We start from the raw sequence: 114,129 nt of genomic DNA, 5'->3' as shown, positions 1-114,129 counted from the left end.
AGGGTATCTGATGGGATGACCCAACCGTCTCCGTCTTTGTCGACAGAAATTTTGGCCACATCATAAACATCGGGACCAAACCCATCGATCAGGTTCTCGCCGTGATCCAGCGGCACCGTGTCGATGAAAACTAGGTGCTTAACGCGATCCGGCTCATGGGCGGCTGCGCCTGATATGACAGGCCCGCCGTAACTATGTGAAACCAGAATGACGTTGCTCAAATCGCGCCAGCTCATAATGTTGGAGACGTCCAGAATATGGGTCATCAGACCAGTTTCCTTGGACAGCAAATGCTCTTTCTCACCAAGCCCCGTCAAAGATGCTTCGATCACCTCATACCCAGCATCCTCAAGCATTGTGCTCAGGGGTTGCCACTGCCCAGCCCACTGGAATGTTCCGTGGACCATCACAAAAACCGGTTTATCCATAGTCTCGTTATCCCCTGTGCTCTGGGCGTTGGTGGATTGGCCCGAATAAAGAAAGGCGGCTAGCGTGACGGCCGCGGCACCAATTGCGCGAGAAATGTAAGACATTTTTTATAACTCCATTTGGACAGTAGTTTGGGAAAGGCATATCAACGCTTCGCCCATTTTTAAAGCCATTGAAATAAATGCTTAAGTTCCGCATCGGTTTCAAAACTGTCGCCCGCCTAGCAATAATCAAGATCTGCTAAGCAGGCGGATAACTGTAAAATCTACGATTCAGGGGCTGTTTTTTGCCTGCTTCGGTTCCGCACCGATCATCTTCAACATTCCGATTTCCGTCACATGAAGAAATGCATGGCCATCCATCGGTGTTCCGCTCGACGCTAATGCGACGCGGCTTTGTGAACCTTGGAGCGCGCCGTCTTTCTGTGGGGCCTGGGCGGAATAAATCACCTCATCCTCTTTGATCGTCGTCATGACCGTCAGCGTGTCGAGTATCTCAGGATCAACTGCAGTTGGGTCGTCAGACAGGATCACAAAATCCGCGAGTTTGCCGACTTCGATGCTGCCCTTCATGTCTGACTCGTAATGTTGCCATGCAGGCCAGATCGTCATCGATTTAAGGGCCGTCATTACATCCACCCGCTGAGACGGGCCCAGGATGTCACCCGACCTTGTTCGCCGGGTTACCGTCGCATCTAGAATTCGCATGCTGTCAGGAAACGCCACTGGCGCGTCATGGTGCGAGCCAAACTTCATACCGCGCTGACGCACCCACCCAGTTGGGGAAATATTCTCCGCAAGGACTGGCCCGACAGTGTGATCGCGGTGCCAATCGCCCCAATAAAACGTGTGCATTGGGAACAAGGATGGAAACACATCAAGCCTTTGCATCTCATCAACCTGATCTTCGCGCAGGAATTGCCCATGGATCAGCACGGGACGCCGATCCGCGGGGCCGTATTTCGTTGTAGCACTATCAATCGACGCAAGCAGAAGATCCGATGCCGCCTCTCCGTTGGAATGCACAAGGATCTGAATATCGTTTTCAAACGCCCAGTCTACGGCGTCAATCACCTGTTCATTTGTGACGGCAGGGTACCCGAGATAGCCGGGCTCATATTCGCCCACCGGGTCAAAATAGGGACGGTCCCGCCAAGCCGTGAAACCTTGGGGAGAGCCATCAATCGTAAGTTTCGCACCGCCAACACGCATCCTATTTACATACTCATCCGACACATTCGCTGCGATGTAATCGCGATCAACCATCATGTCGGGATAGACCACGACGTCAACTTTGAAGCCACCTTCGGACGCGACGCTTTTCATAACTTCAACGATTGCAGGAGCCGCACGCCCTTCTTGCGCCGTTGTATAGCCGAACTTCGCCCAAAGCTTAGGGCCCGCGTTTGCAAAGGCGCGCAAGCCTTCTTCACCAAGCCCACCAAGCAGGTTGGTCAACACCGCGAAAAATGCGTTTTCCTCAAGAACCCCGCTGGGGGTGCCATCCTCTTGCCGTCTGATGATGCCGCCTGCCGGATCGGGAAGGCTCGCATCAACATTGGTTAATTCGAGAGCTTTGGAGTTGGCGACACCAAAGTGGCCTGACTGATGGACAATGATAATGGGGATATCCGTTGATACTTCATCGAGGTCGTCCCGCGTGGGGTGGCGCAATTCGGTCAATTGCGATTGGTCATACCCAAAGCCAACGATCAATTGCACCTTGTCCACTGTGGCCGCATTTTCGGCCATCCAATCGCGCAGCGTGTCCTGAAGGCTGGGAATATCGGTGACATCGCCGTCTGGCGCGGCCAGAAGATTGGCAGACAGTGCCTGCAGTCCCCCCATCACGGCATGCCCATGGCTGTCGACAAACCCGGGCAGCATTGCGCGACCCTCAAGATCAAAGATTTCGGTCGTTTCGCCGCGCAGCGCCATGATGTCGGAGAGCGATCCAACGGAGACAATCTTGCCGTCAGCCACCGCAACCGCCTCAGCGCGGGGCGCATCATCGTTGATTGTCAGAATGGGGCCCCCGAGATAGATCGTCTCGACCATGTCCTGAGCGCTGACGCTCTGGCTGGTACACAACAGCCCAACGAAAGCGGTTGTTGCCGCAAAGTTGAAGGGTTTTCGCTGCATATCGTGTCTCCCAGAACTTCAATTATGAAATAGATGATAGCTTCCAAGGTTTGGTATGCAACCTTGGGAACCCGCTTTGTGCAGCAGTCGACGGCATGGCACGCGGCTATACCTCAAAAAAGTGCATGTTGCGGCTTTGGTTGGCTTGGGAACCACAATAGTCATTCCCAGCGCAGGGAGCAGCTAATTGAAGGCCAGCCATCGTCTTTGACGTTTCTATCTCTACAAACATCAAGGGCTGGGAGATGTCGTTCGAGCGACGAACCGTTCGGACTGTGGGTAAAATGAAAACTCGCCTGAAACCAGGCCAAGATCTCATTTCAAGTCTTCGCCTCTAACCGGGGCAACGCAAAATCATTGGGGCATGCAAGCTTCAACTCTGCTGATTTCGATCAAGGCGATTACGGGTATCTAGCATCAATTGGCTGCCTTGATGCGCTGAAACTACCGAATAGGAGATGCAGTGGAAGCCATCAATAGGTGCCGATTTCAGGGAGTTGCTGGCGCCAATGTTAATTGTCTTCGAGGTGGTCGGCTCGAATTGATGGGACCTTTTATTCTAATCATAATCCTTGCCGAGAGTTTGATTGTTCCAACCTTTGGTTAGATCAATGAGAATGGCTTGCAAATCATGACGCCGCCCTATGAAGTTGATCCCAAAGTGCTTAAAGTCCCGACAGGGCATAGGGATGGAAAAACAGGTCAAAAGGGCAGGGCCCCAAGGGATCCACTTGTTTGACGGAAATTTGCCAATTTCATGCTTGAGATTGATTAGGGAGTACGAAGGATGATGCGCTGGGTATTACGGATAGCACTGGGATTGGGCGTCGTTTCCATCGTTCTTGTTGCGTTGGCCTGGTCCATCTTAGCGACGCCATTGTTCAGCGACTTTCGCCGGTCAATCGTTTCGGATGCCCTTTCGAAGCAAATTGGACAACCGCTTTTGGTTACCGGGGACGTTAGCGCTCGGGTTAGTCGGGTCAGCCGCGTTAAGGCGAGCGGCGTGCTCATCCCAAGTGAGGATATGGAGGGTGTAAACCTAGCGGAGCTCTCGAGTTTTGAATTTGATCTGAACTTGTTGGGGCTGCTCGATGGCAAGGTCGATTTGAACAATCTGTTTATCGACGGCTTAAAGGTCAGTTTGCTCAAAGATGCGAACGGCAAGTCAAGCTGGACCGAAAACGAGGAGGAACGTTCAAAAGCCTCAGGTCCGTCTGAAACGACCGAAGTTGATCAAGCTGAAGAGGGTGGCGATCAGGGGAACGGCCTTCTGGATTTTCTTAGAACCAGAACCGCGACATTCACCAACATTCAGTTACTTATGGACGACGAGACTTCTGGATTTGAGTTTGATTTCGAACTCAAGAACTTGTCTCTGGAGCAGTTGCAGGATGGTACAGAGCTCAAGGTTATCAGTAATGGAACGGTGAATGGCGAACCATTTTCAATTGATGGGAACTATCCCGAAGGCGCAGATTTCACGACGCGCGCCACTTTCAGTTCCATTGAGCTGAGTTTTGATGGAGAGCCCACCACAACATCAGAAGGCGGTGGCTTTACCGGGCAGCTTGAAATTGATGTAGCTGGATTAGGCGATCTATTGGACGTGCTAAAGCTGAAAGGCACTTTGGACGGAACTGCTGTGATGTCTGCAATGCTGACAAACCAGGCGGGGACCACGTCTGTTTCCAATTTATCTACTGAAGTTGAGTTGGGAAAAGGGCAGTCCATTACAGCAATAGGCGACATTGAAAACCTGGCTGATATGAAAAATTTCAACATCGAGCTAATTGCCCGTCTTTTTCCCGAGAACAAGCCGCCTCAAAAGGCCAACAAGCTTAAAGAACTCAAGCTAACAGGCATCTCTACCCAAATCTTTAGCAAAAACGGGTCGCTGGAATTCGACGAATTACTGATGAAAACCAACGCCTTTCAGCAAGGCCTTGATGAAGTAGGGCCTGTTTCCATCGGCAGCATCCGGCGTACGGATGAGGGGTATCTAGCGCTGGAGAAAATATCGCTGCAGGCAGGTCCGCGCGATGCGCCCATACTTATCGCCCGAGGCAATGTTCTGAACCTTCTGGAGTTCAAGCAACTCGAACTAGTCGGAGAAATTTCAGCGCCAGCTTCTCTTGTGTTGTCAAGTTTGGGGGAAGATGTCGCCGATGCATTTGGCGGCATTGAAGCCGAATTTTCCGTCGATGATGCTCAGGGCTCCCTGAGCCTGGTTGGCCTCACGGCAAAGGCTGTGAATACCGATGTGTGGGCCATGGACGCAAACGTCAGGGTCGGCGATGTGACGACACTGAATGGGATGGAAGTGGATCTTGACCTCGATATCGCTGATGGGGCGCAGTTCCTATCGGCGTTGAAGTTAAAGCCCGTAGACGCCGGCCCGCTGAAACTCAGCGCATCCATTCGTGGAGAAGATGGGTTTGTGAATGCTGAACTTGGTTTGGGCGCTGGTACGTCTGAATTAACCGGCACGCTTGCGACCAGTGAGGCAAACGGCCGTCCCAAGATCGACGCAAAAATCATCAGTGAAAAACTGTCTCTCAACGACCTGAAGAACGCTCTTGCTGGTGTAACTGAACTTGGGAAGATTAGCGATGCTGGTGGGCCCGAAGACGAACAGAATGCAGCGGCCGATGAGATAGAATTGCAGCCCCTTGTTTTGCCAAAAAAGGGCGACAGTCCGGCCGACTTTGTTGATCTAGAAACTTTTCTCATCGAAACCGACATTTTCGCACAAATTGATTTCAAGGAGATCACAGGAGTCGAAGGCTTGAACAGCGTTTCAAGCGAACTGGTTTCTGAAAATGGCAAAGCACGGCTTGGGCCTTTGGATGTCGCCTTTGGCGGGGGTTCCTTTAACCTTCAAGCCGATATGGACTTAGTAGAATCGCCCAATTTTGTCGCGCTGACGGGAACAACGCAGGGCTGGGATATAAGGAAATTACTCAAGGCTGCAGGTTTGAATATTGAAGCTAACGGGCAACTCAGGGGAAACGTCCGCGTCGTGGGTAACCGCAGTTCAGTCGAGGCTTTTGTCAATTCGATGAATGGCTCTGCGTCAATTGTCATGTCCCAAGGGCAGATTGCGACGAGCCTTTTGGAATTGGCGGGACTGGGTGTTTTCCCATGGCTTTTCTCAAAAGAGATCAGGCAAGGCTATACCGATGTGGCCTGTGTCGTCGCTCCTGTTAAGATCTCGCCGGGCAAAGTTGTTTTTGATTCCGTGGTTGCTGAAACCGCTAGTGTTCAGCTTGTCGCCAGAGGGACGGTTGATTGGAAAAATGATGCCATCAAAATACGCGCCGAACCTCGGCCAGTAGGGCGCCCACTAGCGCGCGCGGCTTGGCCATTTGATGTCACCGGCAAGCTGAGCGCACCCAAGTTTAAATTGCAGGTTGGAGGTTCGCGGAGCAAGCGCGTAGACGGAGCGGATAAGATGCCGGCGAACCGAAAATCCTGTAAACCAGATATATTGCAGCTAAAATAATCCCAGTCTTATTCGTTGGTGTCCGTCTTAGGCTGCGCATCCTGACAAGCAAGAACGCCGGTGACGGCTTTCTTTGTCCCGGTCAGATCCATCTCAAAAACGGCGCCACTGGTCCCAATGACCTTAACCGTTTGACGGTTTGCAAACTCTTCTACGAAAGCCGGGTTGTCAAAAAATGCATATCCCCCGGGGATGTCGTTCTCCGTTTTACCAACGGCTTCACCTCCGAACCTTGAGGTCCCAAAGTTGAATTCTACAGAACCGACATCGCCTTCTTTGATGTGGGTCCAAGCAGAATTATAAACCGCAAAATATCCGCCTTGTAGGTCTGGCTCCACGCCTATCTGAACCTCGCTCCCGTCTTCGCCCATCCGGGTAGCATAGCAAGCGACAGGATCGCCCGATCTGATCATAATTGTCCATTCACCGAACGTCTCGAAGACCTTGGTATCGGTACCTGAAGCCGATGCAACGGATGTGGCCATGGCCAGAACAAGAGTAAGAAACCGCATGAGTTTTGTGCCTGCCTATTTGGATACCTCAGTTGATTGTATCAACTTGGGAAGTACCCGCCAACCCGATTGCAGTTTGGCTCAGGACCTATAGATAGCGCCGCGCCAAAGGCAGCATTGACCCCAAACGTTCATTCCCGCGAAGGTCCGGGCTGAATTGGAAGCCTGTCATCCACGATACACCCGTCCCGCTGATGGTTCTTTAGCGTGATTGCGGCTCTGCATTCTTTGAATGCCCTTGTTTTTTGGGCCGAAACCCTTGCTATTTACTTACGGAAACTTGATCGTTCTAGCGAAGCCGGGTGTAGAAAATCCGTTATTCACAAAGCGAAGCAAATTGGAGTAGTTTGGCGTGCGTTTGAAACTACCATTGCTCTTTGTCATCGCCTTGCTTGCCTCTTGCGGCGGGACCGTAAAGCAATATGAAAAATCTGTGACCCGCGCGATCCCAGAACCGCAGGGCACACGCCTCGCCAACAGATCCAATGAGCTTGGGAACCCCGGAGACGGGCGATCTGGTGTGCGTCTAATTTCCAACGGAGAAGAGGCTCTCGCTGCAAGATTGTTGCTCGCCAAGCGCGCCGAAAAGACGATAGATGCCCAGTATTATTTGCTGCACAACGACGCCACAGGCCACTTGTTTGCCTCCAGCCTGTTGCAGGCTGCCGATCGGGGGGTAAGGGTCAGGTTGCTTCTGGATGACATGGATACATCTCATTACGACGCAATGACCGCGGCCCTGGACCTACACCCCAAAATTGAAATCCGCCTGTTCAATCCGTTTTGGCGCGAGAAGGGCCTGATTTTGAGTGGGCTGACCGACTTCAAACGCGTTAATCGCAGGATGCACAACAAGTCGATGACCTTTGATAACGCAGTAACGATCGTCGGCGGCCGAAACATCGGGGCGGAGTATTTTCTTGCCAAAGAGCGGATGAACTACGTCGATCTGGACGTCCTGGCCGCGGGCCCGGTGGTTCTTGATGTGTCGGCGAGTTTTGACGAATACTGGAATAGCAAATTTGCAGTACCCGCGCGCGTTGTAATCGGGGAGCCAAAGGAGTTTTCACTGAAAGACGCGCGCATCAGGTTGGCCGAACTGAAAGAGGAAGCCCGGCAATCCGATTTTGGAAAAGCACTGATTAGGTCAGCCAATGAAAAATTTGCACGCGAAACCTTCAAGCTTACTTGGGTACCTGCACGGCTCTATGCTGATCCGGCATCAAAAACGGCGGGCGACGCACAAAAAGAAGAACTCCTCGCCTCGCAGCTGTCACCATATTTTGAGAACGCTGGAAGCGAAGTGCGCATCGTGTCAGCCTATTTTGTGCCTCAAACCAATGGCGTGAACTGGCTGGCTGGGATGGAAGCTCGGGGCGTTGAAGTCGACGTTGTAACGAACTCAATTGGGTCCAACGACGTCATTCCTGTCTATGCGCATTACGCCAAGAAACGCAAAGCGTTGCTGCGCGCGGGTGTGGAACTCTACGAGTTACGGACGGACGCGCTCCAAAGCCAAAAGGCGGGTGTTTACTGGTGGCAGAGCCGGTCCGGTCTACACACCAAGGCTTTCATGATCGATGATAGATATCTGTTTGTCGGATCGTTCAATATGGATCCGCGCTCGGTCAACATCAACAGCGAGATGGGGATCATGCTGGACGCGCCTTCCTTGACCGCGCGATTAAACAAAAGTTTGGATCAAGCGCTGCCTGTGAGCACATACCATCTAGGTCTGGACGAAAGAGGCCAAATCAATTGGACCACGCGTCGCAGCGACGGGGCGATCTCTCTCTACAAGTCAGAACCGACAGGTACCACGGCGCAGCATTTGTGGGCCGACATACTTGGCGTTCTGCCGATTGGTTCGCAGTTGTAGGGTATTGTCGAAGGCCAAGGTAGAAAGCTGAGCAGCAGGCCAAATTGCATACTCACCTTCAAGTCTCAGCGGCGAGCCAGACTCTGATTAAAATCGGGTGTTTGGACCCGCAATACCCCCTGTTTTGGAGGCCTTTGTATTCACCCTAGAGGGCAGGGTTGGGATGCGTCGAACCTAAGGAGGATCGCTTCAAGGAGGCGCTTCAGCCAATATTGGTTGCTGCTAAGTCAAAGAAACGCCCCATTTGTCGCCTACCACTTCCATGGTTCGAGTCGTCAGAACACCCGAACCCACCGGAAAGGAAACGCGTATGAAGAAGACGGATTATCCAGCGCCTAGTCGAGCAAAGGAAAATGCTTGGCGCGGCTTTGTCGTCTCCTTCACGAACCTCATCGATCATATGGATGATGTGGATGCCGCCAAGCTGTTCGATCTGAGATTGCAGGCAGAGCGGGTCGTCACTAAACCGATGTGGGATTGCTTCATTGGTGATCGTGACGACGGCAAGTTTCATCAAATTTCACTTACGCACATGTGCGAGGCCGATAACGATAATTAGGTATCATGCTTCAAGTAGCCAGGTATTCTTTTTTGGTTTCTGTTGGGGGCGACAACTTTCGGCTCCTGCTAAAGCAAATTGATGAGTTCCCGTTTTCAACACTAATTTGGGCCCTGCCAGCTAGGCGCTAAATACTACCAAGCCTAAGTGATCCTGAAAAAATACCCCGAAATGAGGTGCCCCTAGTTTCCTAGACGCCTGCCTCGTTCATTTTCTGCTGTTTCTTTTCATAGTCAACTGGTGACAGCATGCCGTTGTTTGTGTGCTTGCGTGTCGGGTTGTAAAACATCTCGATGTAGTCGAACACATCCTACCTTGCGGCATCGCGTGTTAAGTATGTCCGCCGCCTGATCCGTTCCCGTTTCAGAAGCTGGAAGAAGCTTTCGGCCACTGCGTTATCATGACAATTCCCACGTCGGCTCATACTGGCATCCAGATTGTGTTTACCAAGGAACGATTGCCACTCTTTGCTGGTGAACTGTGAGCCTTGGTCGGAATGGATCATAACCTTGGCCTTGGGCTTGCGTCGCCAAACAGCGCTCAGCAATGCCTGCAAGGCGAGGTCCGTTGTCATCCGCGACGGCATAGACCAACCGACGACACGCCTTGAGAACAGATCGATCACAACAGCCAGATATGACCAGCCCTCGTGCGTTTTGATGTACGTGATGTCTGTCACCCAAATCCGATCAGGCGCCTCGACTTCGAACTGTCGGTCCAATGTGTTGTCGGCGAAGACTGCTGGCTTACCGCCATACCGACCAGGGCGACGCCTGTAACCGATCTGGGCGGCTATACCAGCTAAGCTGGCCAAACGCGCTACGCGGTTCTCAGAACAGGTCTCGCCTTGATCAAGAAGATCATCGTGCAGCTTGCGGTATCCATAAACTTTGCCGCTGTCCGTCCAGGCTTGTTGGATCAGATCGGTTTGCCGCGCATCTTCAAGCGCCCGCGGGCTTAACGGTTCCTTAAGCCATGCATAGAACCCGCTGAAATGGACCATCAGCACGCGGCACATTGACCGAACAGAAAACTCCGCCCGATGAGCCTCAATAAACGCGTACCTCACTGAGACTCTCGCGCGAAGTACGCGGTCGCCTTTTTTAAGATTGTGCGTTCTTCGGTCACCCGCGCCAGTTCGCGCTTCAACCGCCTTATCTCAGTGGCCTGATCCAAAACCTCGGCCCGTACATGCGGTGGCTTCGAAAACTGCGCCTTCCATGTGTAAAGCGACTTAGTGCTGATCCCCAGCCGTTCAGCCACTTCGCTGACCGCGTATCCGCGCTCAACGACCTGTGCCACCGCGTCCCGCTTAAACTCATCCGTAAACCGAATTCCCTCACTCATATCCGTCTCTCCTTGGTTCCAAAATTACCAAGCAAAGCGTCTACAAATCTAGGGGCACCTCAGAAACACCGATTTCAACTTTGGTGACAAGCCCCTAAGATTCATTCATCTACTGGTGCATGCTATAGATTTTGCGATTTCTGTGGATATGCTCAGAGCGCCTGGCTCTGGGAACTTCTTCAATGCGACCATTTCGAGCAAACATCTCCGATTTTCACCAATAAGTCGTGCTGGACCTACAAAGGCCCGGTTTGTCCGCCCAGCAAACGACGATACATTCTACAGCTAATGTTTGGGGCAGACGGACATTGATGGTATTTGTTCTGACGAAGTTTAACCAATCGGGTTATCAATTGAATTGGGGATTGAGCATGCTGACACCAGAAGATCGACTGAAAAAATTACGCCTTAAATTGCCGCAGCCTACGACGCTGCCAGAGGGACTAAACTTACCCTTCGAGTTTGTTAACATCCGGGGGGATAGGGCGGTTTTCTCGGGGCACCCCAAGAGCGCAATGGATGGCAGTATTGCCGGCCCATTTGGCGTTGTGGGTGCCGAGATTACGACGGATCAAGGGTATGCGGACGCCCGCGAGGTGGCGCTGACCGTACTTGCCAACCTCAAAGCTGAAATTGGTGCATTGTCGCGTATCACGGGATGGGTTCGCGTCTTTGGAATGGTGACGTCCGCGCCTGGTTATTCGGAACAGCACATTGTGGTGAATGGATTTAGTGACCTTATAATTGATGTGTTCGGCCAGGATATTGGCCGTCATGCACGCTCCGCCATTGGTGTGTCCGGACTGCCGCTTGGTTTTGCAATGGAAATTGAGGGCGAGGTATTGATCTCTCCCTGAAATATCCACGATGAATGTCCGCACAGCAGACCTCTGTGAAAAGTGCAGCGAATGTCCGCAATCCGCGGCGACCTCAACCGGTCGATGCAACACACTCTGCGGACATCTCTGCTGGTGTTTGGTATTGCAAGGTCTTGCGAGGTCGTTCGTTGAGTTGCCTTGCAATTGCACTGAGTTTTACTTGGGAATGAACGGATAGGTCCGTTCCGCGAGGCAAGTACTGCCTCAAAAGCCGGTTGGTGTTCTCGTTTGACCCGCGCTGCCACGGTGATTGTGGGTCGCAGAAGTAGACATCAACGTCGGTTGCCAACGTGAATCGCGGATGATCTGCCAGCTCTTTGCCACGATCCCACGTCAGCGACTTGTAGAGCTCGCGCGGCAGTTTCTGAGCCGATTTGATCAGCGCCGTGATGACACTCTGTGTGTCTTTGTTCGCGACTTTGACCCGCATCACGTACCGAGAATGCCGTTCCACGAGTGTCGCGATATAACTGTTCTTTGATCCACCGATTAAGTCGCCCTCCCAGTGGCCCCGAACAGCACGATCTTCGACGGACGCAGGCCTTTCGCTGATAGATACAGCGTCCTTGATCTGGCCATTTCCCTTTCGCTTCTGGCTGGCATGCTGTGAGCGCCGGACAGTGCGTTTAGCCCGCAAGTGCTCCAGAAGTTCCTTCTTCAGGACACCGCGTGTATATAAAGGCTTCTGTAAATCGTTTCGTGTGACACCTGTTTGTGCGCCTCTCCAGGGGATGCGCGTTTGAACCAACCAGCAACTTGTTCTGGCGACCACTTGCGCCGTAACTTTGCGGATACTGCGTGGGCCAACATCGGGTGACAAGCCAACTTGCACATCTTGGGGCGCAAAGCCCGATCCCATGCAGCTTGGTCTGATGCCGTTGCGCGATAGCACAACTTGCCCCCATTGCGTCGTACCTCGCGGCGGATCGTTGAAGGCGCACGTCGCAACTGACGCGCAATTGCCCGGAGAGATTGCTTGGTGCTGAGCCCACGAGATATCTCTTCACGCTCAGCAAGGCTCAATGCAGAACGACCGCGTCTGCGATCAGGTGGACGTATTCCGCCCGTCGGTGAAATCACGGAAAATACCGACGATGAGTGGCGATCAAAAACGCGCCCAATCGACCTCATCGACTCGCCACGCTGCCATCGATCCCAGATATCGGCACGCTGTTCGCCTGAATAATAGATCCTGCGACGATACTTCATTCAAAACACTCCATCTCTTCCTAAAGATTAAAGTGTTGCGTCGATCAGTTGAGGCAACTGCCCTTCGTAACGATTCCTGCAGGAGGGCAGGAGCCATGAAATGAACGAAAGCGAGCATCTGAAAAGAAAGGGTGAGGCCCTATGTCGCTTGGGTGAAGCCATTGGGGAGAGGACGTCAATGACGTCTGAAGTTAGCTACTGAACCTTATTGCCTCGATGAACATCTCCCTCAGTTGCGAATCCAATGGCGTTCTTCTTCGAGAACGTTAGGCTTCGAAAGAAGAGACGCGCCGCACTAAATCAAGTTCGTACTAACAGCGAGGACCTTATGAAAAACGCGATATTTTTGCTCTTACTGGCAACGCTTGCCGCCCCAGTAAGTGCCGAAGGCTTTCTGGATAAAGTGAAGAAAGGTGCCGGCAAGGTTGGCGATGTGGCTAAGAAAGGAGTTGATGCGGTTGGCGAAGCCGTAGACTCGACCAGTGACCTGGTAGGCAACGAAGAGACGCCTGAAGCCACGAGAGACAAGCTCGATAACATGGCAAACGATGTTCTGTTGCGGTTATTGGCGGAAAATTCGGAGGCTGCCGAAGCCTATAGTGTTAGCACTGGATATGCTGCATTCGATATGCGGCGGGTTTCCATTTTCCCACTTTCCGCAGGATATGGGCGGGGTGTTGCGGTGGCCTCTCCGGATGGCGCGCGGACGTACATGCAAATGGGCACAGGCGGTATGGGTGCCGCTTTCGGCATTGGAGGTTTTGAATCGCAGTTCGTTATTATGTTTGAGACACCAGTCGATTTCGAGCGGTTTGTTGAACATGGCTATGATGCGTCTGCGGATGCAGGCGCAATGGAGGGAACTGACCGCACGACGACAGAAGTTAAATTCACAGATGGGCGCTCATTCTTTGTGCTGAGCAAGAAAGGCTGGCGGGTGAATGCAAATGCGTCGGGTACCAAATATTGGAAAGACGATGCGCTTAATTGAGGGGTCAATTGCTCGCTCTGCTGCTTGCCAAATCATATAAGCTTGCGCGTAAACCCATCGCTCAAGGACGGGTATGGTAGTTCTTCTTCCGCAAGCCTCTTTGACGAATCCTGCTGAAGCTAGAGCCCGGTTCAAAATACCTTGGGATCAAGCCATGGGTGAGGTCGAAGCCTCCGCCGATCTGCACGCTAATACTATGGCGAAAGCGAAGTGGTCAGATACCAAGATCATTTACGCCGAAATTTCGCGCATACTGGTTAATATGGAGCGTTACGTCGAAGACGTGTCAAAAAAAATGACCGAGGTCGTGCAATGCATTATCTACACCCAAGCACGCTAATAGGAGCGTCATAGGTAATTCGTGTAACGTTTGATCCAGAACAGGATCTTGGCCAACGGTTCGATTGGCCCAGCATCTGGTGTGATGAGCGTGGCCGATCCGGATGACCCTAAAAGAGTGACATGCTCTGGTAGGTCATTTGGTATTTTCAGGCGCACGACGACTGAACTGCTGCCTAGGAGTTGACCTATTGTGGGCAAGGCCCCAGTGGTTGCCAATGTCCCTTCACCGGTGCCGGGGATCAGGGCTTGGATCGTTGTCGTAAAGAAGGTGCCCGGATCACTGCGCATTGCCACCATCACTTCTGTGCCTGGCACAAAGGCATGGGCCCCGGATTGCGCGAATACACCCGTCAGAGATCTGTCACCATAGGGCACAAAGGCCAGTGCTGATTTGAATTTTGTTACCCGCGCGCCCGGTTTCAGCACCATGGCTGTGACAGTCCCGTCCTCGATTGCAAAAACGTCAGTTTGGCGTAGGTTCCAGCGCGCGGTCTCAAGCATTTGTTGTGCTTGTGCAACCGTTGAATCCACTCCGCCGATCTGAGACGCAATGCGCAGTTCAAGCCCTTGTTTGCGAGCTTTGGCTGAACGCAAGCCAGCCTCTAGTTGACCAATCGTAGAAACGGCTTCTTGCAACTGGAACTGGGAGTTCACGCCGCGATCCGCGAGTTCCACAATATCGTCACGCCGTTCGATCCCGAAGGTAAGTTGAACGGTCAGGCCGTCAATCTCCGCCTCAACTGCCTCAAGGTCAGTAAGGAGCATATTTGCAGCAGTTTTCGCTTCAACCACCGCGGCCTCAAGACGGCCCACTTCGATCTCAAACGGTACAGGGTCAATCTGAAATAACAGGTCGCCTTTTTTGATTGGCGTGTTGGCCTTGATAGCGACACTCACTACCGAGCCAGTGACATTGGGTGTGATTTCAATGGTTGCGCCATGAACAGCTACCCGGCCCGAAGGAGTAAGGTAATTCAGAGCCCCGATCACGATCAGCGCAATAAGCAGGCCGACTGTGGCAGAAATGGATTTCCAGGTTGTGTTCCAAGGGAGCAGCTTAAACCGACCAAAAACCAAATAGATAACCCCTCCGTAAAGAGCAAGGATTAGTACCATCAGAGATCTCCTTTAGTTGTCGGCTTAGTGACGCATCATCCCGATCTTCACCGAACCTTAAAGCGAAAAATGAATACTGTCCGAGATGCTGACATATATGACTTCTCCCTTGGCCTTAAGAGGCGGGCCTTAACATCTACCAGAGCCATGGCTGCATTTGAACATTGGCGAATACAGAAGCTGAACTTATAGCTCACGGTAGTCGTTTAGCTGTCCTCAAGTCGGGCAAGTGCGCTGTCAATACGAGTTGAAATTGCCAACGCGTCGGCTTCATCAGTGAAGAACCTCACGAGAACTGGTTTGTAATTCGCGCGTGGCCATGAAGCGATCAGGTTTGCCGCACAAAGTTCGGCTGATGGATGGTCCCCAATTGCTTCATAGGCTGCAATCTGGATGCCCGTCATCAATGCGCTTATGCGGCCTTCAATCTCAATTGCGTTGTCAATTGCCGCCAAGGTCTTCGTGAATTCACCCATCTGGAAGTATGCCCCCGCCAATACAAAAGGGTGGTAGCGTTCACCTCCGCTCGCATTGCTCGCGTTAGGAAAATAAGAGGCGAGCAACTCAGGCCCTTGTCCGTCAAATGCCATCATCATCCCGTAAAAGTTCCAAAGGAATTCATCGTAGGGCGCGATTTTAATCGTAGACTTCGCACGTTGCAGCGCCCCCACTCGGTCGCCGTCTACGAATTTGTTCCAGGCATCTGCCATTTGTGCATGCGCGTCAGTTGGGTCGATGCGAAGGGCCGTGGCCGCTGCGTTTCTGGCACTTGATAGTTTTTTGGTTCGTGCAGCACCATTCGGCGCGACAAATGCGAGGTATGACTGTGCAAATGCTATGCAACTGTACCCGGTCGACTGTTCTGGTGAGAAATCAATCGCACGCTGACACATCATTTCAGAGGCGCGTACTCTTACAGGATCAATGGACGGGAAGACTAACTCCTGCGCCTCTTCTACAAAGGTGAGGGCGAGCAGGGATGCAGACGACACTTGGTTTACAGAGCGCCGTAGCGCTCCCGCTTCGACAAGTGCATTGGAGTTTGCGATCGACATTGCGCTTAGCGATTCACCGTCTGCTGAATCGTTGCTTATCCACCCGACACCGATACCTGCTATGCCACTTGCCAGCACAGCACTGAGAACAGAGGCGCGACCAAACGATTTGGCCTTTCCGGTTTGCGCATTAGAGACGTCATCAACTGGTTCGGCTAACTCGACAAGTTCAAACGTCGGCACATAGCCCCCAGCCAGAACATGAATCCGAACCGGATCTTTCGCACCTTCTTCAGAATAGTAGATATCCATCCTACGCCGAAGCCGTCCAGCATCGACACGCACAATGGTTTCCTGCTCAACGCCTTCCTCAGGGCGCCGCCCATATACATCTGATGCAATGATTTTAGCTCGGAGATTCGCCCCGCGCTCATTAAGAGCTTCCTCAACGATGAACTTAAGAAACGATTTTAGCCTGTTGGCATCGGCAAAGGTGGCGCTGGAAAGGATGGCATTCAATGCAACCTGAATTTGTATCTGGGTCGGTTTGATAGCGTTGAATTTGGTCACTTTTTCCTTCCGATCGTATGGCCGCATGCCTTTGAGTAAAGGCCCGTTTCTTACCGTAACATCACCGTAACATACCTGTCAGCCCTGCGCTGCCTGTGTTTTTTGAAAGAAGAATAGAACACCACACACAAGGCAACGCGTTGACCGAAACTCTGGATACAATTTTCCCCGAATGCTCCGATAGGTTGATCTTGCTTCGGAAGACGGATGCCGGTTTCGATGAAATAGTTGCGCATTTTGAGATCATTTTGACAGAGTTCAACAAACGTTTTGGCGACTTGGATGGTCCAACCGCAGACCTAATTGCCAGCTTTGAAGATCTTAGGCGGGAGATCGAAAAACTGCTTCGCACGGCCCGGATTCAAGGAACGGATTGCCAATGAACGAGGCGGCCACAGCACCAAACGATGTAGTCGAGAACGGCGATTTTCACCGCAGCGTCTCAAACGGGATGACACCACACTTTACGACAACAGGAGAGTAATATGACGGAACGGTCGATAAACGTAACCCAGAGGCGGCTGCTGGTCAGCGCTTTGGCGCTGACATGCGGGTATGCCGCCTCGGCAACCGCGCAAAGCGCAGACATCATCCATGACGCTGAACATTATGTGCTGGAAGCTCAGCATGGCGAAAAATGGGCGATGGAAGACGCGGATATTCAGGCAAAATTGGCAGCTCTTGAAAAAAAGCACGGCAACAAGCCTAACATTATCCACATCATGTGGGACGATACTGCGGTGGGCGAGGTCGGCATTCCAGAAATCCAAGCAGTGCGCGGGTTCGAGACACCGTTCATGAACCAGATGGCTGATGAAGGCATCAACTTCATGCGCATGTACTCTGAGATTGCTTGTACGCAAACGCGCGCGGCCTTTCAGACCGGCCGTTATGCGGTGCGCAGCGGTATGCACTCGGTTGCGTTCCCGGTAGAGTCTTCCGGCATTGATGCCGATGAAGTTATGATCGCTGAGCTGTTGTCAGATGTCGGTTATAAGACCGCGTTCTATGGCAAATGGCACCTTGGCGATACAGAACCTTCGTATGCGCACAATCAAGGCTACGACGAGGCATTCTTTACGCCGTACAATCAGGTGCCATCGATGTGGGTTGAGGGCGCTGAAGTTAACAACGTCATTACCGGATTGTTCCCTGAGCTGTATGGCGATGACAAATACGATATCGATAACTCGTGGCAGCCAAATGGCTATGTCTGGACGCTTGAAGGCACCAAAGGTGGTGAAACGCTTGAGTGGGGGCCACCGCCAACCGTAACTAATTTTTGGGATATCGAAACCGAAGCCCAACGCCGCACACTCGCCTTCATCGACAAAAGCGTAGAAGCGAATGAGCCGTTCTTTATCGCCTACCACCCGATTGCTTTGGGGTTCATTCCGGATCCCCGTGCAACATCTAAACTGACGGCCAACAAGAATGTTCTACCAGAAGCTTTGGTCAAAATTGATGCCTTTGTGGGCGAACTGTTTGCGCATCTGGACGAAAAGGGCATCTCCGACAATACGCTTGTAATCGTGATGGCCGACAATGGGCCGTTCACTCATTTCGGCCCGCGCGGTATGGTTGAAACACTTTATACCGGTGGTAAAGGTGACTTCACCGAAGGCGGCGTTCGTGTGCCAGCGATTGCCAAATGGGAAGGCGTTATCGAACCTGACCAGATCATTGGCGACATCCTGCATGTCAGTGACCTTTATACGACCTTTGCGCGCATTGGTGGTGCCATGGACGGCATCCCGACAGATCGGGTGATTGACGGCGTCGATCAAACGTCTCTCTTCTTGAATGGTGATGGTTACAGCCGGCGCGATTATGTGATGATTTATCAGCACACCACTGTGGCTGCTGGCGTCAAAGGTCGTTTCAAGCGGGATTGGAAAAACGCGACACCTGGCTTGTCGATGAACGAGTTCTATGACCTCTACACCGACCCGCGTGAAGCCAACGGCGAGATGATTGAACAGTTCCACGTCAAATCCATGTTCAACCGTCAGCTTGCTCGTCACCATCTTTGGATGGAGAAGTATCCAAACCGCCCTGACGCGACACCGGGGCCGGCACTTACCGGTATCGCCAACGAGCGCCCTGAAACGGCTAAGCTCCGCACCGCACCTGCGAATGTCGACAAGCTTCCGTTCACACCTGAGCAGATGAACAACTATCCTATCCCGCTCACGGGCAGCGACTTTTAAGCGCTAAACAATACCCTCAACCAGAGCCCTTGGGCTCTGGTTTTTCACATAAGATGAGCATGTCGTCCTGGTCGGGAGCATGCTCGGCTGACAGGGGCCCCGGCTCTGAAATGATCAGAACTTTCAACAAACGAAGAGGCAAGTAGATGCTGAATGGAGAACAAGCGGTACTTTGGGCCACAGTTCTGATCCTGCCCTTATCCGCGACAGTGTCGCATGCCGAATCAGAAGAAGAGTTGGCCAAAAAACTGGCCAATCCGGTCGCTGCGCTAATCTCAGTTCCATTTGAGTATAAATATGACCAGAACCTTGGTCCGAATGGTGAAGGCACGCAAAGAACGCTGGTCGTCAAACCGGTTATTCCCTTCAGCCTCAATGATGACTGGAACCTCATTACACGCACAATTATTCCATACGTCTGGCTAGATGATGTGACACCCGGCAATTCTTCGAATGGGTTTGGCGACATACAGGCAAGTTTCTTTTTCTCGCCCAAGAAACCAACATCAAGCGGTGTAACATGGGGCGTAGGTCCAATCCTCCAAATCCCCACTTCCTCTTCTAATGGCTTGGGCAGGAACGAATGGGGTGCAGGCATAACCGGGTTGGCACTGAAGCAGAACGGTCCTTGGACGATCGGCCTGTTGGGCAGCCACACGTGGGATATTGCGGGCGCAGACACCGATCAAAGCGATACGTTCGTGCAACCCTTTCTGAACTACACAACACCTGATGCTTGGACCTTCGTGCTGAACACCGAAAGTACTTATGACTGGGAAGCGGACGACTGGTCTGTCCCGATCAATGCAAACGTCAGAAAGCTGGTTACACTCGGAGACCAACGGGTCAGTTTTACCGTAGGAGTGCGCAACTGGGTTAAGTCTTCTGAAAACGGACCAGATGGTTGGGGCCTAACCTTGGGCGCGACATTGCTTTTTCCGAAATAAAGTGATGAGCTTCCAAGACTTTGGTGAGGGTCATGTGCCGTGCGAGGCTGTTTGGCAAAACTAAACAACAGGGGAGGGCGAACTCTCCTGTTCGTCGCATAGTTGCTCCCCTTCAACCTTCGCACACCGTTCTGCGGTCTAGTCTGAAAGCCACGTTGATATATGTTTCGCTTCGTCCTTTGCGTCTTTTTTGCCCAAGTTTTTGCCGGTGCCGTAGCGGCCCAAGAAAGTGTCACACCGCCACCGAACTATGTTGGCTCGAACACCTGCCGTGATTGCCACGCCGAGGCGGCCGAGGCTTGGGAAGGGTCGCACCATGCGTTGGCTTGGACCGAGCCGACGGCCGAGAACATTGTGGCTGATTTCAATGACACCGAATTTTTGCATGACGGGACCATCACGCGTTTTCGCATCGAACAGGGTCAGTATTACATCAACGTTACAGAAAAAGACGGGGTAGCTACCGATTATAAAGTGCACTCAGTCGCAGGGATCGAACCGCTGCAACAATACCTACTGGAGACTGAGCCGGGAAAAATCCAGAGCTTTGATGTGGTCTGGGATACGGTCAAAAACCGGTGGTTTCACCTTTATCCAGAACAAGATCTGCCACCTGACGATGGGTTTCACTGGACTGGTCCTTACAAGAACTGGAATGCCCGTTGTGCAGAGTGCCACGCGACAGGGTTTGAGAAAAATTACGACCCGGTAGAACTCACATATTCCTCTATTCCGGCTGAAATCGGTGTGGGTTGCGAGGCCTGCCACGGTCCCGGCAGTGCGCATCTCGAATGGGCGACTGGCACCGTATTGGAGTCGCCTGCGGTGGGTCTCAACGACTACCGGCTCACAATTGACTTTGGCCATGAAACAGAGACGGTTTTACAACAATGCGCCTCGTGCCACTCGCGCCGCGAAGCCCATTTTGACGGCAACCCCATCCCGGGCACGGCCTATAGTGACGCGTATTCACTCGCTTTGCTTCGGCCCGGATCCTATCACGCGGACGGTCAGATCTTGGACGAGGTTTATGTTTACGGCTCGTTCTTACAGTCCAAGATGAACCAGCAAGGGGTGACGTGCTTGAACTGTCATGACGCCCATAGCGGGGAATTGAAGGCCGAAGGCAACGGCGTCTGCGCGCAGTGTCATTCGCCAGCTGGAAACCCGAGTTTTCCGACGTTGGACCCCAAGCCATATGACGACCCTTCGCATCACTTTCACGAGGCAGGCTCAGATGGGGCGCAGTGTAAGAACTGCCATATGATTGAGCGTGTATATATGGGTGTGGACGGACGCCGAGATCATAGTTTTAGGATCCCGCGACCTGATCTTTCCCTAGAGACAGACAGCCCGAATGCTTGTTCAGATTGCCATACGGATAAGTCCTCTGGGTGGGCGGCAACCGCAATTGAAGAGTGGTTTCCCAAGAGCACGCGTCGTGGATTGCACTACGGTCAAACCCTTGCGGCAGGCCGTCTTGATCCAGTTTCTGCAAAAGGCTCACTTGCCGATTTGGCAGAAGATACTTCGCAGCCCGGCCTAGTGCGGGCCACGGCGTTGTGGCTTTTGGAGCAGGCTGCCGACCCTGAAATGGCCACGCGGCTTGCGCCTCTGTTGGAGGATCCGGATCCATTGGTGCGAGCCGCAGCCGTGGGGGGCAATCAATCCTTGGCACCTGAGCTTCGCGTGGAGCGTCTAGAAAAAGTGCTGGGGGATCCTATGCGTGTGGTGCGGATCGAAGCCGCCAAAACACTGTTTACGGTGCCTCCGTCGAGTATGTCGCCAAACGCAACCCAGAAATTGCGCGCAGCGTTGCGAGAATGGCAAACCGGTCTCGTGAATAGGGCTGACTTCCCAGAGACACATCTGGTTTTGGCCGGTACGGCGCTGACAATGCGAAATATGGAGGCTGCGGAACGCGCTTTTCGCGAAGTCATTCGGATGGACCCGCAACGCGAAGATGCGTGGGTGATGTTGGTGCGGATCGCCGATGCTACGCGCGGCCCACAGGCGGCAGCGCGAGTTTTGCAAGAAGCGCTGCAGTTTGTACCAGGCAGTGATACGCTCAATTTCATGAGCTCAGACTCGTTATTACCGCCGCAGTAGGCCCGCCCAGCGAGTGCCAAGGGCTAGGCCTTGTGAGGTTCCTCTATGAGTTTGCCCTGTTGAAACCGGAGCACGCGGCACCCCGCAATTTGTCGCGCACCATGTTAGGCAAGGGCTTAGAGGAATTTGACCGTGAAAAGACAATGCCATGGCTAGATTTTGCGCGGACCAAAACGATGGAGAATTAAGTAACTAAGCTGGATAAGTGGTCCATCCGTTTCGAAAACTCGTCTTCGAATGCGTGATTTTCGGCGAACCGGAGCCCCAATTCCCCGGCGTCTTTCAACTGTTGCCTATCACTGTCTAGCGATGCGATTTTCCCAGCGAGATCCTTTGTTCTGCCCATAGGAACAGCCCAACCTCCGCCCGACTTTTCTGCCAAGTTTCTCCACATTGAGTTTCGATAACCCACAATCGGAATGCCGCATCCCATGCTTTCCAAATAAGTACAAGACGGATCAGATTGCCTGTGGCACGATAGGAAAAGGTCTGCATTTCGGCGAAAGAATGGTACAAGAACCTCGTCAAAGTCGACGGCCCCATGAATGCGAACGCAGTCACTTAATCCTTCTTGTGAGACAGCGGTCTCTATTTCAGAAGTGAGACTGCCAAGGCCAAAAACGTCGAGTGTGAACTCTATCCCTGATTGTCGAAGCGCTCGAACAACTGGGATCAAATCCTGCGCCCCTTTCATCTGTTCCAATCGTCCTGAGTGGACAAGGCGCAAAGGGGCACCTGATTGCAAATATCTGGCTCGAGCGGCTTGCTCATCTTGAGTAGCCATTGCGTCACGACCCATGCGACCATCCAAATACAACATCGATTGTTTGTTCAGTGAACTATAGGCCTCGAATGCAGGGTAGCCATTCGCCTGAATACCATCGCAACTTCTCAGTGCGGTGCGGCGGCGCCGTTCCTGATTGATCAACCATAACTTGGAGCGGACTTTGCGCAGAAAGCTCTTACTTTCGTCCAGTGATGCAATCCGAATACGTGTGCCTAGATCATACTCGATTGAATAAACTATTTTCGTTCCCGTTGGTCGCTGACCTGGATCCGCCAGGTGCAAAACATCATGCATATCTGCTCCGGCAAAGATCAGATCATTTTTGTTCAATCCGTCCACCGTGATCGGCGCGTCCTCAGAAATTATTTCAAGATCGAATTCTAGGTCGTTCGGGTTATACGTCGCCCCAAAAGGGATGTCGGTTGCACCGCGCTTGAGAATACAGGCGACGGGACCATCCCATTGCTCAACGTGGATGCGCATTCCTTCTACATATTTAACATCCAGTCTTAGGTTGCCGTCGGCCATTTCAATAACGGGCGCGGGGGCAATCATTTGCAGTTTGGGCATATCATTTTCCAAGTGTCACAACTCCACTGTTTTATCAGAGGAAGGGGGCTATTGCATCAGTGGGTTTGAGGAATTTCGCCAATAATCAGAAACGGCTGAGCCGTCCCACTTGAGGGGTCCAGATAGATAGTTAGCGCATGATGGGCCGGCGGTACATCTGGACGATGGCCGGTGGCGCTGGCGGGAGGTCGCCCAGAGCGCTTTGAGGGTAGTGGTGTTGCAATGGCTCCTTCATCTTTCGATGACGATTTGCGCTTCATGGTGAGAATAGAAGATTTCACCGTTCGGCATGTGTCCCGCATCCTCTCTTTGAAGCTCTCGCACTACCCGTCCTCCGATGGTGACCCGAGTTCGATTTAGGCAATCCTTACCCCAATCACCTTGATCCAGTCCCTAACGGCCTTCGCAATGGGGTCTGATGGGGGCACACCACGCAGGACGAGTAAGTCCGTCAGAGCGTCGATGACTTTGGCAGAGTTCAGCTCCCAAGTTACTTGGACCGATAAACAATCTCAACAATGCTCGCCCAAAATGCGGCAAACTCAACGCCTAGGAACTTTCATCTGATTGTGCAAATTATCGAAGCAGGTGTGGCGGCGCGAAGGGCTCAAGAGTATTATTTATGCGGCTTTCCTAAAGACCAATTTACCCAGAATGTCAATCCCGGAGTAAAATCGGTCAGCGTCCCGGAGAGAAATTGGCCAATTTGTCAGCTCCTTGGCTTCAGTTGGGTTTGTTCAGGCTGTGCGGTTTCGGCTTTGGTTCAGCCGATAGCTTTCACCATTCATCTCCAGGATATGGACGTGGTGTGTCAGGCGGTCGAGGATGGCACCCGTGAGGCGTTCTGATCCGAAGACCTCTGTCCATTCATCGAACGGCAGGTTGGATGTGATGATGATGGAGCCGCGTTCATATCGTTGACTGATCACTTCGAACAGCAACTCGGCCCCGGTCTTGGAGAGTGGCACGAACCCAAGTTCGTCAATGATCAGCAAATCTTGGGCTGCTAGTTGTTTTTGGTGTCGTTGCAGTCGGCGTTCGTCAACTGCCTCGATCATTTCATGAACCAGTGCAGCGGCTGTGGTGAAACGTACCTTCAAGCCCTTTTGGCAAGCTGCCAGTCCAAGGCCGAGAGCAACATGTGTTTTACCGGTCCCACTTGGTCCTAGCGCGATAACGTTTTGACGCTTTGCGGTGTACTCGCAGCGGGCCAATTCCATCACCAGCACCTTGTTCAGTGACGGGATCGTTTTGAAGTCAAAGCTATCCAGGCTCTTGGTTGCCGGAAACTTCGCGGCTTTGATACGCCGCTCTACCATCCGTCGCTCACGTTCGATCAGCTCCAGCTCACACAAGCGCAGGAGATATTGGACATGATCCTTGTTCTCTGCGGCGCATTGTTGGGCCTGTTTGGTGTATTCGCTTTGGAAGGTTGGCAGCCGAAGTTTGGTCAGGTGATGCCTGAGCAGAACCTGCGGTGTATCAGTAACAGTATCGTTCATGCGGCCACCTCGGACAACAGCACGGCATAGCTGGAAGGCTTTGTCGTCTCAACCACCGCTTTCGGCAGATAAGGATAGATATCGAGATCAAGCCTAGGCGGACGACGCTCAATCCGGCAAAGGATCAGATGCTTGATCGCATCGTAGCCAAGTGCGCCCAGGTCCAAGGCTTGTTTGATTGCAGCATGAACGTGCTCCATCTCGAAGGTTTCCAATAGTCGCAAGATCTGAACATATTCGCGCTTCCCCGCCTTACCCATGCGGGCTTCCAACAATCGATGAAGGGTCGTGAACGCATCGGGCAGATCCCAACCCTGCAAGGGTGCCGCCTGGTCGAGAGCACCAACCTTCTGCTCCAACAATGGCAAGTAATGCATCGGGTCGAAAATCATATCTGCCTTCTCGTAAGATCGTCGATGTCGGGCGACAATCTCGGTCCCACAGCCGATCACGACCTCATGGACATAGCCGCGTACCTGAACCTCATGATGGGCAAAGGCGACAGGGACGGAGTAATCGTTATTGCGATAACGGATCATCGATATTGAAGTTGCCCGAGTACTGACCTTATCACACGCATCGTAAGGTGTTGGGGGCAATGCCATCAACGCGTCCAGGTCTCGTAGCAACCGTTCACCAATACTCTCACTATGCCCGCGAACAACATCGTCCTGACGCTTCAAACATTGTTCCTCCAACCAGGCGTTCAAAGCATCAAAACTATCGAACCGGGGAGCAGGGATTAGGAAGTTCCTCCGTCCGTAGCCAATGACACCTTCGACATTACCTTTGTCGTTACCTTTACCAGGGCGGCCAAACCGGTCCTCAAACAGATAATGCTATTGTAGTTCCGAGAAAGTTCTGGTCCGGATCCGCTTGCCTCCTCCCAAGATCTTTGCAACCGCTATCACGGTGTTATCGTACAGTGCCGACAAGGGCACACCACCGAAGAACGCAAACGCAGCGTTGTGACCATCACAGAAGGCTTCTGTCGTTTCTGCCGGATATGCCTTCATGAAGAACGCATCCGAATGCGGCAACGATATCGCAATGTAATGCAGCTTTCGTTCAACACCACCAATCACACCAAGGGTCTCGCCAAAATCGACCTGAGCATGGCCAGGGGTGTGAACCAGAGGAACAAACACCTCTTGGGTACGTCGCTGCTTCTCACGAACATAGTCCGTGACGATGGTGATCCCGCCAGTGAACCCATGTTCATCACGCAATCGCGCATGAATACGTTTGGCTGTGTGGCGTTGCTTTTTGATGACCCGTTTATCGTCTTTCAGGATCTGATCAATTATCCCAATGAACGGATCCAACTTCGGACGAACTGGCGCGGTCGTTCTTTGATAACCCGGCGGAACCGAATGCTTCAAAATCTTCGCCACTGTTTTGCGGTCAATCCCAAACAGACGGGCCGCCTCACTATTGTTCTTACCTTCGACATGGCACGCACGGCGCACCCGACTGTACAAATCCACAGAATACATCTTCCCCACCCGTTGCTCGACAGCACCAGATGTTAGATTGCGGAATTTTACTCCGCGACGGTCAGATTACCCAACCATTTCCATGGCCATTTTGTCTCCGGGATTCACAATCGTGGGGGTACGCTCATTTCTCAGATTTCACCGTACCCCCAATAATACCCCCAAACAGGGGGTACGTTGCTGTATGCTATAAAACAGCATCGGACGAACGATCTCAATAAAGCCTATATAACACAGGGATTTTCGGATGTCTCCGGACTATTCTGGATGGTGAAATGGTGCCCCCACACGGACTCGAACCGCGGACCTATTGATTACAAATCAATTGCTCTACCAGCTGAGCTATAGGGGCACTGCGAGGTCCTTTAGTGCCTTGTGAGCCGCCGCGCAAGAGGCTTTGAGGGGGAGGATTGCTGTTTTATCCAGACACAAAGCCGCTATACATAGAGCCAGTCTCAAACCAAGGCGGAGTGCTATGCAGCTGGTTTTACACACAGGTGTCCATTTCACCGAAGAAGAGCGGCTTTTGAAGTGCCTGCTGCGCAATGCAGAGGACCTTGGAAATCGTGGTGTTGCAGTGCCCGGGCCGGGCAAATATCGCAGCCTTGTGCGCGATACGTTGAACGCCATGACCAATTCGCCCGCGGCACCGGGCGCGCGTGAAGTCTTGCTCGATTCGTTTCTGGACGAAGGCGAGGCGGAGCGGGTCATCCTATCTGACGGGAATTTCTTTCGCACGCCGTCGACGGCAGTGCAGGGGGGGATGCTATACCCTGCTGCCCCGGTGCGGATGATGCGCATGATGCAGCTCTTCCCATCCGATCAGTTCGAGATTTTTATGGCCATCCGAAATCCCGCGACATTGTTGCCGGTGCTCTATGAAAAATCTCAGAACAAAGACGGCGATGCATTTTGGGGCGGGCGCGATCCACGCCAGATCTTGTGGTCCGAAACGATCGCATTGATCCGTGAAGCCGCGCCTGAGGCCACGTTGACGGTTTGGTGCAACGAAGATGCGCCGCTCATTTGGGCCGAAATTATCCGCGAGATGGCCGGCCTTGATCATGGCGAAAAAATCATCGGTGGCTTTGATCTGCTGACGTCGATCATGTCGGCGGAGGGGATGACCAGGTTTCGGGGCTACCTCAAGGATCATCCGGTCATGACCGAAATTCAAAAGCGCCGGGTGATTGCGGCGTTCTTGGGTAAATATGGGCTTGATGACCAGATCGAGGAAGAACTGGACATGCCCGGCTGGACCGATGCGCTGGTCGAGGAAATGTCGGATATCTACGATGATGACCTGGTTACGATCCAACGCATTCCGGGCGTAACCGTTCTATCGCCGTAAAGTTTGCTTTAGGTGTAAAATATTTTTACTTGAAGCAAATGATCTGTTGCCCTAGCTTACTTGGTATAGCCACCTAGGGGAGACGGATTGATGCGCGCGATATGTTTGGGCGGAGGGCCTGCGGGGCTCTACTTTGCGATCTCTCTCAAGCTGCGTGAACCGGATGCCGAAGTGACGATTCTGGAGCGCAACAAGCCTGATGATACCTTTGGTTGGGGTGTGGTGTTGTCAGATGAAACACTCGACAACCTTCAAATCAACGATCCCGTTTCGGCCGAGGAAATCCGCAGCCATTTTGCCTATTGGGATGACATCGCGCTGCACCATCAGGGCCACACGATCTTGTCTTCGGGTCATGGGTTTTGTGGCATTGGTCGCAAGCGCCTGCTGCTAATCTTGCAAGATCGCGCCCGCGAACTTGGCGTGAACCTCCAGTTCGAAACGGAAGTTAAAGCCGCCTCTAGCTACATGGATGGCTATGATCTGGTTGTGGCCTGCGATGGCTTGAACTCAAAGGCGCGAATGGAATTTGAAGATGCCTTCAAACCTGACATCGACGTGCGCCGCTGCCCGTTTGTCTGGCTGGGCACCCATCAGAAATTCGACAACGCGTTTACCTTTATCTTTGAAAAAACCGATAAGGGCTGGATTTGGGTGCACGCTTACCAATTTGACGATGAAACGGCGACCTTCATTGTGGAATGCTCGCAACAGACCTTTGATGCCCACGGGTTTGGCGAGATGAACCAGGAGCAGACGATTGCGGTCTGCGAAGAGATCTTCAAAGATCATTTGGGCGGGCATAAGTTGATGACCAACGCCACCCATATCCGCGGTTCGGCCTGGATCAAGTTCCCCCGCGTGCTGTGCGAACATTGGAGCCACGAAAACCTGGTGCTCTTGGGCGACGCGTCTGCGACGGCGCATTTTTCAATCGGGTCTGGCACAAAGCTGGCGTTGGAATCCGCGATGAGTTTGGCCAAGCATGTCAGTGACGATGCGGATCTACCGACGGCATTTGCCAAATATGAGGAAGCGCGCCGACTTGAAGTGCTGCGTTTGCAATCGGCGGCGCGCAATTCGGTCGAGTGGTTCGAAGATGTTGAGCGTTATCTTGATCTCGACCCGGTACAGCTGAATTATTCGATGCTGACCCGCAGCCAACGCATCAGCCACGAGAACCTGCGCGAGCGCGATCCTGACTGGCTGGCGGGCGCCGAGAAGTGGTTCATGGAACAAGCGGGAGCAGGGGCCAATGGCCCGGCGCGCACCCCGATGTTTGCGCCCTTCAAGCTGCGCGAGATGGACCTGATCAACCGCATCGTCGTCTCGCCCATGGCGCAGTACAAGGCCGTCGATGGCGCGCCCACCGACTGGCACCTCATTCACTACGGTGAGCGGGCCAAGGGCGGGGCTGCACTTGTTTACACAGAGATGACATGCGTCTCAGCGGACGGTCGGATCACTCCGGGCTGTCCAGGGCTCTACGCGCCGGAACACGAGGCCGCTTGGGTGCGCCTTACGGGTTTTGTCCATACTGAGACCGAAGCCATGATTTGCTGCCAGATCGGCCATTCGGGCCGCAAAGGGTCGACCCAGGTGGGGTGGGAGACCATGGACGCACCGCTCAAGGACGGCAATTGGCCAATCATCTCGGCATCCGCCATTCCGTGGTCCGAAGGCAACGCCACACCCAAGGCCGCGACGCGCGACGACATGGACCGCATCCGCGATGAATTTGTGACAGCAGCCCAGATGGCGGACCGCGCCGGGTTCGACATGATCGAATTACATGCCGCACATGGCTATTTTGTCTCAAGTTTCATCTCACCTTTGTCGAATACGCGTTCGGATGAATACGGCGGCACCCTTGAAAACCGCATGCGCTATCCGCTCGAAGTCTTTGAGGCGATGCGTGCGGTATGGCCCGCAGCCAAGCCGATGTCGGTGCGGATATCTGCCAATGATTGGGCCGGTGATGACGGCGTGACCCCCGAAGAAGCCGTAGAAATTGCGCGTATGTTTGAGGCTTCTGGGGCTGACATTATTGATGTTTCTGCCGGACAAACCAGCACTATTGGCGAGCCCGTCTATGGCCGCATGTTCCAAACACCATTCTCTGACCGCATCCGCAACGAAGGTGGGATCAAAACCATGGCAGTTGGCAACATCTTTGAGGCCGACCATGTCAATTCGATCTTGATGGCCGGGCGCGCGGACCTTGTTTGTCTGGCTCGTCCGCATCTGGCTGATCCTTATTGGACATTGCGCCACGGGGCCGCGATTGGCGACCGCCACGCAAAATGGCCCGCTCCTTATGAAGCTGGGCGCGACCAGTTATGGCGGCTTGCTGACCGCGCAGCGGAGGTAGAGAAAGTATGAGACAGGTCTTAATCACGGGCGGCGGATCAGGGATTGGCCGGGCAACGGCGCGGGCATTTTCTGATGCGGGGGATGCAGTCACAATCACGGGCAGGCGCGAAGAAGCGCTGCGTGAAACCGACGGTGGGCGTGGCATGACCTGCGTGACAGGTGACGTCACCAATGAGGCGGATGTGGCCGCATGGTTTGCACAGCCCTTCGACGTCGTGATTGCCAACGCAGGTGCGGGCACCCCAACAAAGTTGCGCGATATGTCGCTAGAACAGTGGAATGATACACTGTCTGTCAATTTGACCGGAACGTTCCTGACTTTTCGGGCAGCCGTGCAGGAAATGCAGACCGGTGGGCGGTTGATCGCGATTGCCTCGACGGCAAGCCTGCAAGGTGGCCCAAACATCTCGGCATATGTGGCCGCAAAACACGGGGTCCTTGGTCTGGTACGTGCGTTGGCCCAAGAGGTCGCGCGCAGTGGGATTACCTGCAACGCGGTCTGTCCCGGTTTCGTGGATACTGACATGGGGGCAGCAGCAGTTGACGCTGTGTCCAAGCGGTTCTCCATCAGCGCGGACGACGCGGAAGCGCGCATCGTCTCAGGCAATCCCATGCGCCGGATGATCCGCACCGAAGAAGTAGTCGCGGCCGTGCAGTTTCTTGCCTCCGAGGGGGCCTCCATGGTGAATGGCCACGCCCTTTCCGTGTCCGGGGGCGAAATATGACCAGCGCCCAGCATCCAGATGATCCAGCGTCCAAAGAACGTCTGCGTTTGTGGTTGCGGTTGCTCAAGATGACCCGGTCCGTGGACGCGCGTCTGCGTGACAAATTTCGGGTGGAGTTCGCCAGTACGTTACCAAGATTTGATCTGATGGCTGCGCTATCACAGCATAAAGACGGCCTGAAAATGAGCCGCCTGTCTGACGTCCTGCGTGTCTCGGGCGGTAATGTCACCGGCATTGCCGATCGGCTCGCTGATGAGGGCCTTGTGGAGCGTGTGCCCGTTCCCGGTGACCGTCGTGCAACGCTGTTGCGGTTGACACCTACTGGGTACACTGAATTTGCCAGTCAGGCCCGTGCCCATGAAGCGTGGATTGATGATATGTTGTCTGGCGTCACCGCCGAGGAAGCCCGCACGCTCGCAGCCCGACTTCAGCAATTCGCAGACCAAACGGATAAAGCGGAGGAAACCCATGCGCAGTGATGTGAAACATTTTATCTGTGAGATCGACAGCGGCGTTGCGACCGTGCGGCTGGACCGACCAGACCGTAAAAACCCGCTAACCTTTGACAGCTATGCCGAACTGCGCGACTGGTTTCGCGATCTGGTTTATTCAGATGACGTCGATGTGGTCGTGTTTGCATCAAATGGGGGTAACTTTAGCTCTGGCGGTGATGTGCATGATATCATTGGGCCTTTGACTAGAATGAACATGAAAGAACTGCTGCGATTTACCCGTATGACCGGTGATTTGGTTAAGGCCATCATCAACTGCGGCAAGCCCGTAATCGCCGCTGTGGATGGCATTTGCGTGGGCGCAGGCGCGATTATTGCGATGGCATCAGACCTTCGGATTGCGACGCCACAGGCCAAAATAGCGTTTTTATTTACCCGTGTTGGCCTAGCAGGCTGTGACATGGGGGCTTGCGCGATCCTGCCACGATTGATCGGACAAGGCCGCGCGGCGGAGTTGCTCTATACCGGCCGCTCAATGAGCGCTGATGAAGGCGAACGCTGGGGCTTTTTCAACCGCGTCGTGGAGATTGACGCACTGGAAGCCGAAGCCGTGACGCTCGCGCGCAGAATTCAAGCTGGGCCAAATTTCGCGCATATGATGACCAAAACGATGCTGGCGCAGGAATGGTCGATGTCGATCGAACAAGCCATTGAGGCAGAGGCGCAAGCACAAGCGATCTGCATGCAGACCGGCGATTTTGAGCGCGCCTACACAGCATTTGTGGACAAGCAAAAACCAGAGTTTCAGGGAGATTGAACCATGGCTGATCGAAGTTTCCTTGATTGGCCCTTTTTGGAGCCGCGTCACAAGGCGCTGGCTGACTCACTTGAGGCGTGGGTCCCCGGCGCGTTGGGAGATATTGATCACAGCGACACGGATGCAGCCTGTCGCGCACTTGTGCGTCGTATGGGCGAAGATGGCTGGTTACAACATTCTGCCGCGCCCCAAGGCGAAACGCTTGATGTCCGCAGCCTAAGTCTCACCCGCGAAACATTGGCGCGTCATGACGGTTTGGCCGATTTCGCCTTTGCGATGCAGGGGCTGGGAACCGGTGCAATCTCGCTTTTTGGGAATGAATCCCAACAACAAGAATGGCTGCCGTTGACCCGTAAGGGACAAGCAATTTCGGCATTTGCCCTGACCGAACCGCAATCAGGCTCGGACGTCGCGAACTCGACAATGACGGCGGTTGAGGACGGCAATGACTATGTCCTGAACGGCGAAAAAACCTGGATTTCCAACGGTGGCATTGCAGATGTCTACACGTTGTTCGCCCGTACAGGTGAGGCACCCGGCGCACGCGGATTAAGTGCATTTATCGTGCCTGCAGGACTGCCGGGATTTGAAGTGGTTGAGCGGTTGCAGGTCATCGCGCCCCATCCGCTTGCACGGCTTCGGTTTACGAAATGCCGCGTGCCCAAATCTGCACTGATCGGCGCACCAGGGCAGGGATTTGCCATCGCGATGTCGGTGCTAGATGTCTTTCGTACGACCGTAGCCGCAGCAGCGCTTGGTTTTGCGCGGCGCGCCTTGGACGAAGCAATTGAACGGGTAACGGCGCGACAGGTGCAAGGGGCACCCTTGGCGGATTTACAGATGGTTCAGGGGCACATCGCAGACATGGCGCTGGATGTGGATGCCGCGGCCTTGCTGGTATACCGCGCTGCCTGGACCAAAGACAGCGGTGCGCCGCGTGTAACCCGTGAGGCTGCAATGGCGAAACTATTCGCGACCGATCGCGCCCAGCAGGTGATCGACAAGGCGGTGCAACTACATGGTGGTGACGGTGTGCGGGTCGGCGAAACGGTTGAAAGCCTGTACCGCGAGATCCGCGCCTTGCGCATCTATGAGGGCGCATCAGACGTGCAACGGGTCGTCATTGCCCGTCAGGTTTTAGGAGGACGATAGCGATGCTGGGACGCTCTGGACATAGCGATAGTTTTACCCGCGATAACCTGCCGCCTGCGGCGACTTGGCCAGATTTGCGCCTTGATGGGTTTGACTATCCGGATCGGTTGAATGTTGGCGTGGAGCTAACTGATAATATGGTGGAAAAAGGGCATGGTGATCGCACCGCTTTGATCGGGAATGGTCGACGCCGGACCTACAAAGAGCTGGCTGACTGGACCAATAAATTGGCGGCGGCGTTGGTCGATAACCTTGGGCTAAAGCCAGGGAACCGGGTCCTGATCCGAAGTGCCAATAACCCCGCGATGGTCGCCTGTTGGTTGGCCGCAACCAAAGCCGGCGCAGTCGTGGTGAACACCATGCCAATGCTGCGCACGGGAGAGCTTACCGCGATTGTAGACAAGGCCGAGATAAGCCATGCGCTGTGCGATACGCGCCTGATGGACGAGATGGCCGGATGCGCCAAGACATCGCGGTTTCTTAAAACGGTGGTCGGGTTTGACGGGACCAGCAACCACGATGCAGAACTTGATCGTTTGGCACTGGAAAAGCCGGTGCATTTTGATGCCGTCGACACTAGCCAAGATGACGTTGCTCTTTTGGGTTTCACATCAGGAACGACCGGTAACCCAAAGGCAACAATGCATTTTCATCGTGACCTCTTGGTGATTGCGGATGGTTATGCCCGTGAGGTTTTGGGCGTTGTGCCAGAGGATGTGTTTGTTGGCTCGCCGCCCTTGGCTTTCACGTTCGGCCTCGGGGGACTTGCGATATTCCCCCTGAGGTTTGGGGCTGCGGCAACACTGCTAGAGACAGCAAGTCCACCAAATATGATTGAAATCATTGAAAAATTCAAAGCCACGGTTTGTTTTACCGCGCCGACCGCCTACCGCGCCATGCTGCAGGCAATGGATGATGGTGCCGACCTAAGTAGCCTGCGCGCAGCCGTCAGTGCGGGTGAAACATTGCCTGCACCTGTTTATCACGATTGGAAGGCCAAGACCGGCAAGCCGATGCTGGATGGGATCGGCGCGACCGAGATGCTGCATATCTTCATTTCCAACCGTTTCGACGACCACAAAGCGGCCTGCACCGGGCGGCCTGTCACAGGGTACGAGGCCAAGATCATTGATCAGAATGGCGTAGAAATGCCGCGGGGCGAGGTCGGGCGTTTGGCGGTGAGAGGGCCGACAGGTTGCCGCTATTTGGGCGATGCGCGGCAGGCTGAATATGTAATCGATGGCTGGAACATCACGGGTGACAGCTTTTCGATGGATGACGATGGATACCTGCATTTCGCTGCGCGTAATGACGATATGATCGTCTCCTCCGGTTACAATATTGCAGGACCAGAGGTGGAAGCCGCCTTGCTATCCCACCCAGCAGTCAGCGAATGTGGCGTAGTGGCTGCTCCGGATGAAGCGCGTGGATCCATTGTGCAGGCGCATGTGGTTCTTAATGAAGGTTTTGAAAATAATTCAAATATTATCAAGGAATTACAGGATCACGTTAAGGCAAAAATTGCTCCCTTTAAATACCCTCGCGACATCCAATTTATTGACGCACTCCCCAAAACAGCCACAGGCAAGATTCAACGCTTTGCCCTCAGGACAGCAACATGAGCGATTTTGAAAAAGCCTCTGACGGCGCCAAGATGGATTTCGCCAAGGACATGTCTTATGGCGATTACCTGGGCCTCGATGCGATATTGTCGTCGCAGCATCCGCTGAGCGATGCTCATGACGAAATGCTGTTCATCATCCAGCATCAGACCTCAGAATTATGGATGCGCTTGGCGATCCACGAGCTTCAGGAAGCCCGCAAGGTGATGCTGTCGGGGGATTTGCAGCCGGCGTTCAAGATGCTCAGCAGGGTGGCGCGTATCTTTGAACAGCTTAACAACGCTTGGGACGTGCTGCGGACGATGACGCCGAGTGAATACACCGCGTTTCGGCCGTCGTTAGGCAATTCATCAGGGTTTCAGTCGCATCAATACCGGCTGGTTGAATACCTTCTGGGCAACCGGGTCGGTGCCTTAATGAAACTGCACCAGCACCGGCCGATCGCATTGGCCGCTTTGCAGGATGAATTGACCCAACCAAGCCTGTACCAAGTTGCGATCGACGTGGTGTGCACCCGTCTTGGGCAGGACAAACTTGCGGGTGCGCCCGCGACTTCCGATTGGGCCGCGCAGCAGGCGGTGCAGGACCTGTGGCAGCATGTTTATGAAGATCCCGCAACCCATTGGGAATTATATGAATTGGCGGAAAAGTTCGTCGATCTTGAGGATTATTTTCGTCGCTGGCGTTTTAACCACGTCACGACAGTTGAGCGGATCATCGGTTTCAAGCGCGGGACGGGCGGCACATCAGGTGTTGGCTATTTGCGCAAGATGCTCGAAGTTGAGCTGTTTCCAGAGCTATGGCATGTTAGAGGAGCACTATAAGTGTCCAACGTACTGAAAAAAGACGCATTTATCCTACCTGAAGGGGTGATCTACCTTGATGGCAATTCGCTGGGGCCTTTGCCCAAGGGCGTGGCCGCGCGGGTCCAAAAAATGCTGAGTGACGAGTGGGGTCAAATGGTGATCCGGGGTTGGAACGGCGCGGGTTGGATGGATCAACCTGCAAAGATTGGCGATCAAGTGGGCCGGATCATCGGCGCCCCCACAGGATCGGTGGTCATGGGCGATACGCTGTCCATCAAGGTGTTCCAGGCGCTCGCTTCGGCGGTCAAGATGCGGCCAGAGCGGCGTGTGATCTTGAGTGATACCGGCAATTTCCCGTCTGATCTCTATATGGCTGAGGGCCTCGTAGGGCTGCTTGCGCAAGGCTATGAGCTGCAAACAGTCGCCCCTGAAGAGGTGGCCGGTGCGATCAATGAGACCCACGCAGCCGTGCTTCTTACGGAAGTCGATTACCGCACAGGCCGCAGGCATGATGTGGCCGCGATCACCAAGACGGCACAGGCGCAGGGCGCGGTGATGATCTGGGATCTTGCCCATTCGGCAGGGGCGTTGCCTGTCGATTTGCTTGGATCCGGGTGCGAAATGGCGATTGGGTGTACGTATAAATACCTCAATGGCGGTCCCGGCGCACCGGCGTTTATTTATGTGCGGCCCGACTTGATGGATAGTATCGAGCCGGCGCTCAGTGGTTGGCTTGGACATCGCCAACCCTTTGATTTTGATCTGAACTATCAGCCAGGCCTTGGCATCGAGCGGATGCGTGTTGGCACCCCGCCGATCATCCAACTTGCAGCGCTCGAAGTTGCGATGGAGCTTTGGGAAGACATCGACATGAACGAATTGCGCGCGGCCTCACTGGCCCTGCAAGAGCAATTCATCTTTGAGGTTGAGCGGGATGCACCGCAATTGACCCTTGCCAGTCCGCGCGAAGGGGCCATTCGCGGGTCGCAGGTATCGTTCCAGTTTGAGCATGGCTATGCCGCGATGCAGGCCGTGATCGATCATGGTGTGATCGGCGATTTTCGTGCGCCAGATATTATGCGCTTTGGCTTTACCCCGATGTATCTGGATGCAGCTGACATAAGCGCCGCGGTCAAGGTCATTGCAGATGTGATGAACAACCGGCTGTGGGACAACGATAAATATAAAACGCGGTCCAAGGTGACTTGATCCGCGCAATCTTTTGACAACGGCGCGGGGCTTATGCCGCGCCACCAAACGGGCCCGCTGAATGAGGCTCAACAACTAGGGAGACGACCATGAAATTACGATCAATGATCCTCGCTGCCGGGCTTGCTGCGGTTGCAACGGGCGCTGTGGCCGATGGCCATGGCGGCACAGTGAAGGTGGGTATGATCACCACGCTTTCGGGCGGCGGTGCCGGCCTTGGCGTAGACGTGCGGGACGGCTTTTTGCTGGCGACCAAAGGCAATGACGCGATTGAACTGGTGATTGAGGATGATCAGCGCAAACCTGACATCGCGGTGCAACTGACCGATAAGATGATCCAATCCGAAAAGGTCGATGTGCTGACAGGCATTATCTGGTCCAACCTCGCCATGGCGGTGGTCCCGGCGACAACGGCGCAAGGCAAGTTCTACATTAGCCCCAATGCCGGTCCCAGCCAGCTGGCCGGGAAGGGGTGCCATCAGAATTACTTTAACGTGGCGTGGCAGAACGATGCGTTCTACGAGGCCGCAGGCAGCTGGGCAAATGAAAATGGCATCGGCAAAGTATTCCTGATCGCGCCGAATTATCCAGCCGGCAAAGACGGGATGACCGGTTTCAAGCGCATGTTCAAAGGCGAGATCGCGCAAGAGGTTTATACCCAACTGGGCCAGACCGATTACGCAGCTGAGATCAGCCAAATCCGTGCGTCAGATGCCGATACAGTGTTTTACTTCCTGCCGGGCGGCATGGGGATTTCCTTTATGAAGCAATACTCAGGCTCGGGCGTGGATAAAAACGTTATGGGCCCTGCGTTTAGCTTTGATCAAGGTATCCTAGGGGCGATTGGCGACGCGGCCATCGGGGTCAAGAACACCTCGCATTGGTCCAAAGACATCGACAATCCTGCAAACGTCAAATTTGTTGCCGATTTTGAGGCTGAATATGGCCGCCTACCGTCACTCTATGCGGCTCAAGGTTATGACACCGGGCTCTTGCTGGCCTCTGCGGCCGCTTCGGCCGATGTCAAAGACGCGGATGCTTTCCGAGCCGCTCTTGAGGCGGCTGATTTCGACAGTGTGCGTGGGTCGTTCAGCTTTGCACCTAACCACCACCCCGTGCAGGACATCTACATGCGCGAAGTCGTCAAGCAGGGCGATGTCGTAACCAATAAGATCATTGGCGTTGCGGCATCAGGTCACTCAGACGTCTACGGCGCTGACTGCAGCTTTTAAATCTTTGGCGCGCGCCGGGCACCCTGGCGCGCGCATTCAAACACCAACCTTGCACATCGCAGGGCCAAGGAAGCTTTGACCCGCAATGACCCCAATCCTTTTGATCGAACAGGTGCTCAATGGCCTGCAATCGGGCATCATGCTGTTCTTGATGGCGGCCGGCCTGACGCTTATTTTTGGCGTGATGGGGCTGATCAATCTGGCCCATGGATCGCTTTATATGGTTGGTGCTTTTGCCGCGGCGGCTGTGTCGGCGGCGACTGGATCATTTGCACTTGGATTGATAGCAGCACTGGCCGCAGCGGCTGCGGCGGGTGCTTTGGTTGAGTTGTTGGTGATCCGCAGGCTTTATGACCGCGACCACCTTGATCAAGTGCTGGCGACCTTTGCTCTGATCCTTATTTTCTCTGAAGGGACGCGGTGGGTTTTTGGCTCATTTCCGCTGTTTCTTGATATTCCACCTGCGCTCAGTGGGGCCGTTATGCTGCCCGGTGGCATCCAATACCCGCTCTACCGTTTGACCATCATCGTCGTTGGACTGCTGATCGCAATGGGGCTGTTTGCGTTGATTGCACGGACCCGCATTGGCATCCAAATTCGTGCAGGTGAGGCCGATCGTGAAATGATCGCAGCCCTTGGGGTCGATATCTCAAAGCTCTACACGTTGGTCTTTGCTCTTGGGGCCGCGCTTGCTGGGCTTGCGGGCGCGCTCGTTGGGGCCATTCAATCAGTTCAGGTTGGTATGGGCGAGCCAGTGCTGATCCTTGCCTTTGTTGTGATCGTGATCGGCGGCATCGGATCGATCAAAGGCGCGCTGGTGGGTGCGCTGTTGGTCGGGCTGACAGATACGCTTGGTGGCGTGCTGCTTCCGCCGCTCTTTGCCACGTTTATGGAGGCGCAGGCGGCCACGTCGCTGGGCTCTTCTTTGGCGAATATGTCGATCTACATCTTGATGGCGGGGGTACTATTATTCAAACCCACCGGCCTCTTTGGGGAGGCGTAAGATGCGGCGCGAAACCCTCCTGAACGTCTTTCTTTTTGCACTCCTGCCAGTGACAGCACTCGTGGCGTTTGTCCTCGACGCGCCATTTATCATCACGCTGACCACCAAAGCTGCGATCCTTGCACTCGCTGGGGTTGGCTTGAACATCGCGCTGGGACTGGGCGGCTTGGTCAGTCTTGGTCACGCTGCGTTCTTTGGCATTGGGGGCTATGCGATGGGCATTCTTGCCTTTCACGCCCAAAATTACACGCCGCTGATGGAGGTGCCGTTTTTGATTGAGGGCACCAAATCCATGCCGATCATCTGGCTGGTCGCGATCATCGCAAGTGCGCTGGCCGCGTTAGCGATCGGCGCGCTCAGCTTACGCACCTCGGGCGTCTATTTCATCATGATCACGCTCGCCTTTGGTCAGATGCTTTATTATTTCAGCATCTCCTGGAGCGCGTATGGCGGTGAAGATGGCCTGTCGGTCTATGTGCGCAATGGCTTTCCCGGTCTTAACACGCTTGATCCGCTAACCTTTTTTGGCATCTGTTTTGCGCTGTTGGCTTTGGTTTTGTTTTTCGCGGGCCGTCTGGCCGCCGCACCTTTCGGCTTGGCGCTGTCTGCCGCGCGTCAAAACCCAGAGCGGGTCGAGACGGTCGGGATCACGCCTTACCGCATTCGGCTGGTGGCATTTGTGCTGTCAGGGGCGGTGACGGGCCTGGCGGGCGCGCTTTTTGCGGATCTCAACCGTTTTGTAAGCCCCACAATGTTCAGTTGGCAAACCAGCGGAGAGATCATGGTTTTTGTGATCTTAGGCGGGGTAGGGCGGCTCTTTGGCCCTGTTGCGGGGGCGGCATTGTTCATCCTTCTGGAGCATGTTTTGGGCGGCCTCAGTGATTTCTGGCATGTTTATCTGGGGGTGCTTTTGTTGCTCGTGGTGCTTTTTGCGCGCGGTGGCATGATCGGCCTTATTGCAGGACGCGAGCAGGCTCATGACTGATCCGCTGCTGAAAATCAAAGATCTGCACAAGAGCTTTGGCGCGCTCAAGGCAACGGATGGTGTGTCGTTGACCCTGATGCAGGGCGAAATCCATGCGTTGATCGGACCTAACGGTGCGGGAAAATCCACGCTGATCAAACAGATCGCCGGGGGCCTGAAATCCGACAGCGGCACGGTTGAATTTGCCGGTCGCGATGTGACTGCACTGGGAACGGTTGCACGGGCGCGTGCAGGGCTGGGGCGTACTTTTCAAATTTCGTCACTCGCGATGGAGATGACGGTGCTGCAAAACGTGACCCTTGGTGCATTAGGGTGCCAAGGTGGGGTCATGCGTTTCTTTGGGCCGGTCCTGAAACAGGACGGGTTGCGCGCGCGGGCCATGGATGCGCTGGAACGGGTTGGTCTGCAGGATGCCGCCGCGCGCCGGACGGCTGAGTTAAGCCACGGACAGCGCCGCCAGCTCGAGGTCGCTGTGGCACTGACCTTGGAGCCGTCAGTGTTCTTGATGGACGAACCGATGGCGGGGCTGGGGGCAGAAGGCTCCAAAGAGATGACAGGTTTTCTCGATGGATTGCGCGCACAGGCACCGATTTTGTTGGTGGAGCATGACATGGACGCGGTCTTTGCGCTTGCTGACCGCATCTCGGTGCTGGTCTACGGCCAAATTATCGCGACCGGCACCGCGGATGAAATCCGCAAGAACCCGGATGTCCGAGAAGCCTATTTGGGGTCGGAGGACGCGGCATGAATGTGCTTAACCTCAGGGGGATCACGGCGTCTTACGGGCCATCACAGGCGTTGTTTGGTGTCGATCTGGCACTGCAACAAGGCGAAGTACTGGCGTTGATGGGGCGCAATGGGATGGGTAAATCCTCGACCAATAAGGTGATCTGCCGGATGCTCAGACATTCTGGTGGAACGCTGGAATTTAACGGCAAAGACATCGCCCGGTTGCCCAGCTACCGCGCCGCGCGCGCAGGCATCGGATTGGTGCCTGAGGGGCGTCGCTGCTTTGGCCCGCTGACAGTGCATGAGAACCTGATCGCCGCGGCCCGCAAAGGGCCTTGGGATGTGGCTGCCGTGACAGACCTTTTTCCGCGATTGGGAGAACGTCAAAGCCAGCTTGCCGCAAGCTTATCGGGCGGCGAACAGCAGATGCTCGCAATTGGTCGCGCCTTGATGACAAATCCAACGCTGCTGCTTCTCGATGAGGCGACCGAAGGGTTGGCCCCGGTGGTCCGCCAAGAGATCTGGGCAGCCGTCGCTAAACTCAAGGCAGAAACCGGCATGTCGCTGATCGTGGTGGATAAATCCCTGCGTGAACTTGGCGGTGTGGCGGACAGCGCCGTTATTTTAGAACGTGGCACCACCGTGTGGTCGGGACCAATGACAGACCTATCCGCACAAATAGCGGATCAATATTTGGGCGTTTGACGCCCCTGACGAGGAGGAAAAGACTATGGCACATCAAATTATTCAACCCGAGGGCTGGGCCCCGGCAAAAGGATACGCCAATGGCGTGTTGGCCGCAGACGGGCACCTTTTTGTCGGAGGGCAGATCGGTTGGACAGTGGATCAAAAGTTTGAAGCGCATGATTTCATTGGTCAGATGGTGCAGGCCCTGCGCAACATTCGGGCCGTGGTCGAAGCGGCCGGAGGTACGCCCGAAGACATCGTCCGTCTGACTTGGTACGTCACTGACAAAGCGGAATATCTAGCGGCACAAGCAGATGTCGGCCGCGCCTACCGCGAAGTTATGGGGCGGCATTTCCCGGCGATGGCCATGGTCGTTGTTTCAGCCCTTGTTGAGGATGAAGCCAAGGTCGAGATTGAAGCCACTGCGGTTCTGTCTAAAGCGTAAACCTAAGCCCGGCGGAGCAGGGGCCAAAGCGCAATCGAGAGCGCAAAAAGCCCGGCAGCAAAGCTGGCGATGCTGGGGCCGGTTAGCGTATCAAAGATGTAGGACCCACCCAACCCCCCTAGGGCGGCGACGGCCCCTATGATAACGGCGCAGGCCGCCATCATCTCGGGTGTTCGTGCAAAGGGCCGCGCGGTTGCTGCTGGGGTAATCAGCATTGCCGCGATCAACAACGCCCCTACGACCTTGATTGCGACCGCCACGGTCACTGCCAAAGCGAGGGTGAGGAGCAGCACTTCGCGGCGCGGATTGCCACCGCTGGCACTTGCCAGATCAGGCGAAAGGGTTGCGGTCAGCAATGCTTGCCAGCGCCAGATCATCAGGCCTGCGACAAGGGCCGCACCGCTCCAGATGACCACCAGATCAGCGCGCGTCACTGCCAAGATATCGCCAAATAGATAGGCGTCCAAATCCACCCGGACCCCGTCCAGTAGTGACACAGCCACCAGTCCGAGGGCCAATGCGGCATGGGCCAAAACTCCAAGCAGCGTGTCGGCACTCACAGTGCGTTCAGACAGCGCCGCAATGAGCAGCGCCATCGCCAGTGCCACGGCCAAAACCCCTGCAAAGATTGGCAAATCCGTCGCCAATGCCAGTGCCAAGCCAAGGATCGCCGCATGGCTGGTTGCATCGCCAAAATAGGCCATGCGGCGCCAAACAACGAAACAACCCAACGGGGCTGCGGCAAGGGCCACCCCAAGCCCGGCAAGAGCCGCGCTCACTAAGAAATCATCTAGCATTAGTGGGCTCCGTGATCGTGGTCGTGACCATGATGATCGTGGTCATGGCGGTACAGCGCCAAAGCACTTGCGTCCCAGTGCCAAAGAGCGCGCGGTATTCGGGGGCGTCGGCCACGACATCCGGCGTCCCTTCGCAACACACGTGGCCGTTAAAGCACACCACTCGGTCACTGGCGGCCATCACAACATGCAATCATGGCTGACCATCAACACGGCACAGCCACGCGCTTGGCGGACGGCTTCGATCTGGCGGAAAAAAACTTGCGGCCCCTGGTTAGTCGAGGTCCTGCGTGGCTTCATCTTGGATCAGGATATCTGGCGTGCTCAAAAGCGCGCGCGCCAGCAGCACGCGTTGAAATTGCCCACCAGACAGCTGCGCCATTTGCCGCGTGCCCAGATCCGAGACACCAGCATCGGCAAGGGCGGCCTCAATTGCGGTGGGTGTGGTCTTGTGCGGAAGGTTGAGAAACCGAGAGACAGTAAGGGGCAAAGATGCATCGATCTGCAGTTTTTGGGGGACAAAGCCAATGCGCAAACCGGGAGCGCGGGTGACTTTGCCACGCCGCGGTGGCAAGGCACCGATCAAAGCGCGCAGCAGCGACGATTTGCCAGAGCCGTTAGGCCCCACGATCGTCACGATCTCTCCGCGGTCGATGCCGATGTTGACACCCTCCAGCACAATGCGTGCGCCATAAGAGAGGCCAAGATCTGTTGTCGTGATAAGTCTCATTCTGCGTCCTCGTCTTGGCACGCGGGGCAGAGCCCTTCGGCTTCGACCACTGTCCGTTCGATGCGGAAACCCGTGGCGCGCGCGGCGTCACCAAGGCGTCCTTGGTCGGAGGTCGTATCAGTTTCGGCCACCGACTGGCAACTGCGGCAGATCAGAAAAGCAGGCGCATGGTCCTCCCCTATATGGGCACAAGCGATGTAGGCATTCAGCGCTTCAATCTTATGGGCGAAGCCGGCACCAACCATAAACTCCAGCGCGCGGTAGGCAACGGGCGGTTGGCTACCCAGCCCTTCTGCGGCAAGTTGGCGCAGAAGATCGTAGGCACCCATAGCGCGATGCTCAGCAAGCAAAATCTCAAGGCTACGGCGTCGCACAGGCGTCAGGCGCAGGCCGGTTGCACCACAATGTGCCTGCGCTTTTTCAAGCGAACCGCGCACACAAATGCTGTGATCGTGGGATTCAAACCCGATGGAGGTGGGCATGGATGTTCCTTGCAGAAGATATTCAGTATTGATATATTATAACATATAAGTTAGCAAGCCTGCTCTGCTTACCAATATAAGATATCTGGCATGCGCCACGTTTTTTTGCACTCTGCCTTACGACTTCGCCCGCTTGGGCAGACGCGCCTCGTGTGATGACTGATATCGCACCCGTCGGGGCGATAGCAGCGCGGGTGATGGAAGGGGTAGGTGTGCCGCAGGTCTTGATCCCGAACGGGACCTCTCCGCATGATTATGCGATGCGCCCATTTGAGGCGCAGGCTTTGTCGCAGGCCCAGCTTGTGATCTGGGTTAGTCCGGAGCTGACGCGCTGGCTCGAAGGGCCGTTGGATGCATTGGCGGGCAAGGCAGAGCATATTGCGCAGATAGATGGGCCTCTCAACCTTCTGCCTATGCGGGATGGGGACGGTTTTGAGGGTGGGGGACACGATCATGGCCAAGATGCGGATCATAACGAGGACCACAACGAAGATCATGACGAGAACCACAACGAGGATCATGATGCGGACCACGATGAAGAGCATGCCAATGTTGATCCACATATTTGACTCGATCCGGCCAATGGCGTTGTCATCGCCGCAAATATATCGGACGCAATGGTCGCGCTAGATCCGGCCAATGCCGGTGCGTACCGCGCCAATTTCTTGTCATTTTCACAAGAGCTTGCCGCGCTTTCCACAGACCTCGAGGATAGGCTTCACGCTCTGAAGGATATTCCATTTTTAGTACTGCATGACGCGTTCCAATATTTCGAGGCACGCTATCACGTCAGCGCCTCGGGAGCCGTATTTTTAGGCGACGGCGCACAGCCGGGCCCGGCACGGTTGGCCAAACTGCGCGATCAATTAGCGGCAAACCCGGTAAAATGCGCCTTTGCGGAACCAGCGCATAATGCGGCACTGATTGAAGCGCTGATGGCAGGCGAGGGGGTCGAGGTCGTGACGCTCAACCCCATGGGCGATCCGGATCTGCCCATGACCGCGCCATACCCCGCACTGGTGCAGGGTATGGCGGATGCTATCGTTGGATGTTTGGCAAAACCCTAAACCGCAATCTTGCCGCCGCCTTGTTTGGTGATCACAACAACAGAGGGGCGCGGCGGCATGTTGGGATCGAAATCAGGCCAGCGGGTGGCGGGATCTTCAAACGTGCTGTGACGCTCAAAACCGGTCAGCGCCGTGGTCCCATCAGTGCCAGGGTGCTGGACTGCGACAAATAGCGTTTCCATGTCGGGTGTGAAATATGGCCCGCACATTTCGCCCCCCACAGGGCAGCGGAAAAAGAGCTTTGAGGTGCCGCGCGCCTCGCCTTGGGTTTCTATCGCATATAGCCCGTCAGACTTGCCCGTTTTGCCCCACTTTTTGCCCTGATCTGTGGCAACCCAAAGCCGCCCATCTGCGTCAATGGCGCAATTGTCAGGTGATCCGAACCAGCCATTCTCAGAAGTCTCAGGGTTCCACTGCGCCCCGACCTCAGCAATTGATGGATCACCGCATTTCACCAAGATTGACCATGTACCAAAGGTCGCGGCGTGATTGCCGCCGTCTTCCTTGATCTCGATGATGTGACCAAAAGAACTCTCGGCGCGCGGGTTGGCAGCATTCACATCTTCAGGCGTGCGCCTGGAATTATTGGTGAGCATCACATACGCCGTGCCATCGCCGCGCGGTTGTGCGTCTTCGGGGCGGTCCATCGGGGTGGCACCCAACAGGTCCGCAGCAAGGCGCGTGTCGATCATCACATCGCCCTGATCGTTAAAGCCATTCGTGGCCGTTAGTGGCCCAGTCCCATGCACAAGCGGCAACCACGCGATTGTACCATCTGCGTCAAAGCGCGCGACATATAACGTGCCATCGCTGAGCAGCGCAGAATTGTCCGCGCGGTCGTCCGACACAGTGCCGCCCGAGACGTATTTATACTGGTAGTCAAAGCGGTTGTCGTCGCCCATGTAGATCACCAGTTTTCCGTCGCTTGATACCGTGGTCTCAGCGCCTTCATGGCGAAAGCGGCCAAGGGCCGTGTGTTTAATCGGGGTGGAACTGGGGTCCATTGGGTCAACTTCGACGACCCAGCCGAATTTGTTGGACATGTTTGGTTCTTTATCGAGGTTAAAACGGTCGTGATGCTTGCCCCATGCATACCAATTCCCCGGCACGCCGTAGCGCTTCCAAGAGGTCGCCTCAGCGTGGGTTTCGTCGATAAGCGGTGCACCTTCAGCATCCAGATTATCGGTCCAGAAATATCCGTGAAAATTCTCTTCGGCCATCAACCACGTACCCCAGGGCGTCAATCCTCCGGCGCAATTGTTGAGCGTTCCTATTACCTTAAGGCCCGTGTTGTCATCATGGGTCTTGAGGCGCGGGTGCCCTGCTGCTGGGCCATCTAGCGTCATCTGTGTGGTCAGCGGCGTGATCCGGCGGTTCATTGCACTGTCACGCACAACTCGCCATGTGCCATCATCATCCTGGGCGATTTCCACAACAGACCCGCCATGCGCGGCCATCTCAATGTCAATCAGCTCAGGCGTCATGCCACCAAAACCGGCAGTGTCTTGACGGCCCAAACCGGGGAACATTACTTCTTCATTGGTGTATTCGTGGTTAACGCACAGCAACCCGCGCGTGCCTGCGTCGTTCAGCGGCACAAAGCCCACGTAATCATTGTTGTAGCCGAACTGCTTGAGTTGCGCCGCGACGGTCTGGTTCATCACGTCGAACTCGGGCGCATCGGCTGTGATTGGATCGCCCCAACGCAGCAAGATTTCGGCATCGTAACCTTCGGCGACGTGGTGTGTTCTGTCGTTGCCCCAGGCCAGCTCGGTGAATTTGAAGTTTGAAGGGGTGGCCGCCGCTACTTGATGCGGTGCAATCATTGCGGAGGTCCCAAAAAGGGCCGTCGATGCGGTGACGCCCAAAGCGCCGCGCATCATATCTCGGCGTGAATAGCGCGCATTCACCACATCGCCGATGGTGCGGGTCAGATTGGGGTTGGTGGGGATGTCGTCGAATGCTTCAAACGCTTCGGCACGGTTGCCAATGGAGGTATCGTTTGTGATGTCGCGGCGGTTCATGTGCTGCTTCCCTTCTAGGAGTGGCGTGATCTCGAGGTCCCTAGTGACCCTGGTGCGTAACAATTTAGTGACCGCTGTATGAAGGTTTTATCACCGCAATCAGATTGAGTTTATTTTTGCAAATCCAAAAGTGACCGCATGGGTCCAAATGCCAAGCAGGCCTGTGTGGCAGCGGCCTGCCGGGGGAGCGAACATCGTTAATGTTTCTTTCATCTTACGAAGGTAAGACGCCCTGCCGCAGGATCAAGCGATCAGCCCCCCTTGTACCCCCATTGTGGCGCGACTAATCTCTGGATAACGGTTTTGCGGGTATGGTCCCGCGACCAACAGGCAAAGGCACGCTGTATGAACGATCCTATTGAGACTTTTCAGAACAATCTCGTCCCGATGGTGGTCGAACAAACAAGCCGTGGCGAACGTGCCTACGACATTTTTTCGCGCCTCCTGAAGGAGCGGATTATCTTTGTGAACGGGCCTGTGCATGATGGCATGTCGCACCTGATCGTGGCGCAGTTGCTGCACCTTGAGGCGGAAAACCCGTCCAAAGAAATATCCATGTATATCAACAGCCCCGGCGGCAGTGTGGTAGCAGGGATGAGCATTTACGACACCATGCAGTACATCCGCCCCAAAGTATCCACGCTTGTTTGCGGGCTTGCGGCGTCCATGGGTTCGGTGATTGCGATTGGCGGCGAAAAGGGCATGCGCTATGCACTGCCCAACTCAGAATTCCTCGTTCATCAGCCTTCTGGTGGTGCTCGCGGCACAGCGGCCGATATCCTGATCAGCGCCCAAAGCATTGAGGCCACGCGTGAGCGGATGTACCGCCTGTACATGAAGCACACCGGACAAGATTACGAAACCGTTCAGCAAGCCCTGGATCGCGACAAGTGGATGACACCGGAGCAAGCGCTTGAGTGGGGTCACATCGACGACATCGTTGCCAACCGTGGCAAGGACGAAGAACCAGAAAAGCCTAAGGGAAAAAAGGGCAAGTAACGCCCATTCCCACCTCTCCGGGATTTTGCGATTGTACCCCCGGGGAGGCTGGCCTAAGTTTGGCCTCAAATACACATTATGCCCAAAGCGGGCTCCCGATATTTGGCCTGAAAGGGTTAACATGGCGAACAGTTCCAGCAGCGACAGCAAAAACACACTCTACTGCAGCTTTTGCGGCAAGAGCCAACACGAGGTGCGCAAGCTGATCGCAGGTCCGACCGTTTTTATCTGTGATGAATGCGTCGAGCTCTGCATGGATATTATCCGTGAAGAAACAAAAGCTTCTGGCCTGAAGACAACCGATGGCGTGCCGACACCCAAAGACATCTGTGATGTTTTGGACGACTACGTGATTGGCCAAGCAATGGCCAAGCGGGTGTTGTCCGTAGCGGTGCATAACCACTACAAGCGTCTTAACCATGCGCAAAGCGGCGGCGATATCGAGCTGGCGAAATCCAACATCTTGCTGATTGGCCCAACTGGGTGCGGTAAAACGCTCTTAGCGCAGACGCTCGCACGCATTCTTGATGTGCCCTTCACCATGGCCGACGCAACCACGCTGACCGAAGCGGGCTATGTTGGCGAAGATGTGGAGAACATCATTCTCAAGCTGCTGCAATCGTCGGAATATAATGTTGAGCGCGCACAACGCGGCATCGTTTATATCGATGAAGTTGATAAGATTACGCGCAAATCTGAGAACCCATCGATCACGCGCGATGTGTCGGGTGAGGGCGTGCAGCAAGCGCTTTTGAAACTTATGGAAGGCACCGTGGCTTCGGTTCCTCCGCAGGGCGGGCGCAAGCATCCGCAGCAAGAATTCCTGCAAGTGGATACCACGAACATCCTGTTCATCTGTGGCGGGGCCTTTGCGGGTCTTGACCGGATCATCGCTGCGCGGGGCAAAGGTTCTGCGATGGGCTTTGGCGCGGACGTTCGCCGCCAAGACGACCGTGGCATCGGCGAAATATTCACCGATCTGGAACCAGAGGATTTGCTTAAGTTCGGTCTGATCCCGGAATTTGTGGGCCGTCTGCCGGTTCTGGCGACGCTTGAAGATCTAGATGAAGATGCGTTGATCACGATTTTGACCCAGCCAAAGAACGCATTGGTCAAGCAATACCAGCGTCTGTTCGAGATCGAAGATACGCAACTGAACTTTACCGATGATGCACTGTCTGCAATCGCAAAACGCGCGATTGAGCGTAAGACAGGTGCACGTGGCCTGCGCTCGATCCTCGAGGATATCTTGCTCGACACCATGTTCGAACTGCCGGGTCTGGACACCGTTACCGAGGTCGTCGTGAACGAAGAGGCTGTTATGTCTGACGCAAAGCCGCTGATGATCCACGCCGAAGTCGAAAAAGAACCTGCATCCGCAGGTTAATCTAACCCACCAAGGTTGAGAAAAAGCGAGCCGATGTGCTCGCTTTTTTTATTTATGAACTATTCTTAAGTATTTGATAAAGAGGAGTAAATTATGTACCGTATTCATTCAGGCGGCGAATTCGAAGCTAAGGTCGGGTATTGCCGTGCGATCGTGGCGGGCGGTTTTGTCCACGTCTCAGGCACCGTCGGTCAGGGTGATGATGCCGTTGCCCAATGTGCCGACGCCTTACGCATCATCAAGGCTGCTTTACTTGAGGCGGGATGTTGCATGGCGGATGTCGTACGAGTGACCTATTTGCTGCCAGATCGCACAGAATTTGAACCCTGCTGGCCGCTTTTGTCAGAAACATTTGGCACAAATCCACCTGCGGCCACGATGATGGAAGTGGGGCTGATCGACCCGAAGTACCGGATCGAAATCGAAGTCACAGCGCTCTTGCCCTAGTTAAATCTTAGGGCGTCCATCCGACGAACATCATTGTGTTTGGGCAAAGAAGCGGAGCCGTTTCGCTGGGTGACGTAACCCCGACGTTCGGCATCTTGTCGCTTCTTCAGTCTGCCAAGTGACAACCGGTCTGGTGCTTGTTTCGGCTCAGCCATCAGGTTGACGACAAAGGGTGAGCTCGAAGGTGCGCCACCTCTATCGAGCACTGCGGCGGGGTCAGATGAGACAAATTTCGCCTGACCAGCCACAATCCGCGCCTTGGTGATTTTGTCCGTAGAGGTCGCGGTCCCTTGTGGCCAAAACAGCAGGGCACCACCCAAAATGGTGCTGTAGAGTGCGAAAGATAACAAGATTTTCATAACAGGTCCGGTGTTGTTCGAGCCAATTGTACCGGACAAAAATGCCGAAATTGCGGATTTTTTGCGATAATTCCCATATTGCGTCGCGCATAATCGCGCTGCCAGCGCCGTCTGACCGCTGGACCTTGGGAAGAAACTGCGCCATATCAGAAGAAGAGAAATCGGAGGCACCTATGGGTATCGTCACTTCACTTTTGCGCAGCGTAACGTGGTGGAATGGGCAAACGCTCAACACCCAGTTTTTCACGTGGCGTAAGGGCGAAAAAGTCGGAGAAGACACGCAAGGCAATATCTTTTATCGCAATGCCGATGACAGTAAGCGCTGGGTGATTTTCAACGGCGAAGCCGAAGCCAGCCGGATCAGTCCTGATTGGCATGGCTGGCTGCACCGCACATGGAACGAGCCGCCCACCGACCGACCGCTGGCGCATAAGCCGTGGGAAAAACCGCATCAAGAAAACCTGACAGGGACGCCGCTTGCTTATGCGCCCGCAGGATCGATGCGGCGCGCCAAACCCGCCGACCGTGGGGATTACGAGGCGTGGAGCCCCGAATAATCCAAGGCAGGGCCATGCGTGGCCCAAGGAGCCCTGATGCGTAAACTTTTGTTATCTAGCGTTTTAATTGCCAGCTCAGTACAGGCCCAGCAAGTTACGTCTGGATCTGGTGCTGTGTTGCGTGCGCTTGATAAAACATCTGGGCTGACCACCGAAATCGAAGTCGGCAGGGGCCAGGCATTTGAACTTGGTCGGTTGCAAGTCGCGCTGAATGACTGCCGCTATCCGGCTGGAAATCCTGCAGGCAACGCCTATGCTGAAATGGAAATCTCCGAAACTGGGCGCGCAGGAACGCTGTTTTCAGGTTGGATGATTGCCTCGGCTCCAGCGCTGAGCGCCTTGGAACATTCGCGCTATGATATCTGGGTCATGCGCTGCATCACGTCTTGAGCTGACGCCGCCGAAGGTCCAACAAACGACGCCTCAAGTTCGATGGCTGCACGGAGTTGCGAATGATAGTTGGCACGGGTAATTTCGACCGCACCCAAGGACGCCAGATGATCCGTCAAGAACTGCGTGTCAAAAAGCCTAAACCCCCCACGCCGCAATCGATCCATAAGGCAAGCGAGTGCTATTTTTGATGCGTTCGTACGGCGCGAAAACATGCTCTCGCCAAAAAACGCCGCGCCTAAAACGACACCATAAACGCCGCCGACCAGGTCGGATCCATCCCAAACTTCAAGTGAGTGGGCGTTGCCACGTTCGTGAAGTGCCGTGTAAAGCGCTGTAATTTCTTGATTTATCCAGGTATCATCGCGATCTGCGCATCCTGCTACGACGCTATCAAAGTCACGATTGACCGTGATCTGAAACGGCGTGCGGGCCATTGCCTTGCCAAGCGAGCGCGAGATGTGAAAACCGTCCAGCGGTAAAACACCCCGTTTTCGCGGGTCGACCCAGAACAATTCTGGGTCGTCGCGGTGTTCGGACATCGGAAAAATGCCGACGCTATAGCCATGCAGCAACAGGTCCGGCGTGATCTCGGTCATAGGCGGTCAGGATTCGCCCATATGGGTTTCCAGCCAATGTTCCAGCCAGTGGATATTGTAGTTGCCGGACTGAACGTCAGGTTCCTGCAGCAGCGCATGAAAGAGTGGCACCGTTGTGTCGACGCCGTCCACGATAAGCTCAGACAGGGAACGTTCCAGCCGCGCTAACGCCTCTGCGCGGTGGCGACCATGCACGATCAATTTGCCAATCAGGCTGTCGTAATAGGGCGGGATTGTATAGCCGGCATAGAGCGCCGAATCCATTCGCACACCAAGGCCACCTGGCGCGTGATACTGCGTGATCCGGCCTGGGCACGGCGAGAAATTCGGCAGTTTTTCAGCGTTGATGCGCACTTCAATGGCGTGGCCGTTAATCTCGAGGTCTTCTTGTTGAAATGACATAGGCAGCCCTGCGGCCACGTTGATCTGTTCGCGCACAAGATCCACGCCAAAGATGCCTTCGGTCACGGGGTGTTCAACCTGCAAGCGGGTGTTCATTTCGATGAAGTAGAATTCGCCGTTCTCGTACAAGAATTCGATCGTGCCTGCACCGATGTAGTTGATGTTCGCCACCGCATCTGAACACACCTTGCCGATGCGCGCGCGTTCTTCGGGCGTAATGCTAGGGCCGGGGGCCTCTTCGAATACTTTTTGGTGGCGGCGCTGCAAGGAGCAATCGCGTTCACCCAGATGCACAGCGCGGCCTTTGCCATCGCCAAACACTTGAATTTCGATGTGGCGCGGCGTGGTTAAGTATTTCTCAATGTAGACTTCGTCGTTGCCGAAGTTCGATTTACCCTCAGCACGCGCAGTCTGAAACGCGCGTTCCATATCCTTGGCCGTTTGGGCGACTTTCATGCCCTTGCCGCCACCGCCTGCCGTTGCTTTGATAATAACTGGATAACCGACTTCTTCACCGATGCGCTGTGCATCCGCGAGTGTTGGCACGCCGCCCTCGCTTCCGGGCACGCAGGGCACACCGAGCGCCTTCATCGTGTCTTTGGCAGTGATTTTGTCGCCCATAATGCGGATATGTTCCGCAGTGGGACCAATAAACGTCAGCCCATGATCCTCAAGGATCTGCACAAAGCCGGCGTTTTCACTCAGAAAGCCATAGCCAGGGTGGATCGCCTCAGCGCCGGTAATCTCGCAGGCAGCGATGATTGACGGGATCGACAGATAGGACTGCTGGCTTGATGGCGGGCCAATGCAGACACTTTCATCAGCCATGCGCACATGCATCGCGTCGCTGTCAGCCGTGGAATGCACCGCAACAGAGCCGATGCCCATCTCGCGCGCGGCCCGGATGACACGCAGCGCAATCTCTCCGCGGTTGGCGATGAGGATTTTTTTAAACATCTGTGCCGCCTTATTCGAGGATCACAAGCGGTGCGCCGAATTCAACGGCAGCTCCGTCATCGACAAGAATACGCTTCACGGTACCCGCGCGCGGGGAGGGGATGTGGTTCATGGTTTTCATGGCTTCCACAATCAACAGCGTATCGCCTTCGGCAACTTTGGTACCGACGGAAATGAACGGCGGCGCGCCCGGTTCGCCTTGCATGTAAACCGTACCAACCATCGGTGAGGTCACGGCGCCCGGATCGCTTGCGGGATCGGCGGCTTGCGGCTCCGGAGCGGTGGCTGCTGCAGCTGCAGGTGCTGCCATCAGGGCAGGGGCCGCTTGCATTTGCTGTTGTGGGGCCACGATCTGTTGGGGTGGCTTGCGAGAGACACGCACATTCAGGCTGTCATCTTCTGCATAGTCCCGTTTGACCTGCAATTGGGTCAAATCGTTTTCGTTCAACAGTTCCGCCAGCGCCCGAATAAAGGCGACGTCCGCGTCATGGGTGTTTTTTGTCATGTAATCCTCGACCGTTGCGAAGGGGGCCACTTTTTCCATGTGGCCCAGTGCTCTGTCCGCACTTATAGGCGATGGGCAGACCCATGGAAAGGCGCGACTTTACGCGCGGTCATTGAGGTGAAAAAGCAGCCTTAGATGGCGAGGTATTCGGCACGCAATTCCGCATTATCGAGCACATCTGCCGCCGTACCGTCAAAAACCACACCGCCGGTATCAAGGATCACAGCGCGGTCGGCCAATTTCAGGGCCCGCACAGCGTTTTGCTCAACAAGAATAGTAGTGATGCCCTGGTCTTTGATCAACGCCAGCGTCTTTTCGATCTCGTCCACAATCACCGGGGCAAGGCCCTCGTAAGGCTCATCTAGTAGCAGCACTTTGATGTCGCGGCACAGCGCACGTGCGATGGCCAGCATCTGCTGTTCGCCACCCGACAAGGTTATACCTTCTTGGTTGCGACGCTCGCGCAAGCGCGGAAAAAGATCGTAAACGCGGTCGATCGACCAGCCGATAGGCGGCGCGATTTGAGCAAGCTTGAGGTTTTCCTCAACCGTCAGGCCCGCGATGATACGGCGGTCCTCTGGGACCAGAGCCAAACCATTTGCAGAAGCCTCGTGGCTGGCCATGTTATGCAAGGGCTGGTGATCAAGCCAGATTTCACCCTTGCGCAGCTCAGGATCGCTCAGCCGAGCAATCGCGCGCAAGGTTGACGTCTTGCCTGCACCATTGCGGCCCAAGAGCGCCAGAATTTCACCTTCGTGGACGTTAAAGCTGACGCCTTGAACGATATAGCTTTCGCCATAGTAGGCATGCAGATCCCAGACCGACAAAAAGGCAGGGGCGTTGGCAGCGTGATTGGCGTTTTTCGCTTTTGGCTGAGTGTTCATCTTAACGTTCCTTTACGCCGCGTCTTGGGATTCGCCCAGATAGGCTTCGCGCACTTTTGGGTGGCCTTTGATCTTGTCTGGCGTGTCTTCGACCAGCGGCGAGCCTTGCGCCAGCACCGTGATGCGCTGAGCGAGCGAGAACACAACATGCATGTCATGCTCAATAATCGCGATGGTGATGTCGCGTTCGTTGCTGATCTGTTTCAGCAAGTCGATGGTGTTGTTGGTATCTGCCCGCGCCATCCCGGCGGTGGGTTCATCCAGCAGCAACAGGCGTGGCGTCTGCGCGAGGCACATGCCGATCTCAAGGCGTCGTTTGTCACCACGAGACAGGCTAGACGCGGTCATGTGCCGCTTGTCCGCCATGTTCATCTCGATGAGCATTTTTTCGGCACTATCGATCACGTCTTGCTGGCTCACCACGCGGGAAATGGCATTCATTTGGAACGCCCCATCGCGCTTGGCAAAGCAGGGGATGAGCATGTTTTCCATCACACTCAGATCACCAAAGATCTCTGGTGTTTGGAACACACGTGAAATGCCCATCTGGTTGATCTCGTAGGGCTTGCGCCCCAGCACCGATTGCCCGTCGAACATGACCGAACCGGTGTCAGGGATCAGTTTTCCCACAAGTACGTTGAGCAAGGTGGATTTGCCCGCACCATTGGGCCCGATGATCGCATGGACAGAGTTTTCCGCAATGCTGAGGTTTACATCCCCCAATGCCTGCAACCCACCAAAGCGCTTATTAACGTTTTTGACTTCCAAGATACTCATGTCGGTCGCTCCTTATTCAGCAGGGGTTGTTTTGCCGTCAGGCGTGTCAGTCTCGGTTTTCTTGCGCTTGAAAAGACGCCCGATCCGTTGTCCCCCCTCGACCAGACCACCTGGCAAGAAGATTACGACTGCCATGAACAGCAGACCCAGCGTCAGATGCCAGCCTTTGCCCACAAAAGGATGCACGATGGTAACCATGAAATTCTCAAGCCCGTCGGGCATGAACGCAAACCACTGGTGCAACACGTTGTCGTTGATCTTGGAAAAGATGTTCTCAAAGTACTTGATGAAACCAGCTCCCAACACGGGGCCAATCAAGGTGCCCGCACCGCCAAGGATCGTCATAAGCACGACTTCACCAGAGGCGGTCCATTGCATCCGCTCAGCACCCGCCAGTGGGTCCATCGAGGCCATCAAACCACCGGCCAGACCGGCGTACATGCCAGAAATCACGAAAGCTGCCAGCGTGTAAGGCCGCTTGTTCAAGCCGATGTAGTTCATCCGCTGTTGGTTGGATTTAACCGCACGGAGCATCATGCCAAAAGGCGAGCGGAAGATGCGGATCGCGAGGTAGAAGGCCAGGATCATGATCACAGCGCAGAGGTAGTAGCCCGCATTGAAGTCGAACGACCAGCCACCCATGTCGAGCGTGTAAGTGGAGCGCATTTCGACAATACCAAGCAGATGCGGAACAGTTTCCCAGTCATCAATCAGGATTTGCGGGTCAGAGTTATAGACCTGCAGGCCGGTTTCGCCGTTGGTGATCGATGTGCCAAAGAAGCGGCCCAAAAGGTCGGAATATGAGATCGCGAACATCATTTGCGCAAAGGCCAGCGTCAAAATTGAGAAGTAGATCCCGGATCGCCGCAAACTGATATATCCAATCAGCAGGGCAAAGAAGCCAGATACAACAACCGCCAAAACCAGACCCGGCAGAATGTTGTAATCCAGCAGTTTGTACATCCAAACCACCGCATAAGAGCCTATGCCCAGGAACGCCGCGTGGCCAAAGCTGAGGTAGCCCGTCAGGCCGAACAGAATGTTAAATCCGATGGCGAAGATACCAAAGATTACAAACCGCTGCATCAAGTCAGGGTAGCCAGCGTTGAACTGTGCCATTGCTGAATCCGTTGGAAATGGGTTCAGGATGAAGGGTGCAAACATCGTCAGGATAGCGACGATAATCAGCAGTGTGGTGTCTCGTTTTGCTGTTCCGAACATGCGTTATTCCTCCATCACGCCCTTGCGACCCATTAGGCCACGCGGACGTGTCAGCAAGATGAAAATGGCCACCACATAGATGATGATTTGGTCGATGCCCGGCAGGATCGCCTTGACCTCGTTCATGGATGCAAAGCTCTCTAGGATGCCTAACATGAAGCCCGCGAGCACAGCACCAGGCAGGGAGCCCATACCGCCCACAACAACAACCACAAAGCTGAGCACAAGGAAGTCCATGCCCATGTGGTAATTGGGCGAGTTGATCGGCGCGTACATAACACCAGCCAATCCAGCGACGGCTGCCGCAATGCCAAACATGATGGTAAAGCGGCGGTCAATGTCGATGCCCAAGAGACCTACGGTCTCGCGGTCTGCCATACCTGCGCGCACAACCATGCCGAAGGTGGTGAATTGCAAGAAGGCGAACACGGCACCGATGACCAGCGCGGAGAAGCCAAAGTAGACCAAGCGCCAGTAAGGATAGATAAGTGAGACGTCCAAGCCAAAGAACGCGCCGAAATCAAAACTGCCGCGAAACGCATCGGGGGCAGGGGTTGGGATCGGATTGGCACCGTAGAAATACTTGATTACTTCCTGCAGGACGATGGCCAAGCCAAAGGTCACAAGGATCTGATCCGCATGAGGGCGCTTGTAGAAGTGTTTGATCAATCCACGTTCCATGATGAAACCAATGACCAACATCACTGGGATCGCGAACAAGATAGCCAATGGCACGGACCAATCGATGATCGACGCGCCAACGTCAGTGCCAAACCAGGTTTCCACATAAGGTGTTTCCACCTTGAGAGGATTGCCCAGAAAGTCCTTTTGGGTGGGGTGTTCTGCCACCGTGCTGATGTTTAAAATCTTCTGCACTGTCACAGAGCAGAAAGCACCAATCATAAACAACGCGCCGTGGGCAAAGTTCACCACACCCAGCGTGCCAAAAATCAACGTCAGGCCAAGGGCAATCAACGCATATGCGGAGCCCTTGTCTAATCCGTTTAAAACTTGAAGAAGAATTGCGTCCATTGTCCCCACCTTAGGCCCGTAACATCGCGCCGAGGACACCCCATGCGCGGTCGTTTAGAGAAAAGGGCGCGCATCGCGCGCCCTGTCCGAGATTAATTAAGTAACAGCAAGCGCTTAAGCGCCGGGGTTACACTTGCCCAGATCGCCACCGGCGAACATTGGGTGATCAGGTGCGTACTCGACCTGTGCACGTGGCGTCACTTCGACAATCTCCAGCGTGTCATACTCGTTTGTTGGGTTCTCTTTACCCTTCATAACAAGCACGTCTTTGAAGCACTGGTGATCCGCGCCACGGTAGGACGTTGGGCCATTGCCCATGCCGTCAAAGTCGAAGTCCTCGAGGGCTTCGGCAACGCCACATGGGTTGAATGTGCCCGCACGCTCAACAGCATCTGCATAAAGCAGGGTCTGTACGTAGCATGTGTGCGCAGAGTTTGACGGTGGACGGCCATACTTTTCACCGAAGGATTTGGTGAACGCTTTGGAGCCTTCGTCCTGCAGCTGCCAGTTCCAGTTCATGGAGCCGATCACGCCTTGCACGTTTTCGCCCGCACCCGCGGCCATCAGCTCTGAGTAGAGTGGCACAACGATTTCGAACTTCTTGCCGTTCACTTCTTTGTTCAGCAGGTCGAACTGGATCGCGTTGGTCAGCGAGTTCACCATGTTCCCACCGTAGTGGTTCAGAACCAGAACATCCGCACCGGAGTTCAGCACGGGCGCGATGTACGAAGAGAAGTCCGTGGACGCAAGCGGCGTCAGCACGTTGTTCACTGTTTCCCAACCCATGGCTTCGGTTGCCGCAGCAATCGATTCCTGCTGTGTCCAGCCCCATGTGTAGTCGGCTGTCAGGTGATAGGCACGACGATCAGAGCCATAGGCGCTCTTGAGAACCGGAGCCAAAGCCGCAGCAGACATATACCCGTTAAAGAAGTGACGGAAGCCATTGGCTTTCTTATCTTTACCGGTTGTGTCGTTGGAGTGCGTGAGGCCAGCCATGAAAATGACGCCAGCTTCTTGGCACAGGCCTTGAACAGCAATCGCCACACCAGAGGAAGAGCCACCGTTGATCATCACGGCGCCGTCTTTTTCGATCATGGATTTGGCAGATGCACGTGCAGCGTCAGACTTTGTCTGTGTGTCGCCCGTTACATATTCGACTTTCTTACCCAGAATGCCGTTACCTTTTAGCGCCTTGGAGCTGAAGGTGTTCATCATGCCGCCGTCGCCGCCACCATTCAGGTGCTCAACAGCTAGCTCTTGTGCGCGCAGCTCGTCGAGGCCTTCTTCGGCGTAAGGACCGGTCTGGGGAACGTTAAAGCCCAGTGTAACGGTGCTGCCAGTGGGTGCGTTGGTAAAGCCGCTGTGGCCGTCCGCGCGGAGATACGTTGGCAGAGCAAGGCCTGCGCCGGCAAAGGCGCTGGTCTGAATCAGTCCGCGACGTGTCGGATTTCTAAATGACATGGTTTCCTCCCGAATGTTGAAAACACGGCTGTGACATTCTTGATCGGTCACATGCGTGCGCACAGTTGTGCAAATATGTTATCGCCCGGTTTTGGAAAATCCCGCAACAACCCCCTTGATAAAAACGATCTTTCTGTAAATATATCTACAAGTGGGGCTGAAAAAGTGTAAATTAAATTATGTTGCATCGCAGAAAGCTTTTGAAATTGCAGGTTAATGCGGGGCAGGCATCAGATGGCGCGTGAAAGTCTGACGGGCAGTCGCATCCGCGAGCGCCGTGTAATGGCCGGCATCAAACAAGCCGATCTGGCAAAGCGCAGCGGAATTTCGGCAAGCTACCTTAATCTGATCGAACACGACCGCCGCAGAATCGGCGGCAAACTGCTTTTGAACATTGCGGCCGAACTGAATGTGGAGCCGCAAGCGCTGACGGATGGGGCAGAGGCCGCGTTGTTGGGCACGTTGCGCGAAGCAGCTCTGGATGCTCACCTTGCAGAACCAGAAGCGGGCCGAGCGGATGAATTTGCCGGTCGCTTCCCGGGGTGGGCCGAGGTCCTTGCAGCCAGCCGTCGCCGAATCGCCACACTGGAACGCACCGTTGAAACACTCAGCGACCGGATGGCGCATGACCCGCATTTAGCGGCCTCCATGCATGAATTGCTGACAACAGCTGCCGCGATCCGCTCCACCGCAGCGATTTTGGCCGAAACAAAAACGCTGGAGCCTGAATGGCGCGACCGATTTCACACCAACATTGATGCCGACAGCCGCCGGTTGGCCGACAGCGCGCAAGCCCTTGTCGGGTATCTCGAGCTCGACAGCCCGCAAGACGTCGCCAGCAGCCCTCAAGAAGAAGTGGAGAGTTTTCTCCAAGAGCACCGCTATCATTTCGCGGAGCTTGAAGGCGCAAGTGGCGGGGCGATCACTGATGTGCTCAACGCCTCGCCGAACCTGCGCAGCAAGGCCGCCCACCACATTGCCGAACGGGTGCTAGAACAAGTCGCGCGTGACGCTCAAAAACTGCCATTGATCAAGCTGGAGGCCGCGATTGCACAGGCGGACAAGATTGACCCGGTTGCATTGGCCCGCGATGTTGGTGCGCCTTTGGCGGTTATTTTACGCCGTCTGGCTGCATTGCCCGCACTGGGCGCGGGGCTTGTCGTTTGTGACCGCTCCGGCACGGTAATCTTTCGCAAGTCGGTCGCCGGCTTTTCAGTGCCGCGGTTTGGGGCCTGTTGCCCGCTTTGGCCGCTTTTTTCCGTACTGGGTCAGCCCGGTTTGGTGGTGCGCGACCGGGTGCAACAACTGGGCCGTAACCTACGCGTGTTCGACGCCTTTGCTGTGGCCGAGCAGCAGTCGGCACCGGCCTACAACACGGCGCCTTTGGTGCAAGCGGTGATGCTGATCCTTCCGGTGCCGCCCGGTCAACCGAACGTGGGGATCCATGATGTTGGCAGCACATGTCGCATTTGCCCGCACGATGCTTGCACCGCACGGCGAGAACCATCGATCTTAACGGGCACGCCGGACCTTTAAACGGCACAATCGCTTTTGACAGAGCCTGCGTTCCAGTGCATCTTGCATGACGCTCTAAAGAGCCCGGTTACAGCGGGCCGCATATAGGGCGACCAGAGAGACGAACGGGAGGGGAGAACCGCATGGCCAAGCATGTTGTGCTGGTAGAAGATGAGTTGAACATCGCTGAGGCGATCCGCTTTTTGTTGGGCCGAGAAGGCTGGCGCGTCGAGATGCTGGCCAATGGTACCAATGCCGCCCAGGTCATCCGTGCGGCCAAACCTGATTTGGTGATGCTCGATGTGATGCTGCCGGGGAAAACTGGCTTTGAGATTCTCGCAGAACTGCGCGAAGACGCCGCTTTGGATGATTTGCCCGTATTGATGTTAACTGCACGGGGGCAGGCGCGGGACCGCGAGATGGCTGAGCAGGCCGGGGTGAGCCGTTTTATGACCAAGCCCTTTTCCAATACCGAAATGCTTAGCGCTGTGCGCGAGCTGACCGGAACCTAACCCCATGTCCCAGGCACCCGTCTTTTTAGAACGCAAGACCTACCGTCGCCGCCGCCTTATGGATGCTGTGCGCTTCTTGCCCTTTGTGGGTGCTGCCTTGTGGCTCTTGCCGGTTCTGTGGCCCAAGACCGAGGGGCCAATCGCTGATGCGGCAGAAGCGACACCGATGTCTTCTGCACTTTCCTATATATTTGCGGTCTGGCTTATCATGAACGTTGTGGCCCTGACCCTGTGGTGGCGGACCCGTGACCCCAGTGAGCAACCTTAAATGGTGTCCCTCAATCAGCTGATTGCGGTGTGCCTGATCTATGTTGTTGGTTTGTTTTCTGTGGCCTTTATCGCCGAGCGTGCTGCGGTACGGGGCCGGGGTGGTTGGCTGTTGCGCTCACCGTTGGTCTATACGCTGTCCCTTTCGATCTATTGCACGGCTTGGACGTTTTACGGAGCGGTTGGTTATGCCGCGCGGTCGGGGATGGAATACGTCACGATCTATCTGGGCCCCAGTCTGGTGATGATCAGCTGGTGGTGGATTTTGCGCCGTTTGGTGAGGATCGGGCGTAGCCAACGCGTGACTTCGGTGGCTGATCTGATTTCCTCGCGCTACGGTAAATCCAATACGCTGGCGATTGTGGTAACAATAATGGCGGTGATCGGCGTGACGCCTTATATCGCGCTGCAACTGCAATCTGTAACGTTGTCTCTCTCGATCTTTGCGGCCACTGACGGCAGCGCCAATGATCCGCTGACCAGTGCGCGTGCGGCTTTCTGGGTGGCGACAGGGCTTGCGCTCTTTACGGTGCTCTTTGGGACGCGCAACCTTAATGCGAATGAACGTCACCACGGCGTTGTCATCGCTGTCGCAGTTGAGGCGGTCGTCAAGCTGATCGCTCTGTTGGCGGTCGGCATTTTTGTGGTTTGGGGCGTGGCGGGCGGCGTCCAAGACACGTTGGCGCGCATCGATGCCTCAGAAATTGGCACTTGGCAGGTTGATGGCAGTCGGTGGGCCGCGCTGATTGTGCTGGCGGCGGCGGCATTCGTCTGTTTGCCGCGCATGTTTCAGGTCATGGTCGTTGAAAACGACGACGAGCGGCATCTGCAAATCGCCAGCTGGGCCTTTCCACTTTATTTGATGCTGATGAGCCTTTTTGTGGTGCCAATCGCTGTTGTCGGGCTTGATCTGATGCCCGCGGGCGCAAACCCCGACTTGTTTGTGTTGTCCCTGCCGCTAAGCCAAGGACAAAACGGGCTGGCGATGTTGGCCTTTCTTGGCGGGTTTTCCTCGGCCACATCGATGGTGATTGTGGCGACATTGGCGCTCAGCACCATGGTCAGCAACCACATCGTGATGCCGGTTTGGCTGGCGACACGGGCAGGGGGCGCGCATCAATCTGGCGATGTGCGCAACGTGGTCATCCTCGCCCGTCGCTTGTCGATCTTGCTGATCATTTCGTTTGGGTACCTCTATTACCGCGCCTCTGGTGGCTCAGGCGCGTTGGCAGCCATCGGGTTGATTTCCTTTGGCGGGGTCGCGCAATTTTTACCTGCCCTTTTGGGTGGTGTTTTCTGGCGTGGGGCCACGCGAATGGGCGCGCTCACTGGGCTTGGTGTAGGGTTCGCCCTGTGGATGTTCACCATGCTGTTGCCCAGCTTTGGGCCGGACGTGGCCCTGTCCCAAGCCACATTTGATCACGGACTATTCGGCCAAGGCTGGTTGCGCCCTCAAGCGCTGTTTGGGATCGAAGGGATGGACCCCACGGTCCATGCCGTCTGGTGGAGCCTGTCGCTGAATGCGCTGATGTTTATGGTCGTTTCGCTCTTTAGTTTTCCTGACCCGGTTGAGCGCCTGCAAGGTGCGCAATTTGTGAATGTCTTTGATCATTCGGGACCTGCACGCGGCTGGAGTGCGACGCTTGCTGGCAGCGAAGATTTGATGATCATGGCGCAGCGTATTTTGGGCGCGGACCAAGCGCAGGTGTTTTTTGGCCGTGCTGCCAGAGCGCAAGGCAGCTCTGGTCTGTTGCCAGAACCCACACCAGATTTTGTCCAAGCGTTAGAGCGTGAACTTGCCGCATCCGTGGGGGCCGCGACGGCCCATGCGATGATCGAACAAATCGTGGGCGGCACGTCTGTGTCCGTACAAGATCTGATGGCGGTGGCCGACGAATCTGCACAAATGCTGGAATATTCGAGCCAGCTTGAGGCCAAATCGCTGGAGTTGTCCCAAACCGCGGCGCAGCTACGTGAAGCCAATGAGAAGCTAACCCAGCTTTCGCTGCAAAAGGATAGTTTCCTAAGCCAGATCAGTCATGAACTGCGCACGCCAATGACCTCTATCCGATCGTTTTCAGAAATCCTGCGCGATACGCGCCGCATGGCTGCTGAAGAGAAAACCCGCTACGCGTCGATTATCCATAGTGAGTCGTTGCGTTTGACGCGGCTGTTGGATGATTTGCTCGATTTATCTGTTCTTGAAAATGGGCAGGTAACCTTGAATGAAACACGTGGAAACCTGCGTGGCGTGATAGATCACGCGGTTCTAACGGCGCAGGCGGGCATGCCGCAAAGCCTACGTATCTTGCGCGATCCGGCGTCTGAGGAAGTTGAGATCATGACCGACCTGGATCGGCTGGCTCAGGTCTTTATCAACCTGATTACCAATGCTCAAAAATACTGCGAAGCCGAAGATCCGCAATTGGTCATTTCCGTCCAGCTCAAAGGGTCTCAGGCGCATGTGACGCTCGCGGATAATGGGATCGGGATCCCGTCCCATGCCCGCGCACTGATCTTTGAGAAATTCGCCCGCGTTGGTGCAGGGGGCGGCGAGGGTGTGGGGCTTGGCCTTGCGATCTGCCGTGAGATTATGACGCGGCTTGGCGGTGCAATCAGATATGATGGCAAAGGCCAAGGCGCACGGTTCGTTCTGGATATCCCAGTTGCAAAGGCGGAGGTGGTGGCCATTAAGCCCCTCAATCGCCGCGCATAAAGGAAATGGTAACCAGATATCGGCTACACCAACATGCAAAGGCATGGATGGTCAGGCAAGGCGATGGAAACACAGACTAAAGCATCTCCACTGCGCCGCAAAACGCAAGCCGGCAAGCAAGAGCATGAGGCGCGTGCCATGTCGGTGCCCAAGGCACTGCGGCTGTCGCTGGCAAAATTGGCGGATCAGCGCTTTGATTTGGCGATGTCGGCGATTGGGATTACCCAAGAAATTGTTTGGGGAGACGGACTTCAGGTGATCTTGGATTTACCGGGGTTGTTGGTGTTGCTGGACGGTCCTCAGGGGCGTGTTGGCGGCGCGATTTTTGACGAGGCGCTTGTTGGCGGGCTTATTCAACAGCAGACAATGGGCACAGTTTCGCCCGTCGTCGAAGGTGCGGCCTCTCGCGACATGACCGCCACCGATGCGGCCATGTGTGCGCCGTTCCTTGACGGTTTGCTCGCGCGGGCCGCTCCTTTGCCCGAGACGCAAGAAGGTCGGACGCTGATCGATGGATACCGCTTTGGCAGCCGCGCGGAGGATGCGCGGATCATGCAGATGGCGCTTGAGGCACATGAATACGAAGTGTTGCGGCTGACCATTGATGTCGCAGCGGGGCAGCGGCAGGGGCAGTTAACGCTCATTTTGCCAAAGGTTGATCTGTCTTCGAAACCGAGTGCTGACGAGCAAGTCGGCGAGGATGCATCTCGCGCACCTGTCTCGGCTAGAACGCTCAACGATACGGTGCTGGAACTTGAAGCAGAGCTGACAATCGCTCTGGCCCGCGTACCGATGCAACTGTCAGATGCCCATGCGCTTGTCGTGGGGGCCGTGCTGCCGTTGGGTGTGACGGGGTTAGATAACATGATGGTTCTAAGCAGTGATGGTCGGGTTCTGAGCCGTGGCGCGATGGGTCAACTCTCGGGTGTGAGAGCGCTGCGTTTGGCGCGCCCGGTGTCACGTATGAGTTCCCCCAAACGCCGTGAAAGCGACCGCGAGGACCTAGATTTGCCAAATGTTGATCCGATTGAACGGCGAATAGCGGAACCTGAGATTGCTGAGACTGCATCTCCAAATGCGCTTGAGGCGCTGCCAAATCTTGAGATGCCGGACATGTCGGATCTAGAGGAACTCGGAACGCTCGAAGACCTGTCGGAGTTTAGAGAGCTCAAGATTGGCAACGGGTAGGGTTTAGAAAGGGCATCAGCAAACCTGCTGGGCCGCCTACGTTTCGAAAGAGGGCTAGTCTGACGATGCGTTCTCTAGATAGGCGCGCATCTGTTCCAAATCATAGCCACCGTTGCGCGCGGCATCCAATATATCATCAGCGCTCAGTTCGCCGGCTTGACCCAAAGCCCACGCAATGCAGGACCGGGTGCCAGAGGCGCAATACGCCAAAACAACGCCGTCTGTATCGGCACCCAAAGCACGGTTTTGGGCAATGACTTCTGGGGTCATGTTTTGGTGGGTCAGCGGTTGCACCACAAATTCCAAGCCGGCTTGCACGGCCGCAGTCTCCATCGCGTTTGCTTCAAATGCGAGGGGCACTTCGGTATCGGGACGGTTGCACAAGATGCGCGTGAACCCGCGTTCCTTAAGGGCTTCCATCCATGTGGGATCGATCTGGGGTGCAACGAAATAGCGGGGGGTAAGCTGTCTGATATCCATGGGCGCGGGTTTAATGCGATGGTCCGATGCTGTCCAGTCGTCTGCGGGCAACAGGCGCGAGTACCATGCCGGCAAGCATGGCCAAAAGGAAACCCAAACCTCCGATGCCACCAAAACTTAGCGAGGCCAGCGCCGGACCCGGGCATAGGCCCACAAGGCCCCAACCCGCACCAAAAAGCACACCGCCCACAATCAGTGACCGATCCAGCCGTGGATCTGCAGGCGCTGGAAAGCTGTCCCCGTTCAACGGTTTGCGCCCGCGGGTATAGGCCCAAGCCACCGCCATAGGCACAATTGCTCCTCCCATCACAAAGACGAGCGTTGGATCCCAATCACCAAAGAAATCGAGGAACCCTAGAACTTTCTGCGTATTCGTCATGCCCGACACAAGCAGACCTGCGCCAAAAAGCGCCCCAGAAATCAGTGCAATAAGATGTCTCATGCGAAACCCAATCCATGCCGCAAAAGTGCGACAACCAGCGCGCCCGTGCCGATATAAACACACGTGGCCACGATCCCGCGCGGCGACAGGCGCGAGATACCGCAAACCCCGTGGCCCGATGTGCACCCATTGCCGATCCGCGTGCCCAGACCAACCAACAGCCCGGCGCATAAGATCAAAGGCACATTGCCCGTCAGCAGCGTTTGTCCAACAACACCAGTTGCCACCAGTACCGCGGGCATTCCGATCAGTCCCACCAGAAAGGCTGCGCGTTCGGACATCAGCTTGGATGCGGAGCCGTCAATCATACCGCCGACGATCCCGCTGGCCCCCATGATGCGCCCATTTCCCAACAAATAAATCGCGGCCGCACAGCCAATCATCAGCCCGCCAACAAGGCCCCATATCCAGTCCATATTCATTTTCTCTCAGAGTTTGTTGATTGGTAGCTTCAACATCACGGTCCCGCTGTCATCGGGTTCGGGCATTTGCCCGGCGCGCATGTTGATTTGAAGGGATGGCACAATGAGCTTGGGCATTGGCAGCGTTGCATCGCGGCTTTCGCGCATGGCGATGAAATCGTCGACGTTGCGGCCTTGACCGATGTGCACATTTGCCTCGCGCTGTGCAGCCACAGTTGTTTCCCACGCGAATTCGCTGCGCCCGGGTGCTTTGTAGTCGTGGCCCACAAATATCCGAGTTTCCTCCGGCAACGTCAAAATCCGTTGAATAGATCCATAGAGATTGCGCGCAGATCCACCCGGAAAATCGCAGCGTGCCGTGCCAAAATCGGGCATAAACAGCGTATCGCCAACAAAGGCTGCATCGCCAATCACATATGTCAGACAAGCCGGCGTGTGCCCGGGCGTGTGCATCACATCTGCCCGCATCTGGCCGATGTGAAAACTATTCCCGTCCAGAAAAAGCGCATCGAATTGAGAGCCATCGCGCTGAAATTCTGTGCCTTCGTTAAAGACTTTGCCGAAAACGTCCTGCACCAGTTTGATCCCGTCGCCGATGCCGATCTTGCCGCCCAGGTTTTCTTGCAGATAAGGCGCGGCGGACAGGTGGTCGGCATGAACATGGGTCTCTAGGATCCACTCAACCTTGAGATTTTTTTCCTTGATATGAGCGATTACGCGGTCTGCGGAGGCCGTATCAGTGCGCCCGGCTGCGTGATCAAAATCTAGCACAGAGTCGACGATTGCGCAGGCTGATCCTTCGGGGTCTTGGACGATATAGCTCACCGTATTGGTCGCATCGTCGAAAAACGCAGTTACGATCGGGGATGCAGCGGGGGTATCTAGCATGTCATGTCCTTTCGCGGATGCCCAATGTTACGCGAAATCAGCGCCTCTGCAAAGGGTCCGTTGCCGGGATAACTAAACCAAAAAGACGCCAATAATAACCATCATGAGACCAATCACCGACAAGAACAATGCGCCGAGGTTAAGCGGCAAGGCCTTTTTCAAGACAGCGCGCATGTCTTCTTCAGGCAGTTTGGCGCGTTTGGCGCGCGAGACCTGCCAGATGCACCAAATCAGGCCGAGTAGTCCAAGCAGTGACACGGCAGTGCCTGCCCAGATCAACATTTCAAACGGGGAGTTTTCAACAGGTTCCATAGGCGCGCAATAGGATAATCGCTGTGTCATCGCAAGAGCCGCTTGCGGGCGGGTAGGGTGCGCGCTACTCAGTCGGGCAAAACCCCTTGAAGGAGCATCCCATGAGCGACACCAGCACCAACCCCGATGTTACAGAGACGCCCGGCGATGCGACCTACCGCGTGACCGCAAATGAGTTGCGCCAGTTTGTTGAGCGGATCGAGCGCCTCGATTCTGAGAAAAAAGACCTCGCAGAGCAACAAAAGGAAGTGATGGCTGAGGCCAAGGCGCGCGGGTACGACACCAAAGTTCTGCGCAAGGTCATTGCCCTGCGCAAGCGCGACAAGGACGATATTGCCGAAGAAGAAGCCGTGCTCGATATGTATAAAGAAGCCCTGGGTATGTCTTAATCGGGCTTAGATGTGTTTGGTTCAGGCCAGCCACGACCAATGACTAAGTATACCCGATTAAAGTTAGAGCAGGCTTGATGCCGCGCAGCCCTCATGTAGCGCAGTGGTATCAAGCCTGCGGCGATGGAAAGTTTCAGGGTTTCTCATTTTGAGGAGTCTCTGTAGCGTTGTTTTCAAGCCTAACCCCAGCACGAAACATATATAGACGTTTTTCAGTGAGGTGGATTTGATTCCACTCGCTCGCATGGTGGACTACGGAACGTTTGGCGTTCAGGAACTAATTTTATCATGTTGAGTGAACATGGCGCGGCAGTTTTTCATACTTCGGGTAGTGTTGAGCCTATTGCCCACGTACGCCAGAAGCCATCGCACCGCAGGACCAAGGGCCAATCTGGCCTTCCGCTACCGTTGCGCCGAACTAATAGGCCACGAACGCGTTCAGATACTAAATTGAAACCCCAGCCCCTCCAGGCGGGCCAGCCTGTCCTCGGTGAGCTTGTCTTTCTTTACCCGCTGGGTACTCACCCAGTTTGCAAGTTCCGGGTTCTCAGACCATCGCCTCGGAACGTTGCAGTCACCATGTGACTGCTTGTACTGTACGAGCTCGTCAAATTTCTCTTCCCAAGCCGTTGCTCGTAGGTCACAGACAAACTCCAGCGCATCTAGGCGGGTCCTCGACCTGCAAAGACCACTCTGGGTCATGCTTTAGGATACATTTGCAGAAGACTTTCTGACGTCAGCGCCTATGGGCCCAAATAGCGGTATTTGATAAGAGAGTGTTCTTGGCTCATCCTAACCACTGAGGAGTGGGAGATGAGACAGACAACTGGAATACGTAAAAGCCCTGGCGAGAAGATCGTCAAAGATATCAAACGGGCCACGCGCAAGCATTATTCATCGGAAGAGAAGATCAGGATCGTCTTGGACGGGTTACGAGGCGAGGACAGCATCGCTGAGCTGGAATCCAGAATACGCAGGATGAGTGCAGAGGTCCTCAAATTGAGGCAGTATACTGAAAATATGGAAGAGCGTTTGCTTCGTTGCCGAAGTAACGTCCACAACATGAAGTAGATGCGCGCTAGGCTCTGGACCTAGAGAACTAAAAGCTGGTGATTGGCAGGTGGCCTCAACTGGTCGACGCAACACTTTAATCTTTAGAAAGAGATGGAGTGTTTTGAATGAAGTATCGTCGCAGGATTTACTATTCAGCTGAGCAGCGTGCCGAGATCTGGGATCGATGGCAACGTGGGGAGTCGATGAGTTCGATTGGGCGGGTCTTTGATCGCCAATCGTCGTCGGTATTTTCGGTCATCTCACCTACGGGCGGGATACGGCCGCCGGATCGCAGGCGTGGCAGTTCTGCATTGAGCCTCTCTGAGCGCGAAGAGATATCCCGCGGGCTGAGTACCAAGCAATCCTTGCGTGCGATTGCACGCCAGTTGCGACGTGCGCCCTCAACGATCAGCCGGGAGGTGCGGCGCAATGGCGGATCAGTCGGCTATCGTGCGTCTAGTTCAGATCAGGCTGCTTGGAACCGGGCTCTGCGTCCAAAGATATGCAAGCTGGCTTGTCACCCGACATTGGCCCGCGCAGTATCAGCAAAGCTACGGCGCAAGTGGTCTCCCGAGCAGGTTGCGGGTTGGCTCAAACGGGCGTTCCCGGAGGAGGCGCACAAACAGGTGTCACACGAGACTATCTATCGAAGCCTTTATATACAGGCACGTGGCGTTCTCAAAAAGGAGCTGCTGGCGCACTTGCGCGCAAAACGCACAGTCAGGCGTTCCCAGCATGCCAGCCTAAAGCGCAACGGTAATGGCCAGATTAAAGATGCTGTGTCCATCAGCGAAAGGCCTGCATCCGTCGAGGATCGCGCTGTTCCGGGTCACTGGGAAGGCGACCTGATTGGCGGATCGAAGAACAGCTATATCGCGACCCTGGTCGAGCGGCATTCACGATACGTGATGTTGGTGAAAGTCGCGAACAAGGACACTGAAAGCGTCGTCACTGCGCTGATCAAGTCGGCTCAGAAGCTGCCGCGAGAACTTTACAAATCCTTGACGTGGGATCGTGGCAAAGAGCTAGCAGATCATCCGCGCTTCACACTGGCCACGGATGTCGATGTCTACTTCTGCGACCCGCAGTCACCTTGGCAACGTGGATCAAACGAGAACACCAACCGGCTTTTGAGGCAGTATTTGCCAAGAGGAACCGACTTATCCGTTCATTCTCAGGCAAAGCTCAGCGCAATTGCAAGGCAACTTAACGAACGTCCTCGCAAGACCTTGCAATATCAAACCCCAGCAGAGAAGTTCGCTGAGTGTGTTGCATCGACCGGTTGAGGTCGCCCACCAAAGCGGACGTTCGCTGCGATCTAAACGAATGTCGGCAATGCGAGATTGATGTCACCAAACGAGACGCCGTCCAATTCGAATATTCGGCCGAAGGGCGCGTTTTGCGAAGATTGGCTTTTGTGGGTTAGTTCTTTTGCCAACTCATAAAGTTTTCGACCATCGTTTTGCTTTCCGGTCTGAGGTTTCCGATGCCGCCATAAGGGTGACCACGCCCCACATCCGAGTGAGGGTGTGCCTGCACAGCCATGATGTATGCCGTAGCCGAATACGGGATCACCAATCTCAAGGGCAAATGCATCGCCGAACGCGCCCAGGCTCTGATCGGGCTGGCACATCCGGATTTCCGTGAAGGTTTGGAGCGTGAGGCCTGTGAAAATAGGTTGACCCCACGTGGCTTCTTCTGAGCATCTCTAGGAGAGGCGAAAACCAATTGAGACGGACGAGAGAGTGCCAATGTTTTCACGGAGAATCTATTCTTGTGGTCCTGACAAAATCGGTCATTGGAGCGATTGCGGCGAATTCACACTTTGTCCAGCAAGTGAGACGCTGAACACGCTTGCGAGGAACATCCACTGCGAACGAAGAATCGGCCAAACTCATAGGTTTGTGTCGCTGACGAAATGCCCGTTTTTGGGGTATCCTCTAATTGGTGTGAATATCCCCACAAGCGGAAGTTCCGACAATAGGCTTCTGGCCGCATTCAGCAGCGAATTCATGGCAATACTTGAACGGGCAGGGCGGGTCTAAGGTACACCCACCAAAAAATCTCGCACCAGACGAACTTGTATTGAGTATTGGAATTGCTGTCTCTGTAAGGGGCTAGATGTGTGGCAGGCAACGAAACAAGCATCTAAACCTTAGATCACACCATATAGCAAAGAAGCCTTGGGTATGTAGTAGGGGCACCCGCAATGGGTGCCACTGAGCTTACGCCGCGGTTCTGACATGGCTCTGTCCCTAAAGGGGCAGAGTTAAGAATTCACGAAACCCTACTAGCGGTGCGGTTGTTGGGCCAAATAGGCCCTTTCCGTACTGGCCTTGTAAGGGGGCAGATGTTGGCAAGCGCATGCTTATTTTCGCGCAGGCCTAACGACCCCTTGCATGGCTGGCGCTGCGCCAATAGAAGGGCGGAAATTTGACGCCCCGCGCCCTTGGTGCGGCCAAACGCTATGGAGCAAACATGCAGGTCAACGAGACGCTGAACGAAGGTCTGAAACGCGGTTACGCCATCACTGTGACGGCGGCTGAACTTGCTGCCAAGGTCGATGAGAAATTGATCGAAGCGCAACCCGAAGTCGAAATGAAGGGCTTTCGCAAAGGCAAAGTCCCTATGGCACTGCTCAAAAAGCAGTTTGGCCAAAAAGTGACAGGCGAAGCGATGCAGGAAAGCATCGATGGCGCGATGTCCGAACATTTTGAGAAAACCGGCGACCGCCCTGCCATGCAGCCCGACGTCAAGATGACGAACGAGGACTGGAAAGAAGGCGACGACGTCGAGGTCACAATGTCCTATGAGGCACTGCCCGAGATCCCCGAGTTGGATTTCAGCAAGGTCAAGCTGGAGCGTTTGGTTGTAAAAGCTGACGACGCTGATGTTGATGAATCACTGGCGAACCTTGCCGAATCTGCGCAAGACTTCAAAGATCGCAAAAAAGGCTCCAAAGCCAAAGACGGCGACCAGGTTGTGATGAATTTCGTCGGAAAAGTTGACGGCGAAGCATTTGAAGGTGGCTCTGCCGAAGATTATCCGCTGGTGCTGGGCTCCAACTCTTTCATTCCGGGCTTTGAAGAGCAGCTTGTTGGCGTGAAAGATGGCGAAGAAAAAGCAGTAACTGTTAACTTCCCCGATGATTACCAAGCCGCCAATCTGGCCGGTAAGGAAGCGACATTTGATTGCACGATCAAAGGTGTCAAAGAGCCTTTTGCGGCAGAAATCAACGACGAGATGGCCACCAAATTCGGTGCAGAAGACCTCGCCGCGTTGAAAGTTCAGATTTCTGAGCGTCTGGAAGCCGAATATGTTGGTGCTGCCCGCGCGGTGATGAAGCGTGGCCTGCTTGATGAGCTGGACAAGCTGACTGATTTTGAATTGCCCCCGTCGCTGGTGGAGGCCGAAGCAGGCCAGATCGCGCATCAGTTGTGGCACGAGGATAACCCTGAAGTTGAGGGTCACGACCATCCTGAAGTCGAAACAACAGAAGAGCACACGAAGCTTGCCGAGCGCCGCGTGCGTTTGGGCCTGTTGTTGGCTGAGCTGGGTCAAAAGGCGAAAGTCGAAGTGACCGATGCTGAGATGACTCAAGCGATCATGGGCCAGGCGCGTCAGTACCCAGGTCAAGAACGTCAGTTCTTTGAATTCGTTCAGCAAAACCAGCAGATGCAGCAGCAGATGCGTGCGCCGATCTTTGAAGACAAAGTCGTTGGCCATATCTTTGATCAGTCCGATGTGACCGACAAAGTAGTGACAAAAGCCGATTTGCAAAAGGCTGTTGAAGCGCTCGAAGAAGAGTAAACTCACCGCCAAGACATGAAAAAGGCCGCTCCGGATTGGGGCGGCCTTTTGCGTTTGCGCGAGGTTTGCGGCAGGATCGAAACCCTACCGCATTTTGTTTAGAGGGCGATGCGGAACTGTGCAAAGCCGCCTTCAGCGTCACCCGCTGGAGACAGATTAACCCCTTTAACTTCGTCGAGATAATCCGCCGCTTTTGGGCCAGTTGAGAATAAAACGGTTGTGTCATCCAGCGATGCAAAGCCCCAGTTGGCATCTGCGCGCGGGCTGATTGTGCCTTGCTCAACGATATAGCGCACGATCACATCGCGGTTGGTATCCGGGCCTTCAAACACGATGGTATCGCCCTTGGCTCCGGGGAAACCACCGCCACCAGATGCGCGGTAATTGTTCGTGGCAATGATGAACTCCGCATCCGGATCAACCGGTTGTCCGTTGAAGTTCAGGTTCACAATGCGGTTCGCATCAGCCTCAAGCAGCACGCCCTTGCTGTCAAATTTCGACGGTTGGCTGAGGTCGATTTGATAGGTCACGCCGTCAATCACGTCGAAATTATAGCTTGGAAAGCTGTCATTCAGCAGAGGTTGATCGGCTTGGCCAGGCGTTACCTGATTAAAGATGCCGGCAGAACGCTCCAGCCAATCTTTGACTTGCGCGCCCGTCACTTTCACCGCGCGAACCGTGTTGGGGTAAAGATAGAGGTCACTCACGTTCTTGATCGCCACATCGCCCTTAGGCACGTCGGTGTAATACTCAGGACCACCACGACCGCCGGCCTTGAACGGGGCCGCCGCAGAGAGGATCGGCAGGCCCTCATACTCAGTGCCCTTCATCATCTGATCAATATACCAGACCTGCGCGTTCGACACGATCTGGACCGACGGATCATCCGCGACCAGTGCGAAGTAGCTGTGCAAGTTTGCGTCCGTTTTGCCGACCGCGCGGCGGACATATTTCAGCGTTTCGTCGTGCTCTTGCTGGACGGCTGCCAGAATGCCGGCGTCGCTTTCGACCAGTGCCGTGACACTGCGGTCTTCATTGCGCTTTGAGATCGGGCGCGCCTCGGCGCTATGGCTCGCAATGCGCCATGATCCACCATCGCGTTCCAGCATCAGATCAATCAGCCCCAGGTGGCTGCCCCAGAACCCGCCCATCGTCGCAGGTTTACCGTGGATGGTGCCCGCATTAGGGTCCGCGGCGGCATAATCGCTGTAGGTGGCGGAGGGGAACACAAGATGGCTGTGGCCCGTCAGGATCGCGTCGATCCCGTCAATCGCGGCCAGGGGGACGGAGGCATTTTCCATCATGTCGCTTTCATCCGCAGACCCGATACCAGAGTGCGAGAGGGCGATGATGATGTCCGCACCAGCTTCTTTCATCTGTGGCACATAGGCGCGCGCGGCCTCAAGGATGTCGCGGGTTTGGACGTTGCCTTCAAGATGGCGGCGATCCCAACCCATGATTTGCGGGGGGACAAATCCGATGAGACCAATTTTGATAGGGTGCGTTTCGCCTGCGCCATCGGTGATTTGGCGCTCGATGATGACGTAAGGTTTAACGAGTGTGACGTCCTTGGTCGGATCACTGCCCATCTCTTTGACGACGTTGGCATTCACCACCGGGAACTTTGCACCGGCAAGAGATTTCATCAAGAAATCAAGGCCGTAGTTGAATTCGTGGTTGCCGAGCGTGGACGCGTCATAGCCGACTTCGTTCATCGCCTGGATCACGGGATGCATGTCGCCTTCTTTCATGCCGCGCTCATAGGCGATGTAGTCGCCCATCGGATTGCCCTGCAGAAAGTCACCGTTGTCCAGCATCAGGGCATTGGTCGCCTCGGCGCGGATTTCTTTGACAATGGAGGCGGTGCGGGCAAGGCCGACGGTATCGACATCTTTGTCGCCGTAGTAGTCATAGGGGAACACATGCACATGCAAGTCGGTCGTTTCCATCAGGCGCAAATGGGCCTGATTGGCTGCCGCATGGACAGAAAACGGGTGCAAGGCCAGAAGGCCGGCTGAGCCAGCAAGGAAATGGCGGCGGTTCAATCGAATGGTCATGGAAATCCCCTTTGGTGTGTCGATGTCTGCCAAAAAGCAGCAGATTGCACGTGTGTGCTGGTGACGTAATTTGAATGTTAGCCGCTCCGTAGCCCTGTCTCAACCAGCATGCCGCGGCGTTTGGCTTCGAAATAGTATCCACGCGAATACCATTTAATCGCCGTGCTCTGATCGCCATCAGACAATAGCCACGCGCCGTAAAGATATTTTAGAGCGAATTCCAGGTTGGTGTCGGCATCCAACAGATCGTTTGGCTTGCCCATAAATCCCATGCTGCGTGCCGTAGCGGGCAGGATTTGCAACAGCCCATAGTAGGGGCCATTGCGTGCCTTTGGGTTATGGGTGCTTTCGCGGATCGCAAGCCGATGCACCAACGAGCGCGGCAGTTCATAGTGATCTGCCCAGAAGTTAATCTGCATACGCAGCTCTGGCGTCTCGTTGGGGTAAAGCGGCGGCTCGAGCGGTTTTACATCTGGCTTGGGGGATGCATTGCAGCCTGTCAGTGCGGCACCGGCAAGCAAGATAATTGAACGGCGGTTAAACAGGGGCATGGCGCATTCCAGATGTTGTTTCATCGTAGGGATACGCCAGCAGGCGATATAGCGCGCGGACAATCGGCAACCGGCTGCATGTGATGGCGGGAAATCGCTTTTAAGGGCCGCGAGACCTTGCGGCAAAGTCACCCAAGCAGGGAGGTGCAACGGTTCGGGCAAGGTCTTAACCATACACGCAAGATTTTGGACAAAAAAAACGCCGCGCAATATATGCGCGGCGTTTCAATTTTTAGACTGTCGCGGGCTTAGCGGCCTGCGGTGTCGTCCTGATCGTCAGACGCGGCTGCGTCACCTGCGTCAGAGGATACAGATGAGGCCAGATCGTCGTCCTCAGATGCCGCAGCACCGATATCGTCGAACAGTTCTGCAATCTCGAATTCCGCGGCCGCTTCTTCTTCGGCTGCGAGTTCTTGGATCGACTTGCCAGATGCCTGCAGTTCTGCCTCTTCGGTAGAACGTGCAACATTCAAACAAATGGTTGCTTCGACTTCGGGGTGCAGCACCACAGAAACGTCGTGCACGCCGAGATATTTGATCGGCGACAGCAAAACGACTTGCTTGCGGTCTACGGTAAAGCCTTCGGCGGTTGCGGCTTCGGATGCGTCACGGGTTGTGACGGAACCATAAAGCGCGCCCGCATCAGAAGCGGAACGAATCACGATGAACTGCTGTCCATCAAGTTTCGCGGCCATCTGTTCGGCTTCTTTTTTGGTCTCGAGGTTTTGGGCCTCAAGTTGCGATTTGCGACCTGCGAAGGCTTCGATGTTGGCTTTTGAGGCCGACAGCGCTTTGCCTTGTGGCAGCAGATAGTTGCGCGCAAAGCCAGGCTTTACGTCCACGACTTCGCCCATCTGGCCAAGCTTGGCAACGCGTTGAAGTAGGATAACGTGCATGTGCTTTCTCCTTACTTGACGGCGTAGGGCAGCAACGCGAGGAAGCGTGCGCGTTTGATGGCACGTGCCAACTCGCGTTGCTTTTTCGCGGAAACCGCTGTGATACGGGATGGCACGATCTTGCCACGCTCAGAGATGTAGCGTTGCAGCAGACGCGTGTCCTTATAGTCGATCGCCGGTGCGTTCTCACCCGAGAAGGGGCAGACCTTGCGACGGCGGAAAAATGGTTTTGCAGCCATGGTTTATGTCCTTTTCTTCAAGCTGAAATCAACGACGTTCACGGCGCTCAGGGCGCTCGTCACGTTTTTGCATTTGAACCGACGGCAGTTCTTTGTGTGCATCGACCTTGATGGTCAGCACACGCATAACGTCGTCATGCAAGCGCATCAGGCGTTCCATTTCTTGCACGGCCGTCGCAGGGGCGTCCGAGCGCAGAAAGGCATAGTGGCCCTTGCGGTTTTTGTTGATTTTGTAGGCCATCGTTTTGACGCCCCAGTACTCGTGATCCACGAGTGACCCGCCGTTGTCGGACAGGACAGTGCCAAAATGTTCGATAAGGCCTTCGGCTTGCGTGTTGGACAAATCCTGACGCGCAATCATGACATGCTCATATAGCGGCATGCGTACTCCAGTTTATATCAAGGCGCATTTCAAAGGCGGGGCAGTGATCCTTTTGCGGCCCCCCCACGAGAGACTGCGCGGTTCATAGTAAGTGCAAAAGGAAGCGCCGATATACACTGATTTGGGCCCGGGGCAAGCAGCGATCATCAAGTGGCGGCTGTAGAGAGGTAAATGGAGCGTAACGCGGTCGGGGAATTCAACTTATGCGATAATATCTCAGTTGCGTCGCGGACGCGCCGCTTTCCCGCCATGATTGAATAGGAAGTTATTAATAAGTGTGAACAAGGAACAACACAATGACATCAGCCACCAACCAGACCCGCAATTCCTCTTTGATTGCGCCAACAGCGCCGTTTTGGGAACATGCGGGGACAGTGGTGCGGGGGCTGCAACGTGGCGTGGCACTTGGCCTCGTGGTTCTGGCGCTTACCTTTTGGCTGGCACCTGGCGCGAGTTGGGAAAGTGACATCATGTTGTTTAAGCTGGCCTTGTCAGCCACCGCAGCGCTTGCAGGGGGCATTATCTTTTATGCGAGCCGCAACCCGGCCATCCCCACAGCCGAAGTTGATGTGGATGCTTCCGAGGTTCGCATGATGCACGTGCCGCGTTTTGGCCAACCTGCGCTGATTGAACGTATCCGCTTTTGTGATCTGGGCCGTGCCATACAGCGCGATGGTCAAATTCGGTTGCGTAGTAGCGAAGGCGAAACCCTTGCGGAGCTGTGCGCGCAACATGCAAATGTCCGCAGCAGCCTGATCCCGGCGCTGCGCAACGTTGGGAAGCTACCTGCGCTTACTACCTAAAAATCCGCACTGTTCAAAAATGCGCACATGCTGTTGATCCTTGCAGAATTGCTGTTCGCGACTTCATAGCCACTTATCCGAGTATGTTAATCAACACCCGGAGTTACCCTTTGAAATCTTTCATTATTGCCGCCCTCATGTCCGCTTCTGCAAGCATGGCAATGGCCGCTGAATCCTACACCCTTGACCCAAGCCACAGCCAAGTGGTTTTCTCGTATAACCACCTTGGTTATTCGAACACCTACGGCATGTTCTCTGGCTTTGAAGGCGAGATTTCCTTTGATCAAGAAGACCCTTCGAAATCTTCCGTGAACGTGTCGATGCCTGTGAAGTCGATGTTCACAGGTTGGGAAAATCGCGAAGGTCACTTTATGTCCGGCGATTTCTTTGGTGCGGAAGACGGTGACATGATCACGTTTACCTCAACCGGGATCGAAGTGACGGGTGAAAATACTGCTAAAATTACCGGCGATCTGACGATGAACGACGTGACGAAATCGGTCGTTCTGGATGCGACACTGAACCAGGTTGGAGATCATCCGCAGGCAGGCAAGCCGTGGGCTGGGTTCGATGCGACGGCGACGTTGCTGCGCTCGGATTACAACCTTGGTGCCTTTGCGCCTTACGTCAGCGACGAAGTTGAGGTGAAAATCTCAATCGAGGCGATGAAAGCCGGATAAATTCGTCCAGCGGATTTCTAAGACAGCTTGGCTTCAAAAATGCCCGTCAGAGTAATTCTCTGGCGGGTTTCTTATGTTATCAGCCTTGGAGGCAACATCGGAGCGGGCATATGACGGAATTTATCGGGACGCAGAATGCGGTAGCTCTTCAAAGGCGCTTGCAAGCCCGGCAGGCGACCATCGCTGCCAACCCGGATTTGGTAAATGGGGGGCGTATCCTGCATTTTCTCGACCCTGACAAAACCGGATGGGACAATGTGCGCGCGTTTGCCCAAGAAGACAGGCTGGCGGGCTTTGCGGTGATGGACCGGCAAAAGGCAGTTGATCTGGTGCACAGTCATCTTGGTGCGGAATGGAAAACCCCGGCTTGGCGCGTATTTATTGGCGGCCAAGACCCGGTCTTGTCGGCTTGCACAGCCGCAATTGACAAAATTCAATTGCCAGATGGGTGGAGCTTCACGTTCCATGATTGTCCTTCAGACGAAGAAATCGCCCAAGTTCAGGCCTTAAATGAAGCCACCGGGGTATCGCCTTATCCCGCGTATTATATGCGCTCCGAAGCGGTGCCCGTGCTAACCACCTGTATCCGCGACGCAAGCGGGGTGTTGATGGCCGCCGCATCGGTCGCTGATCGCTATCACACCGACTGCAGATTGGCGCATCATGCCTTTGCGGGCATGGTTTCGGTGTCCGAAAGGATGCAGGGCCGCGGTATCGGCAAAGTGGTGAATGCGCTGGCCCTGCGCGAGAGCCATGCGCGGTTCGGCTGGACCCATGCAACCGAACAAGCCGCCCAAGACAACCCCGCGTCTGCGGCGATGGTTACGGCGTGCGGATTGGATCATAGCCAAGATTTGTGGACGGTGGTCGCGATAAATTCAGGCGAGAGTTTCTCGCGCTGATCTGACGGTGCTACTGCGCCTGCGTTGCAGTCAGTGCGATCACAACATTCACCGCAAAAGCGAGCGAGCTTTCATCCGCCATATTATCGCCGATGCTAAAATCGCGCCGATCAAGCGTCACACGGCCCAACATATCTGCGTTGCTCTCAGTAATCGTCAGTGCAAAGGGCAGGATCAGCGGAATGGATTTATCCCTGATCGTCAGAGTGCCAACGGCCTCAAACCCGTCAGATGCGTGCATAATATCGCCGGCAAATACGGCCGTGGGAAAGGTCGTAGCGTCAAAGAAATCGGCGCCTAACGCTTGCGATGTGACAGAGCCGAGGATCAGAGATGGGATTGATATTGTCGCCTCTACTGTGCCAGCTTTGCCTGTCTGGGTGGTTTCATCAAAGCTGATCGTGGCGGTCCAGTCGGCAAAGCTACCTTCAACCACTGTTCCAAACTGCGTGACTTTGATCGCAATGCTGCCGTCCTCAACGGTCCAGTCAGACGCGACATCCTCCAACACCAAAGCCACCGGCGCGGCTCCGTGAGCGTGGTAGACCCCAAGCGCGCCACCTAGCCCCAAAGCGGCTGCCCAGATGACCAAGGCGCTGATCAGGGGTGCCGTGCTGTGATGCGGAGCATCAAGAGAGGGCAGGGCCGGATGGCCCGGCAGCATCCGCCGCAATGTCGCGTCCTTGTCGATGACGTGATGCTTTAGCGCACCGCCGATATGGGCAAGGATTGTGATGACCATCACTTTGGTAAAGACGGAATGCAGCCCTGCGGTTATCGCGGCCAAAGTTCCGGATTTTGGCACCAAGGGCAGACCTTGTCCCAGGGGCCACCAAATCGGGGCAAAGCCGGAAGTCGCGGCGTGGTGTATCCAGCCAGACATGGGGGCCAAAACCAGCGAACCATAAAGCAACCAATGCGCCGTTTCCGCGGCCCAGCTTTCGATCTTGTGATCGGCGTTCAGCAGTGCGGGTTTGGGTTGGGTGATCGCCCAGAGGATGCGCAGCAGGGCCACAAAAAATACCGTAACCCCCAGCGTTTTATGGAGCGAAAACAACCACGCTTTGGTCGTGAGCTGTTCGCCCGTCTCGTACGGCAACCGGTTGGCGATCAACGCCACAGGGATCAGCGTAAGAATCAAAAGGGCGGTCAGCCAATGAAAGGTTTTGGCAACGCCGCCATAGCGGGTACCGGTGTTCGAAAGGGGCATCTTGCGTCTCCGCGAATTGATCTGTGTTTGCCAACATAACCGGGGGGCTGCTGCTCACAATCGCAATCGATGCACAGCCTGCGTGCATACTTGTTCGCGGCCCCTACGGCGGGTACACCGGGCAGCAACAAAAACGTAAAGGGATCCCCATGAGCATCGCATTCGTATTTCCAGGGCAGGGCGCACAGACCATTGGCATGGGCCGCGATTTGGCTGAGGCCTATCCGGCGGCTAAGGCGGTTTTCGACGAGGTCGACGACGCGTTGGGCGAAAAGCTGAGTGAGATGATCTGGGACGGCGACATCGAGACGCTGACGTTGACGCAAAACGCGCAGCCCGCGTTGATGGCCACATCCATGGCTGCGATGCGCGCGCTTGAGGCCGAAGGGCTTGGCATTGACCGCGCGGCATATGTGGCAGGCCACAGCTTGGGCGAATATTCCGCGCTCTGTGCGGCGGGATCAATCAGTATTGCTGATGCCGCGCGTCTGTTGCGCATCCGGGGCCGCGCAATGCAGGCTGCTGTGCCCGTCGGCGAAGGGGCGATGGCAGCGCTTTTGGGTCTAAGCTTTGAGCAGGCAGAGAAAGTAGCGCAGGACGCCGCTCAAGGCGAAGTTTGCGAACTGGCCAATGAAAACGATCCGGCGCAAAACGTCGTGTCGGGTCACAAGGCGGCGGTGGAACGCGCGGTTGTTCTGGCAAAAGAAGCCGGAGCCAAACGTGCGCTTTTGCTGCCCGTATCTGCACCGTTTCATTGCGCGCTGATGGCACCTGCGGCGACAGAAATGGCCCGGGCGCTGGGTGAGGTTGAATTCAACGACCCTGCTGTTCCGTTGGTGGCAAATGTTTTGGCGACAGGCGTTAGCGACAGCGTGCAAATTCGCGGATTGCTTGTCGATCAGGTGACCGGACAGGTCCGTTGGCGGACGTCTGTTGAGTGGATGGTTAGCCAGGGCGTGACCGAATTTTGGGAAATAGGCGCGGGCAAAGCGCTGTCGGGCATGATCCGGCGCATCCACAAAGAGGCCACACTGCGCAACATCGGCGGCTCCGCGGATGTTGTATCGGCGAAAGACGCTTAATCCATGATGCAGCGCCGAACGCTATTGCTGGGCACCATTGCGCTGCTTTCTAGCTGTGGCATTGCGGGCAACCTGCGCCAAGGGTTGGATTTTACGGTTGTACGCGACCGGTTGTTGGTGCGCGGTGTGATAACGTCTCGCTCTCCCGCGGCGTTTGAAGATGTTTTGGCACAGAACCCTCAGATTCGCACCATTGTTCTCCAAATCGTCGAAGGATCGCTTGATGATGAGGCGATGATTCGTATGGGGTATGCCATCCGCGACCGGGGATTGGACACGGCGTTGCAAAGCGACAGTGGCATATATTCTGGTGCAGTTGATCTGTATCTGGCCGGCGTGAGGCGCAGTATGGTTGTGGGCGCCGAGATCGGTGTGCACAGTTGGGCTGACGGTTTTGGGGAAGGGTCGAGCTATCCTAGGGACGCAGTAGAGCACCGGTTGAATGCACAATACACCACTGACATGCTGGGCAGCGATGCTTTTTATTGGTTCACGTTGCAAGCAGCACCGTCAGACGAGATTTACATCATGTCACGTGATGAGATTATTGAATTTGGGTTGGTGACGGACGTCATCGATTTATAAGAAGGGAATACATATGTTTGATCTTACAGGGAAAAATGCGCTGGTTACGGGTGCTTCAGGGGGCATCGGAGCGGGTATTGCACGGATGTTGCACGCCCAAGGTGCTGCGGTTGGCCTTTCGGGGACGCGGACCGAACCGCTTGAGGCGCTGGCCGCTGAGCTTGGGGAACGCAGCCATGTCTTGCCCTGCAACCTAAGTGATATGGCCGCTGTTGAAGCGCTTCCCAAGCAAGCTGCTGAGGCAATGGGGTCGGTTGATATTCTGGTCAACAATGCTGGCATCACCCGCGACAACCTTTTTATGCGGATGTCTGACGAGGAATGGCAGTCGGTGATGGACGTCAACCTGACTGCGACCTTTAAGCTGTGTAAGGGCGTGATGCGCGGAATGATGAAGGCGCGTTGGGGTCGGATCGTGAATATCTCTAGCATCGTGGGAGCCACGGGCAACCCCGGTCAGGCGAATTATGCGGCGTCCAAAGCGGGGATGATTGGCATGTCCAAATCGCTTGCCTACGAAGTTGCAAGTCGTGGCATTACAGTTAATGCTGTGGCCCCCGGGTTCATCGCTACGGCCATGACAGATAAGCTGACAGACGACCAAAAGGCTGGAATCATGGGGCAAATTCCCGCTGGCCGCATGGGCGAGCCAAGTGAAATTGCATCTGCTGTGCTATATCTTGCGAGCACAGAGGCGGGGTATCTGACGGGAACCACCTTGCATGTAAACGGCGGTATGGCCATGTTGTAACGACGCGCTGCAAAGCGTTTGCGTTGCCCTGCGGTTATGCTAAAGGGAGCGATGATTACGAACCGGGACCGCTGGAAAGCGCCCCCATCTTTGTGAAGACAGAGAAAAGAGCCGCCCCTTTTGGGGTAAAATCCAACCGGGCCTCGCAAGAGGTACTGCGCGGAAATCAAGAGGGGCCGCAATGGCCCGAAGAGATGAGGACATAGATATGAGCGACGTCGCAGACCGCGTGAAAAAGATCGTTGTAGAGCACCTTGGTGTTGAAGAGGACAAAGTTATCGAGAACGCTTCGTTCATCGATGATCTGGGCGCAGACAGCCTCGACACGGTCGAGCTTGTGATGGCGTTCGAAGAAGAGTTCGGCATCGAAATTCCTGATGACGCCGCCGAAAACATCCAGACTTTTGGCGATGCGGTAAAGTTTATCAAAGAAGCCTCTTAAGGCACTCCGTCCGGTCCTGACCGGCGATAATTCTCTCAAACGGCGTCCTTCCCATGCGGAGAGACGCCGTTTTTGTTCGCGTCATGCGTGTGGGTGCTTGCCCTTGCTTGCTCTGTGCTACAAGGATGCTGCGTAGCAGCAATTCAATCCTGAAAGCCGGTCCATGTCGCGTACTATCCCAACCATCAATACTGCACGCGTAACCTTGCGCGGGATGCGTCCAGAAGACTTTGGGCGTTTCGCTCAAATTTGGTCAATGCCGGAGGTGGCGTCTCATATCACCGGCAAACCAAGGTCACGCAGCCGCAGCTGGGATGCGTTTTTGCGCAATGCTGGCCATTGGCAGATTTCAGGTTTTGGCCAATGGGCGGTGCAAATCCACGGCCAGCAACAGATGGCGGGGCAGGCGGGCTTCTTTTTCGCGGCGCGTGGGCTTGGTGAAGATTTCGACCCGTTCCCCGAGGCCGGTTGGGTGTTGGCCCCTGACAACCATGGCAAAGGGCTCGGGCTTGAAGCCGTGACGGCGGCACATGATTGGTTTGACCGTATCGTTGCGGGCCGAACCGTGTGCATGATCACGCCCGAAAACGAAAATTCCCTCCGATTGGCACAGGCGCTTGGATACAAGCTATTGCGCGAGGTCGAGGTGGACGGCAGCGCGGTCCTGTTGATGACCCGCAAAGGGCCACCGGTTTAATAATGTGCTGGAAAGTTGCTGGCTAAAATGCGGCTGCTTATGCCATATTTGAGGTCGCGGGTCACTTGATTGAGTATTGGGCGTCCGCCTTTTTGTAGGGGTAGACCTTGTCGCGTCAATATTCAAAGCAAACCATTGGTCTGGAACGTGAAAAGCCCGTGCGGGCAGGGTTCCACCGTTCCATATATGATGTTTCGGTCCTGCCTGAGGCGGTGTTGAAGGTGCCGCAATACGCAGCGCAAGATACCGTCTATGGCCCCTTCAAGCGAACCTTACGCCGCCTAAGCCCTGCGGGACGCTACCGGGTTCTGACCAAGGAAGCCTCGTTCCAAATGAATTTGGTTCTGCGCTACCCAAGGGAAGCGGACGCCTTGCCGATCCCAGAATTCCGCGGATTTGTTGCCACGAGCGAAGGTTTGGGTGCCTTGTGGCAGAAAATTACAGGGCTAGACGGTGCGTTGGGTGAAAACCTACGCGACATCGTAAAGGCGCGCGGTATCACCGATGTGCTGGAACCGCTGAACACCTTTGCTGTTGATATGTTTCGCTTTGGGATCGTGGCACCGGACCTGCATGCGGGCAATCTGGTGTTGGAGGAAAAGCCGCAACTGCGTCAGTTTTATCTGGTTGATGGTTTTGGGGATCGAAATGTTATCCCGTTAAGGTCGATGTCGCGTTGGGCCAATGACCGCTCGCTCAATGAGAAGTTAGCGAAGATGGGCCGCGAGGTTGGTGTGACGTGGCAAACAGAGGCACGGTGTTTTGTTTTGTTTTAAGTTTTTGGCAGGTGGGCTTTCGCCTGAGAGCATGGAGGGCTGAATGGCAAAGGATGGGCAGGAACCCGCGACTGATGCAGACCTGTGCGTTCCCTGTGCTCTTGAACTAGCTCCCCGCCACAAGGTATAGCGTACGAAAGCGATAAAAACACCAAGGGGCTTGGATATGCGCAGAGTAGTAGTGACAGGTTTGGGTCTTGTGACACCATTGGCAGATGGGGTCGAAGCGAGCTGGAGCCGTATCCTTGACGGGCAATCTGGTGCAGGGCCAATTACTGGGTTTGATCCCAGCAAGTTGGTTACGCAATATGCCTGCGAGGTCCCCTTGGGGGATGGCACGGATGGGACGTTCAATGCGAACACCTACATGGAGCCAAAAGAGCAGCGCAAGGTTGATACGTTTATCCTGTTCGGCATGGCAGCGGCCCAGCAGGCGGTCGAGGATTCTGGCTGGATGCCTGAGGATAAAGAGAGCCTTGAGCGCACCGGCGTTCTGATCGGTTCTGGTATTGGCGGGCTGAACTCTATTGCAAATACCGCCGTGATGATGGCCGAGAAGGGGCCGCGCCGCGTTAGCCCGTTCTTTGTGCCCGGTGCGCTGATCAATCTGATTTCGGGTCAGGTTTCGATCCGCTATGGCTTTAGGGGACCGAACCATTCTGTGGTCACGGCCTGTTCAACTGGGGCCCACGCAATTGGCGACGCGAGCCGTTTGATCATGCACGGCGATGCCGATGTGATGGTTGCGGGCGGGGCGGAAGCTGCGATTTGTGAGATTGGGATTGCCGGGTTCAATGCGTGCAAGGCCTTGAGCACCAAGCGCGGGGATGACCCTAAGAAAGCCAGCCGCCCTTATGACGCCGACCGTGATGGGTTTGTTATGGGCGAGGGCGCAGGGATTGTTGTGCTTGAAGAATATGAGCACGCAAAAGCGCGCGGTGCCAAAATTTACGCCGAAGTTCTGGGGTATGGCCTGTCAGGTGATGCCTACCACATCACGGCCCCGGCTGCGGACGGGGATGGCGCGGAGCGCTCTATGCGTGCAGCACTGAAGGGCGCTGGGCTTGAGCCAAAGGACCTTGATTACATCAATGCGCATGGCACATCGACCATGGCTGATACGATCGAACTGGGCGCCGTCGAGCGGATGATGGGGGAGCATGCGGGGGAGGTTACGATGTCATCGACTAAATCCGCCACTGGGCACCTCTTGGGTGCGGCTGGTGCGATTGAGGCGATCTTCTCGATCCTAGCGATCCGAGATCAGGTCGCCCCTCCAACGATCAACCTTGATAACATTGCTGTTGAGACAAAGATCGATTTGGCACCAAACAAGAAGGTCGAGCGCAAGATCGATATCGCACTTAGCAACTCTTTCGGATTTGGCGGAACCAATGCGAGCGTGCTTTTCGGAAAGGTCGGATAAATGTGGCGTCATATTGCGGCGAACGCCATAACATTTCTTGTAGTGGGTTTGTTCCTGCTGGGAGGGGTGATCCTTTGGGGACGCGCGCAATATGACACGCCAGGTCCGCTGACGCAGGCGATCTGTTTGCAAGTTGAACGCGGATCGAACATGCGCCGGGTAAGCTCTGACCTTGAGACACAAGGCGCAGTGAGTTCGGCAGCGATCTTTCGGCTTGGGGCAAATTACCAAGAAAAAACCGACCAGCTAAAGGCCGGTAGTTTTCTGGTGGAACCTGATGCGAGCATGGAAGACATCGTGGAGCAGATCACGCGCGGTGGTGCCAGCACATGCGGCACGGAGATCGTCTACCGCATTGGCGTGAACCGTGTGAGCGTGCAGGTTCGCGAGTTGAACCCAGCAACAAACCGGTTTGAGGAACGTGCACAGTTTACGCCCGGCGTGGACGAAGAGCCGGCAGTTTACAGTGAGACATTGGCCGAAAATGATACGCGCTTGCGTGTGGCGATGGCCGAAGGTGTTACAAGCTGGCAGGTCGTAGATGCGCTTAAGGGCCTGAGCATGATGCAAGGTGAAGTGACCGAGGTGCCTGCGGAAGGTTCGCTGGCACCTGACAGCTATGAAATCCGTCCCGGTGACAGCCGACCGGAGTTGCTGGCCAAGATGCAAGAAGCGCAAGAGCTGCTGTTGATGGTGGCATGGGAATCGCGCGATCCTGACCTGCCGATCGAAACGCCAGAAGAACTGTTGGTGCTGGCTTCTATTGTGGAAAAGGAAACTGGTGTTGCCAATGAACGGGGGCAGGTCGCAAGCGTCTTTGTGAACCGTCTGAACCAAGGCATGCGGCTTCAGACGGACCCTACGGTGATCTATGGCATCACAAGGGGCGAAGGCGTTTTGGGTAGAGGTTTGCGGCGCAGTGAGCTGCGAACGCGCACGGCCTACAACACCTATGTGATAGAGGGGCTGCCGCCGACCCCTATTGCCAATCCAGGTCGTGCCAGCCTGACAGCAGCAGCACAGCCTGATGAGACTGGGTTCATATTCTTTGTGGCTGATGGCACGGGCGGTCACGCGTTTGCGACGACACTTGCAGAGCATAACGAAAATGTCGTGCGTTGGCGCAAGATTGAGGCCGAGCGCGGTGCAGCTGCAGCGGGCAATGCATCGACAGGCGGCAACTAAGGCTGTGTGAAACTACAATTTCCTAGCGCGTTTGTTAGGTTTTTAGTAATGATCGTACGGCGTTAGAGGGAAGCGTTAACTCTCTTTTTCTTGACTTTTGGGACGGTCCAAGGTACAACTTGTGACATGCTAGAAGAAGTGGGCAATCGGCTCCGGGTTAAATCCCGGCAGCCGTTTTTTCATTTTTCTCGGTTGGGGGAGAACCAACGAGAGGTAAGAGCACCTATGACGATGATCACCCCGGAACAACAAACTGCCGAGAGTGCCGAAGTCTTTGAAGCGCTGAAAGAAGCAGTTCGCGATTTGCGTCGCGAAGTACAAGACCTGACTGATCAGGCGAAATCCGGGGAGGAACTCAAGGAAACTGCAGTGACGAAACCACTGGGTAAGATCCCCGGTTTGATCGCGCATTGCGCAAAAGCGGAGAACACATTGAATGACTGCCGAAACCGAGAAGCGGGAATTGCCCAAGGCGGGTATGCCCTTGATCTGTGCAAAGCCCGGGCTGACATCGGGCGCAAGTTGGATAAGCTCCGCGCCACCTGAGGATCAGGCCGCATTTCTGAACGATCTCGATGAGGGAGAGCTTCGCGCTCTCCCTTTTTTGTTTGAGTTCTGGTCGATGCCGCACCAGCTGCCCCCACAAGGCGATTGGCGGTCTTGGGTTATCATGGGGGGACGCGGGGCCGGAAAGACCCGTGCGGGGGCAGAATGGGTGCGCAGCATGGTCGAGGGGGCCAAGCCGCTTGATGCAGGCCGGTGCCGCCGTGTGGCGCTGGTGGGCGAGACCATTGAGCAAGTTCGCGAGGTCATGATTTTTGGGGATAGCGGGATTTTGGCCTGTTCGCCGGGTGACCGCCGTCCTGATTGGGAGGCAACAAGAAAGCGCCTGGTTTGGCCTAACGGTGCGATTGCCACGGTGCATTCGGCGCATGACCCCGAAGGGCTGCGCGGGCCGCAGTTTGACGCGGCCTGGGTCGATGAAATCGCCAAGTGGAAGAAATCGCAGGAAACGTGGGATATGCTGCAGTTTGCTTTGCGGTTGGGCGAGCATCCGCAGGTTTGTGTGACGACGACTCCGCGCAATGTGGGTGTGTTAAAGGAATTGCTGAAGTCGCCTTCAACGGTCACGACACATGCGCCAACGGAGGCGAATGCGGCCAATCTGGCAACGTCATTTTTGGATGAAGTGAGAGCGCGCTACCGGGGAACGCGGCTTGGGCGGCAAGAATTGGATGGGGTTTTGTTGGCGGATGCGGAAGGCGCGCTTTGGACCAGTGAAATGCTGGAAGGGTGCCGAATTCGCGATCTGCCTGACTCAGACCGCATCGTGGTGGCGGTTGACCCGGCCACGACCAGCGGCAAGCGGTCGGATGAATGCGGGATTGTAGTGGCCGGTGCCCAAACGCGCGGTGCGCCGCAAGATTGGAAAGCGTTTGTGCTGGCCGATTGCACGGTTCAGGGGGCAAGCCCGTCGGAATGGGCGCGGGCGGCGATTTCCGCGATGGAACTGTATGGTGCTGATCGGTTGGTGGCAGAGGTGAACCAAGGGGGGCAGATGGTGCAGGAGGTGATCCGGCAAATCGATCCACTGGTGCCTTACAAAGGCGTTCATGCATCACGGGGCAAGGTGGCGCGGGCGGAACCTGTGGCGGCGCTTTATGAGCAAGGGCGGGTGCGGCACGTGAGCGATCTACATACGCTGGAGGATCAGATGACGCGCATGACCGCGCGCGGCTATGAGGGCGGGGGCAGTCCTGACCGCGTGGATGCCTTGGTCTGGGCATTGCATGAGTTGATGATTGAACCGGCGGCCAAGTGGCGACAGCCGGGGGTGAGGTCTTTGTAGAGCGATTGATTAGGGGCCCTTCGGGGTCCCTTTTTCGTGCGGGGCCGGGGCAACGTACGGTCAGGTTTCGAGCCATTAAGACATTGGTGGCAAATTGATTTCCGAGCCGAGGGGCAGCCCGGTGACGGGCCTAGTGAAGGAGCGACGATATGGTGTTTGATTTTCTGCGGCGTGGGGCGGCGACTGAGGTACCTCAGGCCAAGGCATCGGCAACTGGGCCAGTCGTCGCCTATCAGACTTCGGGCCGTGTGGCTTGGAGCCCGCGTGACACGGCGTCATTGACGCGCACAGGTTTTGCCGGCAACCCAATCGGGTTTCGGTCAGTCAAATTGATCGCGGAAGCTGCGGCTGCTCTGCCGTTGGTATTGCAGGACGCGGATCGTCGGTATGATCATCACCCGCTGCTGGCATTGGTTGCGCGCCCCAATGGTGCGCAGGGCCGAGCCGAGCTGTTGGAGGCGCTTTATGCGCAGCTTTTGTTGACGGGCAACGGCTATGTTGAGGCGGTGGGCGGCGATGACGGTATGCCGGTGGAGTTGCATGTCTTGCGCTCTGATCGGATGTCGGTGGTGCCAGGTGCGGATGGCTGGCCGGTGGCGTATGAATACGCGGTTGGCGGGCGCAAGCATCGCTTTGATGCCACGTCAGATGTTTCGCCAATCTGCCATATCCGCAATTTTCATCCGCAGGACGACCATTATGGTTTCAGTCCTATGCAGGCCTGCGCGATGTCGCTGGATGTGCATAATTCCGCCAGCCAATGGTCAAAGGCGCTGCTGGACAATGCGGCACGGCCATCAGGAGCGATTGTCTATAAAGGTGCTGAGGGGCAGGGTAGTCTGAGCACCGATCAGTATGAGCGTCTGGTCAGTGAGATGGAGAGCCATCATCAAGGTGCGCGCAATGCGGGTCGGCCGATGCTGCTGGAAGGGGGTCTTGATTGGAAACCGATGGGATTCTCGCCCAGCGACATGGAGTTCCAAAAAACCAAGGAATCCGCTGCGCGTGAGATTGCGTTGGCCTTTGGGGTCCCGCCGATGCTGATCGGTATTCAAGGCGACGCGACTTACGCGAATTACCAAGAAGCACACCGGGCGTTTTACCGTCTGACTGTACTGCCATTGGCGACGCGTGTGGCGGCGGGGCTGGCGCATTGGTTGTCTGCCTTCAGTGGCGATGCGGTCGAGCTGAAGCCCGACCTGGATCAGGTGTCGGCCCTATCTGCGGAACGCGATGCGCAATGGGCGCGGGTGGCTCAGGCGGATTTCCTAACCGACGTTGAAAAGCGCAGCCTGTTGGGGCTGCCAGCGGTGGCGGCGGATGAGTGAGGGCGCGAAATATGAGCGGTTTGAATGTGCGCCGGGATTGCGGTTGCAGGCCCATGAACGGGTCAGTGAAATCCACCATGCCAATCTTATGCGCAGGCTCGACCGCGTTGAAATGATGATGGAGCGGGTGGAGAAACGCCTGTGGCTGGCGGTCTACGGCGTCGTCGCAGTGATCTTGGCGCAAGGGGCGCAATCGTTCATGGCCGTCACCCCGTAACGAGACGATTTTCAAAGGAGAGCCTCATGGAGATGAGCAGGATTGACCTCGGTTTAGTGCCGGGGACCAAGGAAGTTATGTCAGCCACAATGCAAGCAGGCACGCAGGGACTTGAGCATAAGTTTTCTCGTTTTGGCACGACGGTCAAGGTCGATGGTGGCACCGAAATCAGCGGTTACGCAAGCCTGTTTGGCGATGTGGATCAGGGTGGTGACGTGGTTGAGGCCGGCGCTTACGGCGCATCGCTTGCGGGGCTCGCGGCTGCCGGACGCAGCGTCAAGATGTTGTGGCAGCATGATCCTGCACAGCCCATTGGAGTCTGGCAAGAGTTGCGCGAGGACGCCAAGGGGCTTTGGGTCAAGGGGCGCATCCTAGATACCGTCGCGCGAGGTCGCGAGGCTGCGGCGTTGATCGAAGCGGGAGCGATCGACGGGCTTAGCATCGGGTACCGTACCGTGAAGGCGGGCAAGAACACCAAGGGCCAGCGGCTCTTGCACGAACTGGAGCTTTGGGAGGTGTCGCTTGTGACTTTCCCGATGCTGCCCAGTGCGCGGGTTGGATCCAAGGGTGACGAACTGCACCTAGGGGACGCCTTGCGTGACATGGCGGCGGCCTTTGATGAGGCCCGCGCTGAGTTGGGGCGCTGAAGCGTGCCCCAGACCTTAACCAATCCATCAACCAATCGAGGGAAATGCACATGAGCAGAACCGAGACCAAAGGGCTGGGCAGTGACATGTCCCCAGCAGAGGAAGTGCGACGTGCCGTCACCGGGTTCGTCAGCGAATTCAAAGGCTTTCAGGCTGAAATCACAACTAAACTGCAACAAACAGAAGAGCGAATGACCATGTTGGACCGTAAATCGATGACCTCTGCGCGCACTCCTTTGGCGGGTGCAATGGATACAGGCGCACCGCATCAGAAAGCCTTTAACGCCTATGTGCGTTCTGGCGATGACGACGGCCTGCGCGGGCTGGACTTGGAAGGCAAATCGCTTTCCACGGCTGTGAATTCGGATGGGGGATATTTGGTTGATCCGCAAACCTCGGACCGTGTGAAATCTGTGCTGAATGCCACCGCATCGATCCGCGCAATTGCATCTGTCGTTCATGTTGAAGCGACGTCCTATGACGTGCTTGTGGATCACGGGGATGTCGGTGCGGGTTGGGCCACTGAGGCGTCCAACATCGGCGAGACGGACACCCCGCAGATCGACCGGATCACCGTGCAGCTACACGAGTTGAGCGCACTGCCCAAGGCGTCTCAGCGTCTGCTGGATGATGCCGCGTTTGACATCGAAGGCTGGCTGGCGGGCCGGATTGCAGACAAGTTCAGCCGCGCGGAGGCCGCGTCGTTCATCAATGGTGACGGTATCGACAAGCCGCACGGTTTCTTGTCGCATACATCTGTGGATAACGATGTGTGGGTCTGGGGCAACCTAGGCTATGTGCCGACGGGCGTAGCCGGCGAAGTGACACCGGATTCAATTGTTGATTTGGTCTATTCATTGGGGGCGCAGTACCGCGCGAATGCGACGTTTGTGATGAACTCCAAGACGGCGGGTGTTGTGCGCAAACTCAAGGATATGGATGGTCGCTTCTTGTGGTCTGACGGTTTGGCCCAAGGGGAGCCTGCACGTCTGATGGGCTATCCGGTGCTGGTTGCCGAAGACATGCCGGATGCGGGTACTGACACAATGTCGATCGCATTTGGTGATTTCGCCGCGGGTTATACCGTAGCTGAGCGTCCTGATCTGCGGATCCTGCGCGATCCCTTTAGCGCAAAGCCGCATGTGCTGTTTTATGCCACCAAACGCGTGGGGGGTGATGTCAGTGATTTTGCCGCGATCAAGTTGCTGAAATTCGGCACTGCCTAAACGGGGGTGACGATACGGGGGCTGGGACAACCGGCCCCCGGTTCGGGCGCGTACCAACAGACATTTGTATCGCCTAGCTGCTCCCCTCCGACCGAGCGATGCGGGTGGGTGCGCGCCCAGATACCGTCCGATGGGCCGGTGCCGGGGATGGAATTTTTCTGAGAGGATCAAAGATGTTGATCGAAGAGACAAGCGTGCCTGATGAGGCCTTGCCAGTGGAGGCGTTCAAATCGCATCTGCGTCTGGGCAGCGGCTTTGGTCAGGATGACGTACAGAATGAAGTTTTGCGCAGCTTCCTTCGTGCCGCGATGGCTTCCATTGAGGCGCGGACAAACAAGGCACTGATCGCGCGGAATTTTACCTGGACCGTGACCAAATGGGCCAACCCGGCAGCTCAAGCGTTGCCCGTGGCACCGGTGAATGCAATCATACGCATGTCTGTGGTTGCGCGGGACGGTAGCCAAACGGAGTTGAATCCTGAGGCTTATTGGCTTGATCGCGATGGGCATAATCCGAGATTGCGCCCAATAGCTGGCTGCCTTCCAGAACCTCCCTCAAATGGAGAGGTATCGGTGGTATTTGTCGCAGGCTTTGGTCCAGCTTGGAATGATTTGCCGAGCGACATGCAGCAAGCCGTTCTGATGCTTGCCGCGCACTATTACGAATACCGACATGATACCGCGTTGAGCCATGGATGTATGCCATTTGGCGTGACCAGCTTGATTGAGCGTTTTCGCGCCATGCGATTGGGACGGTCGGGGTCGGTGCAATGAGCAGTCCGCGATTGAACCGAAAGCTGGTGCTTGAAGCCCCTGAACGGGTCAGCGACGGGGCCGGTGGATTTAGCGAAGCCTGGGTCCCGTTGGGGATCTTGTGGGCAGATATCGCCACCCGAACAGGCCGTGAGACAGCACAATCAGGCGCTCCCGTAAGTCGGGTTGGGTACAAGATTGTGGTGCGCGGTACACCTTATGGTGCGCCAGATCGTCCTCTGCCGCAGCAGCGTTTTCGCGATGGTGCGCGGTTGTTCACCATACAAGCAGTGGCCGATCGCGATCCTGAGGGGCGCTATTTGACCTGCTTTGCCGAAGAGGAGGTGGTCGTATGAGCTATGCAATGGCGAGCGCGCTGCAAACGGCGGTGTTTGGGGCCTTAGCGAGCGATGTAGCGCTGGCCGGGTTGGTCGGCACAGCGATTTACGATGCGGTTCCTAGCGGTGCGTTGCCGGAGATTTATGTCCGTCTTGGCAGCGAAACAGTGACGGATGCGTCTGATGCCACGGGAGCGGGTGCAGTGCACCGCTTTACCGTGTCTGTCATCACCGCCAACCCTGGTTTTGCCAGCGCCAAGCTGGCGGCGGCGGCGGTCAGTGATGTTCTCCACAATGCGGACTTGGCGCTGAACCGGGGGCGGCTGGTGTCGCTTAGGTTTGATCGGGCGACCGCATCGCGCATCGACACAGCCAGCGCGAGGCAAATTGATCTGCGGTTCCGGGCACGGGTGCAAGACGACTAATTCCAACAGCTTTCGAGCAATTATCAGGAGTATCAAGACATGGCTGTTCAGGCAGGTAAGGACCTTTTGGTCAAAGTGGATATGACAAGTGGTGGTCAGTTTGAGACCATCGCAGGACTGCGCGCAACGCGGGTGAGTTTCAACGCGGAGACAGTGGATGTCACATCACTCGATAGCAGTGGCGGGTGGCGCGAGTTGCTGGCAGGTGCCGGCGTGAGGTCTGCGTCAATCAGCGGATCGGGCGTTTTTCGCGATGAAGGAACGGATGAACGCGCGCGGCAACTGTTCTTTGACGGGCTCACGCCAGATTTTCAGATCATCGTGCCGGATTTTGGCATCGTCGAGGGGCCCTTTCAGGTCACGGGACTTGAATACTCTGGTCAGTTAAATGGTGAGGCGACTTACGAATTGAGCCTCCAATCGGCGGGTCAGCTTGAGTTCACAGCAGATCCTGATCCGGTGATCTGATGGCCAATCCGTGGAGGGGAGAAGTCGCGCTGGTCGTGGATGGCGTGCGTTATAGCGCCAAGCTGACACTGGGTGCGTTGGTGGAGCTGGAAGCGGCGCTCGATGAGCCTTCGTTGGTGGCGCTGGTTGAGCGCTTTGAGGGGAACCGGTTCAGCAGCCGCGATGTGCTGGCGCTGCTTGGCGCAGGTTTGCGTGGAGGTGGTGCCGAAGTCAGCGAGCGCGCGCTGGCGCGGGCAGACATTGAGGGCGGCCCGATGGAGGCGGCCCGAATAGCCGCAGAACTGCTCGCACGGGCGTTCGTGGTACCGGAGTGAGCAGCTTTGATTGGCCGATACTCATGCGCGCAGGGTTGCGTGGGCTGGGAATTAGCCCGAGCGATTTTTGGGCGCTAACCCCCGCGGAACTGCAGATGATGCTGGGGGATGCAAAGGCAAATGCGCCGCTGTTGAGCGAAGGGCTGGACGCGCTAATGGCGGCGTATCCAGATCAAAAAATGGAGTTGGATGATGGCAGAAGATGACCGCTTTGACGCGTTGGAGGGCAACGCGGAGGGCCTGAATGAGACCTTGGCCACAACAAGTGTATTGGTTTCAGGATTTGACAGTGAGCTTCGCCGGATGCGGACGTCACTCGCGGCTACTGGCAAAGATGTTGGTACGTTGGAAAAGGGCCTCAGTAAAGGACTGCGGCGCGCTTTTGATGGCGTCGTTTTTGACGGGATGAAGATGTCTGATGCGTTGAGAAACGTAGCGGAGTCGCTTTCATCAACCGTCTATAACGCTGCGATGAAGCCGATCGCCAATCACATGGGTGGGTTGCTTAGCCAAGGAGTATCGGGGCTCGTGCAGGGAATTCTGCCCTTTGCCAATGGTGCGCCGTTCTCGCAGGGCAAAGTGATGCCATTTGCGCAAGGCGGCGTGGTCAGTAGCGCCACACATTTCGGCATGCGCGGCGGGCTTGGTGTGATGGGCGAAGCGGGACCCGAAGCGATCATGCCGTTAGCCCGAGGACCAGATGGCAAATTAGGTGTGCGCGGTGAGGGTGGGTCGGCACCGGCGACGGTAGTCATGAACATCACAACGCCGGATGTGCAGGGGTTTCAACGCTCACAAGCGCAAATTGCTTCTCAAATGAGTCGTGCGTTGAGCGCCGGCAACCGCAACCGCTAAGCAAGGAGAGACGCGCATGGATTTTCACGAGATACGGTTTCCCGCAGCCCTTAGCTTAGGGGCCGCCGGTGGCCCACAACGACGCACAGATGTCGTCACGCTTGCGAATGGTTTCGAAGAACGCAACACGCCCTGGGCGCATTCCCGGCGGGTGTATGACGCAGGTGTTGGCATGCAGTCATTGGATGATGTGCAGACAGTCATAGCGTTCTTTGAGGCTCGATTTGGGCAGATGTACGCATTTCGCTGGAAAGATTGGTCTGACTTCAAATCAGGTGTCCCTTCCGCAAAGGTGAGTTTTGCGGACCAAAGCCTTGGCTTTGGTGATGGTACGCAGACGCAGTACCAGCTGAGCAAAACCTATGTGTCTGGCGAGCACAGTTATACTCGACCGATCAAAAAGCCCGTTCTCGGGACGGTTGCTGTCGGGATAGAGCAAGATGAGCAGCAAGAGGGGGTCGACTTCGAGGTCAATGCGACCACAGGGGTTCTGACTTTTTTCCACCCGCCGGACCCTGCCACACGCGTTCTTGCAGGATTTGAATTTGATGTGCCCGTGCGCTTTGATAGTGATCGCATCCTGACCAGTGTCGCGAGCTTTCACGCGGGCCAGGTGCCGGATGTGCCGATCATTGAGGTGCGCGTCTGATGGGGGGCATTGATGAGGCGCTGTGCACGCATTTGGCACAGGGGGTAACGACGCTCTGCCACGCTTGGGTCATTACCAGAGCAGATGGTAAGACATTTGCCTTTACCGATCATGACATGCCGTTGGATTTTGCTGGCCACACTTTTTGGGCTGATACCGGGTTGAGTGCGATGGCACTTGCGCAGAGCACCGGGTTATCTGTCGACAACACCGAAGCGATGGGTGCCTTAAGCGATACGTCGATCCGCGAAGATGAGATTGAACAGGGCCGGTTTGATGGCGCGGAAGTCCTTGCTTGGCTGGTGAATTGGGCGGATGTGTCTGAGCATTGGTTGCAATTTCGCGGATCCATTGGAGAACTTACGCGGTTTGGAGGGGCATTCCGAGCCGAGTTGTGAGGATTAACCGAGGGGCTGAACAGGCCACTGGGTCGGGTATACCAAAAGCCCTGTACGGCCGTGTTGGGAGACCGTAATTGCGGCTTTGACGCTTCCCAACAGGGCTATGCGGAAACATTGCCTGTGCAGGCCGTTACCGAGGCGCGCGAATTTCGATGGGAAGCGTTTCTTGGCTTTGACCCAGAATGGTTCGCTCGCGGTCGATTGGAAGTTGTTGATGGTCCTGCAGCAGGACTGTGGGGGATGATCAAACATGATCGGATCGTGGACGGCGCGCGCATCATCGAGTTGTGGGAACCGTTGCGCGGTGCAATAGCGGCGGGTACGCAGATCCGGTTGATCGCTGGTTGCGACAAACGCGCGGGTACTTGTCGGTTAAAGTTCAACAACTTCCGCAATTTTCAAGGGTTTCCTGATTTGCCCAGTGAAGATTGGGTGGTGTCTGTCCCGCGCTCTGGTGGTGCCAACACTGGCGGTAACTTGCGATGACCGCGCGGGGGGTATTGATAGCCACAGTCGCGCGCAAGTGGATAGGGACACCCTATGTGCATCAAGCCGCGACAAAAGGTGCAGGCAGTGACTGCCTTGGACTTATCCGCGGTGTTTGGCGTGAAGTCCTAGGCGCGGAGCCTGAGGCGGTTCCAGCATATTCGATGGATTGGTCTGAGCCACAGGGCGAAGAACACCTTTGGGCCGCAGCACTTCGCAACTTGAAGCCCAAGCAATGTGGTCCTGATGCCCCCGGGGACGTCTTGTTGTTTCGGATGCGGCAGGGGGCGGTTGCCAAGCATCTGGGCCTTATGGGCCGCGTTGATGATGCCCCAAGCTTTATTCACGCCTACGCGCGGCATGGGGTGGTTGAGAGCCCGTTAAGTGAGCCGTGGCAGCGGCGCATCGTTGCATGTTTTGAATTTCCTGAGGAGAAGAACTGATGGCGACTATACTTCTTTCGGCGGCGGGAGCTGCAGTCGGTGGCTCCGTTGGAGGCACGCTCGCAGGGCTTTCATCGGTGGCCATTGGTCGTGCCGTAGGCGCAACCCTTGGCCGTGTTGTGGATCAGCGATTGCTTGGGCAGGGAGGTGCGGCCGTTGAGACTGGCAGGGTTGACCGTTTCCGGCTGACCGGTTCTGGCGAAGGTGAGGCCATTACCCAGCTATATGGGCGTCTTCGACTGGGCGGCCATGTCATTTGGACTTCAGATTTCGAAGAAGTTGCCACAACAAGTGGGGGTGGGAAAGGTGGCTCTCCAACGCCTCAGACAACCGAATACAGCTATTCGGTCAATGTGGCGATTGGCCTTTGCGAAGGAGAAATTACCCGCGTTGGGCGTGTTTGGGCCGATGGCGAGGAGATCGCCCCCGACGATCTTAATATGGTTGTCTATAAAGGGAGCAGAACCCAGCAACCTGATCCGATCATGGAAGCGATCGAGGGGCCCGGTATGGTGCCTGCATATCGTGGTACAGCTTATGTCGTGATGGAAAGCCTTGCGTTGCAGAGGTTTGGCAACCGTGTGCCACAGTTTACGTTTGAGGTGGTCCGCCCTGAACAGCGTGATGCACCGGGTGCGAGCCATGCATTGAGCTATGGTGTCGAGGGGATCGCTCTGATCCCCGGAACGGGTGAGTATTCGCTTGCAACGACACCTGTGAATTACGTGGATGTCGGTGATGCAAGTTGGAGTGCCAATATTTCCACCCCTGCAGGCAAAACCGATTTTTCGGTATCGCTTGAATGTATGGATGAGGAATTGCCTGAGCTTAAAGCCGCATCCTTGGTGGTGTCTTGGTTTGGGGATGATCTGCGATGTGGAAACTGCACGATCCGGCCCAAAGTTGAGGATGCGGTCATCGAAGGCGAAAACATGCGCTGGTCCGTTACAGGACTGTCCCGTAGCAACGCTCAGGTTATCGCTGAAGAAGACGGTCGGCCAATCTATGGCGGAACGCCCACGGACACCTCGGTCGTTGAGGCCATTCAGGCCATGAATGCCGCCGGTAAGGCCGTGATGTTTTATCCTTTCATCTTAATGGATCAACAAGACGGCAACACAAAGCCCAACCCATATGACAGCACACAGAGCCAACCTGCATTGCCTTGGCGGGGGCGCATCACGTTGGACAAAGCGCCGGGACGAGATGGCAGCACAGACGGCACAGCGGCAGCCGAGGCCGACGTAAATGCATTCTTTGGGACAGCGAGTGCTGCAGATTTTGCGGTGTCTGGGGGCGAAGTTACCTACAGCGGGCCGGAAGAATGGTCACTTTCTCGGTTTATCCTGCACTATGCGGCGCTTTGTGCTGCAGCGGGAGGGGTTGATGCATTCTGTATTGGTTCCGAGATGCGGGGTCTCACTCAGATACGTTCTTCGCTAAACACGTTTCCCGCCGTCGCCCGCTTTCGTTCGCTTGCAGCGGACGTGCGCAGCCTTGTCGGGCCAGAAACCAAATTGAGCTATGCGGCCGATTGGAGCGAATACTTCGGGTACAGCCCGCAGGATGGGACAGGGGATCGCTTCTTCCACCTCGACCCGCTTTGGGGTGATGAGAACATCGACTTTATTGGCATCGATAACTACATGCCGCTGTCTGATTGGCGGGCAGGCGATACCCATCTGGATGCCCAAGATTGGGATGCGGTCTATAACCTCGACTATCTCAAATCTAACATTGAAGGTGGTGAAGGGTACGATTGGTATTACCGCTCAAACGAAGCGCGCGATGCGCAGATCCGGTCGCCGATCACGGATGGTGCCCACAATGAGCCCTGGGTTTACCGCTACAAGGATATCCGCAGTTGGTGGAGTAATTACCATAACGAACGTGTGGGCGGCGTCCGCTCTGATCTGCCGACGGACTGGATCCCTGCTAGCAAGCCGATTTGGTTCACGGAATACGGATGTGCAGCTGTCGACAAAGGGACCAACCAGCCCAATAAGTTTCTTGATCTGAAGAGTTCCGAAAGCAGTCTGCCGCGCTTTTCGACAGGTGCGCGAGACGACCTGATGCAAATGCAGTATTTGCGGGCGACGATTGATTATTGGGCTGATACGAAAAACAATCCGACGAGCCCTGAATATGAAGGGGCAATGGTCGACATGCGCCGGGCATTTGTTTGGGCATGGGATGTGCGACCTTACCCGTTTTTCCCCAATAATCGCGAATTATGGAGCGATGGGACGAGCTATGCCCGTGGGCATTGGATCAATGGGCGTACTTCGTCGCGATCGCTTGCATCTGTCGTGGGAGAGATTTGCCGCCGAGCAGGGGTCCACAATTGCGAAACCGATGGGCTCTATGGAACCGTGCGCGGCTATGCGGTTGATCAGGTCAGCGATGCGCGCGCGTCATTGCAAGCTTTGATGCTGCGGTTCGGCTTTGACGCGATCGAACGGGACGGCGTGCTAAAATTCCGGATGCGCAATGGCGCAGAGGAGACCTTACTCGATCCCGATGCTCTGGCAGTTACCAGTGAGCTGGATGGTATCTCTGTTCAGACCCGGGATTCCGAAGCCGAAATTGCAGGGCGAGTGCGATTGCGGTTTGTTCAGGCCGATGGAAACTTTGATGTGGTTTCCGAAGAGGCAGTGCTTGCAGATGAAGCCACACATGCGGTCGCTGCATCTGAGTTTAATATGGCACTGACGCGCGCTGAAGGACGCCAGGTTGCCGAACGTTGGTTGACCGAGGCTCGTGTGGCCCGCGAAACGCTGCGCTTGGCGTTGCCGCCCTCGAAACTGGCGCTGGGCGCGGGTCATGTAATCGAGCTGCCCGGCGATCAAGGGGAAGGCCCTGCGCGCTACCGAATTGACCGGATTGAGCAGACCGAGTTGCAGCAGGTTGAGGCCGTCAGGATTGAGCCGGAAGTCTATGATCCTGCACCCTTTGATGATGAACTAGTCCAGATGCGCCCTTTCGTGGCTCCTGTCCCAGTCTATTCATTGTTTCTGGACCTGCCGCTTCTGAAAGGTGATGAGGTGCCCTTTGCGCCGTTTATAGCGACCACAGCGCGTCCTTGGCCGGGCAGTGTGGCCCTTTATAGCGGGCAAACGGATGCAAACTATGCTCTCAACTCCATTTTGCCGCTGCGGGCCACAATGGGTCGAACAAAGAATGCCATGAAGGGTGCATCTGCCGGTTTGATAGATCACGGTGATGCACTGGAGGTCAAATTGATCAGCGGTCGTCTGGAATCCGTGGATATGGAGGCGCTACTGAGCGGGGCGAACATTGCGGCCATTGGTGATGGCAACTCTGACCGTTGGGAGGTTTTTCAATTTATGGAGGTGCAGCTCTTGGCACCAGGGCGTTACCTGATCCGCAAGCGTCTGCGGGGGCAGGCGGGCTCTGATGGGTTGATGCCTTTGGTCTAGCCGGCTGAATCGCGCTTTGTCCTGCTGAATGGCGCACCAAAGCAGATTGAACTACGCGCAACCTGCGCCGGGTGTCGCAACATTACCGCATTGGCGCGGCGCGGCGCGGGGTGTCAGACCCTTCATATCGCCATCTGCAACGCGCATTCGATGGCAATGGTCTGCGACCTTATCCGCCTTGCCACGTTAGCGCGCGGCGGCAGGTTGGTGGGGACTATGACATTGGTTGGATACGGCGCACCCGGATTGATGGCGATACATGGGACGGCCTTGAGGTTCCGCTAGGTGAAGAATCGGAAAGCTATCTTGTGCAAATCCACAAGAACGGCCTGCTAATCCGAGAGGCACAGGTCGGGACGCCCCATTGGACCTATGATCTTGCCGCTCAAACTTCGGATGGCATTTCGGCTCCGTTTGCCGTCAAAATCGCGCAGATATCAGCAAGTTATGGAGCAGGACTGTTTGAACGCCTGTTGATAGAATCGTAATGCGTTCGGTTGGTTATGGTGATTTGCGGGCCGCGGCACGTGTTCTGCAAGCTGCGCCGCTTGTTGCGCGCCAAGATCTTGCTGCCCAGTTGGTACGCGAAGCCCATTGGGCCGACAAATTTGGCCAAAGGTTATCAAAACCACATCCAGAATGGGGCGGTGGCACTCTGAGCGGTGCTGCTGCCCGATTTGAGCGATCGGCAGACACATGGATAAGTGATGCAACTTACCGTCACTGTATTTCGCTGGTTTTACAGGCGCTTGACTGCCGTGACGCCTTTGTCGGCTAGATTAATTTACCCCGAGAGGGTTTTCGTTCTGCGTGCAGATGTTAAGTAAGAGGAGCTTGGCATCTAAGGACAGATCAAATGGCAGAACCACGTAGCAACATTGCATCCATGGACCCGCTTTGGGACCAGATATTATTTGAGGCACGGCAGGCCGTTGTCGATGAACCCCTTATTGGTGGGTTCGTTCATGCGTGTATCTTGCATCACAAGTCTCTCGAAAAGGCGTTATCCTACCGGATTGCGGCCAAACTCGCGTCCAACGAAATGTCGATGATGGTCGTGCGAGATGTGGTTGAGCAGGCCTTTTCGTCCGATCCTTCGTTGATCAGTGCGTCACGCGCAGATTTGGCTGCGATTTACGAACGCGACCCAGCCTGCCACCGCCTTTTGCAGCCGATCCTCTATTTCAAAGGGTATCAGGCAATTCAGGCCTACCGAATAGCGCACCATCTTTGGACAAAGGGCCAGTCTGATTTGGCCTATTTTTTCCAGATGCGCGTGTCAGAGATTTTTGGCGTCGACATTCATCCAGCCGCCGTCATTGGCAAAGGGATCATGATCGACCATGCCCATTCTGTCGTGATTGGCGAGACCGCAGTTGTGGGCGATAATGTTTCAATGCTGCATTCAGTGACGTTGGGTGGGACGGGCAAAGAAGAAGAGGACCGTCATCCTAAGATTGGCAATGGCGTGTTGATTGGCGCTGGTGCCAAAGTTCTTGGGAACATCACCGTAGGCCATTGCAGTCGTATCGCTGCGGGGTCTGTGGTTCTTGAGGCAGTGCCAGCTTGCAAGACCGTCGCGGGAATACCCGCGCGGATCGTGGGTGAGGCAGGCTGTGATCAGCCGTCGGTATCAATGAACCATATGCTGGGCCCTTGGGAGCAAAGCGAAAACTGATTTTTTGGCTAACTGACGTAATGAACGAATATGAGAATGAAAAAGCCGAAGGCATTGCCTTCGGCTTTTTAGTTTCTAACGCGAGCAACTCGCAGGAGCAGGCAGCACTTGATGGCGCTAGGCCAGCATGGTCATCGGCGCTTCGAGGTTGTCCTTGATCGCGTTAAGCAATTCCGCGCCAAGTGCCCCGTCGATGACACGGTGATCAACAGAAAGCGTGACTGACATCACCGTTGCCACACCCAACTCACCATCTTTGCCGACAACTGGCTTCTTAACGCCGGCACCCACAGCAAGGATCGCGCCGTGTGGTGGGTTAATGACCGCATCGAAATTGTCGATGCCAAACATCCCAAGGTTAGAGATCGCAAAACTGCCGCCCTGATATTCATGCGGTGCCAACTTGCGATCACGCGCACGGCCCGCGAGGTCTTTCATTTGCGCCGAAAGCGCGGAAAGAGACTTCATCTCGGCGTCCTGAAGGACCGGTGTAAACAGACCACCTTCGATGGCGACAGCCACAGCAACATCCGACGGCTTTAGCTTGAGGATACGGTCGCCCGCCCAAACAGCATTCGCATCTGGTACTTGCTGAAGCGCCAAGGCGCAGGCCTTGATTATGAAATCATTGACCGACAGCTTGATGCCACGCGGTTCGAGTTGCTTGTTAAGCTGCCCACGGAACGCCATCAGCGCATCCAACTGGATGTCCCGGCGCAGGTAGAAATGCGGGATCGATTGTTTGGCTTCGGTAAGGCGCGAGGCGATGATTTTGCGCATACCATTGAGGCTGACTTCCTCGTACTCGCGCCCCTCGTACATTTTGGCAACCGCGCTGGCTGACGGCCCGGTTGCGAGGGTTGTTGCGGCGGGTGCAGCAGCTTCGGGTGCCGCTGCGGCCATGGGTGCGTCTGATTTTGACAGGCCTTCTACATCAGCTTTGACAATCCGACCATGCGGACCAGAGCCAGTTACTTGCGCAAGATCCACTCCTTTGTCGGCAGCGATGCGCCGGGCCAGAGGCGTGGCAAAGATGCGCGTTCCATCAGAACTTGCCGGCGCAGAAGGGGCCGGGGCCGCACTTGGAGCAGGCGCTGCAACAGCAGCTTCGTTTGGGGTCTCAGCTGGTGCCGCGGCTGCCGACGAAGAGCCAATGTCATCGACGCTTTCACCTTCTTCGAGAAGGACGGCAATGGCGGCATTCACTTTAACGCCTTCGGTGCCTTCTGCGATCAGGATCTTGCCGATGGTGCCTTCATCAACGGCCTCGAATTCCATCGTGGCCTTATCGGTCTCGATTTCGCACATCACGTCGCCGGAGGACACGGTATCGCCCTCCTTGACCAGCCATTTGGCCAATGTGCCTTCTTCCATGGTGGGGCTGAGGGCGGGCATGAGAATTTCGATGGGCATGGTGTCCGCTCCTTATTTGTAAGTGACTTTTTTCACAGCTTCGATCACCTCGTCGGTGGTCAATAGCGCGTGTTTTTCCAAGTTCGCCGCATAGGGCATCGGGACGTCCTTGCCTGTGCAGTTGATCACCGGCGCATCGAGGTAATCGAATGCCTCTTGCATGATCACAGATGAGATGTAGCTGCCAACGGACCCTTGCGGCCAGCCTTCTTCGACGGTGACGCAACGGTTGGTTTTCATGACCGACGCGATGATGCTGTCTGTGTCCATTGGGCGCAGGGTACGCAGATCAAGAACTTCGGCATCAATGCCATCTTCGGCAAGCTTTTCTGCAGCTTCAAGCGCGTAGCTTACGCCAATGCCAAAGCTCACAATGGTGACGTCTTTGCCTTCGCGCCAAATTCGGGCTTTACCAAACGGTACCGTATAGTCCTCGACATCCGGCACATCAAAGCTGCGGCCATAAAGGATCTCATTCTCAAGGAAAATGACTGGGTTCGGGTCGCGGATCGCCGTTTTCATCAGACCTTTGTAGTCCGACGCAGAGTAGGGCATCACGACCTTAAGGCCGGGCACCTGCATATACCACGCAGCGTAATCTTGGCTGTGTTGCGCACCAACGCGCGCTGCGGCACCGTTTGGCCCACGAAAGACCATCGGTGCGCCCATCTGACCACCAGACATATACAGCGTCTTGGCCGCAGAGTTGATAATATGGTCGATCGCCTGCATTGCAAAGTTGAACGTCATAAATTCAACGATCGGGCGCAGACCGCCAAAGGCCGCCCCCGTGGCAATCCCGGCAAAGCCATGTTCGGTGATCGGTGTGTCGATGACCCGCTTGGGTCCGAACTCATCCAGCATCCCCTGGGAAATTTTATAGGCACCTTGGTATTCGGCAACCTCTTCGCCCATCAAGAACACGTCGCCGTCGCGGCGCATTTCTTCGGACATGCCGTCGCGCAGCGCTTCGCGGACGGTCTGCTTCTTCAGCGTTGTGCCTTCGGGCCAATCAGGAGAGCTATCCACCTTGGGCGCTGCCGGTGCGGCTTGCTTGGCCTGAGCAGGAGCCTCAGGTGCTTTTGCCTCTGCAGCAGCAGGCGCGGTGGCCACGGTGTCGATGGCAGAGGCATCTTCGCCCTCTTCCAAAAGCACGGCGATGGCGGTGTTCACTTTCACGCCTTCGGTGCCTTCAGCGATCAGTATCTTGCCGATGGTGCCTTCATCCACGGCTTCAAATTCCATGGTGGCTTTGTCGGTTTCGATCTCGGCCATGATGTCACCGGATTTGACGGTATCGCCTTCCTTGACCATCCACTTGGCAAGCGTGCCTTCTTCCATGGTGGGGCTCAGGGCGGGCATTAGAATTTCGGTAGCCATGATTTAAGCCTCCTGCGCAACATTTGTGGCGTAAATATCGGTCCAAAGCTCTTCAAGCGCAGGTTCCGGTGAGTTCTTTGCGAATTCTGCACTCTCGTTCACGATGCCTTTGATTTCCTTGTCGATCGCCTTGAGGTCATCCTCGCTGGCGTGTTTTCCGGTAAGCAACAAGGTGCGCACCGCCTCAATCGGGTCACGCTCATCGCGCATCTTTTGGACCTCTTCGCGGGTCCGGTACTTGGCCGGATCCGACATCGAATGGCCTCTGTAGCGGTAGGTCTTAATCTCAAGGATATAGGGGCCTTTGCCTGACCGGCAGTGTTTAACGGCCGTTAGGCCTGCCGCTTTAACCGCCAGCACATCCATGCCGTCAACAGCCTCGCCCGGAATGCCAAACGCTTTGCCGCGTTCGTAGATTTCGGCAGAAGACGTTGATCGCTGCTGGGACGTACCCATCGCATATTGGTTGTTCTCGATCACAAAGATACAGGGCAATTCCCAGAGTGCGGCCATATTGAACGCCTCATAAACTTGCCCTTGGTTCGCGGCACCATCCCCGAAATAGGTGAATGTTACGCGCCCGTTTTCTTTGTATTTATCTGCAAATGCCAACCCGGCACCCAATGGAACCTGTGCTGCGACAATGCCGTGGCCGCCATAGAAATGCTTCTCTTTCGAGAACATATGCATGGAGCCGCCTTTGCCCTTGGAGTATCCACCTTCGCGGCCGGTCAGCTCTGCCATCACGCCTTTTGGGTCCATGCCGCACGCCAACATATGGCCGTGATCACGGTAGGATGTGATGCGCTTGTCGCCTTCCTCTGCTGCGGCCTCAAGGCCCACAACAACGGCTTCTTGGCCGATATACAGGTGGCAGAAGCCACCAATCAGCCCCATGCCATAAAGCTGGCCTGCCTTTTCCTCGAACCGTCGGATAAGCAACATGTCGCGGTAAAAGGCTTTCAACTCATCTGGTGAAACGTTGGGTTTTGAGGCGGATTTCTTGGCAGCCATGTGCAGCTTCCTCTGTCTGGCGCGAGGGGTGCGCGAATATAGTTTAGCGTTAAACTATTATCTAGCGGATTCGGTTCGGATTGGCGAGAGGCTTTGTTACCCACCTAATACCATGCACGATCGAGCGACAATCTTCACAGAAAGACCATAATTGTCCCGCGTTTCAGACAAGGTTTCCCGCTAGCTGGAAATGTGACGGATTGTCTGTCCAGTGGAGAGGGTGAATCCCTATGCCGTATTTTTCAGAGCTGAAATACCTCGGCAACCGGTTTGTTGATTTTCTGGAAGTCGCGGTGGATGCCGGGACGGATGTCAGCAATATTACGGTAGTTATCTATAATCCAAGCGGCACAGTCCGCTCGACCAATGTCTTGGTTGCCTCGACAGGCACGGTTGCAGGCCAAGATGTCTATGTCATTGATACTACCACATCCGCCACCTTCAACGGGCTGAACGCAAATGGCGGTGCGGCATTGGTTGTGGACGGCACCGTTACGCAATTTGTGTCCTTCAATGGTCCACTTACAGCGACTTCAGGGCCAGCAAGCGGCACAACCAGCACAGTTGTTGGCACCACACCGTCCGGCGCATCGCTCGAAAGCGTCGATGGCGGAGCAACATATACCGTTCAAACAACACCCACCTCCGGGACGGTTCCGTGCTTTCTCGAAGGGACGATGATCCGCACGCCCCAAGGAGAGCGTCGGATCGAGGATTTACGCGCCGGGGATTTGATCGACACCGTTGATAGCGGCGCACAGCCCTTGTTGTGGCATGGGGACTTCAAGATATCGGTGAAACAAGCCGCCCTTGCTGGCACATGTCCGATTATCATTTCGAAAGGTGCGTGGGGCAATGGCTTGCCTCTGCGTGATCTGCGCCTGTCGCCAAACCACTGCGTGGTTGTATCGGGCCCAGCCTGCATGTTGTTGTTTGGCGAAGACGACGTTCTGGTCCCAGCAAAAGCGCTGTTGGGATGGCCCGGAGTGCGCGCGGCAAGGCCCAGCAACCCGATTGTCTACCATCATCTTTTGTTTTCGGATCATCAGATCATCTTTGCCGATGGATTGGCTTCAGAAAGCCTTAATCCGGGTCTTCAGGTCCGACAGGGTCTCGATGCCGCTGACCTCACTGCAATGGAGGCCGCATTTGCGGGCGAGGGGGCAGCGGTGGATCAATACGGTTCAGTTGCGCGCCGCATTTTACGGCCCTTTGAGGCCGATGTGCTGATGTCGCAGATGGGCTCAGACCACACCGTCACATATGATCGTGCACTAGAGGCCGCGTAGGCCGCAGGCCTGTGATGTTTAACGAATTACAATTTCGTCTGCGCGGATCATGCCAAGCACTTTGCGCGCCTGTTCGTCCAGCAAATCAAGATCGAGATAGCCATCCGACAACCGGTGAGTCAGGTTTTCCATCCGGATGACATCGGCTTTGACGACAAAAAGCTGGGCACGCAGATCAGACGCCTCAGCTAGGATTTCGGCACGCCGAAACAAACCAAAATCCCCTTGCACGGCGGCAAAGGTGAAATAGAGGCTCAACGCAAAAGCGATTGCGAAAAATAGCAGGGGGCCAAAGGCCGGTCTGATGGGTCGGTTCATGTCTGCTCTGCCTGTGAGCACCTCTTGGCGGGTGCGCACCTACAATATGCCACAGGCGAATCACAAAGGGAATCCCTTGATTAAGCTATTTTTCCTTTGCCATGATGAACGCCGTCAGGGAAACCGTGATCGCGCGGGGGCTAAGGCGCGGCATGAAAGCGGACAGCTTGTTCAACAGACCGGGCACCACCACAGCACGTCCCGCAAGGGCACCTTTCCAGCCCGCTTCCGCAACCTGATCCGCACGGGCAGGGGGCGACAGTTTTAGGATACGCGCGCTGGTCATGTCAGCGGCCTCAAAAAACTGCGTCTGCGTCGCTCCGGGGCAAAGCGCCGTGACAGTGATCCCTGTGCCGCGCAATTCATGTCGCACCGCCTCAGACAGCGACAGCACATAAGCTTTGGTCGCATGATAGACGGCCATATTTGGCCCCGGCACAAACGCGGCAACGGATGCAACGTTCAAGATACGCCCACTGCGCTGCACCGCCATATGCGCGATGGCCAATTTCATCAATCGGTTCAACGCCAGGATGTTCACGTTGATCGACGCCAACTCGCGGTCCCAGCTCTCGGCATCGGCAAAGGCATCATTGCTGCCGAGCCCTGCGTTGTTGATCAGGTAATCGATTTGGCGGTCTTTGCTGGCCTGCGCCCACATCTTATCGACCTGCGCCATGTCATTTAGGTCCGCGGGGATCACGACCACGTCAACCTCCGGGCTGCGCAACTCTGTTGCTAGCGCCTGCAATTTGTCCTCAGACCGCGCGGTCAGGATCATATTACGTCCATTGCGCGCAGCGAGGCGGGCGAATTCAACGCCCAAACCTTCTGACGCGCCGGTGATTAGGGTCCATGTCGTCATCGCGGCCTCCAATTCAAAAGAATGTTGCCTGGGGCAGAGCCCAGCACAGGTCTGTCCGCTACGCTACCCAAGGGCGGCAACACCGGGCAAGGTTTTGCCTTCCATCCATTCTAGAAACGCTCCACCAGCGGTCGAGATGTAGGTAAAGTCATCCGCCACACCGGCCTGATTAAGGGCCGCAACGGTGTCACCGCCCCCAGCAACCGAGATCAGTTTACCGGCCTTGGTGCTTGTTGCAGCCGTACGGGCAGCAGCGACAGTCGCCGTGTCGAAGGGCGGAATTTCAAACGCGCCCATCGGGCCGTTCCAGATCAGCGTCTTCAGGGTCCCAAACGCGGCCTCAAGTGCTGCAACGCTCTCAGGTCCTGCATCGAGCACCATTTGGTCGTCCTCCAGCACCGTGTCGGGTCCAAGTGCGACAACGGTGTGGTCTGCGCCTGCTTTAAAGGCGCGCGCCACGAGCCCATCAACGGGCAACAACACGCGGCATCCAGCTTTTTGCGCCTGCGCCATGATGTCGCGCGCGGTGTCAAAGAAATCGGGCTCCTGAAGCGACGCGCCCAGCTTGGCACCGCTGGCTGCCAAAAACGTATTCGCCATGCCGCCGCCAATGACCAACAGATCAAGCCGGTTTACTAAGTTTTCGAGCAGCTCGATCTTGGTCGATACCTTCGCCCCTCCCACAACCGCACCAACAGGGCGCTCTGGCTTGGCCAAGGCCGCCTCCAGCGCCGACAGTTCCGCTTGCATCAAGCGGCCCGCGCAAGATGGCAACATCCGCGCCACAGCTTCGGTTGAGGCATGCGCCCGGTGCGCCGCTGAAAACGCATCATTGCAATAGACATCGGCCAAACCGGCCAAACGGCGGGCGAACGCAGCATCATTCGCTTCTTCGCCGGGATAAAAGCGGATGTTCTCCAAAAGCAGCACGTCGGCTCCTTGTGCCGCGTGAGTCAGTGCCTCAGCAGCTTCAAGCGTCTCAATCAGCGTGACGTTCAGCCCCAGCGCATCCTCAAGTGCGGGCAGCACTAGTGCGAGGCTCATGTCAGGGTTCACTTTGCCCTTGGGCCTTCCAAAATGCGCCACCAGCATTGGCTTGCCGCCTTTGGCGATCACATCGCGCACAGTGGGCACGATGCGTTCGATCCGCGTGGCGTCCGTGACGCGGCCGTTTTCGACTGGGACGTTGATGTCTACCCGTATCAGCACGCGTTTGCCTGAAAGGTCCATGTCGTCCAGTGTTTTCCAGCTCATCATCATCTCCGGGTTATCGATCACATTAAGCTGTGTTTTGCCGTTTACGTCTCTCAGGTCAATGGACCCGCTTGGCAATTGCGTCTGCGCGCCTTAGGTAACACTCAACATTTTAGACAGGAGCGCCCCATGGCCGAGATCAAAGACCCAGAAAACACTATCCTGATGGAGCTGAAAGGCGGCACCGTCACCATTCAGCTTTTGCCCGATATTGCGCCCGAACATTGCGGCCGCATGAAAGAACTCGTGCGCGCAGGCAAATATGACAACGTAGCATTCCACCGCGTGATCGACGGCTTCATGGCGCAAACGGGCGACGTGCAGCATGGCAACATGGAAAAAGACTACAACCCACGTGGTGCCGGTACAGGCGGCTCAGATATGCCCGACCTGCCAGCGGAATTCTCCAAAGTACCGCACGCACGCGGATCAATCGGAGCCGCACGTTCTGCCAACCCAAACTCGGCCAACAGCCAGTTTTTTGTGAACTTTAAGGATAACGACTTCCTGAACGGTCAATACACCGTCTACGGTCAGGTCATCTCCGGGATGGAACATGTCGACGCCCTGAACAAAGGCGAGCCACCTGCGGATCCCGACCGCATGATCAGCGTTAAGGTTGCTGCTGATGCCTAAGCATTTCGCAGCCGCCGCACTCGCTACGTTGATCGCGACCTCTGCCGGGGCTACCGGCATTCAGATCGAAGTCGCAGGCGAGGCCAATGGCACCATCACCATCGACTTGCTCGAAGACGTGGCCCCTCTACACGCCGCCCGCATCGCGGATTTGGCAGCCAACGGTGCCTATGATGGCGTGGTGTTTCACCGCGTGATCGAAGGCTTCATGGCTCAGACGGGTGATGTTCAAAATGGCCTCGAAGGCGGTGACATAGGCCGCGCGGGCACGGGTGGTTCAGACCAGCCTGATTTGCCAGCCGAGTTTTCGGACGTGCCATTTGACCGCGGTGTGGTTGGCATGGCCCGCTCACAAAGCCCTGACTCGGCCAACAGCCAGTTCTTCATCATGTTCGACGAAGGTTACTTCCTGAACGGTCAATACACCGTTGTGGGCCGCGTCACCGATGGGCTTGATGTGCTGGACGCGATCAAGCTGGGTGCCGGTGCTAACGGCTCCGTCGTTGGTGCGCCTGACGTCATGAAGAAAGTCACCGTAACGAAGTAATCCGTCGACGGTTTGATAAGGGAAGGGGGCGTGCCAATGGTGCGCCCTTTTTCGTTTTGGGGTGGGCTCTCGCACCATCCCCACAATATTCTATAGTCTGGCAATTGCCTCCTCCTGAGGAGGCTCGGCCAACGTGCCCCGAGCCTCTAAGTTACCGTGAAACTTGCTCAAATGCCGGCGATGCGGGTTAAGCCGATCCCGCGCCAAAGCAGAAAACACCTGACAGCGTCCGACAACTCAGTCCATACTTCCTGCAAGATCGGTTGATTTACATGCATCATCCAACGTCAATCGAAGAATCCTGCGTTGGTGCAAGAGAGGGATACGATGGAGGCGATCGAATTTACGACAGAGATGGCGATCGTGCTTGGTTTGCTTGGCTTTACGGTATTCCTTTTTGTTTCAGAAGTAATCCGCATAGATCTGGCCGCTCTGCTTGTTTTGGTCATCGTCGGGATGCTCAGTTATGTGCCCGGGCTCGAAAGGCTGGCGGACGTCAATCACCTGTTTGATGGGTTTGCGTCAAATGCTGTGATCTCCATTATAGCGGTTATGATTGTCGGTGCCGGGCTGGATAAAACCGGGATCATGAACAAAGTCGCCGCTGCTATCCTCAAACACGGGGGCACGTCAGAAGCGCGCGTAGTCCCAATCGTGTCTGGCACCGTTGGTTTCATTTCTAGTTTTCTGCAGAACGTCGGCGCAGCAGCCCTATTCCTGCCTGTGGTTAGCCGCATATCAGTGCGCTCGGGCATCCCGCTTAGCCGTCTGCTTATGCCAATGGGATTTTGCGCTATCCTTGGCGGCACGATGACGATGGTTGGATCCTCGCCGCTCATTTTGCTGAACGACCTGTTACTTACAGCGAACAAAGGCCTACCCGCCGAGATGCAGATGGAGCCGTTTGGCCTGTTTTCCGTCGCACCGATTGGCGCGGCCCTTATCGCAACCGGTATCCTATATTTTCTCTTCCTTGGGCGTTGGGTATTGCCCGGCTCATCCGATCCTGTGGATGTGGCGTCCGGCCACGGCACGTCCGAATACCTTGAACGGGTATATGGCCTGCACGCGCAGGTTTTCGAAGTTGACGTGCCCGAGGATAGTCCGCTGGTCGGAGAGATCCTTGCCGACATAAACAACGAAAATAACATTTACATCATTTCGACATTTTACCGCGGCAAGGCGTCGATGATCCAGATTTTGACCGCTGAGATTGCGGCACCTTGCCGTCTGGCCATCATTGGCAGCGATGAAGCGGTGCAGAGTTTAGTAACCCGATATGGCCTAACCCTCCGCCCCGAGTTGGACGTTTTTGTCGAGGAGTTCGCCTCGACAAACGCAGGTGTGGCCGAGCTGGTCATTCCGCCCGATTCCAAGCTTGTTGGCAAAAGCCCACGCGACTTGCTGTTGCGCAAAACCTATGGCCTTGGACTGATGGCGATACACCGAGGCGAAGAAACACTGAGCCACGTAAAGACCGAAAGCCACGACTCTACTCAAATCGGATTGGTGCCGTTCAAAGCAGGCGATATGCTTGTCGCACACACCCGTTGGGATAACCTGACCCGCATAAAACGCGACAGAGATTTTATCGTTGTGACAGCGGATTTCCCTCAGGACGAACTCAGACCGCACAAAGTCGGTTGGGCGCTGTTTTTCTTTGTGATCTCTCTGTCGCTGATTTTGTTCACGGATGTCCGACTGTCGCTATGCCTGCTTGCGGGGGCGGTGGGGATGCTCTTATCACGCGTTCTCAGCATTGATGAGGCGTACCGTGCGGTCGGCTGGAACACGGTGTTCCTTTTGGCCAGCCTCATTCCACTTGGGCAAGCGGTGCAAAACACTGGGACCGCCGAGTGGATCGCGCAACAAATTCTGACCATTCTGGATGGGTGGCCCATCTGGTCGCTGCAAGCCGGGGTCGCTATTCTTGCGACGGTGTTCTCACTGGTAATGTCGAATGTCGGAGCAACGGTTCTGCTTGTGCCACTGGCCGTCTCTATTGCGGTGGCCGCTGGTGCCAATCCTGCGGTGTTTGCGCTGACGGTGGCTATCTCGACGTCAAACTCGTTCATTATTCCGACCCATCAGGTCAATGCACTGATCATGGGCCCTGCGGGATACAAAGTGATCGATTTCGTCAAGAGCGGTGGCATTATGACGATCCTATTCTTGATCGTATCTCTCACGATGCTGAACGTTGTTTTCTAGGCCAAAGAGTTGCCCGAAGTTGTCTGAAAATCGGCCTTCGGGAGGGCCTAACCAACACTGCTTTGACAAAAACTGGGGCGTGGATTAACCATCCCTTTGGTCAATTATTGCGCAACTGCCTTGACGCAACGCTCTTGGAATGCGCTCCTTGCTGCACTGATGGGAGTTCAGAATGCGTTACTTACCTTTGGCTGTTGTTGTGTTGTTGGTGCCGTTTGGCTTGCTATTGGCTGGACCTGCGCCCTTTTGGGGCGGCGCAATATCCGCCATCG

General features: G+C 55.5%; 108 protein-coding genes, 1 tRNA gene and 10 pseudogenes (2 of these 119 cut by a window edge). 75 read left to right on the top strand and 44 right to left on the bottom strand.

All coding sequences use genetic code 11. The features are described 5' to 3' along the window. Together C1J03_RS14550 and C1J03_RS14545 are read right to left on the bottom strand one after the other, a co-directional pair. Positions 1-533: the 5' portion of an alpha/beta fold hydrolase gene (locus tag C1J03_RS14550; RefSeq protein ID WP_114887250.1), read on the bottom strand. The gene continues 271 nt to the left of window position 1, outside the view; the window shows 533 of its 804 coding nt (coding positions 1-533); the start codon lies at positions 531-533; the stop codon falls past the left edge of the window. A 168-nt stretch (positions 534-701) separates the two neighbouring features. Further along, positions 702-2,570, bottom strand: a complete 1,869-nt coding sequence (locus C1J03_RS14545; protein ID WP_114887249.1) for an amidohydrolase — start codon at positions 2,568-2,570, stop codon at positions 702-704. A 787-nt stretch (positions 2,571-3,357) separates the two neighbouring features. Here C1J03_RS14545 and C1J03_RS14540 point away from each other — a divergent pair. After that, positions 3,358-6,072 (top strand): AsmA family protein, encoded by a 2,715-nt coding sequence (locus C1J03_RS14540; protein WP_114887248.1) that lies wholly within the window; start codon positions 3,358-3,360, stop codon positions 6,070-6,072. 8 nt (positions 6,073-6,080) lie between these two features. Here C1J03_RS14540 and C1J03_RS14535 read toward each other — a convergent pair whose 3' ends face one another. Next, positions 6,081-6,584, bottom strand: a complete 504-nt coding sequence (locus tag C1J03_RS14535; RefSeq protein ID WP_114887247.1) for a hypothetical protein — start codon at positions 6,582-6,584, stop codon at positions 6,081-6,083. Between the two features lie 352 nt (positions 6,585-6,936). On the opposite strand from C1J03_RS14535, the gene C1J03_RS14530 reads away from it, so the two are divergent. After that, positions 6,937-8,463 (top strand): phospholipase D family protein, encoded by a 1,527-nt coding sequence (locus tag C1J03_RS14530; RefSeq protein WP_114887246.1) that lies wholly within the window; start codon positions 6,937-6,939, stop codon positions 8,461-8,463. 310 nt (positions 8,464-8,773) lie between these two features. Then, on the top strand, positions 8,774-9,022 hold the full coding sequence (locus tag C1J03_RS14525; protein ID WP_114887245.1) for a hypothetical protein: 249 nt from the start codon (positions 8,774-8,776) through the stop codon (positions 9,020-9,022). A gap of 190 nt (positions 9,023-9,212) precedes the next feature. Here the strand turns inward: C1J03_RS14525 and C1J03_RS14515 are convergent. Beyond that, positions 9,213-10,369, bottom strand: a pseudogene (locus C1J03_RS14515) (IS3 family transposase). 371 nt (positions 10,370-10,740) lie between these two features. On the opposite strand from C1J03_RS14515, the gene C1J03_RS14510 reads away from it, so the two are divergent. Continuing rightward, complete coding sequence (locus C1J03_RS14510) at positions 10,741-11,226, top strand: RidA family protein (RefSeq protein WP_114889019.1); 486 nt, start codon at positions 10,741-10,743, stop codon at positions 11,224-11,226. Between the two features lie 73 nt (positions 11,227-11,299). Here the strand turns inward: C1J03_RS14510 and C1J03_RS14505 are convergent. Continuing rightward, positions 11,300-12,456 (bottom strand): annotated as a pseudogene (locus C1J03_RS14505) (IS30 family transposase). A gap of 328 nt (positions 12,457-12,784) precedes the next feature. On the opposite strand from C1J03_RS14505, the gene C1J03_RS14500 reads away from it, so the two are divergent. Both C1J03_RS14500 and C1J03_RS14495 read left to right on the top strand, forming a co-directional pair. After that, on the top strand, positions 12,785-13,447 hold the full coding sequence (locus tag C1J03_RS14500; RefSeq protein WP_114887244.1) for a hypothetical protein: 663 nt from the start codon (positions 12,785-12,787) through the stop codon (positions 13,445-13,447). A 154-nt stretch (positions 13,448-13,601) separates the two neighbouring features. Then, the gene (locus C1J03_RS14495; RefSeq protein ID WP_162798546.1) at positions 13,602-13,787 is read left to right on the top strand and encodes a hypothetical protein; all 186 of its coding nucleotides are present in this window, start codon (positions 13,602-13,604) and stop codon (positions 13,785-13,787) included. 8 nt (positions 13,788-13,795) lie between these two features. Here the strand turns inward: C1J03_RS14495 and C1J03_RS14490 are convergent, their stop codons facing one another. Both C1J03_RS14490 and C1J03_RS14485 read right to left on the bottom strand, forming a co-directional pair. Next, positions 13,796-14,905, bottom strand: a complete 1,110-nt coding sequence (locus tag C1J03_RS14490) for an HlyD family secretion protein (RefSeq protein WP_114887242.1) — start codon at positions 14,903-14,905, stop codon at positions 13,796-13,798. Between the two features lie 206 nt (positions 14,906-15,111). Beyond that, entirely contained in the window at positions 15,112-16,470 is a 1,359-nt protein-coding gene (locus C1J03_RS14485; RefSeq protein WP_162798545.1) for a hypothetical protein, read from the bottom strand. 485 nt (positions 16,471-16,955) lie between these two features. Here C1J03_RS14485 and C1J03_RS14475 point away from each other — a divergent pair, with 485 nt between their 5' ends. From C1J03_RS14475 to C1J03_RS14465, 3 genes are all read left to right on the top strand, one after another. Continuing rightward, the gene (locus C1J03_RS14475) at positions 16,956-18,680 is read left to right on the top strand and encodes a sulfatase-like hydrolase/transferase (protein ID WP_114887239.1); all 1,725 of its coding nucleotides are present in this window, start codon (positions 16,956-16,958) and stop codon (positions 18,678-18,680) included. Positions 18,681-18,826: 146 nt separating this feature from the next. Continuing rightward, positions 18,827-19,627, top strand: a complete 801-nt coding sequence (locus tag C1J03_RS25760; RefSeq protein WP_114887238.1) for a transporter — start codon at positions 18,827-18,829, stop codon at positions 19,625-19,627. A 162-nt stretch (positions 19,628-19,789) separates the two neighbouring features. Beyond that, positions 19,790-21,736, top strand: coding sequence for a multiheme c-type cytochrome (locus C1J03_RS14465; RefSeq protein ID WP_114887237.1), 1,947 nt, complete (start codon positions 19,790-19,792; stop codon positions 21,734-21,736). Between the two features lie 184 nt (positions 21,737-21,920). Here the strand turns inward: C1J03_RS14465 and C1J03_RS14460 are convergent, their stop codons facing one another. From C1J03_RS14460 to C1J03_RS14445, 5 genes and pseudogenes are all read right to left on the bottom strand, one after another. After that, the gene (locus C1J03_RS14460; RefSeq protein WP_114887236.1) at positions 21,921-23,093 is read right to left on the bottom strand and encodes a glycosyltransferase; all 1,173 of its coding nucleotides are present in this window, start codon (positions 23,091-23,093) and stop codon (positions 21,921-21,923) included. 130 nt (positions 23,094-23,223) lie between these two features. Then, positions 23,224-23,605 (bottom strand): annotated as a pseudogene (locus tag C1J03_RS25755) (integrase core domain-containing protein); the annotation flags it as partial. A 225-nt stretch (positions 23,606-23,830) separates the two neighbouring features. Beyond that, entirely contained in the window at positions 23,831-24,595 is a 765-nt protein-coding gene (gene istB, locus C1J03_RS14455) for an IS21-like element helper ATPase IstB (protein ID WP_114882482.1), read from the bottom strand. Continuing rightward, a pseudogene (gene istA, locus C1J03_RS14450) lies at positions 24,592-26,091 on the bottom strand (IS21 family transposase). The gene istB and the pseudogene istA overlap by 4 nt, the downstream one beginning before the upstream one ends. A 276-nt stretch (positions 26,092-26,367) precedes the next feature. Further along, positions 26,368-26,443, bottom strand: a tRNA-Thr gene (locus C1J03_RS14445). A 123-nt stretch (positions 26,444-26,566) separates the two neighbouring features. Here C1J03_RS14445 and C1J03_RS14440 point away from each other — a divergent pair. The 15 genes from C1J03_RS14440 (at position 26,567) to C1J03_RS14370 (ending at position 41,679) form a co-directional block, all read left to right on the top strand. Continuing rightward, a complete protein-coding gene (locus C1J03_RS14440) occupies positions 26,567-27,442 on the top strand; it encodes a hypothetical protein (RefSeq protein WP_114887235.1) in 876 nt (291 codons plus the stop codon). A gap of 90 nt (positions 27,443-27,532) precedes the next feature. Then, a complete protein-coding gene (locus C1J03_RS14435; RefSeq protein WP_114887234.1) occupies positions 27,533-29,824 on the top strand; it encodes a bifunctional salicylyl-CoA 5-hydroxylase/oxidoreductase in 2,292 nt (763 codons plus the stop codon). Further along, the gene (locus tag C1J03_RS14430; RefSeq protein WP_114887233.1) at positions 29,821-30,540 is read left to right on the top strand and encodes an SDR family NAD(P)-dependent oxidoreductase; all 720 of its coding nucleotides are present in this window, start codon (positions 29,821-29,823) and stop codon (positions 30,538-30,540) included. The genes C1J03_RS14435 and C1J03_RS14430 overlap by 4 nt, the downstream gene beginning before the upstream one ends. Beyond that, positions 30,537-31,019, top strand: coding sequence for a MarR family winged helix-turn-helix transcriptional regulator (locus C1J03_RS14425; RefSeq protein ID WP_114887232.1), 483 nt, complete (start codon positions 30,537-30,539; stop codon positions 31,017-31,019). The genes C1J03_RS14430 and C1J03_RS14425 overlap by 4 nt, the downstream gene beginning before the upstream one ends. Further along, positions 31,009-31,809, top strand: a complete 801-nt coding sequence (locus C1J03_RS14420) for an enoyl-CoA hydratase family protein (RefSeq protein WP_254694047.1) — start codon at positions 31,009-31,011, stop codon at positions 31,807-31,809. Before C1J03_RS14425 ends, C1J03_RS14420 begins: the two co-directional genes overlap by 11 nt. A gap of 3 nt (positions 31,810-31,812) precedes the next feature. Beyond that, complete coding sequence (locus C1J03_RS14415; protein ID WP_114887230.1) at positions 31,813-32,961, top strand: acyl-CoA dehydrogenase family protein; 1,149 nt, start codon at positions 31,813-31,815, stop codon at positions 32,959-32,961. A 2-nt stretch (positions 32,962-32,963) separates the two neighbouring features. Continuing rightward, positions 32,964-34,583 carry an AMP-binding protein gene (locus tag C1J03_RS14410; RefSeq protein WP_114887229.1) on the top strand — a complete coding sequence of 540 codons (1,620 nt, stop codon included), beginning with the start codon at positions 32,964-32,966 and terminating at the stop codon, positions 34,581-34,583. Then, positions 34,580-35,407 (top strand): tryptophan 2,3-dioxygenase, encoded by an 828-nt coding sequence (locus C1J03_RS14405; protein WP_114887228.1) that lies wholly within the window; start codon positions 34,580-34,582, stop codon positions 35,405-35,407. The genes C1J03_RS14410 and C1J03_RS14405 overlap by 4 nt, the downstream gene beginning before the upstream one ends. Next, on the top strand, positions 35,408-36,598 hold the full coding sequence (gene kynU, locus C1J03_RS14400) for a kynureninase (protein WP_114887227.1): 1,191 nt from the start codon (positions 35,408-35,410) through the stop codon (positions 36,596-36,598). Positions 36,599-36,687: 89 nt separating this feature from the next. Continuing rightward, entirely contained in the window at positions 36,688-37,830 is a 1,143-nt protein-coding gene (locus C1J03_RS14395) for an ABC transporter substrate-binding protein (RefSeq protein ID WP_114887226.1), read from the top strand. A gap of 85 nt (positions 37,831-37,915) precedes the next feature. Beyond that, positions 37,916-38,833 (top strand): branched-chain amino acid ABC transporter permease, encoded by a 918-nt coding sequence (locus tag C1J03_RS14390; RefSeq protein ID WP_114887225.1) that lies wholly within the window; start codon positions 37,916-37,918, stop codon positions 38,831-38,833. A gap of 1 nt (position 38,834) precedes the next feature. Then, positions 38,835-39,818, top strand: coding sequence for a branched-chain amino acid ABC transporter permease (locus C1J03_RS14385; protein ID WP_114887224.1), 984 nt, complete (start codon positions 38,835-38,837; stop codon positions 39,816-39,818). Then, positions 39,811-40,566: an ABC transporter ATP-binding protein gene (locus C1J03_RS14380; RefSeq protein ID WP_114887223.1), complete on the top strand. Its 756-nt coding sequence runs from the start codon at positions 39,811-39,813 to the stop codon at positions 40,564-40,566. The genes C1J03_RS14385 and C1J03_RS14380 overlap by 8 nt, the downstream gene beginning before the upstream one ends. Next, positions 40,563-41,252: an ABC transporter ATP-binding protein gene (locus C1J03_RS14375; protein WP_114887222.1), complete on the top strand. Its 690-nt coding sequence runs from the start codon at positions 40,563-40,565 to the stop codon at positions 41,250-41,252. Before C1J03_RS14380 ends, C1J03_RS14375 begins: the two co-directional genes overlap by 4 nt. Before the next feature lie 25 nt (positions 41,253-41,277). Then, on the top strand, positions 41,278-41,679 hold the full coding sequence (locus C1J03_RS14370) for a RidA family protein (protein ID WP_114887221.1): 402 nt from the start codon (positions 41,278-41,280) through the stop codon (positions 41,677-41,679). A 2-nt stretch (positions 41,680-41,681) separates the two neighbouring features. Here the strand turns inward: C1J03_RS14370 and C1J03_RS14365 are convergent, their stop codons facing one another. The 3 genes and pseudogenes from C1J03_RS14365 to C1J03_RS14355 form a co-directional block, all read right to left on the bottom strand. Continuing rightward, positions 41,682-42,476 (bottom strand): metal ABC transporter permease, encoded by a 795-nt coding sequence (locus tag C1J03_RS14365; RefSeq protein ID WP_114887220.1) that lies wholly within the window; start codon positions 42,474-42,476, stop codon positions 41,682-41,684. After that, positions 42,476-43,206, bottom strand: a pseudogene (locus tag C1J03_RS14360) (metal ABC transporter ATP-binding protein). Before C1J03_RS14360 ends, C1J03_RS14365 begins: the two are co-directional and overlap by 1 nt. Continuing rightward, positions 43,203-43,688 carry a transcriptional repressor gene (locus C1J03_RS14355; protein ID WP_114887219.1) on the bottom strand — a complete coding sequence of 162 codons (486 nt, stop codon included), beginning with the start codon at positions 43,686-43,688 and terminating at the stop codon, positions 43,203-43,205. Before C1J03_RS14355 ends, C1J03_RS14360 begins: the two are co-directional and overlap by 4 nt. Positions 43,689-43,843: 155 nt before the next feature. On the opposite strand from C1J03_RS14355, the pseudogene C1J03_RS26200 reads away from it, so the two are divergent. Further along, positions 43,844-44,755 (top strand): annotated as a pseudogene (locus tag C1J03_RS26200) (zinc ABC transporter substrate-binding protein). On the opposite strand, the gene C1J03_RS14340 reads toward C1J03_RS26200, so the two are convergent. Next, positions 44,752-46,779, bottom strand: a complete 2,028-nt coding sequence (locus tag C1J03_RS14340; protein ID WP_114887216.1) for a PhoX family protein — start codon at positions 46,777-46,779, stop codon at positions 44,752-44,754. The pseudogene C1J03_RS26200 and the gene C1J03_RS14340 sit on opposite strands and share 4 nt — an antisense overlap. A gap of 345 nt (positions 46,780-47,124) precedes the next feature. On the opposite strand from C1J03_RS14340, the gene C1J03_RS14335 reads away from it, so the two are divergent. The 3 genes from C1J03_RS14335 to C1J03_RS14325 all read left to right on the top strand — a co-directional run bounded on the left by C1J03_RS14335 (position 47,125) and on the right by C1J03_RS14325 (position 49,612). After that, positions 47,125-47,778 carry an ATP-dependent Clp protease proteolytic subunit gene (locus C1J03_RS14335; RefSeq protein ID WP_114887215.1) on the top strand — a complete coding sequence of 218 codons (654 nt, stop codon included), beginning with the start codon at positions 47,125-47,127 and terminating at the stop codon, positions 47,776-47,778. A gap of 121 nt (positions 47,779-47,899) precedes the next feature. Beyond that, positions 47,900-49,165: an ATP-dependent Clp protease ATP-binding subunit ClpX gene (clpX, locus tag C1J03_RS14330; RefSeq protein ID WP_114887214.1), complete on the top strand. Its 1,266-nt coding sequence runs from the start codon at positions 47,900-47,902 to the stop codon at positions 49,163-49,165. A gap of 90 nt (positions 49,166-49,255) precedes the next feature. Continuing rightward, complete coding sequence (locus C1J03_RS14325; RefSeq protein ID WP_114887213.1) at positions 49,256-49,612, top strand: RidA family protein; 357 nt, start codon at positions 49,256-49,258, stop codon at positions 49,610-49,612. Here the strand turns inward: C1J03_RS14325 and C1J03_RS14320 are convergent. Beyond that, complete coding sequence (locus tag C1J03_RS14320; RefSeq protein WP_162798544.1) at positions 49,609-49,971, bottom strand: hypothetical protein; 363 nt, start codon at positions 49,969-49,971, stop codon at positions 49,609-49,611. The two genes, C1J03_RS14325 and C1J03_RS14320, sit on opposite strands and share 4 nt — an antisense overlap. A gap of 173 nt (positions 49,972-50,144) precedes the next feature. Here C1J03_RS14320 and C1J03_RS14315 point away from each other — a divergent pair, with 173 nt between their 5' ends. Further along, a complete protein-coding gene (locus C1J03_RS14315) occupies positions 50,145-50,528 on the top strand; it encodes an NADH:ubiquinone oxidoreductase subunit NDUFA12 (protein WP_114889018.1) in 384 nt (127 codons plus the stop codon). A gap of 36 nt (positions 50,529-50,564) precedes the next feature. After that, on the top strand, positions 50,565-50,918 hold the full coding sequence (locus C1J03_RS14310; RefSeq protein WP_114887211.1) for a DUF2155 domain-containing protein: 354 nt from the start codon (positions 50,565-50,567) through the stop codon (positions 50,916-50,918). On the opposite strand, the gene aat is transcribed toward C1J03_RS14310, so the two are convergent. The 9 genes and pseudogenes from aat to C1J03_RS14270 all read right to left on the bottom strand — a co-directional run bounded on the left by aat (position 50,882) and on the right by C1J03_RS14270 (position 58,756). Next, entirely contained in the window at positions 50,882-51,517 is a 636-nt protein-coding gene (gene aat / locus C1J03_RS14305; protein WP_114887210.1) for a leucyl/phenylalanyl-tRNA--protein transferase, read from the bottom strand. The two genes, C1J03_RS14310 and aat, sit on opposite strands and share 37 nt — an antisense overlap. A gap of 6 nt (positions 51,518-51,523) precedes the next feature. Beyond that, positions 51,524-52,876: an acetyl-CoA carboxylase biotin carboxylase subunit gene (gene accC / locus C1J03_RS14300; protein WP_114887209.1), complete on the bottom strand. Its 1,353-nt coding sequence runs from the start codon at positions 52,874-52,876 to the stop codon at positions 51,524-51,526. Positions 52,877-52,886: 10 nt separating this feature from the next. Next, entirely contained in the window at positions 52,887-53,381 is a 495-nt protein-coding gene (gene accB, locus C1J03_RS14295; RefSeq protein ID WP_114889017.1) for an acetyl-CoA carboxylase biotin carboxyl carrier protein, read from the bottom strand. Between the two features lie 131 nt (positions 53,382-53,512). Beyond that, positions 53,513-54,265 (bottom strand): ABC transporter ATP-binding protein, encoded by a 753-nt coding sequence (locus tag C1J03_RS14290; RefSeq protein ID WP_114887208.1) that lies wholly within the window; start codon positions 54,263-54,265, stop codon positions 53,513-53,515. Between the two features lie 12 nt (positions 54,266-54,277). Next, positions 54,278-54,418, bottom strand: a complete 141-nt coding sequence (locus C1J03_RS26195; protein WP_441351142.1) for a hypothetical protein — start codon at positions 54,416-54,418, stop codon at positions 54,278-54,280. A 105-nt stretch (positions 54,419-54,523) separates the two neighbouring features. After that, positions 54,524-55,042: pseudogene (locus tag C1J03_RS14285) on the bottom strand (ABC transporter ATP-binding protein); the annotation flags it as partial. Between the two features lie 12 nt (positions 55,043-55,054). Then, positions 55,055-56,263 carry a branched-chain amino acid ABC transporter permease gene (locus C1J03_RS14280; RefSeq protein WP_114887206.1) on the bottom strand — a complete coding sequence of 403 codons (1,209 nt, stop codon included), beginning with the start codon at positions 56,261-56,263 and terminating at the stop codon, positions 55,055-55,057. Between the two features lie 3 nt (positions 56,264-56,266). Beyond that, positions 56,267-57,295, bottom strand: coding sequence for a branched-chain amino acid ABC transporter permease (locus C1J03_RS14275; RefSeq protein WP_114887205.1), 1,029 nt, complete (start codon positions 57,293-57,295; stop codon positions 56,267-56,269). Between the two features lie 114 nt (positions 57,296-57,409). Next, entirely contained in the window at positions 57,410-58,756 is a 1,347-nt protein-coding gene (locus C1J03_RS14270) for a substrate-binding protein (protein ID WP_114889016.1), read from the bottom strand. A 234-nt stretch (positions 58,757-58,990) separates the two neighbouring features. Between C1J03_RS14270 and C1J03_RS14265 the strand changes: the two genes are divergently transcribed. The 5 genes from C1J03_RS14265 to C1J03_RS14245 all read left to right on the top strand — a co-directional run bounded on the left by C1J03_RS14265 (position 58,991) and on the right by C1J03_RS14245 (position 64,954). Further along, the gene (locus C1J03_RS14265; protein ID WP_114887204.1) at positions 58,991-60,292 is read left to right on the top strand and encodes a helix-turn-helix transcriptional regulator; all 1,302 of its coding nucleotides are present in this window, start codon (positions 58,991-58,993) and stop codon (positions 60,290-60,292) included. Positions 60,293-60,414: 122 nt separating this feature from the next. Continuing rightward, positions 60,415-60,783, top strand: a complete 369-nt coding sequence (locus C1J03_RS14260; RefSeq protein WP_114887203.1) for a response regulator transcription factor — start codon at positions 60,415-60,417, stop codon at positions 60,781-60,783. Between the two features lie 4 nt (positions 60,784-60,787). After that, positions 60,788-61,051, top strand: coding sequence for a hypothetical protein (locus C1J03_RS14255; RefSeq protein WP_114887202.1), 264 nt, complete (start codon positions 60,788-60,790; stop codon positions 61,049-61,051). Next, a complete protein-coding gene (locus C1J03_RS14250) occupies positions 61,052-63,766 on the top strand; it encodes an ATP-binding protein (RefSeq protein WP_114887201.1) in 2,715 nt (904 codons plus the stop codon). A 63-nt stretch (positions 63,767-63,829) separates the two neighbouring features. Continuing rightward, positions 63,830-64,954 carry a FliM/FliN family flagellar motor switch protein gene (locus C1J03_RS14245; protein ID WP_162798543.1) on the top strand — a complete coding sequence of 375 codons (1,125 nt, stop codon included), beginning with the start codon at positions 63,830-63,832 and terminating at the stop codon, positions 64,952-64,954. 54 nt (positions 64,955-65,008) lie between these two features. Here the strand turns inward: C1J03_RS14245 and C1J03_RS14240 are convergent, their stop codons facing one another. The 5 genes from C1J03_RS14240 to C1J03_RS14220 all read right to left on the bottom strand — a co-directional run bounded on the left by C1J03_RS14240 (position 65,009) and on the right by C1J03_RS14220 (position 67,498). After that, the gene (locus C1J03_RS14240) at positions 65,009-65,434 is read right to left on the bottom strand and encodes a TIGR01244 family sulfur transferase (protein ID WP_114887199.1); all 426 of its coding nucleotides are present in this window, start codon (positions 65,432-65,434) and stop codon (positions 65,009-65,011) included. A gap of 10 nt (positions 65,435-65,444) precedes the next feature. After that, positions 65,445-65,876, bottom strand: a complete 432-nt coding sequence (locus C1J03_RS14235; RefSeq protein ID WP_114887198.1) for a DUF6691 family protein — start codon at positions 65,874-65,876, stop codon at positions 65,445-65,447. Beyond that, a complete protein-coding gene (locus C1J03_RS14230) occupies positions 65,873-66,298 on the bottom strand; it encodes a YeeE/YedE family protein (RefSeq protein ID WP_114887197.1) in 426 nt (141 codons plus the stop codon). Before C1J03_RS14230 ends, C1J03_RS14235 begins: the two co-directional genes overlap by 4 nt. A gap of 6 nt (positions 66,299-66,304) precedes the next feature. Next, a complete protein-coding gene (locus tag C1J03_RS14225; protein ID WP_114887196.1) occupies positions 66,305-67,186 on the bottom strand; it encodes an MBL fold metallo-hydrolase in 882 nt (293 codons plus the stop codon). Between the two features lie 72 nt (positions 67,187-67,258). Next, positions 67,259-67,498 (bottom strand): hypothetical protein, encoded by a 240-nt coding sequence (locus C1J03_RS14220; RefSeq protein ID WP_114887195.1) that lies wholly within the window; start codon positions 67,496-67,498, stop codon positions 67,259-67,261. A 101-nt stretch (positions 67,499-67,599) separates the two neighbouring features. On the opposite strand from C1J03_RS14220, the gene C1J03_RS14215 reads away from it, so the two are divergent. After that, positions 67,600-67,887, top strand: a complete 288-nt coding sequence (locus tag C1J03_RS14215; RefSeq protein WP_114887194.1) for a DUF2312 domain-containing protein — start codon at positions 67,600-67,602, stop codon at positions 67,885-67,887. Between the two features lie 438 nt (positions 67,888-68,325). On the opposite strand, the gene C1J03_RS26095 is transcribed toward C1J03_RS14215, so the two are convergent. Beyond that, positions 68,326-68,589, bottom strand: a complete 264-nt coding sequence (locus C1J03_RS26095; RefSeq protein WP_114887193.1) for a helicase associated domain-containing protein — start codon at positions 68,587-68,589, stop codon at positions 68,326-68,328. A gap of 111 nt (positions 68,590-68,700) precedes the next feature. Between C1J03_RS26095 and C1J03_RS14205 the strand changes: the two are divergent. The 4 genes and pseudogenes from C1J03_RS14205 to tig all read left to right on the top strand — a co-directional run. Further along, positions 68,701-68,847, top strand: a pseudogene (locus C1J03_RS14205) (IS3 family transposase); the annotation flags it as partial. Positions 68,848-69,065: 218 nt separating this feature from the next. Then, positions 69,066-70,226, top strand: coding sequence for an IS30 family transposase (locus tag C1J03_RS14200; protein WP_114883801.1), 1,161 nt, complete (start codon positions 69,066-69,068; stop codon positions 70,224-70,226). Between the two features lie 257 nt (positions 70,227-70,483). Continuing rightward, positions 70,484-70,642: an acetyl-CoA hydrolase/transferase C-terminal domain-containing protein gene (locus C1J03_RS14195; protein ID WP_114887192.1), complete on the top strand. Its 159-nt coding sequence runs from the start codon at positions 70,484-70,486 to the stop codon at positions 70,640-70,642. A 776-nt stretch (positions 70,643-71,418) separates the two neighbouring features. Then, entirely contained in the window at positions 71,419-72,750 is a 1,332-nt protein-coding gene (tig, locus tag C1J03_RS14190) for a trigger factor (RefSeq protein ID WP_114889015.1), read from the top strand. A 98-nt stretch (positions 72,751-72,848) separates the two neighbouring features. On the opposite strand, the gene C1J03_RS14185 is transcribed toward tig, so the two are convergent. From C1J03_RS14185 to rpsF, 5 genes are all read right to left on the bottom strand, one after another. Further along, positions 72,849-74,807, bottom strand: coding sequence for a bifunctional 2',3'-cyclic-nucleotide 2'-phosphodiesterase/3'-nucleotidase (locus tag C1J03_RS14185; RefSeq protein ID WP_114887191.1), 1,959 nt, complete (start codon positions 74,805-74,807; stop codon positions 72,849-72,851). Between the two features lie 77 nt (positions 74,808-74,884). Beyond that, on the bottom strand, positions 74,885-75,358 hold the full coding sequence (locus C1J03_RS14180) for a transglycosylase SLT domain-containing protein (RefSeq protein ID WP_114889014.1): 474 nt from the start codon (positions 75,356-75,358) through the stop codon (positions 74,885-74,887). A gap of 248 nt (positions 75,359-75,606) precedes the next feature. Next, positions 75,607-76,254, bottom strand: coding sequence for a 50S ribosomal protein L9 (rplI, locus tag C1J03_RS14175; protein WP_114887190.1), 648 nt, complete (start codon positions 76,252-76,254; stop codon positions 75,607-75,609). 11 nt (positions 76,255-76,265) lie between these two features. Next, positions 76,266-76,493, bottom strand: a complete 228-nt coding sequence (gene rpsR / locus C1J03_RS14170) for a 30S ribosomal protein S18 (protein ID WP_028957713.1) — start codon at positions 76,491-76,493, stop codon at positions 76,266-76,268. Between the two features lie 28 nt (positions 76,494-76,521). Continuing rightward, positions 76,522-76,875: a 30S ribosomal protein S6 gene (rpsF, locus tag C1J03_RS14165; RefSeq protein WP_114887189.1), complete on the bottom strand. Its 354-nt coding sequence runs from the start codon at positions 76,873-76,875 to the stop codon at positions 76,522-76,524. A gap of 296 nt (positions 76,876-77,171) precedes the next feature. On the opposite strand from rpsF, the gene C1J03_RS14160 reads away from it, so the two are divergent. The 3 genes from C1J03_RS14160 to C1J03_RS14150 all read left to right on the top strand — a co-directional run bounded on the left by C1J03_RS14160 (position 77,172) and on the right by C1J03_RS14150 (position 79,260). After that, positions 77,172-77,678 carry a hypothetical protein gene (locus C1J03_RS14160; RefSeq protein ID WP_114887188.1) on the top strand — a complete coding sequence of 169 codons (507 nt, stop codon included), beginning with the start codon at positions 77,172-77,174 and terminating at the stop codon, positions 77,676-77,678. 137 nt (positions 77,679-77,815) lie between these two features. Beyond that, positions 77,816-78,358 carry a YceI family protein gene (locus C1J03_RS14155; RefSeq protein ID WP_441351141.1) on the top strand — a complete coding sequence of 181 codons (543 nt, stop codon included), beginning with the start codon at positions 77,816-77,818 and terminating at the stop codon, positions 78,356-78,358. 110 nt (positions 78,359-78,468) lie between these two features. Beyond that, entirely contained in the window at positions 78,469-79,260 is a 792-nt protein-coding gene (locus tag C1J03_RS14150) for a hypothetical protein (RefSeq protein WP_114887186.1), read from the top strand. Between the two features lie 10 nt (positions 79,261-79,270). Here the strand turns inward: C1J03_RS14150 and C1J03_RS14145 are convergent, their stop codons facing one another. Beyond that, a complete protein-coding gene (locus C1J03_RS14145; RefSeq protein WP_114887185.1) occupies positions 79,271-80,470 on the bottom strand; it encodes a cytochrome b/b6 domain-containing protein in 1,200 nt (399 codons plus the stop codon). A 149-nt stretch (positions 80,471-80,619) separates the two neighbouring features. Here C1J03_RS14145 and fabD point away from each other — a divergent pair, with 149 nt between their 5' ends. The 27 genes and pseudogenes from fabD (at position 80,620) to cysE (ending at position 102,930) form a co-directional block, all read left to right on the top strand. Next, positions 80,620-81,552 (top strand): ACP S-malonyltransferase, encoded by a 933-nt coding sequence (gene fabD / locus C1J03_RS14140; protein WP_114889013.1) that lies wholly within the window; start codon positions 80,620-80,622, stop codon positions 81,550-81,552. Positions 81,553-81,555: 3 nt separating this feature from the next. Continuing rightward, positions 81,556-82,137: an alpha/beta hydrolase gene (locus C1J03_RS14135; RefSeq protein WP_114887184.1), complete on the top strand. Its 582-nt coding sequence runs from the start codon at positions 81,556-81,558 to the stop codon at positions 82,135-82,137. A 13-nt stretch (positions 82,138-82,150) separates the two neighbouring features. Further along, complete coding sequence (fabG, locus tag C1J03_RS14130) at positions 82,151-82,888, top strand: 3-oxoacyl-ACP reductase FabG (protein WP_114887183.1); 738 nt, start codon at positions 82,151-82,153, stop codon at positions 82,886-82,888. A gap of 208 nt (positions 82,889-83,096) precedes the next feature. Beyond that, positions 83,097-83,330: an acyl carrier protein gene (locus C1J03_RS14125; protein ID WP_114889012.1), complete on the top strand. Its 234-nt coding sequence runs from the start codon at positions 83,097-83,099 to the stop codon at positions 83,328-83,330. 163 nt (positions 83,331-83,493) lie between these two features. Next, positions 83,494-84,027, top strand: a complete 534-nt coding sequence (locus C1J03_RS14120) for a GNAT family N-acetyltransferase (RefSeq protein WP_114887182.1) — start codon at positions 83,494-83,496, stop codon at positions 84,025-84,027. Between the two features lie 107 nt (positions 84,028-84,134). Then, positions 84,135-84,803 carry a YrbL family protein gene (locus C1J03_RS14115; RefSeq protein WP_114887181.1) on the top strand — a complete coding sequence of 223 codons (669 nt, stop codon included), beginning with the start codon at positions 84,135-84,137 and terminating at the stop codon, positions 84,801-84,803. A 166-nt stretch (positions 84,804-84,969) separates the two neighbouring features. Next, on the top strand, positions 84,970-86,229 hold the full coding sequence (gene fabF, locus C1J03_RS14110; protein WP_114887180.1) for a beta-ketoacyl-ACP synthase II: 1,260 nt from the start codon (positions 84,970-84,972) through the stop codon (positions 86,227-86,229). Further along, positions 86,230-87,414, top strand: coding sequence for an endolytic transglycosylase MltG (gene mltG, locus C1J03_RS14105; protein ID WP_114887179.1), 1,185 nt, complete (start codon positions 86,230-86,232; stop codon positions 87,412-87,414). A 225-nt stretch (positions 87,415-87,639) separates the two neighbouring features. Further along, positions 87,640-87,960, top strand: a complete 321-nt coding sequence (locus tag C1J03_RS14100; RefSeq protein WP_254694045.1) for a hypothetical protein — start codon at positions 87,640-87,642, stop codon at positions 87,958-87,960. Then, positions 87,893-89,263, top strand: coding sequence for a terminase large subunit domain-containing protein (locus tag C1J03_RS14095; RefSeq protein ID WP_174234503.1), 1,371 nt, complete (start codon positions 87,893-87,895; stop codon positions 89,261-89,263). Before C1J03_RS14100 ends, C1J03_RS14095 begins: the two co-directional genes overlap by 68 nt. Positions 89,264-89,412: 149 nt before the next feature. After that, positions 89,413-90,591: a phage portal protein gene (locus C1J03_RS14090; protein ID WP_114887176.1), complete on the top strand. Its 1,179-nt coding sequence runs from the start codon at positions 89,413-89,415 to the stop codon at positions 90,589-90,591. Further along, positions 90,584-90,808: a GTA head formation protein, RCAP_rcc01685 family gene (locus C1J03_RS14085; protein WP_114887175.1), complete on the top strand. Its 225-nt coding sequence runs from the start codon at positions 90,584-90,586 to the stop codon at positions 90,806-90,808. Before C1J03_RS14090 ends, C1J03_RS14085 begins: the two co-directional genes overlap by 8 nt. A gap of 77 nt (positions 90,809-90,885) precedes the next feature. Next, on the top strand, positions 90,886-91,455 hold the full coding sequence (locus C1J03_RS14080) for an HK97 family phage prohead protease (RefSeq protein WP_441351140.1): 570 nt from the start codon (positions 90,886-90,888) through the stop codon (positions 91,453-91,455). 50 nt (positions 91,456-91,505) lie between these two features. Further along, positions 91,506-92,681: a phage major capsid protein gene (locus C1J03_RS14075; protein ID WP_114887174.1), complete on the top strand. Its 1,176-nt coding sequence runs from the start codon at positions 91,506-91,508 to the stop codon at positions 92,679-92,681. 173 nt (positions 92,682-92,854) lie between these two features. After that, positions 92,855-93,454: a head-tail connector protein gene (locus tag C1J03_RS14070; RefSeq protein WP_114887173.1), complete on the top strand. Its 600-nt coding sequence runs from the start codon at positions 92,855-92,857 to the stop codon at positions 93,452-93,454. Beyond that, positions 93,451-93,789 (top strand): phage head closure protein, encoded by a 339-nt coding sequence (locus C1J03_RS14065; protein ID WP_114887172.1) that lies wholly within the window; start codon positions 93,451-93,453, stop codon positions 93,787-93,789. Before C1J03_RS14070 ends, C1J03_RS14065 begins: the two co-directional genes overlap by 4 nt. Further along, the gene (locus C1J03_RS14060; protein WP_114887171.1) at positions 93,786-94,196 is read left to right on the top strand and encodes a DUF3168 domain-containing protein; all 411 of its coding nucleotides are present in this window, start codon (positions 93,786-93,788) and stop codon (positions 94,194-94,196) included. The genes C1J03_RS14065 and C1J03_RS14060 overlap by 4 nt, the downstream gene beginning before the upstream one ends. Positions 94,197-94,235: 39 nt before the next feature. After that, on the top strand, positions 94,236-94,664 hold the full coding sequence (locus C1J03_RS14055; protein ID WP_114887170.1) for a phage major tail protein, TP901-1 family: 429 nt from the start codon (positions 94,236-94,238) through the stop codon (positions 94,662-94,664). Beyond that, on the top strand, positions 94,664-94,978 hold the full coding sequence (locus tag C1J03_RS14050; RefSeq protein WP_114887169.1) for a gene transfer agent family protein: 315 nt from the start codon (positions 94,664-94,666) through the stop codon (positions 94,976-94,978). Before C1J03_RS14055 ends, C1J03_RS14050 begins: the two co-directional genes overlap by 1 nt. After that, entirely contained in the window at positions 94,975-95,184 is a 210-nt protein-coding gene (locus C1J03_RS14045) for a rcc01693 family protein (protein ID WP_162798542.1), read from the top strand. The genes C1J03_RS14050 and C1J03_RS14045 overlap by 4 nt, the downstream gene beginning before the upstream one ends. Then, complete coding sequence (locus C1J03_RS14040; protein WP_114887167.1) at positions 95,171-95,833, top strand: phage tail tape measure protein; 663 nt, start codon at positions 95,171-95,173, stop codon at positions 95,831-95,833. The genes C1J03_RS14045 and C1J03_RS14040 overlap by 14 nt, the downstream gene beginning before the upstream one ends. A gap of 16 nt (positions 95,834-95,849) precedes the next feature. Beyond that, the gene (locus C1J03_RS14035; protein WP_114887166.1) at positions 95,850-96,482 is read left to right on the top strand and encodes a DUF2460 domain-containing protein; all 633 of its coding nucleotides are present in this window, start codon (positions 95,850-95,852) and stop codon (positions 96,480-96,482) included. Beyond that, positions 96,482-97,369 (top strand): annotated as a pseudogene (locus tag C1J03_RS14030) (DUF2163 domain-containing protein). The gene C1J03_RS14035 and the pseudogene C1J03_RS14030 overlap by 1 nt, the downstream one beginning before the upstream one ends. Continuing rightward, entirely contained in the window at positions 97,366-97,812 is a 447-nt protein-coding gene (locus tag C1J03_RS14025) for an NlpC/P60 family protein (protein WP_114887165.1), read from the top strand. The pseudogene C1J03_RS14030 and the gene C1J03_RS14025 overlap by 4 nt, the downstream one beginning before the upstream one ends. Further along, a pseudogene (locus tag C1J03_RS14020) lies at positions 97,812-101,740 on the top strand (baseplate multidomain protein megatron). Before C1J03_RS14025 ends, C1J03_RS14020 begins: the two are co-directional and overlap by 1 nt. Further along, the gene (locus C1J03_RS14015; RefSeq protein ID WP_114887164.1) at positions 101,740-102,030 is read left to right on the top strand and encodes a DUF7742 family protein; all 291 of its coding nucleotides are present in this window, start codon (positions 101,740-101,742) and stop codon (positions 102,028-102,030) included. Before C1J03_RS14020 ends, C1J03_RS14015 begins: the two are co-directional and overlap by 1 nt. A 78-nt stretch (positions 102,031-102,108) precedes the next feature. Further along, positions 102,109-102,930: a serine O-acetyltransferase gene (cysE, locus tag C1J03_RS14010; RefSeq protein ID WP_114887163.1), complete on the top strand. Its 822-nt coding sequence runs from the start codon at positions 102,109-102,111 to the stop codon at positions 102,928-102,930. 117 nt (positions 102,931-103,047) lie between these two features. Here the strand turns inward: cysE and C1J03_RS14005 are convergent, their stop codons facing one another. The 3 genes from C1J03_RS14005 to pdhA are packed head-to-tail and all read right to left on the bottom strand — an operon-like array spanning position 103,048 to position 106,737. Then, positions 103,048-104,343 (bottom strand): pyruvate dehydrogenase complex dihydrolipoamide acetyltransferase, encoded by a 1,296-nt coding sequence (locus C1J03_RS14005; RefSeq protein ID WP_114887162.1) that lies wholly within the window; start codon positions 104,341-104,343, stop codon positions 103,048-103,050. 12 nt (positions 104,344-104,355) lie between these two features. After that, a complete protein-coding gene (locus tag C1J03_RS14000) occupies positions 104,356-105,723 on the bottom strand; it encodes a pyruvate dehydrogenase complex E1 component subunit beta (protein WP_114887161.1) in 1,368 nt (455 codons plus the stop codon). Between the two features lie 3 nt (positions 105,724-105,726). Next, a complete protein-coding gene (pdhA, locus tag C1J03_RS13995; RefSeq protein ID WP_114887160.1) occupies positions 105,727-106,737 on the bottom strand; it encodes a pyruvate dehydrogenase (acetyl-transferring) E1 component subunit alpha in 1,011 nt (336 codons plus the stop codon). Positions 106,738-106,967: 230 nt separating this feature from the next. On the opposite strand from pdhA, the gene C1J03_RS13990 reads away from it, so the two are divergent. Beyond that, the gene (locus tag C1J03_RS13990) at positions 106,968-108,026 is read left to right on the top strand and encodes a Hint domain-containing protein (RefSeq protein WP_114887159.1); all 1,059 of its coding nucleotides are present in this window, start codon (positions 106,968-106,970) and stop codon (positions 108,024-108,026) included. An 18-nt stretch (positions 108,027-108,044) separates the two neighbouring features. On the opposite strand, the gene C1J03_RS13985 is transcribed toward C1J03_RS13990, so the two are convergent. The 3 genes from C1J03_RS13985 to C1J03_RS13975 all read right to left on the bottom strand — a co-directional run bounded on the left by C1J03_RS13985 (position 108,045) and on the right by C1J03_RS13975 (position 110,463). Further along, positions 108,045-108,344 carry an FtsB family cell division protein gene (locus C1J03_RS13985; protein ID WP_114887158.1) on the bottom strand — a complete coding sequence of 100 codons (300 nt, stop codon included), beginning with the start codon at positions 108,342-108,344 and terminating at the stop codon, positions 108,045-108,047. A gap of 85 nt (positions 108,345-108,429) precedes the next feature. Then, complete coding sequence (locus C1J03_RS13980; protein ID WP_114887157.1) at positions 108,430-109,209, bottom strand: SDR family NAD(P)-dependent oxidoreductase; 780 nt, start codon at positions 109,207-109,209, stop codon at positions 108,430-108,432. 63 nt (positions 109,210-109,272) lie between these two features. Next, a complete protein-coding gene (locus C1J03_RS13975) occupies positions 109,273-110,463 on the bottom strand; it encodes a phosphoglycerate kinase (RefSeq protein WP_114889010.1) in 1,191 nt (396 codons plus the stop codon). 129 nt (positions 110,464-110,592) lie between these two features. On the opposite strand from C1J03_RS13975, the gene C1J03_RS13970 reads away from it, so the two are divergent. The 4 genes from C1J03_RS13970 to C1J03_RS13955 all read left to right on the top strand — a co-directional run. After that, positions 110,593-111,099, top strand: a complete 507-nt coding sequence (locus C1J03_RS13970; RefSeq protein WP_114887156.1) for a peptidylprolyl isomerase — start codon at positions 110,593-110,595, stop codon at positions 111,097-111,099. Then, the gene (locus C1J03_RS13965) at positions 111,092-111,646 is read left to right on the top strand and encodes a peptidylprolyl isomerase (protein WP_114887155.1); all 555 of its coding nucleotides are present in this window, start codon (positions 111,092-111,094) and stop codon (positions 111,644-111,646) included. Before C1J03_RS13970 ends, C1J03_RS13965 begins: the two co-directional genes overlap by 8 nt. A gap of 327 nt (positions 111,647-111,973) precedes the next feature. After that, positions 111,974-113,857 (top strand): SLC13 family permease, encoded by a 1,884-nt coding sequence (locus C1J03_RS13960; RefSeq protein ID WP_114887154.1) that lies wholly within the window; start codon positions 111,974-111,976, stop codon positions 113,855-113,857. A 172-nt stretch (positions 113,858-114,029) separates the two neighbouring features. Then, positions 114,030-114,129, top strand: partial view of an FMN-binding glutamate synthase family protein gene (locus C1J03_RS13955; protein WP_114887153.1) — the 5' portion only. The gene runs 1,493 nt beyond the window's last position; 100 of the gene's 1,593 nt are visible here — the first part of the coding sequence; the start codon lies at positions 114,030-114,032; its stop codon lies off the right edge, out of view.

This window comes from Sulfitobacter sp. SK012 (assembly GCF_003352085.1).
In the GTDB taxonomy this organism is placed as follows: Bacteria; Pseudomonadota; Alphaproteobacteria; order Rhodobacterales; family Rhodobacteraceae; genus Sulfitobacter.
Note: the sequence above shows the minus strand (reverse complement) of the source record. Positions and strands in the feature narration are given on the sequence as shown.

Bases quoted from the DNA above. Each gene is read 5' to 3' on its own strand.
- C1J03_RS14135 (WP_114887184.1), top strand. From the start codon at position 81,556: ATGATGCAGCGCCGAACGCTATTGCTGGGCACCATTGCGCTGCTTTCT.
- C1J03_RS14265 (WP_114887204.1), top strand. From the start codon at position 58,991: ATGGCGCGTGAAAGTCTGACGGGCAGTCGCATCCGCGAGCGCCGTGTA.
- C1J03_RS14195 (WP_114887192.1), top strand. From the start codon at position 70,484: ATGATGTATGCCGTAGCCGAATACGGGATCACCAATCTCAAGGGCAAA.
- fabD (WP_114889013.1), top strand. From the start codon at position 80,620: ATGAGCATCGCATTCGTATTTCCAGGGCAGGGCGCACAGACCATTGGC.
- C1J03_RS14355 (WP_114887219.1), bottom strand. From the start codon at position 43,688: ATGCCCACCTCCATCGGGTTTGAATCCCACGATCACAGCATTTGTGTG.
- C1J03_RS14545 (WP_114887249.1), bottom strand. From the start codon at position 2,570: ATGCAGCGAAAACCCTTCAACTTTGCGGCAACAACCGCTTTCGTTGGG.
- C1J03_RS14005 (WP_114887162.1), bottom strand. From the start codon at position 104,343: ATGCCCATCGAAATTCTCATGCCCGCCCTCAGCCCCACCATGGAAGAA.
- C1J03_RS14490 (WP_114887242.1), bottom strand. From the start codon at position 14,905: ATGGTACTAATCCTTGCTCTTTACGGAGGGGTTATCTATTTGGTTTTT.
- C1J03_RS14040 (WP_114887167.1), top strand. From the start codon at position 95,171: ATGGCAGAAGATGACCGCTTTGACGCGTTGGAGGGCAACGCGGAGGGC.
- C1J03_RS14510 (WP_114889019.1), top strand. From the start codon at position 10,741: ATGCTGACACCAGAAGATCGACTGAAAAAATTACGCCTTAAATTGCCG.
- C1J03_RS26095 (WP_114887193.1), bottom strand. From the start codon at position 68,589: ATGACCCAGAGTGGTCTTTGCAGGTCGAGGACCCGCCTAGATGCGCTG.
- C1J03_RS14310 (WP_114887211.1), top strand. From the start codon at position 50,565: ATGCGTAAACTTTTGTTATCTAGCGTTTTAATTGCCAGCTCAGTACAG.
- C1J03_RS14245 (WP_162798543.1), top strand. From the start codon at position 63,830: ATGGAAACACAGACTAAAGCATCTCCACTGCGCCGCAAAACGCAAGCC.
- C1J03_RS14230 (WP_114887197.1), bottom strand. From the start codon at position 66,298: ATGAATATGGACTGGATATGGGGCCTTGTTGGCGGGCTGATGATTGGC.
- C1J03_RS25760 (WP_114887238.1), top strand. From the start codon at position 18,827: ATGCTGAATGGAGAACAAGCGGTACTTTGGGCCACAGTTCTGATCCTG.
- C1J03_RS26195 (WP_441351142.1), bottom strand. From the start codon at position 54,418: ATGCATGTTGTGTTCTCGCTCGCTCAGCGCATCACGGTGCTGGCGCAA.
- C1J03_RS14050 (WP_114887169.1), top strand. From the start codon at position 94,664: ATGGCCAATCCGTGGAGGGGAGAAGTCGCGCTGGTCGTGGATGGCGTG.
- C1J03_RS14060 (WP_114887171.1), top strand. From the start codon at position 93,786: ATGAGCTATGCAATGGCGAGCGCGCTGCAAACGGCGGTGTTTGGGGCC.
- fabG (WP_114887183.1), top strand. From the start codon at position 82,151: ATGTTTGATCTTACAGGGAAAAATGCGCTGGTTACGGGTGCTTCAGGG.
- C1J03_RS14405 (WP_114887228.1), top strand. From the start codon at position 34,580: ATGAGCGATTTTGAAAAAGCCTCTGACGGCGCCAAGATGGATTTCGCC.
- C1J03_RS14080 (WP_441351140.1), top strand. From the start codon at position 90,886: ATGTCAGCCACAATGCAAGCAGGCACGCAGGGACTTGAGCATAAGTTT.
- C1J03_RS14065 (WP_114887172.1), top strand. From the start codon at position 93,451: ATGAGCAGTCCGCGATTGAACCGAAAGCTGGTGCTTGAAGCCCCTGAA.
- C1J03_RS14180 (WP_114889014.1), bottom strand. From the start codon at position 75,358: ATGCCCCTGTTTAACCGCCGTTCAATTATCTTGCTTGCCGGTGCCGCA.
- C1J03_RS14255 (WP_114887202.1), top strand. From the start codon at position 60,788: ATGTCCCAGGCACCCGTCTTTTTAGAACGCAAGACCTACCGTCGCCGC.
- C1J03_RS14465 (WP_114887237.1), top strand. From the start codon at position 19,790: ATGTTTCGCTTCGTCCTTTGCGTCTTTTTTGCCCAAGTTTTTGCCGGT.
- C1J03_RS14390 (WP_114887225.1), top strand. From the start codon at position 37,916: ATGACCCCAATCCTTTTGATCGAACAGGTGCTCAATGGCCTGCAATCG.
- C1J03_RS14535 (WP_114887247.1), bottom strand. From the start codon at position 6,584: ATGCGGTTTCTTACTCTTGTTCTGGCCATGGCCACATCCGTTGCATCG.
- cysE (WP_114887163.1), top strand. From the start codon at position 102,109: ATGGCAGAACCACGTAGCAACATTGCATCCATGGACCCGCTTTGGGAC.
- C1J03_RS14410 (WP_114887229.1), top strand. From the start codon at position 32,964: ATGCTGGGACGCTCTGGACATAGCGATAGTTTTACCCGCGATAACCTG.
- C1J03_RS13970 (WP_114887156.1), top strand. From the start codon at position 110,593: ATGGCCGAGATCAAAGACCCAGAAAACACTATCCTGATGGAGCTGAAA.
- C1J03_RS14460 (WP_114887236.1), bottom strand. From the start codon at position 23,093: ATGCCCAAACTGCAAATGATTGCCCCCGCGCCCGTTATTGAAATGGCC.
- C1J03_RS14500 (WP_114887244.1), top strand. From the start codon at position 12,785: ATGAAAAACGCGATATTTTTGCTCTTACTGGCAACGCTTGCCGCCCCA.
- C1J03_RS14335 (WP_114887215.1), top strand. From the start codon at position 47,125: ATGAACGATCCTATTGAGACTTTTCAGAACAATCTCGTCCCGATGGTG.
- C1J03_RS14540 (WP_114887248.1), top strand. From the start codon at position 3,358: ATGATGCGCTGGGTATTACGGATAGCACTGGGATTGGGCGTCGTTTCC.
- C1J03_RS14420 (WP_254694047.1), top strand. From the start codon at position 31,009: ATGCGCAGTGATGTGAAACATTTTATCTGTGAGATCGACAGCGGCGTT.
- accC (WP_114887209.1), bottom strand. From the start codon at position 52,876: ATGTTTAAAAAAATCCTCATCGCCAACCGCGGAGAGATTGCGCTGCGT.
- C1J03_RS13985 (WP_114887158.1), bottom strand. From the start codon at position 108,344: ATGAACCGACCCATCAGACCGGCCTTTGGCCCCCTGCTATTTTTCGCA.
- C1J03_RS14015 (WP_114887164.1), top strand. From the start codon at position 101,740: ATGCGTTCGGTTGGTTATGGTGATTTGCGGGCCGCGGCACGTGTTCTG.
- C1J03_RS14095 (WP_174234503.1), top strand. From the start codon at position 87,893: ATGCCCTTGATCTGTGCAAAGCCCGGGCTGACATCGGGCGCAAGTTGG.
- C1J03_RS14055 (WP_114887170.1), top strand. From the start codon at position 94,236: ATGGCTGTTCAGGCAGGTAAGGACCTTTTGGTCAAAGTGGATATGACA.
- C1J03_RS13960 (WP_114887154.1), top strand. From the start codon at position 111,974: ATGGAGGCGATCGAATTTACGACAGAGATGGCGATCGTGCTTGGTTTG.
- C1J03_RS13975 (WP_114889010.1), bottom strand. From the start codon at position 110,463: ATGAGCTGGAAAACACTGGACGACATGGACCTTTCAGGCAAACGCGTG.
- C1J03_RS14155 (WP_441351141.1), top strand. From the start codon at position 77,816: ATGTCCGCTTCTGCAAGCATGGCAATGGCCGCTGAATCCTACACCCTT.
- C1J03_RS14150 (WP_114887186.1), top strand. From the start codon at position 78,469: ATGACGGAATTTATCGGGACGCAGAATGCGGTAGCTCTTCAAAGGCGC.
- C1J03_RS13965 (WP_114887155.1), top strand. From the start codon at position 111,092: ATGCCTAAGCATTTCGCAGCCGCCGCACTCGCTACGTTGATCGCGACC.
- C1J03_RS14380 (WP_114887223.1), top strand. From the start codon at position 39,811: ATGACTGATCCGCTGCTGAAAATCAAAGATCTGCACAAGAGCTTTGGC.
- C1J03_RS14440 (WP_114887235.1), top strand. From the start codon at position 26,567: ATGCAGCTGGTTTTACACACAGGTGTCCATTTCACCGAAGAAGAGCGG.
- C1J03_RS14365 (WP_114887220.1), bottom strand. From the start codon at position 42,476: ATGCTAGATGATTTCTTAGTGAGCGCGGCTCTTGCCGGGCTTGGGGTG.
- clpX (WP_114887214.1), top strand. From the start codon at position 47,900: ATGGCGAACAGTTCCAGCAGCGACAGCAAAAACACACTCTACTGCAGC.
- C1J03_RS14290 (WP_114887208.1), bottom strand. From the start codon at position 54,265: ATGAACACTCAGCCAAAAGCGAAAAACGCCAATCACGCTGCCAACGCC.
- C1J03_RS14120 (WP_114887182.1), top strand. From the start codon at position 83,494: ATGTCGCGTACTATCCCAACCATCAATACTGCACGCGTAACCTTGCGC.
- C1J03_RS14260 (WP_114887203.1), top strand. From the start codon at position 60,415: ATGGCCAAGCATGTTGTGCTGGTAGAAGATGAGTTGAACATCGCTGAG.
- C1J03_RS14240 (WP_114887199.1), bottom strand. From the start codon at position 65,434: ATGGATATCAGACAGCTTACCCCCCGCTATTTCGTTGCACCCCAGATC.
- C1J03_RS14395 (WP_114887226.1), top strand. From the start codon at position 36,688: ATGAAATTACGATCAATGATCCTCGCTGCCGGGCTTGCTGCGGTTGCA.
- accB (WP_114889017.1), bottom strand. From the start codon at position 53,381: ATGACAAAAAACACCCATGACGCGGACGTCGCCTTTATTCGGGCGCTG.
- C1J03_RS13980 (WP_114887157.1), bottom strand. From the start codon at position 109,209: ATGACGACATGGACCCTAATCACCGGCGCGTCAGAAGGTTTGGGCGTT.
- C1J03_RS14215 (WP_114887194.1), top strand. From the start codon at position 67,600: ATGAGCGACACCAGCACCAACCCCGATGTTACAGAGACGCCCGGCGAT.
- rpsF (WP_114887189.1), bottom strand. From the start codon at position 76,875: ATGCCGCTATATGAGCATGTCATGATTGCGCGTCAGGATTTGTCCAAC.
- C1J03_RS14070 (WP_114887173.1), top strand. From the start codon at position 92,855: ATGTTGATCGAAGAGACAAGCGTGCCTGATGAGGCCTTGCCAGTGGAG.
- C1J03_RS14280 (WP_114887206.1), bottom strand. From the start codon at position 56,263: ATGTTCGGAACAGCAAAACGAGACACCACACTGCTGATTATCGTCGCT.
- C1J03_RS14035 (WP_114887166.1), top strand. From the start codon at position 95,850: ATGGATTTTCACGAGATACGGTTTCCCGCAGCCCTTAGCTTAGGGGCC.
- C1J03_RS14270 (WP_114889016.1), bottom strand. From the start codon at position 58,756: ATGTCATTTAGAAATCCGACACGTCGCGGACTGATTCAGACCAGCGCC.
- C1J03_RS14495 (WP_162798546.1), top strand. From the start codon at position 13,602: ATGGGTGAGGTCGAAGCCTCCGCCGATCTGCACGCTAATACTATGGCG.
- C1J03_RS14370 (WP_114887221.1), top strand. From the start codon at position 41,278: ATGGCACATCAAATTATTCAACCCGAGGGCTGGGCCCCGGCAAAAGGA.
- C1J03_RS14430 (WP_114887233.1), top strand. From the start codon at position 29,821: ATGAGACAGGTCTTAATCACGGGCGGCGGATCAGGGATTGGCCGGGCA.
- C1J03_RS14225 (WP_114887196.1), bottom strand. From the start codon at position 67,186: ATGCTAGATACCCCCGCTGCATCCCCGATCGTAACTGCGTTTTTCGAC.
- C1J03_RS14435 (WP_114887234.1), top strand. From the start codon at position 27,533: ATGCGCGCGATATGTTTGGGCGGAGGGCCTGCGGGGCTCTACTTTGCG.
- C1J03_RS14235 (WP_114887198.1), bottom strand. From the start codon at position 65,876: ATGAGACATCTTATTGCACTGATTTCTGGGGCGCTTTTTGGCGCAGGT.
- mltG (WP_114887179.1), top strand. From the start codon at position 86,230: ATGTGGCGTCATATTGCGGCGAACGCCATAACATTTCTTGTAGTGGGT.
- C1J03_RS14320 (WP_162798544.1), bottom strand. From the start codon at position 49,971: ATGAAAATCTTGTTATCTTTCGCACTCTACAGCACCATTTTGGGTGGT.
- C1J03_RS14415 (WP_114887230.1), top strand. From the start codon at position 31,813: ATGGCTGATCGAAGTTTCCTTGATTGGCCCTTTTTGGAGCCGCGTCAC.
- C1J03_RS14475 (WP_114887239.1), top strand. From the start codon at position 16,956: ATGACGGAACGGTCGATAAACGTAACCCAGAGGCGGCTGCTGGTCAGC.
- C1J03_RS14375 (WP_114887222.1), top strand. From the start codon at position 40,563: ATGAATGTGCTTAACCTCAGGGGGATCACGGCGTCTTACGGGCCATCA.
- C1J03_RS14075 (WP_114887174.1), top strand. From the start codon at position 91,506: ATGAGCAGAACCGAGACCAAAGGGCTGGGCAGTGACATGTCCCCAGCA.
- C1J03_RS14525 (WP_114887245.1), top strand. From the start codon at position 8,774: ATGAAGAAGACGGATTATCCAGCGCCTAGTCGAGCAAAGGAAAATGCT.
- tig (WP_114889015.1), top strand. From the start codon at position 71,419: ATGCAGGTCAACGAGACGCTGAACGAAGGTCTGAAACGCGGTTACGCC.
- rpsR (WP_028957713.1), bottom strand. From the start codon at position 76,493: ATGGCTGCAAAACCATTTTTCCGCCGTCGCAAGGTCTGCCCCTTCTCG.
- C1J03_RS14025 (WP_114887165.1), top strand. From the start codon at position 97,366: ATGACCGCGCGGGGGGTATTGATAGCCACAGTCGCGCGCAAGTGGATA.
- C1J03_RS14425 (WP_114887232.1), top strand. From the start codon at position 30,537: ATGACCAGCGCCCAGCATCCAGATGATCCAGCGTCCAAAGAACGTCTG.
- C1J03_RS14160 (WP_114887188.1), top strand. From the start codon at position 77,172: ATGACATCAGCCACCAACCAGACCCGCAATTCCTCTTTGATTGCGCCA.
- fabF (WP_114887180.1), top strand. From the start codon at position 84,970: ATGCGCAGAGTAGTAGTGACAGGTTTGGGTCTTGTGACACCATTGGCA.
- C1J03_RS14000 (WP_114887161.1), bottom strand. From the start codon at position 105,723: ATGGCTACCGAAATTCTAATGCCCGCCCTGAGCCCCACCATGGAAGAA.
- C1J03_RS14100 (WP_254694045.1), top strand. From the start codon at position 87,640: ATGACGATGATCACCCCGGAACAACAAACTGCCGAGAGTGCCGAAGTC.
- C1J03_RS14145 (WP_114887185.1), bottom strand. From the start codon at position 80,470: ATGCCCCTTTCGAACACCGGTACCCGCTATGGCGGCGTTGCCAAAACC.
- aat (WP_114887210.1), bottom strand. From the start codon at position 51,517: ATGACCGAGATCACGCCGGACCTGTTGCTGCATGGCTATAGCGTCGGC.
- C1J03_RS14090 (WP_114887176.1), top strand. From the start codon at position 89,413: ATGGTGTTTGATTTTCTGCGGCGTGGGGCGGCGACTGAGGTACCTCAG.
- C1J03_RS14125 (WP_114889012.1), top strand. From the start codon at position 83,097: ATGAGCGACGTCGCAGACCGCGTGAAAAAGATCGTTGTAGAGCACCTT.
- C1J03_RS14085 (WP_114887175.1), top strand. From the start codon at position 90,584: ATGAGTGAGGGCGCGAAATATGAGCGGTTTGAATGTGCGCCGGGATTG.
- C1J03_RS13990 (WP_114887159.1), top strand. From the start codon at position 106,968: ATGCCGTATTTTTCAGAGCTGAAATACCTCGGCAACCGGTTTGTTGAT.
- C1J03_RS14315 (WP_114889018.1), top strand. From the start codon at position 50,145: ATGGGTATCGTCACTTCACTTTTGCGCAGCGTAACGTGGTGGAATGGG.
- C1J03_RS14340 (WP_114887216.1), bottom strand. From the start codon at position 46,779: ATGAACCGCCGCGACATCACAAACGATACCTCCATTGGCAACCGTGCC.
- C1J03_RS14220 (WP_114887195.1), bottom strand. From the start codon at position 67,498: ATGGAACCTGTTGAAAACTCCCCGTTTGAAATGTTGATCTGGGCAGGC.
- C1J03_RS14185 (WP_114887191.1), bottom strand. From the start codon at position 74,807: ATGACCATTCGATTGAACCGCCGCCATTTCCTTGCTGGCTCAGCCGGC.
- C1J03_RS14275 (WP_114887205.1), bottom strand. From the start codon at position 57,295: ATGGACGCAATTCTTCTTCAAGTTTTAAACGGATTAGACAAGGGCTCC.
- C1J03_RS14250 (WP_114887201.1), top strand. From the start codon at position 61,052: ATGGTGTCCCTCAATCAGCTGATTGCGGTGTGCCTGATCTATGTTGTT.
- C1J03_RS14200 (WP_114883801.1), top strand. From the start codon at position 69,066: ATGAAGTATCGTCGCAGGATTTACTATTCAGCTGAGCAGCGTGCCGAG.
- pdhA (WP_114887160.1), bottom strand. From the start codon at position 106,737: ATGGCTGCCAAGAAATCCGCCTCAAAACCCAACGTTTCACCAGATGAG.
- istB (WP_114882482.1), bottom strand. From the start codon at position 24,595: ATGAACGATACTGTTACTGATACACCGCAGGTTCTGCTCAGGCATCAC.
- C1J03_RS14385 (WP_114887224.1), top strand. From the start codon at position 38,835: ATGCGGCGCGAAACCCTCCTGAACGTCTTTCTTTTTGCACTCCTGCCA.
- rplI (WP_114887190.1), bottom strand. From the start codon at position 76,254: ATGCACGTTATCCTACTTCAACGCGTTGCCAAGCTTGGCCAGATGGGC.